This window comes from Streptomyces tatrensis (assembly GCF_049310065.1).
GTDB lineage: Bacteria > Actinomycetota > Actinomycetes > Streptomycetales > Streptomycetaceae > Streptomyces.
This window is the reverse complement of record NZ_JBMDLB010000011.1, coordinates 2,302,501-2,412,685: the sequence shown is the minus strand read 5'-3', so window position 1 is coordinate 2,412,685 and position 110,185 is coordinate 2,302,501. Positions and strand designations below refer to the sequence as shown.

The 110,185-nt window shown below is 72.1% G+C and carries 109 protein-coding genes, 2 pseudogenes and 1 riboswitch (2 of these 112 running past the window's edge); of the genes and pseudogenes, 65 read left to right on the top strand and 46 right to left on the bottom strand.

The window, feature by feature from the left end; translation table 11 throughout:
* Positions 1-1,227, top strand: partial view of a DUF3616 domain-containing protein gene (locus ACODT5_RS26670; protein ID WP_422521754.1) — the 3' portion only. The gene continues 165 nt to the left of window position 1, outside the view; 1,227 of the gene's 1,392 nt are visible here — the last part of the coding sequence; its start codon lies beyond the left edge, outside the window; the stop codon is at positions 1,225-1,227.
* Here ACODT5_RS26670 and ACODT5_RS26665 read toward each other — a convergent pair.
* Positions 1,214-2,179: a hypothetical protein gene (locus ACODT5_RS26665; RefSeq protein WP_422521753.1), complete on the bottom strand. Its 966-nt coding sequence runs from the start codon at positions 2,177-2,179 to the stop codon at positions 1,214-1,216. The genes ACODT5_RS26670 and ACODT5_RS26665 overlap by 14 nt on opposite strands.
* A 130-nt stretch (positions 2,180-2,309) precedes the next feature.
* On the opposite strand from ACODT5_RS26665, the gene ACODT5_RS26660 reads away from it, so the two are divergent.
* A complete protein-coding gene (locus ACODT5_RS26660; protein WP_422521752.1) occupies positions 2,310-2,633 on the top strand; it encodes a DMT family transporter in 324 nt (107 codons plus the stop codon).
* Positions 2,634-2,751: 118 nt separating this feature from the next.
* Positions 2,752-3,300: a TetR/AcrR family transcriptional regulator gene (locus ACODT5_RS26655; protein ID WP_422521751.1), complete on the top strand. Its 549-nt coding sequence runs from the start codon at positions 2,752-2,754 to the stop codon at positions 3,298-3,300.
* Between the two features lie 13 nt (positions 3,301-3,313).
* Here the strand turns inward: ACODT5_RS26655 and ACODT5_RS26650 are convergent, their stop codons facing one another.
* Positions 3,314-4,186 (bottom strand): winged helix-turn-helix transcriptional regulator, encoded by an 873-nt coding sequence (locus ACODT5_RS26650; protein WP_422521750.1) that lies wholly within the window; start codon positions 4,184-4,186, stop codon positions 3,314-3,316.
* Between the two features lie 41 nt (positions 4,187-4,227).
* On the opposite strand from ACODT5_RS26650, the gene ACODT5_RS26645 reads away from it, so the two are divergent.
* Positions 4,228-5,520 (top strand): MFS transporter, encoded by a 1,293-nt coding sequence (locus tag ACODT5_RS26645; RefSeq protein ID WP_479685667.1) that lies wholly within the window; start codon positions 4,228-4,230, stop codon positions 5,518-5,520.
* A gap of 9 nt (positions 5,521-5,529) precedes the next feature.
* On the top strand, positions 5,530-6,510 hold the full coding sequence (gene dapD, locus ACODT5_RS26640) for a 2,3,4,5-tetrahydropyridine-2,6-dicarboxylate N-succinyltransferase (RefSeq protein ID WP_112449505.1): 981 nt from the start codon (positions 5,530-5,532) through the stop codon (positions 6,508-6,510).
* Between the two features lie 126 nt (positions 6,511-6,636).
* On the opposite strand, the gene ACODT5_RS26635 is transcribed toward dapD, so the two are convergent.
* The 4 genes from ACODT5_RS26635 to ACODT5_RS26620 all read right to left on the bottom strand — a co-directional run bounded on the left by ACODT5_RS26635 (position 6,637) and on the right by ACODT5_RS26620 (position 9,715).
* Entirely contained in the window at positions 6,637-6,891 is a 255-nt protein-coding gene (locus ACODT5_RS26635; RefSeq protein WP_422521749.1) for a hypothetical protein, read from the bottom strand.
* Between the two features lie 148 nt (positions 6,892-7,039).
* Positions 7,040-7,519 carry a GNAT family N-acetyltransferase gene (locus ACODT5_RS26630; protein ID WP_422521748.1) on the bottom strand — a complete coding sequence of 160 codons (480 nt, stop codon included), beginning with the start codon at positions 7,517-7,519 and terminating at the stop codon, positions 7,040-7,042.
* Between the two features lie 59 nt (positions 7,520-7,578).
* Positions 7,579-9,420, bottom strand: a complete 1,842-nt coding sequence (locus tag ACODT5_RS26625) for an endonuclease/exonuclease/phosphatase family protein (RefSeq protein WP_422525045.1) — start codon at positions 9,418-9,420, stop codon at positions 7,579-7,581.
* 154 nt (positions 9,421-9,574) lie between these two features.
* Positions 9,575-9,715: a hypothetical protein gene (locus ACODT5_RS26620; protein WP_422521747.1), complete on the bottom strand. Its 141-nt coding sequence runs from the start codon at positions 9,713-9,715 to the stop codon at positions 9,575-9,577.
* On the opposite strand from ACODT5_RS26620, the gene ACODT5_RS26615 reads away from it, so the two are divergent.
* Together ACODT5_RS26615 and ACODT5_RS26610 are read left to right on the top strand one after the other, a co-directional pair.
* Positions 9,704-11,230: a hypothetical protein gene (locus tag ACODT5_RS26615; protein ID WP_422521746.1), complete on the top strand. Its 1,527-nt coding sequence runs from the start codon at positions 9,704-9,706 to the stop codon at positions 11,228-11,230. The two genes, ACODT5_RS26620 and ACODT5_RS26615, sit on opposite strands and share 12 nt — an antisense overlap.
* Positions 11,231-11,396: 166 nt before the next feature.
* The gene (locus ACODT5_RS26610; protein ID WP_422521745.1) at positions 11,397-12,875 is read left to right on the top strand and encodes an alkaline phosphatase PhoX; all 1,479 of its coding nucleotides are present in this window, start codon (positions 11,397-11,399) and stop codon (positions 12,873-12,875) included.
* 118 nt (positions 12,876-12,993) lie between these two features.
* Here ACODT5_RS26610 and ACODT5_RS26605 read toward each other — a convergent pair whose 3' ends face one another.
* From ACODT5_RS26605 to ACODT5_RS26595, 3 genes are all read right to left on the bottom strand, one after another.
* Positions 12,994-13,161 carry a hypothetical protein gene (locus ACODT5_RS26605; protein ID WP_243338429.1) on the bottom strand — a complete coding sequence of 56 codons (168 nt, stop codon included), beginning with the start codon at positions 13,159-13,161 and terminating at the stop codon, positions 12,994-12,996.
* A 102-nt stretch (positions 13,162-13,263) separates the two neighbouring features.
* Positions 13,264-14,523: a TerD family protein gene (locus ACODT5_RS26600; RefSeq protein WP_422525044.1), complete on the bottom strand. Its 1,260-nt coding sequence runs from the start codon at positions 14,521-14,523 to the stop codon at positions 13,264-13,266.
* Positions 14,524-14,615: 92 nt separating this feature from the next.
* The gene (locus ACODT5_RS26595) at positions 14,616-14,843 is read right to left on the bottom strand and encodes a hypothetical protein (RefSeq protein WP_383942642.1); all 228 of its coding nucleotides are present in this window, start codon (positions 14,841-14,843) and stop codon (positions 14,616-14,618) included.
* A gap of 130 nt (positions 14,844-14,973) precedes the next feature.
* On the opposite strand from ACODT5_RS26595, the gene ACODT5_RS26590 reads away from it, so the two are divergent.
* Positions 14,974-15,420 (top strand): DUF6325 family protein, encoded by a 447-nt coding sequence (locus ACODT5_RS26590; RefSeq protein WP_422521744.1) that lies wholly within the window; start codon positions 14,974-14,976, stop codon positions 15,418-15,420.
* 11 nt (positions 15,421-15,431) lie between these two features.
* The gene (locus ACODT5_RS26585; RefSeq protein WP_422521743.1) at positions 15,432-15,800 is read left to right on the top strand and encodes an SHOCT domain-containing protein; all 369 of its coding nucleotides are present in this window, start codon (positions 15,432-15,434) and stop codon (positions 15,798-15,800) included.
* A 20-nt stretch (positions 15,801-15,820) separates the two neighbouring features.
* Here the strand turns inward: ACODT5_RS26585 and ACODT5_RS26580 are convergent, their stop codons facing one another.
* Positions 15,821-17,347 (bottom strand): aldehyde dehydrogenase (NADP(+)), encoded by a 1,527-nt coding sequence (locus ACODT5_RS26580; RefSeq protein WP_422521742.1) that lies wholly within the window; start codon positions 17,345-17,347, stop codon positions 15,821-15,823.
* A gap of 156 nt (positions 17,348-17,503) precedes the next feature.
* Here ACODT5_RS26580 and ACODT5_RS26575 point away from each other — a divergent pair, with 156 nt between their 5' ends.
* The 7 genes from ACODT5_RS26575 to ACODT5_RS26545 all read left to right on the top strand — a co-directional run bounded on the left by ACODT5_RS26575 (position 17,504) and on the right by ACODT5_RS26545 (position 24,675).
* Entirely contained in the window at positions 17,504-18,289 is a 786-nt protein-coding gene (locus ACODT5_RS26575) for an IclR family transcriptional regulator (RefSeq protein WP_385369747.1), read from the top strand.
* Positions 18,290-18,463: 174 nt separating this feature from the next.
* Complete coding sequence (locus tag ACODT5_RS26570) at positions 18,464-19,468, top strand: hypothetical protein (protein WP_422521741.1); 1,005 nt, start codon at positions 18,464-18,466, stop codon at positions 19,466-19,468.
* 34 nt (positions 19,469-19,502) lie between these two features.
* Complete coding sequence (locus ACODT5_RS26565; protein WP_422525043.1) at positions 19,503-20,867, top strand: sensor histidine kinase; 1,365 nt, start codon at positions 19,503-19,505, stop codon at positions 20,865-20,867.
* The gene (locus ACODT5_RS26560; protein ID WP_422521740.1) at positions 20,864-21,658 is read left to right on the top strand and encodes a response regulator; all 795 of its coding nucleotides are present in this window, start codon (positions 20,864-20,866) and stop codon (positions 21,656-21,658) included. Before ACODT5_RS26565 ends, ACODT5_RS26560 begins: the two co-directional genes overlap by 4 nt.
* A 62-nt stretch (positions 21,659-21,720) precedes the next feature.
* Positions 21,721-23,175 carry a peptidoglycan D,D-transpeptidase FtsI family protein gene (locus ACODT5_RS26555; protein ID WP_422521739.1) on the top strand — a complete coding sequence of 485 codons (1,455 nt, stop codon included), beginning with the start codon at positions 21,721-21,723 and terminating at the stop codon, positions 23,173-23,175.
* A gap of 51 nt (positions 23,176-23,226) precedes the next feature.
* A complete protein-coding gene (locus tag ACODT5_RS26550) occupies positions 23,227-23,730 on the top strand; it encodes a GNAT family N-acetyltransferase (RefSeq protein WP_422521738.1) in 504 nt (167 codons plus the stop codon).
* Between the two features lie 234 nt (positions 23,731-23,964).
* Positions 23,965-24,675 carry a DsbA family oxidoreductase gene (locus ACODT5_RS26545; protein WP_422521737.1) on the top strand — a complete coding sequence of 237 codons (711 nt, stop codon included), beginning with the start codon at positions 23,965-23,967 and terminating at the stop codon, positions 24,673-24,675.
* Between the two features lie 200 nt (positions 24,676-24,875).
* Here the strand turns inward: ACODT5_RS26545 and ACODT5_RS26540 are convergent.
* Positions 24,876-25,367: pseudogene (locus tag ACODT5_RS26540) on the bottom strand (alanine--glyoxylate aminotransferase family protein); the annotation flags it as partial.
* 56 nt (positions 25,368-25,423) lie between these two features.
* Between ACODT5_RS26540 and ACODT5_RS26535 the strand changes: the two are divergent.
* Entirely contained in the window at positions 25,424-27,010 is a 1,587-nt protein-coding gene (locus tag ACODT5_RS26535; protein ID WP_422521736.1) for a recombinase family protein, read from the top strand.
* Positions 27,011-27,777: 767 nt separating this feature from the next.
* Here ACODT5_RS26535 and ACODT5_RS26530 read toward each other — a convergent pair.
* Positions 27,778-27,996, bottom strand: a complete 219-nt coding sequence (locus ACODT5_RS26530) for a hypothetical protein (protein ID WP_422521735.1) — start codon at positions 27,994-27,996, stop codon at positions 27,778-27,780.
* Between the two features lie 16 nt (positions 27,997-28,012).
* On the opposite strand from ACODT5_RS26530, the gene ACODT5_RS26525 reads away from it, so the two are divergent.
* A complete protein-coding gene (locus tag ACODT5_RS26525) occupies positions 28,013-28,441 on the top strand; it encodes an HNH endonuclease (protein WP_422521734.1) in 429 nt (142 codons plus the stop codon).
* A 10-nt stretch (positions 28,442-28,451) separates the two neighbouring features.
* On the opposite strand, the gene ACODT5_RS26520 is transcribed toward ACODT5_RS26525, so the two are convergent.
* Positions 28,452-28,598, bottom strand: a complete 147-nt coding sequence (locus tag ACODT5_RS26520) for a hypothetical protein (protein WP_422521733.1) — start codon at positions 28,596-28,598, stop codon at positions 28,452-28,454.
* A 260-nt stretch (positions 28,599-28,858) separates the two neighbouring features.
* Entirely contained in the window at positions 28,859-29,050 is a 192-nt protein-coding gene (locus ACODT5_RS26515) for a hypothetical protein (RefSeq protein WP_422521732.1), read from the bottom strand.
* 638 nt (positions 29,051-29,688) lie between these two features.
* Between ACODT5_RS26515 and ACODT5_RS26510 the strand changes: the two genes are divergently transcribed.
* The 7 genes from ACODT5_RS26510 (at position 29,689) to ACODT5_RS26480 (ending at position 33,947) form a co-directional block, all read left to right on the top strand.
* Positions 29,689-30,624 carry a major capsid protein gene (locus ACODT5_RS26510; RefSeq protein ID WP_422521731.1) on the top strand — a complete coding sequence of 312 codons (936 nt, stop codon included), beginning with the start codon at positions 29,689-29,691 and terminating at the stop codon, positions 30,622-30,624.
* A gap of 169 nt (positions 30,625-30,793) precedes the next feature.
* Positions 30,794-31,060, top strand: coding sequence for a hypothetical protein (locus ACODT5_RS26505; RefSeq protein WP_422521730.1), 267 nt, complete (start codon positions 30,794-30,796; stop codon positions 31,058-31,060).
* Positions 31,041-31,559: a DUF6879 family protein gene (locus ACODT5_RS26500; protein ID WP_422521729.1), complete on the top strand. Its 519-nt coding sequence runs from the start codon at positions 31,041-31,043 to the stop codon at positions 31,557-31,559. The genes ACODT5_RS26505 and ACODT5_RS26500 overlap by 20 nt, the downstream gene beginning before the upstream one ends.
* A 12-nt stretch (positions 31,560-31,571) precedes the next feature.
* Positions 31,572-32,411 carry a helix-turn-helix domain-containing protein gene (locus ACODT5_RS26495; RefSeq protein ID WP_422521728.1) on the top strand — a complete coding sequence of 280 codons (840 nt, stop codon included), beginning with the start codon at positions 31,572-31,574 and terminating at the stop codon, positions 32,409-32,411.
* Between the two features lie 276 nt (positions 32,412-32,687).
* On the top strand, positions 32,688-32,918 hold the full coding sequence (locus ACODT5_RS26490; RefSeq protein WP_422521727.1) for a DUF7848 domain-containing protein: 231 nt from the start codon (positions 32,688-32,690) through the stop codon (positions 32,916-32,918).
* Positions 32,915-33,043 carry a hypothetical protein gene (locus tag ACODT5_RS26485; RefSeq protein ID WP_422521726.1) on the top strand — a complete coding sequence of 43 codons (129 nt, stop codon included), beginning with the start codon at positions 32,915-32,917 and terminating at the stop codon, positions 33,041-33,043. The genes ACODT5_RS26490 and ACODT5_RS26485 overlap by 4 nt, the downstream gene beginning before the upstream one ends.
* Positions 33,044-33,455: 412 nt before the next feature.
* Positions 33,456-33,947, top strand: coding sequence for a glycine-rich domain-containing protein (locus tag ACODT5_RS26480; protein WP_422521725.1), 492 nt, complete (start codon positions 33,456-33,458; stop codon positions 33,945-33,947).
* Between the two features lie 381 nt (positions 33,948-34,328).
* Here ACODT5_RS26480 and ACODT5_RS26475 read toward each other — a convergent pair.
* Positions 34,329-34,943, bottom strand: a pseudogene (locus tag ACODT5_RS26475) (aminotransferase class V-fold PLP-dependent enzyme); the annotation flags it as partial.
* A gap of 140 nt (positions 34,944-35,083) precedes the next feature.
* On the opposite strand from ACODT5_RS26475, the gene ACODT5_RS26470 reads away from it, so the two are divergent.
* Positions 35,084-36,199, top strand: coding sequence for an amidohydrolase family protein (locus ACODT5_RS26470; RefSeq protein ID WP_422521724.1), 1,116 nt, complete (start codon positions 35,084-35,086; stop codon positions 36,197-36,199).
* 317 nt (positions 36,200-36,516) lie between these two features.
* Positions 36,517-37,440, top strand: coding sequence for an SCO1860 family LAETG-anchored protein (locus ACODT5_RS26465; RefSeq protein WP_422521723.1), 924 nt, complete (start codon positions 36,517-36,519; stop codon positions 37,438-37,440).
* Positions 37,441-37,511: 71 nt separating this feature from the next.
* Here the strand turns inward: ACODT5_RS26465 and ACODT5_RS26460 are convergent, their stop codons facing one another.
* Positions 37,512-38,756 (bottom strand): CapA family protein, encoded by a 1,245-nt coding sequence (locus ACODT5_RS26460; RefSeq protein ID WP_422521722.1) that lies wholly within the window; start codon positions 38,754-38,756, stop codon positions 37,512-37,514.
* Between the two features lie 252 nt (positions 38,757-39,008).
* Positions 39,009-40,445 (bottom strand): Rv2231c family histidinol phosphate aminotransferase CobC, encoded by a 1,437-nt coding sequence (cobC, locus tag ACODT5_RS26455; protein ID WP_422521721.1) that lies wholly within the window; start codon positions 40,443-40,445, stop codon positions 39,009-39,011.
* Positions 40,446-40,651: 206 nt separating this feature from the next.
* Here cobC and ACODT5_RS26450 point away from each other — a divergent pair, with 206 nt between their 5' ends.
* Positions 40,652-41,398, top strand: a complete 747-nt coding sequence (locus ACODT5_RS26450) for a ZIP family metal transporter (RefSeq protein WP_422521720.1) — start codon at positions 40,652-40,654, stop codon at positions 41,396-41,398.
* A 20-nt stretch (positions 41,399-41,418) separates the two neighbouring features.
* Here ACODT5_RS26450 and ACODT5_RS26445 read toward each other — a convergent pair whose 3' ends face one another.
* The 7 genes from ACODT5_RS26445 to ACODT5_RS26415 form a co-directional block, all read right to left on the bottom strand.
* A complete protein-coding gene (locus tag ACODT5_RS26445; RefSeq protein WP_422521719.1) occupies positions 41,419-42,924 on the bottom strand; it encodes a cobyrinic acid a,c-diamide synthase CobB in 1,506 nt (501 codons plus the stop codon).
* Entirely contained in the window at positions 42,918-43,517 is a 600-nt protein-coding gene (gene cobO / locus ACODT5_RS26440) for a cob(I)yrinic acid a,c-diamide adenosyltransferase (protein ID WP_243338462.1), read from the bottom strand. The genes ACODT5_RS26445 and cobO overlap by 7 nt, the downstream gene beginning before the upstream one ends.
* On the bottom strand, positions 43,517-45,643 hold the full coding sequence (locus tag ACODT5_RS26435; protein WP_422521718.1) for a putative cobaltochelatase: 2,127 nt from the start codon (positions 45,641-45,643) through the stop codon (positions 43,517-43,519). Before ACODT5_RS26435 ends, cobO begins: the two co-directional genes overlap by 1 nt.
* 313 nt (positions 45,644-45,956) lie before the next feature.
* Positions 45,957-47,534, bottom strand: coding sequence for a cobyric acid synthase (locus tag ACODT5_RS26430; protein WP_422521717.1), 1,578 nt, complete (start codon positions 47,532-47,534; stop codon positions 45,957-45,959).
* On the bottom strand, positions 47,531-48,511 hold the full coding sequence (locus tag ACODT5_RS26425) for a cobalamin biosynthesis protein (RefSeq protein ID WP_422521716.1): 981 nt from the start codon (positions 48,509-48,511) through the stop codon (positions 47,531-47,533). Before ACODT5_RS26425 ends, ACODT5_RS26430 begins: the two co-directional genes overlap by 4 nt.
* A gap of 58 nt (positions 48,512-48,569) precedes the next feature.
* Positions 48,570-48,659: riboswitch (cobalamin riboswitch) on the bottom strand.
* Positions 48,660-48,824: 165 nt separating this feature from the next.
* A complete protein-coding gene (locus tag ACODT5_RS26420) occupies positions 48,825-49,046 on the bottom strand; it encodes a hypothetical protein (RefSeq protein WP_243338472.1) in 222 nt (73 codons plus the stop codon).
* A gap of 29 nt (positions 49,047-49,075) precedes the next feature.
* Positions 49,076-50,356, bottom strand: a complete 1,281-nt coding sequence (locus ACODT5_RS26415) for an inorganic phosphate transporter (protein WP_422521715.1) — start codon at positions 50,354-50,356, stop codon at positions 49,076-49,078.
* 334 nt (positions 50,357-50,690) lie between these two features.
* Here ACODT5_RS26415 and ACODT5_RS26410 point away from each other — a divergent pair, with 334 nt between their 5' ends.
* Positions 50,691-51,833, top strand: coding sequence for an alpha/beta hydrolase family protein (locus ACODT5_RS26410; protein ID WP_422521714.1), 1,143 nt, complete (start codon positions 50,691-50,693; stop codon positions 51,831-51,833).
* 166 nt (positions 51,834-51,999) lie between these two features.
* On the top strand, positions 52,000-53,442 hold the full coding sequence (locus tag ACODT5_RS26405; protein WP_422521713.1) for a hypothetical protein: 1,443 nt from the start codon (positions 52,000-52,002) through the stop codon (positions 53,440-53,442).
* 51 nt (positions 53,443-53,493) lie between these two features.
* Here the strand turns inward: ACODT5_RS26405 and ACODT5_RS26400 are convergent, their stop codons facing one another.
* Together ACODT5_RS26400 and ypfJ are read right to left on the bottom strand one after the other, a co-directional pair.
* A complete protein-coding gene (locus ACODT5_RS26400; protein WP_422521712.1) occupies positions 53,494-53,889 on the bottom strand; it encodes a VOC family protein in 396 nt (131 codons plus the stop codon).
* A gap of 70 nt (positions 53,890-53,959) precedes the next feature.
* Positions 53,960-54,850 (bottom strand): KPN_02809 family neutral zinc metallopeptidase, encoded by an 891-nt coding sequence (ypfJ, locus tag ACODT5_RS26395; RefSeq protein WP_422521711.1) that lies wholly within the window; start codon positions 54,848-54,850, stop codon positions 53,960-53,962.
* A 287-nt stretch (positions 54,851-55,137) separates the two neighbouring features.
* On the opposite strand from ypfJ, the gene ACODT5_RS26390 reads away from it, so the two are divergent.
* From ACODT5_RS26390 to ACODT5_RS26355, 8 genes are all read left to right on the top strand, one after another.
* Complete coding sequence (locus tag ACODT5_RS26390; RefSeq protein WP_385369708.1) at positions 55,138-56,736, top strand: ABC-F family ATP-binding cassette domain-containing protein; 1,599 nt, start codon at positions 55,138-55,140, stop codon at positions 56,734-56,736.
* Between the two features lie 353 nt (positions 56,737-57,089).
* Positions 57,090-57,311: a helix-turn-helix domain-containing protein gene (locus tag ACODT5_RS26385; RefSeq protein ID WP_204357858.1), complete on the top strand. Its 222-nt coding sequence runs from the start codon at positions 57,090-57,092 to the stop codon at positions 57,309-57,311.
* A gap of 170 nt (positions 57,312-57,481) precedes the next feature.
* The gene (locus tag ACODT5_RS26380) at positions 57,482-58,261 is read left to right on the top strand and encodes an enoyl-CoA hydratase/isomerase family protein (RefSeq protein WP_422521710.1); all 780 of its coding nucleotides are present in this window, start codon (positions 57,482-57,484) and stop codon (positions 58,259-58,261) included.
* A 448-nt stretch (positions 58,262-58,709) separates the two neighbouring features.
* Positions 58,710-59,147, top strand: coding sequence for an Asp23/Gls24 family envelope stress response protein (locus tag ACODT5_RS26375; RefSeq protein WP_422521709.1), 438 nt, complete (start codon positions 58,710-58,712; stop codon positions 59,145-59,147).
* A 10-nt stretch (positions 59,148-59,157) separates the two neighbouring features.
* A complete protein-coding gene (locus ACODT5_RS26370) occupies positions 59,158-59,382 on the top strand; it encodes a hypothetical protein (protein ID WP_422521708.1) in 225 nt (74 codons plus the stop codon).
* Positions 59,379-59,741 carry an Asp23/Gls24 family envelope stress response protein gene (locus ACODT5_RS26365; protein ID WP_422521707.1) on the top strand — a complete coding sequence of 121 codons (363 nt, stop codon included), beginning with the start codon at positions 59,379-59,381 and terminating at the stop codon, positions 59,739-59,741. Before ACODT5_RS26370 ends, ACODT5_RS26365 begins: the two co-directional genes overlap by 4 nt.
* Positions 59,738-60,268 carry a DUF6286 domain-containing protein gene (locus ACODT5_RS26360; RefSeq protein ID WP_422521706.1) on the top strand — a complete coding sequence of 177 codons (531 nt, stop codon included), beginning with the start codon at positions 59,738-59,740 and terminating at the stop codon, positions 60,266-60,268. Before ACODT5_RS26365 ends, ACODT5_RS26360 begins: the two co-directional genes overlap by 4 nt.
* Positions 60,265-60,813: an Asp23/Gls24 family envelope stress response protein gene (locus ACODT5_RS26355; RefSeq protein ID WP_422521705.1), complete on the top strand. Its 549-nt coding sequence runs from the start codon at positions 60,265-60,267 to the stop codon at positions 60,811-60,813. The genes ACODT5_RS26360 and ACODT5_RS26355 overlap by 4 nt, the downstream gene beginning before the upstream one ends.
* 21 nt (positions 60,814-60,834) lie before the next feature.
* Here ACODT5_RS26355 and ACODT5_RS26350 read toward each other — a convergent pair whose 3' ends face one another.
* From ACODT5_RS26350 to ACODT5_RS26325, 6 genes are all read right to left on the bottom strand, one after another.
* Positions 60,835-61,590, bottom strand: a complete 756-nt coding sequence (locus ACODT5_RS26350; RefSeq protein WP_422521704.1) for an SDR family oxidoreductase — start codon at positions 61,588-61,590, stop codon at positions 60,835-60,837.
* Between the two features lie 10 nt (positions 61,591-61,600).
* Positions 61,601-62,398 carry an SURF1 family cytochrome oxidase biogenesis protein gene (locus ACODT5_RS26345; RefSeq protein WP_422521703.1) on the bottom strand — a complete coding sequence of 266 codons (798 nt, stop codon included), beginning with the start codon at positions 62,396-62,398 and terminating at the stop codon, positions 61,601-61,603.
* Positions 62,399-62,496: 98 nt separating this feature from the next.
* Positions 62,497-62,730 (bottom strand): hypothetical protein, encoded by a 234-nt coding sequence (locus tag ACODT5_RS26340; RefSeq protein WP_112453882.1) that lies wholly within the window; start codon positions 62,728-62,730, stop codon positions 62,497-62,499.
* Between the two features lie 135 nt (positions 62,731-62,865).
* Positions 62,866-63,840, bottom strand: a complete 975-nt coding sequence (locus ACODT5_RS26335; RefSeq protein WP_422521702.1) for a DEDDh family exonuclease — start codon at positions 63,838-63,840, stop codon at positions 62,866-62,868.
* Between the two features lie 49 nt (positions 63,841-63,889).
* Positions 63,890-66,562, bottom strand: a complete 2,673-nt coding sequence (locus tag ACODT5_RS26330; RefSeq protein ID WP_422521701.1) for an MXAN_6230/SCO0854 family RING domain-containing protein — start codon at positions 66,560-66,562, stop codon at positions 63,890-63,892.
* A 149-nt stretch (positions 66,563-66,711) separates the two neighbouring features.
* Positions 66,712-67,338, bottom strand: a complete 627-nt coding sequence (locus ACODT5_RS26325; protein WP_422521700.1) for a TetR/AcrR family transcriptional regulator — start codon at positions 67,336-67,338, stop codon at positions 66,712-66,714.
* Positions 67,339-67,532: 194 nt separating this feature from the next.
* On the opposite strand from ACODT5_RS26325, the gene ACODT5_RS26320 reads away from it, so the two are divergent.
* From ACODT5_RS26320 to ACODT5_RS26305, 4 genes are read left to right on the top strand one after another with little or no spacing between them, the layout of a single operon-like run.
* Complete coding sequence (locus ACODT5_RS26320; RefSeq protein ID WP_385369686.1) at positions 67,533-68,330, top strand: acetoacetate decarboxylase family protein; 798 nt, start codon at positions 67,533-67,535, stop codon at positions 68,328-68,330.
* The gene (locus ACODT5_RS26315) at positions 68,330-69,214 is read left to right on the top strand and encodes an SDR family NAD(P)-dependent oxidoreductase (protein ID WP_422521699.1); all 885 of its coding nucleotides are present in this window, start codon (positions 68,330-68,332) and stop codon (positions 69,212-69,214) included. The genes ACODT5_RS26320 and ACODT5_RS26315 overlap by 1 nt, the downstream gene beginning before the upstream one ends.
* A 12-nt stretch (positions 69,215-69,226) precedes the next feature.
* Complete coding sequence (locus tag ACODT5_RS26310; RefSeq protein ID WP_422521698.1) at positions 69,227-70,513, top strand: amidohydrolase family protein; 1,287 nt, start codon at positions 69,227-69,229, stop codon at positions 70,511-70,513.
* On the top strand, positions 70,510-71,751 hold the full coding sequence (locus tag ACODT5_RS26305) for an amidohydrolase family protein (protein ID WP_422521697.1): 1,242 nt from the start codon (positions 70,510-70,512) through the stop codon (positions 71,749-71,751). The genes ACODT5_RS26310 and ACODT5_RS26305 overlap by 4 nt, the downstream gene beginning before the upstream one ends.
* Positions 71,752-71,834: 83 nt before the next feature.
* On the opposite strand, the gene ACODT5_RS26300 is transcribed toward ACODT5_RS26305, so the two are convergent.
* Entirely contained in the window at positions 71,835-74,981 is a 3,147-nt protein-coding gene (locus ACODT5_RS26300) for an NACHT domain-containing protein (protein WP_422521696.1), read from the bottom strand.
* A gap of 127 nt (positions 74,982-75,108) precedes the next feature.
* Here ACODT5_RS26300 and ACODT5_RS26295 point away from each other — a divergent pair, with 127 nt between their 5' ends.
* The 3 genes from ACODT5_RS26295 to ACODT5_RS26285 are packed head-to-tail and all read left to right on the top strand — an operon-like array spanning position 75,109 to position 77,852.
* A complete protein-coding gene (locus tag ACODT5_RS26295) occupies positions 75,109-76,050 on the top strand; it encodes a sterol desaturase family protein (protein WP_422521695.1) in 942 nt (313 codons plus the stop codon).
* Positions 76,047-76,790, top strand: a complete 744-nt coding sequence (locus ACODT5_RS26290) for a lysoplasmalogenase (protein WP_422521694.1) — start codon at positions 76,047-76,049, stop codon at positions 76,788-76,790. Before ACODT5_RS26295 ends, ACODT5_RS26290 begins: the two co-directional genes overlap by 4 nt.
* Before the next feature lie 18 nt (positions 76,791-76,808).
* Entirely contained in the window at positions 76,809-77,852 is a 1,044-nt protein-coding gene (locus tag ACODT5_RS26285; RefSeq protein WP_422521693.1) for a zinc-dependent alcohol dehydrogenase family protein, read from the top strand.
* An 80-nt stretch (positions 77,853-77,932) separates the two neighbouring features.
* Here the strand turns inward: ACODT5_RS26285 and ACODT5_RS26280 are convergent, their stop codons facing one another.
* On the bottom strand, positions 77,933-79,477 hold the full coding sequence (locus ACODT5_RS26280) for a S8 family serine peptidase (protein WP_422521692.1): 1,545 nt from the start codon (positions 79,475-79,477) through the stop codon (positions 77,933-77,935).
* A 255-nt stretch (positions 79,478-79,732) separates the two neighbouring features.
* Here ACODT5_RS26280 and ACODT5_RS26275 point away from each other — a divergent pair, with 255 nt between their 5' ends.
* From ACODT5_RS26275 to moaA, 3 genes are all read left to right on the top strand, one after another.
* Positions 79,733-80,098, top strand: coding sequence for a DUF485 domain-containing protein (locus tag ACODT5_RS26275; RefSeq protein WP_422521691.1), 366 nt, complete (start codon positions 79,733-79,735; stop codon positions 80,096-80,098).
* Positions 80,095-81,750 carry a solute symporter family protein gene (locus ACODT5_RS26270; protein WP_422521690.1) on the top strand — a complete coding sequence of 552 codons (1,656 nt, stop codon included), beginning with the start codon at positions 80,095-80,097 and terminating at the stop codon, positions 81,748-81,750. The genes ACODT5_RS26275 and ACODT5_RS26270 overlap by 4 nt, the downstream gene beginning before the upstream one ends.
* A gap of 196 nt (positions 81,751-81,946) precedes the next feature.
* Entirely contained in the window at positions 81,947-82,936 is a 990-nt protein-coding gene (moaA, locus tag ACODT5_RS26265) for a GTP 3',8-cyclase MoaA (RefSeq protein ID WP_422521689.1), read from the top strand.
* Between the two features lie 54 nt (positions 82,937-82,990).
* Here moaA and ACODT5_RS26260 read toward each other — a convergent pair whose 3' ends face one another.
* Positions 82,991-83,251: a hypothetical protein gene (locus ACODT5_RS26260; protein ID WP_422521688.1), complete on the bottom strand. Its 261-nt coding sequence runs from the start codon at positions 83,249-83,251 to the stop codon at positions 82,991-82,993.
* Positions 83,252-83,387: 136 nt separating this feature from the next.
* Positions 83,388-83,720, bottom strand: a complete 333-nt coding sequence (locus ACODT5_RS26255; protein WP_422521687.1) for a DUF3099 domain-containing protein — start codon at positions 83,718-83,720, stop codon at positions 83,388-83,390.
* Positions 83,721-83,898: 178 nt separating this feature from the next.
* On the opposite strand from ACODT5_RS26255, the gene ACODT5_RS26250 reads away from it, so the two are divergent.
* A complete protein-coding gene (locus ACODT5_RS26250; protein WP_250742233.1) occupies positions 83,899-84,177 on the top strand; it encodes a GlsB/YeaQ/YmgE family stress response membrane protein in 279 nt (92 codons plus the stop codon).
* Between the two features lie 110 nt (positions 84,178-84,287).
* On the opposite strand, the gene tyrS is transcribed toward ACODT5_RS26250, so the two are convergent.
* From tyrS to ACODT5_RS26235, 3 genes are all read right to left on the bottom strand, one after another.
* On the bottom strand, positions 84,288-85,553 hold the full coding sequence (tyrS, locus tag ACODT5_RS26245; protein ID WP_422521686.1) for a tyrosine--tRNA ligase: 1,266 nt from the start codon (positions 85,551-85,553) through the stop codon (positions 84,288-84,290).
* Between the two features lie 121 nt (positions 85,554-85,674).
* Positions 85,675-87,075 (bottom strand): metallopeptidase TldD-related protein, encoded by a 1,401-nt coding sequence (locus ACODT5_RS26240; protein ID WP_422521685.1) that lies wholly within the window; start codon positions 87,073-87,075, stop codon positions 85,675-85,677.
* Positions 87,072-88,658, bottom strand: a complete 1,587-nt coding sequence (locus ACODT5_RS26235) for a TldD/PmbA family protein (protein WP_422521684.1) — start codon at positions 88,656-88,658, stop codon at positions 87,072-87,074. The genes ACODT5_RS26240 and ACODT5_RS26235 overlap by 4 nt, the downstream gene beginning before the upstream one ends.
* A gap of 145 nt (positions 88,659-88,803) precedes the next feature.
* Between ACODT5_RS26235 and fabG the strand changes: the two genes are divergently transcribed.
* The 3 genes from fabG to ACODT5_RS26220 all read left to right on the top strand — a co-directional run bounded on the left by fabG (position 88,804) and on the right by ACODT5_RS26220 (position 90,970).
* The gene (gene fabG / locus ACODT5_RS26230; RefSeq protein WP_422521683.1) at positions 88,804-89,523 is read left to right on the top strand and encodes a 3-oxoacyl-[acyl-carrier-protein] reductase; all 720 of its coding nucleotides are present in this window, start codon (positions 88,804-88,806) and stop codon (positions 89,521-89,523) included.
* A gap of 5 nt (positions 89,524-89,528) precedes the next feature.
* Positions 89,529-90,302 carry an enoyl-ACP reductase FabI gene (gene fabI / locus ACODT5_RS26225; protein WP_422521682.1) on the top strand — a complete coding sequence of 258 codons (774 nt, stop codon included), beginning with the start codon at positions 89,529-89,531 and terminating at the stop codon, positions 90,300-90,302.
* A 224-nt stretch (positions 90,303-90,526) separates the two neighbouring features.
* Positions 90,527-90,970, top strand: coding sequence for a hypothetical protein (locus ACODT5_RS26220; protein WP_422521681.1), 444 nt, complete (start codon positions 90,527-90,529; stop codon positions 90,968-90,970).
* On the opposite strand, the gene ACODT5_RS26215 is transcribed toward ACODT5_RS26220, so the two are convergent.
* The gene (locus ACODT5_RS26215; RefSeq protein ID WP_422521680.1) at positions 90,951-91,661 is read right to left on the bottom strand and encodes a FadR/GntR family transcriptional regulator; all 711 of its coding nucleotides are present in this window, start codon (positions 91,659-91,661) and stop codon (positions 90,951-90,953) included. The genes ACODT5_RS26220 and ACODT5_RS26215 overlap by 20 nt on opposite strands.
* Before the next feature lie 99 nt (positions 91,662-91,760).
* Here ACODT5_RS26215 and ACODT5_RS26210 point away from each other — a divergent pair, with 99 nt between their 5' ends.
* The 4 genes from ACODT5_RS26210 to ACODT5_RS26195 all read left to right on the top strand — a co-directional run bounded on the left by ACODT5_RS26210 (position 91,761) and on the right by ACODT5_RS26195 (position 94,190).
* Positions 91,761-93,059 carry a CynX/NimT family MFS transporter gene (locus ACODT5_RS26210; protein WP_422521679.1) on the top strand — a complete coding sequence of 433 codons (1,299 nt, stop codon included), beginning with the start codon at positions 91,761-91,763 and terminating at the stop codon, positions 93,057-93,059.
* 5 nt (positions 93,060-93,064) lie between these two features.
* The gene (locus ACODT5_RS26205) at positions 93,065-93,184 is read left to right on the top strand and encodes an SGM_5486 family transporter-associated protein (RefSeq protein WP_422521678.1); all 120 of its coding nucleotides are present in this window, start codon (positions 93,065-93,067) and stop codon (positions 93,182-93,184) included.
* Between the two features lie 139 nt (positions 93,185-93,323).
* The gene (locus tag ACODT5_RS26200) at positions 93,324-93,539 is read left to right on the top strand and encodes a hypothetical protein (RefSeq protein ID WP_422521677.1); all 216 of its coding nucleotides are present in this window, start codon (positions 93,324-93,326) and stop codon (positions 93,537-93,539) included.
* A 132-nt stretch (positions 93,540-93,671) separates the two neighbouring features.
* Positions 93,672-94,190: a SixA phosphatase family protein gene (locus tag ACODT5_RS26195; protein ID WP_422521676.1), complete on the top strand. Its 519-nt coding sequence runs from the start codon at positions 93,672-93,674 to the stop codon at positions 94,188-94,190.
* A gap of 109 nt (positions 94,191-94,299) precedes the next feature.
* Here ACODT5_RS26195 and serB read toward each other — a convergent pair whose 3' ends face one another.
* On the bottom strand, positions 94,300-95,499 hold the full coding sequence (serB, locus tag ACODT5_RS26190) for a phosphoserine phosphatase SerB (protein WP_422521675.1): 1,200 nt from the start codon (positions 95,497-95,499) through the stop codon (positions 94,300-94,302).
* A gap of 453 nt (positions 95,500-95,952) precedes the next feature.
* On the opposite strand from serB, the gene ACODT5_RS26185 reads away from it, so the two are divergent.
* Positions 95,953-98,472 (top strand): ABC transporter ATP-binding protein/permease, encoded by a 2,520-nt coding sequence (locus ACODT5_RS26185; RefSeq protein WP_422521674.1) that lies wholly within the window; start codon positions 95,953-95,955, stop codon positions 98,470-98,472.
* Between the two features lie 108 nt (positions 98,473-98,580).
* Here ACODT5_RS26185 and ACODT5_RS26180 read toward each other — a convergent pair whose 3' ends face one another.
* A complete protein-coding gene (locus ACODT5_RS26180) occupies positions 98,581-99,288 on the bottom strand; it encodes a transglycosylase SLT domain-containing protein (protein ID WP_422521673.1) in 708 nt (235 codons plus the stop codon).
* A gap of 857 nt (positions 99,289-100,145) precedes the next feature.
* Here ACODT5_RS26180 and ACODT5_RS26175 point away from each other — a divergent pair.
* The 3 genes from ACODT5_RS26175 to ACODT5_RS26165 all read left to right on the top strand — a co-directional run bounded on the left by ACODT5_RS26175 (position 100,146) and on the right by ACODT5_RS26165 (position 102,379).
* Positions 100,146-101,303, top strand: coding sequence for a GAF domain-containing sensor histidine kinase (locus tag ACODT5_RS26175; protein WP_422521672.1), 1,158 nt, complete (start codon positions 100,146-100,148; stop codon positions 101,301-101,303).
* A gap of 1 nt (position 101,304) precedes the next feature.
* Entirely contained in the window at positions 101,305-101,955 is a 651-nt protein-coding gene (locus tag ACODT5_RS26170) for a response regulator (protein ID WP_422525042.1), read from the top strand.
* Between the two features lie 178 nt (positions 101,956-102,133).
* On the top strand, positions 102,134-102,379 hold the full coding sequence (locus tag ACODT5_RS26165; RefSeq protein ID WP_243338617.1) for a chaplin: 246 nt from the start codon (positions 102,134-102,136) through the stop codon (positions 102,377-102,379).
* Between the two features lie 909 nt (positions 102,380-103,288).
* On the opposite strand, the gene ACODT5_RS26160 is transcribed toward ACODT5_RS26165, so the two are convergent.
* Positions 103,289-104,068 carry a hypothetical protein gene (locus tag ACODT5_RS26160; RefSeq protein ID WP_422521671.1) on the bottom strand — a complete coding sequence of 260 codons (780 nt, stop codon included), beginning with the start codon at positions 104,066-104,068 and terminating at the stop codon, positions 103,289-103,291.
* Positions 104,069-104,210: 142 nt separating this feature from the next.
* Here ACODT5_RS26160 and ACODT5_RS26155 point away from each other — a divergent pair, with 142 nt between their 5' ends.
* From ACODT5_RS26155 to ACODT5_RS26140, 4 genes are all read left to right on the top strand, one after another.
* Positions 104,211-105,005, top strand: coding sequence for an ABC transporter ATP-binding protein (locus ACODT5_RS26155; RefSeq protein WP_327252042.1), 795 nt, complete (start codon positions 104,211-104,213; stop codon positions 105,003-105,005).
* A 59-nt stretch (positions 105,006-105,064) separates the two neighbouring features.
* A complete protein-coding gene (locus ACODT5_RS26150; RefSeq protein WP_422521670.1) occupies positions 105,065-105,496 on the top strand; it encodes an NfeD family protein in 432 nt (143 codons plus the stop codon).
* 143 nt (positions 105,497-105,639) lie between these two features.
* Positions 105,640-106,635: an SPFH domain-containing protein gene (locus ACODT5_RS26145; RefSeq protein WP_385369631.1), complete on the top strand. Its 996-nt coding sequence runs from the start codon at positions 105,640-105,642 to the stop codon at positions 106,633-106,635.
* A 126-nt stretch (positions 106,636-106,761) separates the two neighbouring features.
* Positions 106,762-107,532, top strand: a complete 771-nt coding sequence (locus ACODT5_RS26140; RefSeq protein WP_422521669.1) for a sulfite exporter TauE/SafE family protein — start codon at positions 106,762-106,764, stop codon at positions 107,530-107,532.
* 79 nt (positions 107,533-107,611) lie between these two features.
* Here the strand turns inward: ACODT5_RS26140 and ACODT5_RS26135 are convergent, their stop codons facing one another.
* From ACODT5_RS26135 to ACODT5_RS26125, 3 genes are all read right to left on the bottom strand, one after another.
* The gene (locus ACODT5_RS26135; RefSeq protein WP_385369627.1) at positions 107,612-108,115 is read right to left on the bottom strand and encodes an HNH endonuclease; all 504 of its coding nucleotides are present in this window, start codon (positions 108,113-108,115) and stop codon (positions 107,612-107,614) included.
* Positions 108,116-108,276: 161 nt separating this feature from the next.
* Positions 108,277-108,810, bottom strand: a complete 534-nt coding sequence (locus ACODT5_RS26130) for a YbhB/YbcL family Raf kinase inhibitor-like protein (protein ID WP_422521668.1) — start codon at positions 108,808-108,810, stop codon at positions 108,277-108,279.
* 82 nt (positions 108,811-108,892) lie between these two features.
* Positions 108,893-109,675, bottom strand: coding sequence for a sporulation protein (locus ACODT5_RS26125; protein ID WP_266909861.1), 783 nt, complete (start codon positions 109,673-109,675; stop codon positions 108,893-108,895).
* A 147-nt stretch (positions 109,676-109,822) separates the two neighbouring features.
* On the opposite strand from ACODT5_RS26125, the gene ACODT5_RS26120 reads away from it, so the two are divergent.
* Positions 109,823-110,185, top strand: partial view of a DNA-3-methyladenine glycosylase gene (locus ACODT5_RS26120; RefSeq protein WP_422521667.1) — the 5' portion only. It continues 279 nt past the right edge of the window; the window shows 363 of its 642 coding nt (coding positions 1-363); its start codon is at positions 109,823-109,825; the stop codon falls past the right edge of the window.

Here is a 110,185-nt window from a genome sequence, read left to right as displayed (position 1 = left end):
GGAGACCCGACGGTGAACGTGACCGTGGCGCAGAGCGGCGCGGACGTCTCCGCGCTCACCGTCAGCGCCTCGGCGTCCAGCAGGGCCACGGTCGCCGGGACCGGCGACGTGAGCGTCACCGGGACGGGCGCGGTCCGCAAGCTGGCGGTCGCCGCCCGCGGCCGCGGCTACACCAACCTCACCGTGAAGGTGACCGGGCTGGGCGGCAAGACCGCCACCAAGACGCTCTACTTCGCCGCTTCCGCCGCGGTGCAGAACCCGGCCGACGCGCGCTACTTCACCGGCGCCTCCGACTCCTCGGCCGCCGTGGACGTGGGCGGCGGCTACACGGTGGTGGCCGACGACGAGAGCAACGTGCTGCGCCTGTACGACCGCGCGAACTCGGCGGCCCCGGTCCGGACCTGGGACTTCAGCTCGCAGCTCGGTGTCACCAAGGAGGTGGACATCGAGGGCGCGACCCTGATCGGCAACACGATCTACTGGACGGGCTCGCTGGGCAACAACAAGGACGGCGAGTACAAGGCGCCCCGCAACACGGTGTTCACCACCACGCTGAGCGGCTCCGGATCCACCGCGCAGCTCGCGTACGGGCGTTCGTACAAGAAGCTCCGCGACGACCTGGTGGCCTGGGACACGGCGAACGGGAACCGCTACGGTTTCGCCGCCGGTACGGCCGCCGGTGAGGCGCCGAAGCAGATCGACGGGTTCAACGTGGAGGGCCTGGAGTTCGCCCCGGGTTCCACCACCACCGCCTACCTGGGCTTCCGTGCCCCGCTGGCGCCGGCGGTCATCGGCGGCAAGGCGCTGGTCGTGCCGGTGACCAACTTCGACAAGGTGATCTCCAGCGGGACCAAGGCCACCTTCGGCGTGGGCATCGAGCTCGACCTCGGCGGGCTCGCGATCCGCGACATCCGCAAGAACGCCGCCGACCAGTACCTGATCCTGGCCGGCTCCTGGGCCGCGGACGACAACTCCGACCCCTACGCCCTGTACCAGTGGGACGGGATCGCGGGCCACGCCCCGGTCAAGCGCGCCGACCTGCCGACCACCGACCCCGGCGGCTGGGAGGCCATCGTGGCGGTTCCCGACCTGTCGGTCGCGGGCGCGCGGGTGCAGCTGATCACCGACAGCGGCTCCGCCGACCTGTACGGGGACGGCACCGAGGCCAAGGACCTCACCCACCCGGAGTGGAAGAAGTCCCGCGCGGCCTGGTTCACGCTGAACTGAACTCCCCTGATTGCGCCGACTGCCCGGTGAGCTCCGCCGCCAGGTCCTCGCGGCGGATCCGCCGGTCTGCGTAGAGCAGGCCGGCGGTGAGCTGCGGGAAGCAGAGCAGCAGCGTCTGCGCGACCATCCCGCCGAGTGCGGTGAGGATCGCGTGCACCACGCCGCCGTCCACCGCCGGGATCAGGCTGAGCGCCCCGGCGAAGGCGAAGGGCAGCTGGACGGCGTACGCCGCCAGGGCGGCGAGCGAGGCGGCGAGGGCGGTGAGGCCGAGCGTGCGCCACCAGGCCCCGCGCACCAGGCGGGCCGAGCGGCGCAGGGCGGCGAGCGGGCCCAGGGCCTCGTGGACGGCGACCGTGGGCGCGAGCGTGAACAGGACCCCGAGCGCGAGTGCGGCCGGCAGGGTGGCCGCCGCCAGGAGCGGGGGCAGCCCGGCGGCCAGGACGGCGGCGCCCGGTCCGGCCACGGCGCCGAGGACCAGGAGCTGGGTGCCGAGGACCGCCGCGAAGCGGGGGCGGGCGGCGCGCAGCAGCGCACGGGCCGTGGCGGGGCGGCCGAGTACCGCCGGGCGGAGCACGGCTCCCGTCAGGGCGGAGGCCAGGGCGCAGGTCAGCAGGGTGGCCAGGGCCGCCGCGGGTACGAGGGCGGCGACGGGCCGGGCGTCCAGCGCGAGGGCCGCCGCGGCGGCCGCGGCGACCAGCAGCAGGGCGCCGAGCTGGCCGAGGAGCATGGCGGTGGCGAGGCGGACCCCGTAGCGGGCGAGGGCGGCGAAGGCGCCGCCGAGTATCTCGCCGGGGGTGAGCGGCCGCAGGAACATCACCCCGGGCCGGGGAGGCAGCGGGGGCAGCCAGCCGCCGCCCCAGGGGGTCCACGGCCCTGCCGGCTGCCGGCTCTCGTGCTGCGCCCCTTGCCGTGCCTTGCGCCGTGCCCCGCGCCACGTCCCGTACTGGGCCATGCGGATCTCCCGTCCCCCGGTGCGCGCGCCTCGGTGCCGCGGCGCGGACACCGTAGCGGCCGGGACCGGGGAAGTCCCGGGGACACGCTGATATGTACGGGCGTCCATAACGATGTGTACAGTCGTACGCATGCCCTACATACTGCTCGCCGCCGCCATCGCCGCCGAGGTCGCCGGAACCACCGCCATGAAGTTCAGCGAGGGCTTCACGAAGCTGTGGCCCTCGCTGATCACGCTGGTGGGCTACGTCATCGCCTTCACGCTGCTCGCGCAGACGCTGAAGTCGATGTCGGTCGGGACGGCGTACGCGATCTGGGCGGGCGTGGGCACGGCGGCGATCGCCGCGATCGGCATGATCTTCATGGGGGAGGCGGCGACGGCCGCGAAGATCGGCGGGATCGCGCTGGTGATCGCCGGGGTCGTGCTGCTGAACCTCGGGGGGACGGCGCACTGACGCCGGTGGTGGCGCCGGCCCTGCGCACTCCCTGCGTATTCCCTGCCTGCTCCCTGTGTACTGTCGTACGCATGCCTTGTCAGCCGCCCGCCGCCGCCGTGACGGGAGCCGCCCGCTGATGGCCGGCTCGGTGCGCCGCTACGACCCGGACCGGCGGGGCCGGATCATCGACGCGGCGATCCGGGTGGTGGGCGCCCGGGGCATCGCGGGGCTCAGTCACCGCAGCGTGGCCGCGGAGGCCGACGTACCGCTCGGCTCCACGACGTACCACTTCAAGAGCCTGGACGACCTGCTGGTCGCGGCGCTGAGGCAGGCCAACGAGGGCTTCGCCCGGGCGGTGGCGGACTCCACGGCGCTGGCCGATCCGGGCGCGGACCTGGCGGGCGCCCTGGCCGTCCTGCTGGGCGGGTTCCTGGGCGCGGACCGGGCGCGGGCGGAGCTGGAGTACGAGCTCTACCTGGCCGCCCTGCGCCGCCCGGTGCTGCGCCCCGTGGCGGCCGAATGGTGCGAGGCCGTCTCCGCGGCCCTGTCCGGCCGGGTGGACCCGGCGACGGCGCGGGCGCTGGTGGCGGTGATGGACGGGATCAGCCTGCAGGTGCTGCTGACGGGGGCGGAGTACGACGAGGCGTACGCCCGCGAGATCCTGCGGCGGGTGCTGCGGGCCTGACGGCGGCAGGGGGCTATGCCCCGCGGATCGCCGCGAGGGCGGCGGCCACGCTCGCCTCGATGTCCCGGACCGGGTAGAACACCTCGCGGACGGTCCGGTCGCGGTCCACGACCAGCGTCAGGCGCTTCAGCCGGCTCGTGCCCCCCGCCCGGAAGGTCGGCAGCCGCAGCGCCGTCACGAGCCCCAGTTCCGCGTCGGAGAGGAGCGGGAAGCGGAGCCCTTCGGCCTCCGCGAACTCCCGCTGCTCGTCCGGCCGCTGGGTCGACACCCCGTGCACCGTCGCGCCCGCCTCCGCGAACTCCCCGAGCCGGTCCCGGTAGGTGCACGATTCGAGGGTGCACCCCCGCGCCCCGGGGATCCCGGCCCACCCCGGCGGGTAGGACTCGGGCCGGGCGAACGCGCCCGGGAAGCAGTACAGGACGGTGAACGGGGTGTCCGCCACCGGGTCGCGGAGCTCGCCGAAACGGTCCGGCAGCGCCAGCTCCGGCAGCCGGGTGCCGCGCAGCGCGTGGACCCGTACCGCCTCGCGCGAGGCTTCGTCCGTAGTCGCCGTCATCTCTCCCTCTCCCAGGATCCAGGTGTCCCCCCAGTCCTGGAGGGCGACCAGGACCGGCAGCAGCCCGCGGCCGCGCGGGGTCAGCCGGTACGCGTGGCGCACCGGGCGCTCCTGGTAGGGCTCGCGGGCCAGCACTCCCGCCTCGACCAGCAGCTTCAGCCGTTCCGTCAGGACCTTGCGGGACATGCCCAGTTCGCGCTGGAACTCGTCGAAGCGGTGCACGCCGCGGGCCGCGTCGCGCACGATCAGCAGCGTCCACCAGTCGCCCACGACGTCGAGGGCCTGGGCGATGGAGCAGTCCGCGTCGTCGAGGTGCGTGCGCTGGGCCATGGGCACTCCTTTGTCCGTTGACCCGAGGCTGCCATGCTGACATGGTTAGTTCCCAAAGGGAACTCACTGGTGGAAGCATCGGGAACGCGGGGGACAAGAGTGTGCTGCAGGGATTCAAGGACGTACCGAGGGTCGTGTGGCTGCTGGCTGCGGGGATCCTCGTCAACGCCGTCGTCAGCTTCACCTTCGTCTTCGTCTTCCTCTACCTGACCGGCCCGCGCGGCCTGGGCGCCGCCCAGGCGGGCCTGATCGTCGGCATCGGCGGCGTCGGACTGGTCGCCGGGAACTTCACCGGCGGCTGGTACGGCGACCGCTTCGGCCACCGCCGGGTGCTGCTCACCGCCTCCGCGCTCGGCGGGGTCGCCCTGGTCGCCCTGCCGGTGGTCTCCACCGGCCTGCTGCTCCTCGTCCTGCCGCTCGCGCAGTACGCCTCCGGGGTGGTCCGCGCCGCCAACTCCGCGCTGGTCGCCGTCACCGTGCCGGAAGGCTCCCGGCGCCAGGCCTTCGCGCTCACCCGCTTCATGTCCAACGCCGGCTTCGCGGTGGGCTCACCGATCGGGGCCCTCATCGCGACGTGGCTCTCGTACGACTGGCTCTTCGTCGCGGACGGGCTGGGCACCATGCTCTTCGCCCTCTGGATCGCCCGGGTCGTACCGGCCAGGGCCGTCGCAGCGCCTCCCGCGGCCCCGGACGGGGGTCTGGGCCGCGGGGGCCTGTGGCGGGAACTGCGCGCGCGGCCCGCCGTACTCGTCCTGCTCGGCGCGATCGTCGTCATCGACATCGTCTACCGGCAGCACTACACGACCTTCCCCGTCGTCCTCGCCGACCACGGACTGGACACCCGTGCCTACGGACTGCTCCTCGCGGTCAACGGCGGTGTGATCATGCTCCTGGAGATCCCCGCCACCCTCGCCCTGCGCCGGCGCTCCCCGCTGCACATCATCGGCACCGGACTCGTGCTGGTGGGCGGCGGCTACGCGATGCTGGCGCTCGGAGTGGGCATCCTGACCGCCGTCGCGATGATGCTGCTGCTCACCCTCGGCGAGATCCTCTACAAGACCACCGCCACGGCCTACGTCGCGGACGAGTCGCCCGAGCACGCCATCGGCCGGTTCCAGAGCCTCTACGCGGGCGTATCCGTCAGCGGTGTCGTCCTCGCCGCGCCCCTCGGCGGAGCCCTGTACGACGCCGCGCCGGGCCTGCTGTGGCCGCTGTGCGCGGTACTCGGCGCAGCCGCGGGCGGGACCGTCCTGGTCATGGGCTCGCGCGGGACGCGGCGACGCGAGCGCCCGGCACATGAGACCGGTTCGCGACCGCGGGCCGTCGCCGGTTAGGTTTCGGGCATGACTGCTACGCGTACCACCGGCGCCGTCGCCGCCGGACTTGCCACCATCACCGCCGACGGCACCGTCCTCGACACCTGGTTCCCCGCCCCCCAGCTGGTCGCCGAGCCCGGCCCGGCCGGCACCGAGCGCCTCACCGCCGAGCAGGCCGTGGAGCTGCTGGGGGCCACCGCGCCCAAGGCGATCCGCCAGGACGCGGTCCGCGGCGTCGAGGTCGTAGCCGTCCGCACCGTGATCGCCTCCCTGGAGGACAAGCCGCTGGACGCGCACGACGCGTACCTGCGCCTGCACCTGCTCAGCCACCGCCTGGTCAAGCCGCACGGCCAGAACCTGGACGGCGTCTTCGGCCTGCTGGCCAACGTCGCCTGGACCTCGCTGGGCCCGGTCGCGATCGACCAGGTCGAGACGGTCCGCCTGAACGCCCGCGCCGAGGGCCTGCACCTCCAGGTCACCTCGATCGACAAGTTCCCGCGGATGACGGACTACGTCGCCCCCAAGGGCGTGCGCATCGCCGACGCGGACCGGGTCCGCCTCGGTGCGCACCTCGCCGAGGGCACCACCGTCATGCACGAGGGCTTCGTCAACTTCAACGCCGGCACCCTGGGCACCTCCATGGTCGAGGGCCGGATCTCCGCGGGCGTCGTGGTCGGCGACGGCTCCGACATCGGCGGCGGCGCGTCCACCATGGGCACCCTGTCGGGCGGCGGCAAGCAGATCATCTCGATCGGCGAGCGCACCCTGATCGGCGCCGAGGCGGGCGTCGGCATCGCGCTGGGCGACGAGTGCGTCGTCGAGGCGGGCCTGTACGTGACCGCGGGCACCCGCGTCACCCTGCCGGACGGCCAGATCGTCAAGGCGCTGGAGCTCTCGGGCGCCAACAACATCCTCTTCCGCCGCAACTCGGTCTCCGGCGCCGTCGAGGCCCGCCCGTACAAGGCGGCCTGGGGCGGCCTGAACGAGGTCCTCCACAGCCACAACTGACCGATCCCGGTCCCGTCGTACCGGTGCCCTCCCACCCCGTCGGGGTGGGAGGGCACCGTGCGTGGTGAGCGCCCTCCCGCCCCGAGCGGGGGAGGAGGCTCGCCTACGTGGCTCCGCGCGGCGGCGTCAGCGCAGGGGGATCGTGCGGACCAGGCCGGCGAAGGCCTGCTGCTCCGCCTCGGTCAGTTCCACCGACTCCATCGGGTGGACGGAGATGCCGCGCTGGGCCGGGATGACCGCGAGACCTTCGAAGGTGCCTGGCTCCGGGTGGTGGAAACGGCTGTCCCACAGCATGTGGCCGAGGCCGATCAGCCAGACGGCGGCGGCCACGAGCAGGACGGCGATGCCGATTTCCTGAGCGAGGGAGATGGAGGGGAACACGCGGTCCTCCAAAGGAGTGCTGGAGTGCGGTACAAGATCGGGCGTGGGGACACTCAACACCAGAACCGCCCGAATGGGTAGGGATGTGCTGAGCGTCACGCCAGGGCCAAAGGTCCCTTCCTTGGCTCCGCCGGTCCCGACGGCCCGGTCAGGCCAGCGGCAGCTTGAAGCCCTCGTGGCTCCGGGCGTAGCCCAGCCGCTCGTAGAAGCGGTGCGCGGCGGTGCGCCGCTTGTTGCTGGTGAGCTGCATCAGGCCGCAGCCGCGCTCGCGGGCCCGGTCCGCGGCCAGCTCCATCAGGCGGGCCCCGAGCCCGCCGCCCCGCCGGTCCGTGCGGATCCGTACGGCCTCCACGAGGGCCCGCTCCCGCCCGCCCTGGCCGAGACCCGGGACGTACGTCAGCTGCAGGCAGCCGAGGAGGACCCCGTCCTCCTCCAGGACCAGCACCTCGTTGCGCGGGTCCGCCTCGATCGCGGCGAAGGCCAGCTCGTGGGCCTCGGATACCGGATCGGAGACCGGCTCGGATACCGGTTCGGAGGCGGGAGTACCGGCCCCGGCCGGGTCGTCGTCCTGAGCCAGCAGGGCGAGTACGGCGGGCAGGTCCTGACGCCTTGCGGTGCGGAAGATCATGCCGGGATCATGCCAAAGGGGCCGGGCGGCGGTGCGGCCCGGCCCCTTCGGCGCCGTCGCTACGGGCGGAAGCGCACGACCTGCGGGTCGTGGTCGCTGTTCTGGTCCGCGAACTCCGCGTTGATGTGGACGCTGTCGTAGCTGAACTGCTTGATGCCCGGGCTCGTCAGGATCTGGTCGAGGACCTGCGAGTTGCCCTGGTAGACGTACGAGTAACGCTCCGGCTTCGGCAGCGACTTGATCGCCGCGTACAGCGCCCCGCCGTCCTCCAGCGCCTTCGTCGTGTCCGAGAACTCGAAGTCGTTGATGTCGCCGACCACGAGGACCGCGGCCTTCTTCTCGACCGCCAGGATGTCCTTCACGAAGCCGTTCACGGCCTGCGCCTGCAGCAGCCGCTTGGCCTCGGAGGAGCGCACCGGCGGTTGGATCGAGGAGGTCAGGCCCTGGTCGCCGCCCTTCGAGCCGAAGTGGTTGGCGATCACGAAGACGGTCCTGCCGCGGAAGACGAACTCGCCGGCCAGCGGCTTGCGGCTGTCCACCCACGCCGGGTTCGCCGGGTCGATCCGGCCCGGGGAGTGGGTCAGGGCGGCCTTGCCGTTCTCCTGGACCACACCGGTCGCCGTCACGGCGTCGCCCGGGGCGCGCTCGGTGAAGGAGACCCGCGCCGGGTTGTAGAGGAACACCTGGCGGATGTTGCCGCCGGGCTCGCCGCCGTCCTTCTTGTCCTCCGGGTCGATGGTCGCCCACTGGTAGGCCGGGCCGCCCGCGGCCGCGATGGCCGCGGTGAACTTCGTCAGGGTGGCCGCGGCCGAGACCGTGCCGTCGTTCTTGGCGCCGTTGTCGTCCTGGATCTCCTCCAGGGCGAGGATGTCGGGGGAGGCGAGGTTCTCGACGACGGCCTTCGCCAGGTTGTCGAACTTCTCCTGCGGGTCGGACGGGTCGAGGTTCTCGACGTTGTACGTGGCCACCGCGAGTTCCTTCTCGGCCTGCGGCTTGGTCTTCTCCGGCGCGAGGGTGCCCGCCGTGACCGTGCCGAGGGTGCGGGCCGCCAGGGTGTAGCCACCGAACTGGTTGAAGTCCAGCGGGCCTTCGGTGCGGCCGGTCAGCTTGTCGCCGACGTTGGCCACCGGGAACGGCTGCTGCGCGCGGGGCGCGAGCTGCTGGATCTGGAGGCGGCCGGTGTTCTGGGACTCGTACGAGCCGTAGAGCGTGCCACCGCGCTTGGTGTTGTTCTCCCAGCCCTTCACCGTCACCCACAGCTCCGCGTACGGGTCGGTGGCGCCGACCACGCGCGAGGTGCCGATCGCGATGTTCATGCCCTCCAGGGACTCGTAGTAGTCCAGGGCGTAGCGCGAGGGCTCCAGGGTCAGGCCGTTGACGCTGCCGGCGGCGGCCGGGTCGCCCTCCGGGGCGTACGCGCAGGGGACCGAGTACTCGTTGACGGCGGTGGCCTCGGGGACGGCGTTGCCGGAGGAGACCACGGTCACGACGGGCTTGGAGATCTGGGTGACCGACTGGTTGCCGGAGGAGACGCCGCCGGGGACGTACTCGCCGACGAGACCGGAGACGGTGACGGCATCGCCGACGGCGACGGTCGGGACCGAGCTGGTGAAGACGAACACGCCCTCGCTGGTGGCGTCGTCGTCGTCGGTGTCCGGGTCCTGGATCCAGAAGCCGCGCGAACCGTACGTGCGAACGCCCGTGACGACGCCCGCGACACCGGCGACCTGCTTGCCGACCAGCGGGGATATCCGGGTGGTGCCCTGGATGTCGTGGATGCGTATCGGATCGGCGGACGCGGCGCCTTCGGCCGCGTCGGCGGTGCCCGCGAGCAGGCCGGTGGCCAGCGCGGTGGCGACGAGGGCCGCGACGGCGGCGGAACGGGGATGCGAGGAGCGCATGGGCGGGAACTCCGGTGTGTGGAGGAGGAAGCAGATATCTACGCGCGTCAATTTCCTTCGTGGCCGGCAAAGTTGTCAAGCCCTACAGGGAAGACAGAGGTTGACTGTGGGATGAACCAAAGGGGAGGTGCCGCCGGGGCCGCCCGAAATGCGTCTACTCTGGGGCGCCGTAGACCCGCATCCCGTACCCGAAGACCCGGTACCCGAAGACCCGGTACCGGAAGACCCCGTACGCGAACACCCCGTACGCGAACACCCCCGTGCCCGCGAGGAGAACCGCCCCATGTCCGCACACGCGCACCCCACGCTGCCGCCGGTACGGCTGCTCCCCGACGCGGAACTGGCCCGCGACGCCCTGGCCGCCCCGCTGTTCGCCCGCGCCGTGCGCCTCGCCCGCTGGGCCGGCCCGGACACCCGCGTGGACACCGGTGGCGAGCTCGTTCCCGGGCAACTGCCCGAGGCCGTGGCCCTGCTGGGCCTCGACCCCGCCGACGAGGACTCCGCCGCCCACGCGAGCCAGGCCTGGCGGGTGGCCGTCGACACCGGCCTCGTCGACGTCACCGAACCGGACGAGGACGGCTCCGGGGCCGCGGAAGCGGACGGGGAAGAGGGGGAGTTCGGCACCGCCGAGCCCGGCGAGGACCTGGCGCTGGTGACCGGCGGAACCCCCGGCGACGTGCTCGACCTGTGGCTGGCCGCCCTGGACACCGTGCTCGCGGACGCGGCGGTGCCCGCCCTGGACGACCTCGTCGACGCCCTCGACGCGGGCGGCGAGATCGACTTCGACCAGCTCGACTGGAACCCGCGCCGCGAGGCCGACTTCCTCGACGGGGTCCTCGCCAATCTCTACCTGCTCACCGTCGCCGAAGGCGGCACGGCCGACGGCCCGGTGCCGCTGCCGGTGCTCGCCGCCTCGATGGTGGTGCCGGACGACATGGGCGATCCCACCGACGCCGTACTGGAGCAGGTCTCGGACGCGATGATGCGCCTGGACGACCAGTTCCGGCAGCTGGAGCCGATCGGGCTGGTCGAGTTCCGCCCCGTGGACGAGGAGTTGATGGCGGAGGCCGAGGACGAGGAGCTCCTCGCGGGCGCCACCGCCCCCGATGAGGAGGACGTCTCCCGGTACGGGCTGGTCCGGCTGACCCCGCTCGGGCTCTACGGGATCCGGGCGCGCATGCTGGAGGCGGGTGTCGAGGCCCCGGCCGTCGGTGAACTGGCCGACAAGGGCGCGGACGTACTGCTCGACGTGGTCTCCCACTTCTCCGAGGCCGCCGCCCAGGCCGAGATCGAACAGTGGCTGGCCGGCCGCCCCGTACCCGAGGCCGCCGCGGAACTGCTCGCCGCGGCGCGCGGCGCCGACGCGGGCGGTCCGCTGCGCCGGCTGCGCTGCCAGCAGGCCCTCGCGCCGGCCGGGGCGGAGGCCGAGCCGGCCGTCCGCGCGGTGCTGGACGACGCGGAACTCGGCGGGCTGGCCCGGGTCTGGCTGGCCGAGCGCGGGGTGGCCGACGTACCGGCGCCGGACGAGGAGATGGTGTTCTGGCTGACGGTCGACACGATCGCGGCGCAGCTCGCCACGGGCGGCGGGAGCGGCGGGGGAGCCGAGGGCGGGGAGGGCGCCGAGGCGGAGCTGCCCCTCCTGATCGAATCGCTGACCGCCCATCACGCCGGGTTCTTCGAGCAGGCCTGGCGGGTGGAGCACCCGGCGACGGCCCACGTGCTGGAGGCGATGGGGCGGCTGCACCCCGACAAGAAGGCCGCCAAGGAGGCCCGGAAGGCCGCGTTCAAGGCGCGTTCCCGGGGCGTATGAGGCGGTGGTAACCGGCCGTTCCCGAAAGGGACTCGGCCAACGCGGACACCGGACAAGGGGTCGATTCGTTTTTCCGGGTAGTTCAGTCGGCGTTCACGTGCGGGCGGGAGCGTGTGCGCCGACGACCGCACGACAGGCGCACCACCTCCCCACCCCTGGAGACCCGATGCCGCTCAGCCGCAGAGATTTCACCACCCGCACCGCACTCGCGGGTGCGGGAGTCGCGCTCACCGGGACGGTCGGCGCACTTGCCACCGCCCCCGGGGCCCTCGCCGCGGACGACGGCACACTGGACGCCGGCCACGAGCAGGGCCAGGGCGACCACGGCCACGGCCACGGTCCCGGCTACGGCCCGCTCGTCCCCGACCCGGCCGGCATCCTGGCCCTCCCCGCCGGATTCGCGTACCGCGTGATCACGCACAGCGGTGTCACCGTGCTCGACTCGGGCGAGAGCACCCCGTCCAACCACGACGGCACGGCCGCCTTCGAAGGCCACCGGGGAGTCACCCTCCTCGTCAACAACCACGAGCTGAAGGGCCCGCGCACGAACTGGACGCACCCCGTCCCGCTCGCCGAGGGCCTCGTCTACGACCCGGCCGCGGCCGGTGGCTGCACGGTCGTCGAGGTCCGGCGCGGCGGCGAGGTCGCCGAGTGGGTGGGCATCTCCGGTACGTCGACCAACTGCGCGGGCGGCTCCACCCCCTGGGACACCTGGCTGACCTGCGAGGAGAACTCGGACCTCGCCGGCAAGAACGGGATGACCAAGGACCACGGCTACGTCTTCGAGGTCGACCCGCACGACCGCCGCGCCAACCTCGACCCGAAGCCGGTCAAGGCGTTCGGGCGCTACGACCACGAGGCCGTGGTCATCGACCCGCGCCAGGGCCACGCCTACCTCACCGAGGACGCCTCCAACCCCAACGGGCTGCTCTTCCGCTGGACCCCGCCGAGCGGCTTCCGCCACGGGCGCGGCAAGCTCCGTACCCTCGCCGGCGACGCCGGTGTGCTGGCGGCCGCCAAGTGCTTCGACAGCGCCGGGCTGTTCGTCGACGACCTCTCGCGCGCGACGAAGATCGGGACCACCTACGGGGTGGACTGGGTGCCGGTCCCGGACCGCGACGCGCGCACCGTGGCGGTGCGCAAGCAGTTCGGCGCGTCGGCCGTGACCCGCGCGCGCAAGCTGGAGGGCATGTGGTGGGCCGACGGCGGCGCGTACTTCGTCTCCTCCTACGCCCGTGAGGAGAGCCCGGGCGCGGCCCACGACGGCCAGGTGTGGTTCTACGACCCCAAGCGGCGCACGGTGCGGCTGCAGGTCCTGCTCGGGGTGGCTGCTCCTACCGGTGAAAGTGGCGACCCGTCGGTGGAGGGTGGCTACGACGGCCCGGACAACATCACGGTCTCCCCGTACGGCGGCCTGATCATCGCCGAGGACGGCTCGGGGCTGCAGCACCTCTTCGGCGCGACCGAGTCGGGGCGCACGTACCCGCTGGCCCGCAACGAGATGAACCTGGGGACGGCCGAGGAGCCGGAGTACTCGGAGTTCACCGGCATCTGCTTCTCGCCGGACGGGCGGACGCTGTTCGCCAACATCCAGGACCCGGGCATCATGCTGGCCATCACGGGGCCGTGGCGGCGCCGGCGCTGACCCGCCGGCCGCGGACATGAGCGGTGGACTCGAGCGGTGGACATGAGAAGAGCCGCCGGGCCTTCGGGCCCGGCGGCTCTTCTCGTCGTCTCACCTGTTCGTCTGTCCGTCTGTTCGTTTACTGAGCTTCGGCGCGGCTGGCCGCGGCCCACTCTTCGAGGAGGAACTCGTACGCCTCGGAGGGCCACTCGCCGTCCACCCGGCTCTCGACGAGCTGCCGGATCGCCTCGTTCGCCTCGGCGGCGGACGGGCGCGCGGGGCCCGCGGGCTGGAGTGTCTGGTGCATGGTTCCAAGGCTACGGGCGGGCACTGACAGCCACCTCCGTATTAAGGGTGGAACAGATCACCCGGAGAGGGCGTCCGTTGCTCCATGTGCCCGCCCACCTGCTCAGAGTGCCTGCGCGGCCGGTTTGACCATGCCCCGCACTGTGCGCGACTTCACAAACTCGCCCATGGCCGTCATCTCCCATTCGCCGGAGAACTGCTTGATCAGCTTGGCCATCATCACGCCGGTCTGCGGCTCGGCGCTGGTGAGGTCGAAGCGGACCAGCTCCTCGTTGGTCGCGGCGTCGATGAGGCGGCAGTAGGCCTTGGCCACCTCGGTGAACTTCTGGCCGGAGAAGGAGTTGACGGTGAAGACGAGGCCCGTCGCGTCCGCGGGCAGCCGGCCGAGGTCCACGACGATCACCTCGTCGTCGCCGGCGCCCTCGCCGGTCAGGTTGTCGCCGGAGTGCTTCACCGAGCCGCCCAGGATGGACAGCTTGCCGAAGTAGCAGCTGTCGATGTGGTTGCGCTGCGGGCCGTACGCGATGACCGAGGCGTCCAGGTCGATGCTCCGGCCGCGGAAGGCGGGCTCCCAGCCGAGGCCCATCTTGACCTGGGAGAGCAGCGGGCGGCCGCCCTTGACCAGGGACACGGTCTGGTTCTTCTGGAGGCTGACGCGGCCCTTGTCGAGGTTGATCTTCCCGGCGCCGGGTGCGGGGGCGGCGGCCGCGACCGGTGCGGGAGCGACCGGCGCGGGTGCCGGGGCCGCCCCGGGTGCGCCGCTGGTGAGCCAGGGCGAGGCCGCGTAGGTGGGCGGCGACGGGGGAGCCGGGGGCACGGGGGGCGCGGGCGGGGCGACGGGGGCCGGGGCGGCGGCCGCCGGAGCCGGCTCGTCCTCCACCGAGACGCCGAAGTCGGTCGCGATGCCGGCGAGGCCGTTCGCGTACCCCTGGCCGACCGCGCGCACCTTCCACACGCCGCCGCGCTGGTAGACCTCGACGACCACCAGGGCGGTCTCCGTGCCGAGCTGCGGCGGGGTGAAGGCGGAGATCACCGCTCCGCTGCCGGCGTCCCGGACGGTGGCGGTGGGCTCGATGCCCTGGAAGGTCTGGCCCGCGGCGTCCGGGCTGGCGGTGATGACGATCCGCTCGATGCCGGGCGGGACCGAACCGGTGTCCACGGTGATCGAGTCCGGCGCCGTGCCGCCGCCCGAGCGGTAGGTGACGCCGGGGCCGGACGGCTGGTTGAAGAAGATGAAATCGGCGTCGGAACGCACCTTGCCGTCGGCGGCGAGGAGCAGCGCGGACACGTCGAGCCGCACCGGGGCAGCCACGTCGACCGTCACGCGGACGGCATTGAGCGGCAGGTTGGAACCAGGGGTCATAGCGGTCATGCCGGGAGAACGACCGAGGTGGCTTTGCCGTTCCCTTACTTTCACCCCGTTTCCCGGTTCTTCACCCGCGTCCCACACGTGCCTCAGACCCGGCCCCGGTTGCGGGGGTGGTTCCTGGCGGTCCGCTCGTTGCCGAACTTGTAGGAGCCGGTCCAGCGCGCCATGACCAGCTGGGCGTCACCGGCTTCGACCTCGGCCAGGAACGCGGCGGCCCGCCCGCCCCGCAGCGTGGCCGCGGACCGGCCCTGGTGGGTGATGACGACGCTCTGGTCGCCCCGCTGTTCGTACGAGAATCCGTGAGGTTTCGGCATGGGCCGAGGGTGCCGTCCCCGGGCGGCGGTCTGCAACGCAATTCCTCGACCCGCCTCGCGATGCGGTGTCAGCCCCGCCGAGTAAGATCCCTTTTGCGGTGATTTCATGCGCTATGGAAGAGGTTTGCTCATGCCTGCTGGTGCAGCTCTTACGGCCGAATCGATCGGCCCGGTGGACGTCGCCGTGGTCACCTTCGACGGCAATCGGTTCAACGGCGATGTCGCCCCGGCCCTGCGCGAGCTCCAGGAGAGCGGGGTCGTGCGCATCCTCGACCTCACGTTCGTCCGCAAGGAGCGGGACGGCGCGGTCTCCGTGGTGGAGCTCGCCGACTCCGAGGTGGCCGATCAGTTCGAGCGGGTCCTCGGCGAGGAGTTCGACCTGCTGAGCGACGAGGACCTGGAGACCGTGGCGCAGGGCCTCGCCCCGGAGTCCTCCGCGCTCGTGGTGGTGTGGGAGAACGCCTGGGCCACGCGCCTGGCCTCGGCGGTACGGGAGTCCAACGGCCGGGTGCTCTTCATGGAACGCATTCCACGGGACGGCGTCGAACGAGCCGTCGCCGCACTGACCGAGAAGTAGGGAGGAGAGTCATGCGTCGACGCATGGGGCGCCCGGGTCTGCTGGGCGCGATGGCCCGCACCGCGGTGGTGGCGGGAACGGCCACCGCGGTCTCCGGCAGGATGCAGCGGGGCCAGGCCGAGCGCAGCGCGCAGCAGCAGGCGGCGGCGGACGCCGAGCAGCAGGCCCTCGTCAACCAGGCGGCCGCCCAGGCGGCCGCGCAGCAGCAGGCGCAGCAGCAGGCCTGGCAGCAGGCGCAGCAGGTCCAGCAGCCGGCCGCCGCGCCGGCTCCCGCGGTCGACCGGGTCGGCCAGCTCACCGCGCTGGCCGAACTGAAGGCCCAGGGCCTGCTCACCGACGAGGAGTTCGCGGCGGAGAAGGCCCGGGTCCTGAGCGCCTGACCCCGCCGCGGCCCCGATGGCTACTGACCTCCCGTGACCCGTCGCGGGAGGTTCAGGGGGTTGGCCTCGCGGAGTTCCGCCGGGAGCAGGGCGTCCGGCACCGACTGGTAGGCCACCGGGCGCAGCCAGCGCTCGATCGCGGTGCCGCCGACCGAGGTGGAGTGGGAGGTGGCCGCCGGGTAGGGGCCGCCGTGGTGCTGGGCCGGGGCCACCGCCACACCGGTCGGCCAGCCGTTGACCACGACCCGGCCCGCCAGCGTCGTGACCTGGGAGATCAGCTCCGCCGCCGGACCCGGGCCGCCGTCCGCCTCGGCGGCCGACAGCTGGAGGGTCGCGGTGAGGTTCCCGGGGAGCCGCCCGAGCAGGGCGGCGGCCTCGTCCTGGCCGGCGTACCGGGCCAGCACCGTGACCGGGCCGAAGCACTCCTCCAGGAGCACCTCGTAGGGCCCGCCCTCCAGCAGGGTCCGCGCCGGCACGCTCAGGTAGCCCGCGCCGACGGTGTGCTCGCCGCCGGAGCCGGGGGTGACGGGCGCGTCGACCCCGGGCAGCGCCGCGCGTTCGCGGACCCCGGCGACGAAGTTCTCCCGCATCCGGTGGTCGAGGAGCACCCCAGGCTCGGTCGCGCCGAGCGCCTTGGTCAGCGCACCCGCGAGCCGGTCCCCGTCCGCGCCCTCGGGTACGAGGACGAGGCCGGGCTTGACGCAGAACTGGCCGACGCCGAGCGTGACCGAGCCGGCCAGTCCGCCACCGATCTCCTCGGCGCGTTCGGCGGCGGCAGCCGGGGTGACCACGACCGGGTTCAGGGAGCCCAGTTCCCCGTGGAAGGGGATCGGTACGGGTCGCGCGGAGGCGGCGTCGAACAGGGCCCGCCCGCCCCGGATGGACCCGGTGAACCCGGCGGCGGTGATCAGCGGGTGCCGGATCAGCTCCAGGCCCGCGTCGAAACCGTGGACCACGGCGACGACCTCGGCCGGCAGCCCGGCGGCGACCGCGGCCCGGCGCAGCAGCGAGGCGCACAGCTCGGAGGTGGCCGGGTGGTCGGGGTGGGCCTTGACCACGACCGGGCAGCCCGCGGCCAGCGCGCTGGCGGTGTCGCCGCCGGGCACGGAGAAGGCGAGGGGGAAGTTGGAGGCGGCGTACACCGCGACCACGCCCAGCGGCACCTTGTAGCGGCGCAGCTCCGGGCGGGGCGGGGCGGTGGTGGGATCGGCGCGGTCGATGCGGACGTCGAGGTAGGAGCCCTCGTCCACGGCGTCGGCGAAGGCGCGGAACTGGCCCGTGGTGCGGGCGAGCTCGCCGGCGAGCCGGCCGGGGCCGAGCGCCGTCTCGGCGTCGGCGGCCTCGATGACGTGGGAGGCCGCCTCGTCGAGCAGGTCGGCGGCGGCCCGCAGGAAGGCGGCGCGCCGCGCGGCGTCGGCCAGCGAGCCGCGGGCGGCGTGGGCCGCGGCCACGGCTTCGTCCACCTCCCGGGGTGTGGCCTCCACCGCAACCTGCTCGCGGTGCTTCCCGGTGCGGGGGTCCACACTCCAGACTGGTGTTGCTGCCATGGCGAACTGCCTCCTGGATCTACGCTGACCCGCGCGGATGCGTTCAGTATTGTGAACGCTGTTCCGTTGGATGAATGATCACATCCATCGTGGACTCTATTTCCGTGTCTTCCGGGTTGACAAGTGACAGCAAGAGACAGAGGGGCACGAAGGCGGATGACCACCACAGCTGAGTCGGGGGGCTCGGGAGCGCCGGCGGCCGTCAAGTCGGCGGTACGCACGGTCCTGTTGCTGGAACACTTCGCCTCCCGGCCGGGGCTGCACAGCCTCGCCGACATCCAGAACGACCTCTCCCTGCCCAAATCCAGCCTCTACATGCTGCTGCGCACCCTGGTGAACCTGGGCTGGGTGGAGACGGACGCGACGGGCACGCGGTACGGCATCGGCGTACGGGCGCTGCTCGTCGGAAGCTCCTACATCGACGGGGACGAGGTCGTCGCGGCGGCGCGGCCCACGCTGGACCGGCTCTCCGACGACACGACGGAGACGATCCACCTGGCCCGCATGGACGGGACGAGCGTGGTCTACCTGGCGACCCGGCAGTCCCAGCACTACCTGCGGCCCTTCACCCGCGTCGGGCGGCGGCTGCCCGTGCACTCGACCGCGCTCGGCAAGGCGCTGCTGGCCACGCACACGGACGAAGAGGTGCGCGCACTGCTGCCGCGGCGGCTCGAAGCCGTCACCGAGCACACCATCACCGACCGGGAACGGCTCATCGAGGACCTGGCACTGGTCCGGGAGCAGGGGTACGCGGTGGACCGGGAGGAGAACACGCTCGGACTGCGCTGCTTCGGGGTGGCGGTGCCGTACCGCACGCCGGCGCGGGACGCGGTGAGCTGTTCGGTGCCGGTGGCGCGGCTGACGCCGGGGCACGAACGGGGCATCAAGGCGGCGCTGTTCGCGGCGCGCGACCGGCTGTCGGTGGTGACGCGGCGGATGTAGCCGCGGGGTGGTGCGGTGGACGGTGCGGTGCGGTCGGCGCGGGTGGTGCGGCGGCCGGTGCGGCGCGGTCGCCGCGGGTGGTGCGGTGGACGGCCCGGTTCCTCCCCCGGGTGGGGGAGGCGGTTCCCCTTCAAGGGGGAGGTGGCGGCGCGGGGGACGCGGGACCGTTGGGTCATGACCACACGAGCCGTTCATCCGCAGCGGTCGCCACGACCGGCGCACGCAGAAGCACAGCCGTCGTCACCTCGGCCGGGGGCCGGCCGCAAGGTACTGGCCGCGGTGGGCATCGTCGCCACCCTCCCCTATCTGACGCTGAAGACGGCCTGGCTGGCCGGGAGTCACCTCGGGATACCGGCGGGCAGCGCCCTGCTGGAGGCCCCGCTGTTCCTCACCGTGGCGAACGCCGTCACGGTGGTCATGGACGCCGCCGTGATCGTGCTCGTCCTGGTGCTCACCAGGCCCTGGGGCATGCGGGTGCCGGCCTGGCTGCTGACCGTCCCGGCCTTCGTCGCCACCGGCCTGCTCACACCCATCGTGCTCGGATTCCCCGGCCAGCTCCTCCTGAGAGCGCTGGGTCTGGGACCGGACGCGGCCGAGCAGGCGGCCCGGGAGCCCTTCCTCGACCCCTGGGTCTTCCACGTCGTCTATTCGGGCTTCATCGTCCAGGCGATAGCCCTGGCCGGCCTGTTCGTGCCCTATGCGCGGGAGCGCTGGGGCCGGCTCTGGCGGGGTCCCCTCGGCGCGCGGCTCCCGTCCCCCACGGGGGTGGTGGCGGGAGCCGCGGCGGCACTGGCCGTGGTCGTCTCGGTGGTGCACTTCTACTGGGCCTTCGGCGGCACGGCCGGGCACAACGCGGCGCAGATCGCGCAGTACTCCTCGGACACCGGCGTGGGCTCCGCCGTCCACGGGATATGCGCGCTGACCGCCGGGGCGGGGGCGGTGCTGCTCGCCAGGGGCGGCGCCCGGCGGGCGGGGTGGCCGCTGGCCGTCGCGTGGACCGGGTCCGCGGCGACCCTCTGCTGGGGGATGGGGATGCTGACCGCCCTCACGGGCGGGGAACCGGGCCCGGGCGAACAGACCACCACGGCGACCTACCTGATCTACGCTGGCCAAATGATCACCGCGCTCCTCGCAACTGCCGTCATGGGGCGGTTCCTGGCCGGCCGCCGCGCGGTCTGAGGGGGCCCGGGTGGAGCAGCGGCAGGGGACGCGGATGTGGCCGCGCCGGATACGAACGGACCGGCGGCGCGCGAGGCAGGGGCGGCTGCGCTGGGTGCACCTGGTCCTCGGCGGCGCCCTCCTGATGCCGTACTTCCTGCTGGCGCAGGTGGTGGTCGGAGCGGTCGGCGGCGGGGTCAACGCGCTCAACTCCCTGCCGCTCAGCTTCGCGGCCTACGCCGTCTCGCTGCCGCTCGTCGCCGCGACCGGGCTGTTCGGACTGGTCCGGCCGATGTCGGTGGCCGCGGCCAGGGCCCTGTGCGGGGTGCCGGGGGAGCGGTTCGCCGAGGGGCCGGCCCGGAGCTGGGCGGCCCGGGGCCGGGCCTCGGCCTGGTGGACCCTGCACCTGGGGCTCGGGGCCCTGGTCAGCGGGATGACCCTGGCGGTACCGCCCATGGCGGTGGTGCTGCTCGCCCTGCCGTTCGTCAGCGCGCTGCGGGAGCTGCCGACCGGGCTCGGCTGGGCGGGCGTGCCGGCTCAGCCGTACGTGGCCCCCCTGCTCGGGACCGGGCTGCTGGCCGGGCTCGTCCTGTGTGCCGCCGGGGCGGGGGCGCTGCTGGCCCGGCTGGCACCCGTACTGCTCGGGCCCACGGCGGCGGACCGGCTGGCGGCAGCCGAGGAGCGCGCCGCGGACCTGGCCGTGCGCAACCGGCTCGCCCGGGAACTGCACGACGCCGTCGGGCACGCCCTGAGCGCGGTCACCCTCCAGGCGAGCGCCGCCCGGCGGGTGCTCGACAGCGACCCCGGCTTCGTACGGGAGGCGCTGGCCGCGATCGAGGACACCACCCGGCGCACGGTGGGGGAGCTGGACGCCGTCCTCGGCCTGCTGCGCGAGGGCGACGGAGCCGGCGCCGGAGGCACCGGGCTGCCCGCCGCTCCGACGCTCGCCGCCGACCTCGACGGGCTGCTGGCCCGCAGCAGGGCCTCCGGGACGCCGATCACCGCCCGCCAGGACCCGGGACCGGCCGGGGACTGGGGGTGGCTTCCGGCGATCGCCTCCCGCGAGGCGTACCGGATCGTGCAGGAGGGACTGAGCAACGCACTGCGGCACGGGACGGGCCCGGTCGACCTGCGGATCCTCGTACGGGTGCGCGGCGGGCGCGGGGAACCGGGCGGGCGCGGGGACCGCGGTGGATACGAGGGCCGCGGCGGATATGAGGAGCGCGGCCGATACGAGGAACTGGAGATCACCATGACGAACGATCCGGCGGCCGCTCCGGGGGCCCGCACCACCGGGGGCCGGGGGCTGCACGGCGCAGCCGAGCGGGCCTCGCTGCTCGGCGGGCGGGTCGAGTCCGGGCCGCACGAGGGCCGCTGGCGCCTGCGGGCCGTCCTCCCGCTCGGCGAGGGCGCCCGATGACCCGGCCGATCCCGCAGCCGATTTCGCAGCCGACCCCGCCCCCGCCCCCGCCCCCGCCCCCGCCCCCGCCCCCGCCCCCGACCCCGACCCCGACCCCGTCGGCGGGTCCGGGGGCCGCCGCGCCGGCCCGTCCGCCGCTGCGCCTGGTCGTGGCCGACGACGAGCGGATGGTCCGTACCGCCCTGCGGGTCATCCTCGACGCCGAGCCCGACCTGGAGGTCGTGGGGGAGGCGGCCACCGGAGCCGAGGCCGTGTCCGTGGTCCGGGCGCTCGCCCCCGACGTGGTGCTGATGGACGTGCGGATGCCGGAGACAGACGGCATCCGTGCCACCGAGCGGATCCTCGCCACCATGGCCGAGCCGCCCCGGATCGTGGTGGTCACCACCTTCGAGAACGACGCCTACGTGTACGAGGCGCTGCGCGCGGGAGCCGCCGGGTTCCTCCTCAAGCGGGCCGACCCCGACGAGCTGACCGCCGCGGTCCGGCTCGTGGCCCGCGGGGACTCGCTGCTCTTCCCGGCGGCCGTCCGCTCCCTGGCCGCCGCCCACACCCCGGCCGGGGCCGGCCCGGCCGCCGCGCCCTGGGTCGCCCGGCTCACCGACCGGGAGGCCGACGTACTGCGCCTGATGGCCACCGGGCTCTCCAACCACGAGGTGAGCGAGCGGCTCGGAGTCGGCCCGCAGACGGTCAAGACGCACGTGGCCGCGGTCCTGGCCAAGACCGGCTCCCGGGACCGGACCCAGGCGGTCATCGCGGCGTACGAGGGAGGCTTCCTCATGAAGAAAGGCTGAGAAGTCCGCCACAATCGGGGCAGAGCGGAACGGCCGGGGCGGCCGGGACGTCCTTCTGGGGGATGAACAAGACGATCAGGCGTGCGTCGGTCTTCTGTCTGCTTCTGGTGCTTGCCCTTTTGGTGCGGGTCACCTGGGTGCAGGCGTACCAAGGCCAGGCCCTCGCAGACGACACCAACAACCGGCGCAACCTCATCGGGAAGTACGAGAACCCGCTGGGGAACATCATCGTGGGCGGGGAGGCGATCACCGGCTCCAAGGACACGGGCGGCAAGGACTTCCGGTACAAGCGGACCTACACGGACGGACCGCTGTACGCGCCGATCACCGGCTACAGCTCCCAGGCCTTCGGGTCGAGCATGCTGGAGGGCGTCTACAAGAACATCCTCAACGGCACCGACAACCGGCTCAAGACGATCATGGACACGCTCACCAACAAGCGGGCAGCCCCGGGCAACGTCCTGACCACGATCGACAAGGACGTCCAGAAGGCCGGCTACGACGCCCTCAAGGGCAAGCAGGGCTCGGCCGTGGCCATGGACCCGGTGACGGGAGAGATCCTGGCCGTCGTGAACAACCCGTCCTTCGACCCGGGCACCATCGCCGGCGCCGGCGAGGCGGAGCAGAAGGCCTGGGAGGCGCTCAGCGCCGACAAGGGCAAGGCCATGGAGAACACCGCCCTGCGCAAGCCGCAGGCGCCGGGCTCCACCTTCAAGCTGGTCACCCTCGCCGCGGCCATCGAGAACGGCCTCGTCACGAGCATCGACACGCCGACCTCGGTTCCCGGCGACTACACGATCCCCGGGACGCGGACCAAGCTGCGCAGCGAGGTGGACGACTCGCTCTGCAACAACGTCTCCCCCCGGGTCGCGCTCAAGCTGTCCTGCAACAACGTCTTCGCGGAGTTCGCCCACAAGCTCGGCCAGGACAAGATGCGCGCCATGGCGGAGAAGCTCGGCTTCAACGTGGTGCAGAAGACCCCCGTGTGGACGACCCCGTCCAGCAAGTACCCGACGAAGAAGATGTCCGTCGACCAGGTCGCCCAGACCGGTATCGGCCAGTTCGACGTCCAGGCCACCCCGCTCCAGATGGCCATGGTGACCGCCGCGATCGAGAACGGCGGGAAGCTGGTCGCCCCTCACATGGTCTCCGAGGTCACCGACTCCAACGGCAACGTGCTGGAGAGCTTCAAGGACCCGAAGTCCCAGCAGGTGATGAGCGCGAAGACCGCCTCGATGGTCCAGGACGCCATGCGGACGGTTGCCACCGAAGGCGGCGGCAGGAACGTCCAGATCCCGGGCGTCGAATCGGGCGCCAAGACCGGTACCGCCCAGCGCGGCGTGAACAACAGCCTGCCGCCGCTGGCCTGGTACACCACGTACGGAAAGATGAACGGCAAGCAGATCGCGGTCACCGTCGTCATCGAGAACTCGGACACGGACCGCTCCGAGATCGGCGGCGGCAAGCTCGCCGCGCCCATCGCGCAGCAGATGCTGAAGGCCTGGCTGAAGAAGTAGCCCGTGGAGCGCGCCGGGAACCGGCGGGATTCCCGGCGCGTTCTCCTTCCCATGATCAGGACCGCGCAGCCCGCAGACCTCGATGCCATCGCCGCCCTCCACACCCGGGCCCGGGCGACCTACTACCGGGGCCGGATACCCGAGGAGGCCTACGGCGGCGCCGCCGAACTGGCGCGCACCCGCGAGGGCTGGTCCCGGGCGGTGGCCCGTGCCGCGGCCGACGGCGGGGTGCTCTGCGCCGAGAGCGGCGGCGAGCTCACCGGGGTTGCGGCCTTCCGCACCGCCGACGGCGAGACCACCCTCACCCAGCTGCACGTGGACCCCGTCCACTGGCGCCGCGGCACCGGGGCGGCCCTGCACGGCGCCTGCCTCGACGCCTGGCGCCGCACGGGCGTCCGCCGGGTCCGCCTGGAGGTCTACGAGCACAACCTCCGCGCCCAGGCCTTCTACGCCACCCACGGCTGGCTCCCGGACCCCGCCGGCGCCCGGGTCGCGGGCTCCCACCGCATCCTGTGGCTCACGGTGGACGCGACCGGGGGACCGGCCGGGGAATGACCCGTCCGGGGAATGACCCGTCCGGGGAACGACCCGTCCGGGGAACGACCCGTCCGGGGAACGACCCGTCCGGGGAACGACCCGTCCGGGGAACGACCCGTCCGGGGAACGACCCGTCCGGGGAACGACCCGTCCGGGGAACGACCCGTCCGGGGAACGACTCGTCCGGGGAATGAGACGCAGAGGCAGATGGTTGAACACGGAACAGTTGATTCCGTGGAGGGATGAAGGAACATGCGCGTCGAGATCTGGAGCGACATCGCCTGCCCGTGGTGCTACATCGGCAAGGCCCGGTTCGCCAAGGGGCTGGCCGACTTCGCACACCGCGAGGAGGTCGAGGTGGTCTACCGCTCTTTCGAGCTCGACCCGAACGGCCCGAAGGGCCAGGTGGCACCCGTCGTGGAGATGCTGGCCAAGAAGTACGGCCGCACCCTCGAGGAGGCCCGCGGCATGGAGGAGCACGTCGCCGCGAGCGCCCGCGCCGAGGGGCTGACGTACCGCACCGAGGGCCGTGACCACGGCAACACCTTCGACATCCACCGCCTGCTGCACCTGGCCGCCGACCGCGGCCGCCAGGAGGAGCTGCTCGACCTCGCCTACCGCGCCAACTTCGGCGAGGAGCGCTCCGTCTTCGACCCGGAGGTGCTCGTCGCGCTCGCCGTCGAGGCCGGACTGGACGAGGGGGAGGCCCGCGCGGTGCTGGCCGACGAGACGGCGTACGCCGCCGAGGTGCGGGCCGACGAGCACGAGGCGTCCGAGCTGGGCGCGAACGCCGTACCGTTCTTCGTGCTCGACCGCCGCTTCGGGATCTCCGGGGGCCAGCCCGCCGAGGTGTTCACGCAGGCCCTGGAGCAGGCCTGGGCCGGCCGCGAGGTCCTCGCGCCCGCCGCACCCGAGGGCGAGGCGTGCGAGCCCGACGGCGCGTGCGCGGTGCCGCAGCCCTAAGGGCGGCTCGGCGGTCGCCGAGGTGCGGCTGCCGGCGGAGGCGCTGGGGGCCGGGACCGCGGAGGGCTTCGGCGATTTCGGCCACCCGCGCGCACAGGGCGCGGATGCTGGTCGACGCCTCGCAGGCGGCGGCCACCTACGGCCCGATGCGGGAACTGGCCCGCGACGCCCGGCGCTTGGAGGAGTCCCAGGCCTTCGGCTCAGGCGGAGCGCAGGCCCTTCGGCCAGGCGGCCGACCAGGCCGCGCCCGCCGCCGCGAGAGCCCCGGCCGGGTCCACCGACAGGGCCGCGGCCAGGGCCGTCAGACTCGCGCCGACGGTGTCCGGGGAGGCCGCCGTGCCGTAGTGGTTGACCCGGACCATCTCCCCGGCCAGTGCGCCGCCGCCCGCCGCGAGGGGGGCCGCCGGATCCGCCGCCAGGGCCTTCGCCACCACCAGGGAGGCCTCCGGGACCCGCAGGGTGGTGGCCACCGGGGCCGCCGCCGCGTCCCGGCCGACGTACGGGGCGAGCCCCAGCGCCACCGCGCCCGCGCGGGTCGCCGCCGCCGCGGCCGCGTGGCGGGCCGTCACCGACCCCAGGCCCTCGGCCGCGATCCGGTCCAGGCAGGCCTCCAGCGCCAGCATCTCCAGCTGCGCGGGCGCGTGCGGCAGCGCCTTGCGCCCGGCGTCGATCCAGCGCTCCTTCCAGTCCAGGTACCCCCCTAAAACACACATGCACGTGTGAGACAGGTCGGGTAAAGATGGACCGCATGATCACGACTGAGTACGACGGATGCGGAAAGTGCCTGGTGGGGGTACGCCGGCTCAGTCGCAAGACGGACGCAACGAACAGCCCTGAGCGTCAGATGAACCAGGTGCTGAGCGCGGTGGAGACCCTCGGCGGACACGTCATCGCGTGGGCTGATGACTGGGAGGTCTCGGGCGCCACCGACCCGCTGACGCGTCCGGGGCTCGGGCCGTGGCTGCGGAACGAAGCCGGACCGTACTCCGGCATCGTCGGGGCAGCCGTCGACCGGATCGGCCGCAACCAGCGCGACGTACTGAACACCGCGTACATGATCCACGAGTCGGGCCGACTGCTGGTCACGTTCGGCCACGCCGGACCCTGGGACCTTGCCGACCCGAACGACGAGATGCGTCTGTCCATGGAGGCCTTCGGGGCTCAGATGGAGCTGCGGGCCATCCAAAAGCGCAACCGGGACGAGACGCTCCGAGCGCGGAGCGCAGGGCAGCCGCACCAGAAGAACTCCTACGGCTACCAGTTCGTTCGGCTCGTTCCCACGGGCAAGGTGGACCATGTCGACGTTGATCCCGTGGCGGCACTGATCATCCGGGACGTGGCGGAACGCATCCTCGCCGACGAAACAGACACCGTCACGTGCTCCACCGAGGCGGCCCGTCTGACGCGCGCGGGTGTACTGTCCCCGGCCGATCATCGAGCGGTGATGTATGGACGCACCCCCAAGGGCTCCCCGTGGCGGGCTAAGACGCTAAAAGGCATCCTCACCAGCGAGGCGGCATTGGGGTTCCTCATGCACGGCGAACGGCCCGTACTTGGCGGGGACGGGCACCCGGTACGGCTCGCAGACCCCCTCTGGGACCGTGCAACCCGTGACGCGCTGATAGCCAAGACCGCGCCGAAGCGGAACCACAACGTCTCCCGCGCACCGAAGAGCGTCAACCTCCTTTCGGGCCTGTCGTTCTGCGGCAACTGCGGCCAGCGTCTGTACGTGACCGGCCGTACCGGCGGCCCCATGGCCTACGCGTGCACGGGACGCGTCCGAGGCATACCGGCATCGTCAGCCTGCAAGCCTGCCCCGACCAGCTCGATTTCCCTGGCGAATGCCCATATCGAAGGCTGGTTCCTTGCACACTGCGGATCTCAGCAGGTCACCCGCCGCGAGTACGATCCTGGCACTGGATACGCGGCCCGCATCCTGGAGTTCGAGGCGGACCGCAAGCGACTCCGGGACGACCGTGCGGCGGGGTTGTACGACTCTGCTGATGACGCGGAGTGGTTCAGGACCAGGTACGCGCAGATGGGCCGTGAGATAGACGAACTCCGTGAGCTCCCGGAGCGTCCGGCCGGTATGCGCTCTGTGCCGACGGGGAAGACGGTCGAGGACCTGTGGCACTCTGCGCCCGATGATGCTGCCCGCAGGGAGATCCTGACGGAGTTCGAAGTGAGGGCGACCGTGTTCCCCCGAGCCGCCAAGCATCGAATCCGAGTGGCCGGACTCATCCCGGAGCAGCAGGCAGTAAACCGCAAGGCGGCACAAGAACACGCCGAGCAAGCCGCGTTGGCCGAGCTGGAAGACACCCACACGGACCGCTGACAGTGCCACCTGAGCTTGAACGCCCCGGTAGTCCCTTCGGACCGCCGGGGCTTTCTTATGCCCGCAGACGGGCGCACAGAGCGTCTTCCGCTCGCCGGCGACTCCTTCGGGCTTGGGCTGCCCTACAGCGGTGAGAGCGGTGTTGGAGTGACGGTTACAACCGGTTTTTTAGTAACACATAAAAAAATATAGAAGAAGAGAGACGGCCGTCTCTTCCGGCACCGCATCACTGTCAGAGCGTCGGGAATCGGTCGGTCCCTACTCCTCCCGGAAGAAGGAACGGCGAGCCTGCACCCGCTACGGCGGACAGGAATTCGCCGGTCCCTACTCCTCCCGGAAGCGAGCGGGACTACCGCGCACCCCACCGCAGAGTGAACGGCGGACCGAGTGCCCGACTCTCTTCCACGAGCGTTGCCCGTGCACCACGCACCCCGAGTTACAGGGGTGGCCGCAGGAGTCGTGAGGCAGCGCGTGCGGGGACTGCACCGCCCATGAGTAACCCACTCTCCGGAGTGCGCCGAAAGGGGTTGTAAGCGCGTGCAGTCCCCACCCCGTCCAGACCGGTTCGCCGGCGAGGACAACGAGCACCAGGACCACGACGAGCACACAGCTTGTCAACCAAAACTGACGCTACCTGGTAGCGCCCTTTCGGCCCGCTGACCCAACGGCGAGAGGTGCGCGGTACCGGCCCCGGCTCGGGGATATCGGCCGCAGAGTTCCCCGGTTCGAGTCCGGGGGCGGGCACGCGGACCGGTGACGGGGAGCTGTCAGCGCGCGAAGCAACCGATGACGCCATAGCAGACGTGATTGCCGGTCATGTCGAAGCTGACGTTCTTGGATTCGTCGTCGATGAGCTTGTGTGCGTCTTCTGTTGCGGAGGTGAGCTCGAAGGGGTTTACGGACTCATCAGCGTGCGCCGGGGTGACCAGTGCGACGGCAGCGCCCGCGAGGGCGAGAGCGGTGATTGTGCGCGTGAGGGTGTTCATGCCCGGTGAACGATGAATGCTGCCCGTCGTTACGCAGCCACCGGGGCAGTCGCGGGGTACCGCCATAGGTACCAGGGCCAACAACCGAGGAGGCTGCATGCGCTGTATCGACTGTCCGGAGCCTGCGAGCCATCGAGGCCGCTGTGAGCCCCACTACCGGGCTTACGAGGAGCGTCCTGCGGTACGGGCTCGGCGGAAGCGCCGGGAGATCCTCGCACGGGGCAACTCGGCTGCCGCTCGGCTCCGCCGGATCATCCGAAAGTCGGGGCGCTGGAAGTGCGTGCGCTGTGGTCGGCATGTCCTCGCGTCGAACATCGACGTGGATCACATACAGCCGCTCGCGTTGGGCGGGACGGACACGGACGGGAACGTACAGCCGCTCTGCCGTCCGTGTCACAAGCTCAAGGCGCGCGAGGACTTCGGGGCCGCTGGTCCGCCGTTCTAGTAGCCGAAAGCTAGCGGCCGTAATCAGTGTGGAGTACGTCAACGTGCATGGCATCGTTGGGATTTACTTGGCTCTGAATTTTTGGAGCCTTCAAGTCGGGCTCATCGGGAAGCATCTTCCCTTCCTCCGGGCGCTGTTCTTCCGGCTGATCGGCCATAGCAATCCTTCCCAATCTCTCGGGACTTCCAGTGTGGCACTCACGCTGTCTGCTGGCATCCCGTTCTGACACCGCCCCGGACCGGTCCTGACCAGACCCGTGCGGGTGCGGAAGGGGTGCGGTGTAGGTGCGCACGCTGACCCTAGTAGGCGCCCGGTTGGTCCCGGGGCTGAACACGGCGGAAGAACACGGTTCGAGTCCGTACACCCCGCGCAACGACGAAGCCCCCGGACGAATCCGAGGGCCGTGTGTCGCAAGCGTTAGTCCTTGGGCTCTCCAAACACCGGGAAGTCGCGGCCCGCTGTGTTGCCCACCGTGGGGGCGAAGTCGTCAATCTCCATGATCGGGCTACCGTCCCGGCGGTCGTTCAACGTGATGCTTTCCGGGCGTACCGCGCCGTCTTCTGCTGCCGGTTCGGCCGGGGTCTGGGTGCTGTTCTCCGCGTCAGCCATCACTGTCTCCTCACTGGGTCGGCAGTATGCCGAGCCGTGCAGAGCATTCCATGACGCAGTGCGATACCGCCACTACCCCTTGACAGATTGGAGGTGATCCCTCATGCCCCGCAAACCCCGCCCACCCTGCTCTGCCCCGGGCTGCCCCGAGCTCACGTCTGGTGGTCGCTGTGCCAGGCATGAGCGCGAGGCGAACGCGGACCGTGCGTCACGTGGTGGCGCTGTCTATGACACGCGATGGCCGCGCATCCGCAGGGCCTACCTGTACAAGCATCCGTGGTGCGTGCTGTGCGGCCGTCTGGCGAACGTGGCGGATCACTTCCCACTGAGCCGCAGGGAGTTGCTCGCACGGGGCGAGACGAACCCTGACGCTGCGGGTCATCTGCGTCCGCTGTGCGTCGCGTGCCACAACCGCGAGACAGCGAGGCATCAGCCGGGCGGATTTGCTGCCGAGGCTCGTTCACGTCGCGAATCGCGCGAGCTCCCGCCGTTCTGACCAGGGGGAGGGGGTCAACCCCACTCCTTCCCGAGCGGCAGGGAGGTAAAAAACTCGCGTGGCTCATCCGAGCTCTTGTGTGGAGTGAGGCCGGATTCCCGGTTTCGCTCCTTTTTATTTGCTATCGATATTGGAGAATTTCATGACTCTCACCCTTGCTGAATCCGCCAAGCTCTCCCAGGACCACTTGCAGCGAGGCGTTATTGAGACATTCGTGCAGGAGTCGCCGATCCTGGACCGTCTGCCGCTGATCCAGATTGCGGGCAATGCCTACCGCTACAACGAGGAGTCCACCCTTCCGGGGGTCGCCTTCCGGGCGGTGAACGAGGCGTACCCGGAGAGCACCGGAACGCTCAATCAGAAGGTCGAGACGCTCGCGATCCTCGGTGGTGACGCCGACGTGGACAAGTTCATCGTGCAGACGCGAGGCAACCTGAACGACCAGCGCGCGATCCAGACCGCGATGAAGGTAAAGGCCGCATCCCTCCACTTCGCTGACCAGTTCTTCAACGGCGATGCGGAAGTGAACCCGAAGGGCTTCGACGGGCTGCGCAAGCGGCTGTTCGGCAGTCAGGTTTCCGATGCCAAGGGCGTAGGTCCGGTGGCCAACGGATTCGAGTTCTTCGACGCTCTGGACGCACTGACCGCGCGCGTCCGTGGCATCAACGGTTCCAATGGTGCTCTCTACATGAACGCCGAGATCCGGGCCAAGATTGTGTCGGGCTTCCGTCGGCTCGGTGGTGCCGAGTTGCTGACGGCAGAGATCGCCGGAAAGCGTGGCGTGACGTGGAACGGGATTCCGATGCTCGACGCGGGCCAGCGGCTGGATGGTACAGACGTGCTGCCCCTGACCACCGGCACGGGCGGGAAGCAGACCGGCGACATCTACGCCGTCCGATTCGGCTCTACGGAGGCGGACGCGGGTGTCACGGGTCTGACCAACGGTGGGGTACAGGCCACTGATCTCGGCGAGTCTCACGACAAGCCCGTCTACCGCACTCGCATCGACTTCTACTGTGGCCTCGCGCTGTTCGGCGGGAAGGCCGCAGCTCGACTGACCAACGTGATGAACGGCTGATCAACACACAGAGCCCCCGTGCTCGTCTCCCTCGCCGGGTGACGGGTGCGGGGGTTTCGTGCGTCTGACTTCAGCGCAGTCACGGTGTCTGTAGGCCCTCTTGCGCTGACCTGTCGGAGGGGTGAGGCTCGTGCACGTCGATGCAATCCATTCGGTAGAGGAGTGCTCAATGGCCCTAAAGTTCCTGGGGATTTGGCCGAACACCCCGGACGACGGATCGCCCACGATCTGGCTGGACGACACGACCGGCGACCTGATCATCCAGTCGTGGAAAGCCGACGAGCAGACGATTCGGGAGGCGCAGGAGGTCGGCTCGGTGCCGGGCCATTCCACGGACGTACCGGACCACGAGACCGTGATCCGGCTGCCTGCGAACATGCTCCAGTTCATCCCCCGCCCGGACAGTGAGGACAACGGTGGCAACAGCGGTACGTGAAGCACTCGCCAAGGCGCAGCGGTCGGCCATGCACCTTGAGATGCGGGACAGCTACATGCGGGATGACCCGGAGTTCATCCGCTGGCAGGAGGGACACCGGTACGACCCTGCCGAGCGCGATTCGTGGTGGCGGTCGTGGCTGGACGTGGTGGCCGAGACGATCGGCCGAGGCGTGGTCATGCGCCGTTTGCGCGTCGTCTCCGAGCCCCTGAGCGACTATGTGCGGTACGAGTACGACGGCACGTTCTCGAACGTTGCAGCGGGCGAGGATGTGCGTTGGCTGCCCCGATCCCGTGCGCGTGATCTATTGCTCCCCGCACTGGACGGATGGGTCATGGACGAGGAGACCGTGATCCTGCACCACTTCAGCGGTGAGGGTCAGTGGACTGGTCCGCGCATGGAGGTCCACCACGACCCGGCGTTGGCCACCCAGTACGCGACGGCGTACGAGGCGGCGTGGGAGCGGGCTATCCCGCATGCGGAGTACCGGCCGGTCTGACGAATACGCACCATGGCTCTTTCTGCATACTCCAGCGCCCAGCAAGCCCGGCAGGCTCTAGCGGATCGTCTCGCCGAGCTGTGCCGGGATGCCGGCCTGTCCGGGCGCGATATCGCCGAGCGCTGCGAGTGGCACCCGTCCAAGTCCTCCCGGATCATGAATGCCCGGACGCCCCCGTCCGCTGATGACATCCGGGCGTGGTGCCAAGCGTGCGGGGCCGAGGATCAGACCGAAGACCTGATTGCCTCGCTGCGGACGGCCGAGGGCATGTGGGTTGGCTGGCGGCGCATGGAGCGGGCCGGGCTCAAGCAGGCTCAGGAGGCCCGCCTGCCGCTGTACCAGCGGACCCGCCGTTTCCGTTCGTACTCCTCGTGGCTCGTGCCCGGCATGATCCAGACACAGCCCTACACGACCGCAGCACTGCAAGCGATCCAGCGACGGCGCGGCCTGGTGGCCGACGCAGTGGCTGCCCGAATGGAGCGACAGCGGGTCCTGTACGAGGGTGACCGCCGGTTCGCGTTCCTCGTGGAAGAGTCGGTGTTGCGGTGTGGGATCGGGGGCGCGGAGGTCATGACCGGGCAGCTTGGCCACCTGATCTCGATTGCCTCGCTTCCCAATGTGAGCTTGGGAGTTGTGCCCATGCGGCCGGATCGGGAGCGGTGGCCGGCTGAGGGGTTCTGGATCTACGACACCGCACAGGTCAACGTAGAACTGATCTCTGGCTACCTCACCCTGACACAGCCCAGCGAAGTAGCCATGTACGCCGATACGTTCACCGAACTGGCAGAGCTGGCTGTCTACGGTGCAAAAGCCCGTGTGCTGATCACTTCGGCCATGAGCGCCCTCGGCTAATTGGCGTGCAACCCTGTGCAATCTCCTGTGAGTCGAGTGTGCCGTCTCCCTAGCGTTGTCATCGTCCGGCAGACAACGCGGAGGGTGCGTCATGGCGACGGCAGCACAGCAAGAGACTGCACGAACTGACCCGCTCGAACCGGTGCCCGTACCCGGATGCGGGGGCTACCTTGCGCTGAACACGGCCCGAGAGATCGCCCGAGAAGCCGATGCCCCGTGCTCCGTGGCGGTGCAAACCGCAGAGCTTCGCAATCACCCGCACCGCCGGGACACGGCATGAGCGTGATCTCGGTGATGCGGTACATCACGTACGTCATGCGGCGTCATCCGTCCGCTGAGACGACCGCAACGGCGCGGTGCCTGAACCCTGACTGCAACTGGGCTGCCGAGCCGACCGGGAACGCGGACGTGTGCACGGACATGTGCATTCAGCACACGGGCCGCACGGGGCACATGACGTTCGTGCGGGAGTTCTCGGAAGTCGCTGTGGTGGAGCGTGCCCAGTGACCGACGACAACGAGCACCAGGAGCACGGGCAGCCCACCCGGGAAAGCGTCGCGCTGGTCACCCTCGGAACGATCTTATGGGTGGTCACTGTGGCGGTCATCGTGGCTCGGGGGTGGGGCGCGTGATCAGCGAAGCTCAGCGGGATTGGGAGATTAGGCAGTGCAGGCGGGAGATCGCTGCCGAAGAAGCGGCATGGAAGCCGCCCCCGCCCTTCCCTCCGGGCTCTGGTGGCATCGCAAGCCGTTCATGCATGACCGTGCGCATCGTCCGGTACACGGTCGCCATCACGGACCGTGGGCTCACCCGCAAGGTGACGGCGACGGCGTGCGATCGGCGCGCGATCATGTCCGGCACTCAGGGCCCAGTCATTCACCGGTCGGCAGTAGACATCGCCCGGTTCCGGGCCTTCGGCTACTACGAGGGTTTCGGAATCGAGTTCCCGCCGTGTGAGTGCCCACGGTGCGGGCCGACCCTCCCCTGATCTCCCACTCCTCACGGGTGGGCAACACAGCACCTTCCAGAAACGACGGAGGACACATGTCACAGATCACCGCTTCCGAGGCTGCCTTACCTGCTGCCAGCCTCCTTTCGGCCACGGCCTTCGCCACCGCCGTTCGTACCGTCGAGAAGGCCAACCCCGAGCTTTCGGACGGTATGGCCGACAGGATCGTGAGCGAGGCCGTGAAGTTCGTCGCGGCCGCAGCGCTGAACCAGACGCCAGGCCTGGAGTTGCGCCCGTCCCGGGTCGTCGATGAGGGATGGCACGCCCTCATCACGGACACGAAGGCGTACGCCGAGCTGTGCCGGCTGCTGGGGCGGTTCGTGCACCACGTCCCGGAAACCCCCGCGACGAAGAAGCACGACACGGCCACCGTCGCGCGGACCCTCAACGCCATCCGCGCAGCGGGACACGTACCCGACGCGTACTTGTGGAGCGTGGAAGCTCAGTCGGCGGTCGTCGTGTCGGCGGACTGTATGCACAGCGAGTGCACAGACGGAGGGTCCAACTGTGCGGCCCCGCCGAGCTAGCAACGACTCTGGACGGACAGCGTCGGGGACGCACCCTGACCCGCTACCGTTGACTACGTTCTGCCACAAGGGAGTTGCGGTGAGCGAAGAAGCGCGTAGGGGTGAGTGGGTAGACCCCCGGTACCAAGAGGTGGTCGCACTGCTGGGCACCTGCCGAACCGAGGAGAGTCCTAGCCGACGCCTACGCCGAGTCTGCCCGCACGGCGAGGGTGTGACGATCATCGTTGACCCGGTAACCGGTGAGGCCCGCAACGTCGCCTGTGCGGCTTGCTGTCGCTGAACAGCAAAAAGCCCCGTTCGCCTGCCACTTCGTTCGGCAGGTGGGCGGGGTCTTACGTCGTGTCTCGTGGTGCAGCTAGGGTGTGTTTAGAGCGGGTACCTGTCCAGCAGGGAGAGGTAGGAGCGGCGGGGCGCCGAGGGGTTCTCCGCGAAGCGGGCCCAGGCGCGGTCGGACACCGACACCGCGGAGACGCCCGCCGGTCCGCCCATCGCCTTCTGCGCGCCGATCACGCACAGGTCCACGCCCCACGCGTCCGGCAGCAGCGGCTCGGCGCCCACCGAGGCCACCGCGTCCAGCATGAACAGCGCCCCGTGGGCCCGTACGACCTCGCCGATCTCCGCCACCGGGTTGGTGTTCCCGGTGGCCGCCTCCGCGTGGACCAGGGAGACGAAGTCGATCTCCGGGTGCTCCGACAGGGCCCGGTCCACCTGGTCGGCGGACACGGCCGTGTCGAAGGGGACCTCCAGGTCCACGACGCTCGCCCCGCAGTCGCGCAGCCAGTTGCCGAAGGTGGTCCCGTAGGGGCCGGTCACCACGTTCAGCGCGGTCGAACCGGGCCGCGCGCCCGACCGGATGCACCCCTCCAGCGGCAGCAGGGCCTCGCCCTGGGTGATCACGACGTCGGCCCGGGTCCCGAGCAGCTCCGCGACCCCCCGCTCGATCGACGCGAAGCGCGCGGCGGTCAGGGGCGGAAGGTCCAGGAGGGGGTGGGTCACGGCGCCGCTCTCTTCGTTCTCTCGGTCTGGGGTCGTTCTCTCGGTCCGGGACCGCTCTTCTCTCCCGGCCCTGGGTCGTTCGTCCGGATAAGTCCGGACCGACCTGGAGAGCCTACCGAGCCCGCGCATAGAGTGCCGCCATGAGCGACGAGGTCAACGGTGACAGCGCGAGTTCGGGGCTGCTGCACGTCAAGGGGCGGGTACTGGTCGGACCTGACGAGGTCCGTGACGAGCTCTGGGTGGTGGGCGGCCGGATCTCCTACGAGCGCCCGCGCGGCGCCCGGGAGGTCACCGAGGTCACCGGGTGGGTGCTGCCCGGACTGGTCGACGCGCACTGCCACGTGGGGCTCGACGCCCACGGGCCGGTGGACGCGGACACCGCCGAGCGGCAGGCCCTGACCGACCGGGACGCCGGCACCCTCCTCATCCGCGATGCCGGATCCCCGTCCGACACCCGGTGGATCGACGGCCGCGAGGACCTGCCGAAGGTCATCCGGGCGGGCCGGCACATCGCCCGCACCCGCCGCTACATCCGCAACTTCGCCCACGAGATCGAGCCCGCCGACCTCGTCGAGTACGTCGGCCGCGAGGCGCGGCGCGGCGACGGCTGGGTCAAGCTGGTCGGGGACTGGATCGACCGCGAGGCCGGGGACCTGACCGCCTGCTGGCCGCGCGCCGAGGTCGAGGCCGCCATCGCCGAGGCCCACCGCCTCGGGGCGCGCGTCACCGCGCACTGCTTCGCCGAGGACTCGCTGCGGGACCTGGTCGAGGCGGGCATCGACTGCATCGAGCACGCCACGGGGCTGACCGAGGACACCATCCCGCTGTTCGCGGAGCGTGGTGTGGCCATCGTCCCGACCCTCGTGAACATCGCGACCTTCCCGAAGATGGCCGCGGGCGGCGAGGCGAAGTTCCCGCGGTGGTCGGCGCACATGCGCCGGCTGCACGAGCGGCGCTACGACACCGTCCGCGCCGCCTACGACGCGGGCATCGGGGTCTACGTCGGCACCGACGCGGGGGGTTCCCTGCCGCACGGCCTGGTCGCGGCCGAGGTCGGCGAGCTCGTCAAGGCCGGGATCCCGCCGCTCCAGGCCCTCTCGGCGACGGCCTGGGGAGCGCGCGAGTGGCTCGGCAGGCCCGGCCTGACGGAGGGGGCGCCGGCCGACCTGGTGGTCTACGAGGCCGATCCCCGGGCCGACGTACGGGCACTGGCGGCGCCGCAGCGGGTGGTGGTGAACGGCACGGTGGTGGCCTGAGGGCCTGGGTCCTGGGCCCTGAGGTCCGTAGGGGTACGGGAGTTGACGGGGCGTGACGTCGGCGGTCGGCCGGTCGTTGTGTACGCCCGGTGCGGGCCCGGGAGGAAGGGATTCCCGGGATGAGAGGGAACTCCCGTTCCGGGTGAGGCGCATGTATTCGAACCTATGCCTGGAAACCACCCTTTGGGGTGAACTCACGCCGGGTTCACTCCCGTTCACTCTCAGTGCGTAAAGATTCCGGGGTCGAGGCCGTCGGCGCGCGCAATGTCCCCCATTGGCGGCGCGACGGCTCCCATCTCCCTGGGGGTTCCACCACCTTGAACAGCAACACCTTCCGCATGCCCGTGGCCGCGCTCGTCGCCACGGGAGCGGTTGCCCTGCTCACCGCCCCGCCCGCCTTCGCCACCGGCTCCGCCGGCTCCACCGGATCCCACCCGGGGAAGGGCAAGGCGAGCGCCGTCGTCCTGCGCACCACGCTGGACGTGGGCCTGCTCAACAAGACCGTGCACGTCCCGCTGAAGGCGACCCTCAACGAGGTCAGCGCCCCGGCGGACGCCGAGAAGACGGCGCTGACCGTCACCCTCGACGGGGTCGACGGCGGGAGGCCGGTGCGCATCCTGCGCGCCGACGTCGCCACCTCCAAGGCCACCGTCGAATCCGGCCGCGCCGAGGCGGAGGCCAACCTCGCCAAGGCCCGGGTCCACGTGCCGGGCCTGCCCCTGCTGTCCTTGATCCAGGTCGAGAAGGTCAGCTCCAAGGCCGTCTGCGAGGCGGGCAAGAAGCCGGTCGCCACCTCCAGCGTCCTGGGCACCGTGACCGTCCTGGGCAAGAAGGTCACCCTCTCGGCGGGCGGCCCCACCAAGGTCGAGGTCCCCAAGGTCGGCCTGGTGAGCCTGGAGCTCTCCGCCGCCGAGACCACCTCCACCACGGCCGCCGCGGCCGCGCTGCGGCTCAAGGTGTCGGTGAACCCGCTCGATCTGAACGTCGCCCAGGTCGAGGGGGAGGTCGTGCTCGCCGAGGCCCGCTGCGAGTCCCCGGCCGCCCCGGCCCCCAGCGCCAGTGCTTCGACGCTGCCCGACATCAAGCCCCAGACGGGCACCGCGGGCGGCTCCGGGACGCAGCCCGACCTCGCCGAGACGGGAGGCGGCTCGCTCACCCCGTTCGTGACGGGCGGTGCGCTGCTCCTGCTCGGCTTCGGCGCCGCCGCGCTGGTCGTGACCCGGCGGGGCAGGGCCTCGTAGGCCCGGGGCGTGTCCTTCCGGGCCGGCCGGGTGCCGGGCGGCGGGCCCGGCCGGCCGGCCGGCACCGGTCCCTACTCCGTCGCGCGCGTCAGCCCCTGAGCCCCGGCGCCGCGTGACATGACGGCCTTCGTCACCTCGCGGTCGGCGGCGGCGTACGTGCCGTCGGCGGAGGAGGCGGCTGCCGCGCAGGAGGTGCAGACGACGCGGAACGGCGGCCGCATGTCCGAGAACTGGGTGAGGTACTCGGCCTTCACCACCTCCCAGCGGCCCGGACGGTCGGCCGCCGGGGCGAAGGTGAAGCGGGGGATCGAGGCCATGTTGCCGCGGGCCTTGGCGGCCTCGTAGAAGCTGGCCACCTGGTCGCCCATGCCGTACACGACCCAGGTGCCGTTGACCTTCTCGTACGGCTGCGGCACGTGGTTGTGGGTGCCGAGGATCAGGTCGATGTCGGGGAGGCCGTCCGTCCCGCGCGAGGCGGTCAGTGCCTGGGCCAGGTCCAGTTGCTGCCGGTCCGGGGCGGTCTGCCACTCGGAGCCCCAGTGGACGCTGAGGACGACGACGTTCGCGCCGGCCGCGCGCGCGGCGCGGGCGTCGGCGATGATCCGCGCCGGGTCGATCAGGTTCACGGCCCAGGGCTTGCCGTCGGGGAGCGGGATGCCGTTCGTCCCGTACGTGTAGTCCAGTTGCGCGACCTTGGCCCCGCCGGCTTCGAGCAGGGCCGGGGTCTTGGCCTCCTCGGCGCCGCGGGCCGAGCCGACGTGGCGGATGCCGACGCGGTCGAGGTGGTCGAGGACGCGGACGAGGCCGTCGTACCCGTCGTCCAGGGTGTGGTTCGAGGCGGTCGAGCAGCTGTCGTAGCCGGTGTCCTTGAGGGCGTCGGCCAGTTGGTGCGGGGCCTTGAAGAGGGGGAAGCCGGTGTAGGGGCCGCCGGGCCGGCCGTACGGTATCTCGTGGTGGCATATCGCCAGGTCCGCGGCGGAGACGATGGGCTTGACCCCGGCGAGTATCTTCCGGAAGTCGTAGCCGCCCTTCTCCGCGGAGTCGGCGGCGGCCCGCTGGATGATCGACGGGTACGGGATGATGTCGCCGGTGCCGACGAGGGTGAACGGCTTCCCGCCGGGCACGGCCGAGGGCGCGGCTCCGGCCGGGGCCGAGGCGTCGCGGCCCGGGCTCGCCGACGCCCCCGGCTTCGCCGCCAGCCGCTGTTCGCCCGACGCGCCGCCGTCCCGGCCGGCCAGCTGCGTCACGCCGTAGGCGGCGCCCCCGACCACGGCCAGTCCGGCCACGGCCGCGCCTATCTTGCCGGCTGTCTTCATCCCCGTACCCCCGGTGTCGCATGGTTGTTGCCTGCGGAAATGATCGCGCACCGGTGCGAGCCCCGCCCCGTGCGACCCACGGAAACGCGCCATTGGGGTGAGGTCCGCGCGGGCGGGCCCCACCAGGGTGGCTTGCCGTCAGAACGAGGCGCGAGGCACGAGGCACGCGGGTGGCAGGGGGTGCCACGCGCCTCGGGTCGGCCCGCGGCCGACGGGTGGCGGGCCCGGGTCAGCGAGCGGCCGGCGCGCGGGTCAGCGCGCGGTCAGGCGTGCCGCGAGGGCCATGTCGAGGGCCTGGAGGAGGCGCCCCGTCGTCGCGCGGTCGCGGACCGCCAGCCGCAGCCAGGAGCGGTCCAGCCCCGGGAAGGTGTCGCCGCGGCGCACGGCGAAGCCCAGCGCGCGCAGCCGGGTGCGGATCTCCGCGGCGCCCTCGACCCGGATCAGCACGAACGGCCCCGCCGCCGTCCCGGCCACCGAGATCTCCTCGAACTCCGCGAGCCCCGCGAGCAGGTGCTCCCGGTCCACCGCGATCTGCCGGGCCGCGGCCTCCGCCTCGGCCAGTGCCGCGGGGGAGACGCACGCCTCGGCCGCCACCAGCGCGGGCGTGGACACCGGCCACAGCGGCTGCGCCGCCGCCAGCTTCGCGATCACCCCGGGCTCGGCCAGTACGTAGCCGATGCGCAGCCCGGCCAGGCCCCAGGTCTTGGTCAGGCTCCGCAGCACCACCAGGCCCGGTACGTCCGTCCGCCCGGCCAGCGCCTCGCGTTCGCCGGGGACCGCGTCCATGAAGGCCTCGTCGACCACCAGGATCCGGCCGGGCCGGGCCAGCGCGGCCAGGGTCGCCGCGGGGTGCAGCACCGAGGTCGGGTTGGTCGGATTGCCGACCACCACGAGGTCGGCCTCCTCCGGTACCGCCGCCGGGTCCAGCCGGAAGCCGTCCGCGGCCCGCAGCACCACCCGCTCCACCCGGTGGCCCGCGTCGCGCAGGGCCGCCTCCGGCTCGGTGAACTGCGGATGCACCACCACCGGCCGTACGGCGCCCAGCGCCCGCGCGATCAGTACGAACGCCTCCGCGGCGCCCGCGGTCAGGAGCACCCGCTCGACCGGCAGCCCGTGGCGAAGGGCCACGGCCGCGCGGGCGGCGCGGCCGTCGGGGTAGGCGGACAGGACGTCGAGCGAAGCCGCGATGCGGTCCTTCAGCCACTGCGGCGGGGTGTGGGACCGTACGTTCACCGCGAGGTCGACCAGCCCCGCGCCCCCGTCCGAGACCTCCGCGTCCCCGTGGTGGCGCAGGTCGTGCGTGTGGGCCGTGGCGACGGCGCAGGTCGCCGCCACCGACCGCCTCTTGGGCACGAGGAGTTCCCCGCCCCCGGCGAGCGCGGCGGCCTCCGCCACCGACGCGGTGCCGGCGGCGTCGCGGGCGGCGTCCGAGGGATGCGGCACCGGGATCGCGGCCAGCCGCTCGGCGGGGTAGCTCAGCAGCGGCACGCCGAAACGTTCCGCCGCACCCGCGATCCCCGCCTCCAGCTCCTTCCCCTCCACGGTGGCCAGGGCCGTCACGGACTCCGACGCCAGCCCGGCGCCGCGCAGGGTCTCCTCCACCAGCGCGCACACCTCCGCCACGGACACGCCCGCGCGGCCACCGACCCCGACGACCAGTTGCGTCGCGTACTCGCCCAACAGGTTCACCCGTTCTCCGTCGTCGTGTTCATGGTGCTGTTCGCGCCCGTGTTCGTTCCCGTGTTCGTGCATGGTGCCCTATGCGCGTTCGGGGACTCCGTGCTCGCGGGCTCCGCGGGCGGGGACTTCGGGTGCGGCCGGCCCGTCAACCCTCCGTGCTCCGCCACCCGGGCGCGGAAGTGCGCGGGCGGCGCGGAGTCGGTATGCAGGGGCACATGGCCGTGATCGTGGCGTTGGGTGCGTTCCTGATGACCCTGGCAGGCGGATGGGCGGCGCAGCGCGTCACCGACCGCCGCCACCTCGTGCTGGGACTGGCCGGCGGGCTGATGCTCGGCGTCGTGGGCCTCGACCTGCTCCCGGAGGCCATGCACGCGGCCGGAGACGAACTGTTCGGAGTCCCGCTCGCCCTGCTGCTCTTCGTCGGCGGGTTCCTCGCCGCGCACTGCGTGGAACGGGTCCTGGCCGTCCGGCAGGCCTCCCACGGGGGCGCGAACGGCGACGGGCTCGGGGAGTCCGGGCAGAGGGTCCCCAAGGTCGGCCTGGCGGCGGCCGCCGCCATGGTCGGCCACAGCCTCGCCGACGGGGTGGCCCTCGGCGCCGCGTTCCAGGTCGGCGGGGGGATGGGCGTGGCCGTGGCGCTGGCCGTCATCACCCACGACTTCGCCGACGGGTTCAACACGTACACCCTCACCCGGCTGTACGGGAACGCCCGCCGCAAGGCCCTGCTGATGCTCTTCGCGGACGCGGCGGCCCCCGTCGTGGGCGCCGCGTCCACTTTGCTGTTCACCCTTCCGGAGGAACCGCTCGGGGCCTACCTCGGATTCTTCGGCGGCGTCCTGCTGTACCTGGCCGCCGCCGAGATCCTGCCCGAGGCCCACCACAAGCACCCCGCGCTGTCCACCCTGATGTGCACCGTGGGCGGGGTGGCGGGGATCTGGCTGGTCGTGGGCCTGGCCGAGTGACGGCCCCGGGCGTCTCCGGTTCACCGATGCGCTGCCGCTGCCGCTGCCGCTGCCTCGGCGAAGCGCAGGGCCACGGAGGGCTCCGCCGCCCAGTGCGTGTGCAGGTAGCTGGCGTGCACACCGTCCACCACGAAGCCCTCGACCCGGCGTTCCGGATGCGTGAAGCCCCACGCCGGCGTGGTCCCGGCGCCCGGCTCGATCACCGTCCGGTGGAACTCGTGCCCGCGCAGCCGGGTCCCGGCCGCTGCGAGCACGCTGTCGGAGACGGCGACCGCCTCGCGGTAGCCGAGCGTGAGCCGCTCCGACATCCGCGCGTCGGCGTCGAGCACCCCGCACATGGGCTTCCCGTCCAGCGAACGGGCCAGGTACAGCAGCCCCGCGCACTCCGCGGCCAACGGGCCGCCCGCCGCGGCGAACGCGGCGACGGCCTTGCGGAGCGGCTCGTTGGCGGACAGCTCCGGGGCGTACACCTCGGGGAACCCGCCGCCGATCACCAGGCCCGTGGTTCCCTCGGGCAGCGCCTCGTCGCGCAGCGGGTCGAAGGTGACCACCTCCGCGCCTGCCGCGCGCAGCAGCTCCGCGTGCTCGGCGTACGAGAACGTGAAGGCGGCCCCTCCGGCAACCGCGACGACAGGTCCCCCACCCCGCCCCTTCCCGAAACCGGGCTCTGCCCGGACCCGGTCCTCAAACGCCGGACGGGCTGAAAGATCCAGCCTCGCCGGCGTTTGAGGCGCGGGATCTGGGGCGGAGCCCCAGTTTCGGGAAGGGGCGGGGTGGGGGAGCAAAGCCTGTTCCGGAGCCCAGGCTTCGCAAGCCAGCGCCGGAGCCGTCCGGGCCAAGGCCATCAGCGCGTCCAGGTCGCAGCCCTGGCGGACCTGGTCGGCCAGCGCGGCGACGGAGGACACCGCATCCGCCCGCCGCTCGGCGACCGGCACCAGCCCCAGGTGCCGCGAGGGCGCGGCCACCTGCGGAGCCCGCCGCAGGACGCCGAGCACCGGCATCCCCGCTTCCTCCAGGGCCTCCCGCAGCATCACCTCGTGCCGGTCGGAGCCGACCTTGTTCAGGATCACGCCGCCGAGGCGCACCTGCGGGTCGAAGGAGGCGAAGCCGTGCACCAGCGCCGCCACCGACCGCGACTGCGAGGACGCGTCGACGACCAGCACCACCGGCGCCCGGAGCAGCTTCGCGACCTGCGCGGTCGACGCCAGTTCGCCCCGCCCCGCGGCCCCGTCGTAGAGCCCCATCACGCCTTCGATGACGGCCAGATCGCATCCGGCGGCCCCGTGCGCGAACAGCGGGGCCACCAGGTCGGGCCCGCACATGAAGGCGTCCAGGTTGCGCCCCGGCCGGCCCGTGGCCAGCGCGTGGTAGCCCGGGTCGATGTAGTCGGGCCCGGCCTTGTGCGGGGACACGGCGAGGCCGCGCTCCGAGAAGGCCGCCATCAGGCCCGTCGCGACGGTGGTCTTGCCGCTGCCGGAGGAGGGCGCGGCGATCACCAGTCTCGGTACGTTGAACGAGGTCACCACTCGATGCCCTTCTGGCCCTTCTGGCCGGCGTCCATCGGGTGCTTGACCTTGGTCATCTCCGTGACGAGGTCCGCGAACTCCACCAGCTTCTCGGGTGCGTTGCGCCCGGTGATCACCACGTGCTGGGTGCCGGGGCGGTTGCGCAGCACCTCGACGACCTCATCGACGTCGATCCAGCCCCAGTGCATCGGGTACGCGAACTCGTCCAGCACGTACAGCTTGTGCGTCTCGGCGGCCAGATCCCGCTTGACCTGCTCCCAGCCCTCCTTGGCGGCCTGCTCGTTGTCGAGCTGCGCGTCGCGCTGGACCCAGGACCAGCCCTCGCCCATCTTGTGCCAGACGACGGAGCCGCCCTCGCCGGAGGCGCCGAGCACCTTCAGCGCGTTCTCCTCGCCGACCTTCCACTTCGCCGACTTGACGAACTGGAACACCCCGATCGGCCAGCCCTGGTTCCAGGCGCGCAGCGCCAGACCGAAGGCGGCCGTCGACTTGCCCTTGCCCGGCCCGGTGTGGACGAAGACGAGCGGGCGGTTGCGGCGCTGACGCGTCGTGAGTCCGTCGTCCGGAACGACGGACGGCTGTCCCTGCGGCATTACGCGGCCCTCCTGAGGGTCGGGGATGGGGTACGTACGCTTTTAGTGATTCCGGCCTTCACGAGCCCGGCCAGCGAATCGGCCCGCAGCCCGTCGAGGGTGACGACCGGGCCGCCCAGATCGGCGGCCAGTACGCCGGCCAGCCCGAGCCGGACCGGCCCCGACTCGCAGTCCACGACCACGGAGGCGACCCCGCCGGCCGCCAGCAGCCGGGCGCTGCGCACGGAAAGCTCGCGCGGCGTGCCATGGTGCGGGCCGCCGACGGCGCCGGCCGAGGTGGCCCGCCCGTCGGTGACGACCACGAGCAGCGGACGCCGGCTCGGGTCCCGCAGCCGCTCGATCCGCAGGACTTCGTGGGCCTTGAGCAGCCCGGCGGCGAGCGGGGTGCGACCGCCGGTCGGCAGGTTCTCCAGCCGGGCCGCGGCGGCGTCGACGGAGGAGGTGGGCGGCAGCGCCAGCTCGGCCGAGGAACCCCGGAAGGTGATCAGGCCGACCTTGTCCCGGCGCTGGTAGGCGTCGAGCAGCAGGGACAGCACGGCGCCCTTGACCGCGCTCATGCGCTGCCGGGCGGCCATGGAGCCGGAGGCGTCGACGAGGAACAGGACCAGGTTGCCCTCGCGGCCCTCGCGGGTCGCCTGGCGCAGATCGTCCTTGCGGACGACCAGCCCGCGGCCGGTGCGCCCGCGCGCCTTCTGGTGCGGGGCGGCGGCGTGGACGGTCGCCGCCAGGTGCAGCTTGGTCAGCTGGCCGCGGGGGCGCTGGGCGCCGGTGGTGCGGCCGTGCGCGGTGCGGGCGCGCGAACGCCGCCCGGAGGCACCCTCGCCGAGACCCGGGACGCTGAGCATCTTGATGCGGAACGGCTCGGCGGCCCGTACGGGTGCCTGCTCGGCCGGACCGTCCGACGCCCCGCCCTCCTGGGCGGAGGGCTGCGTCTCGGGCCGCTGTTCGGGCCCGTCCGGGGTCTGCGCCTCCGGCTCGGCCTCGGGTGCGTCAGGTCCGGAGCCCTGCGGGGGTACGCCGCCCCCGCCGTCGGGGCCGCCGTCGTCCGGGCCGCCGTCCTGCGGTCCCTCGCCCGGGCCCTCGGGCTCCAGGTCGGGCTCGGGCTCCGGCTCCTCGTCCGGGAACCCGTCCAGGATCCGGTCCAGCATCTCCTCGTCGAGACCGGGCGCGTCGAAGGGGTTGCGGCGGCGGCGGTGGGGGAGCGCCAGCAGGGCGGCCTGCCGCACGTCCTCCTTCCGCACCTCGGTCCGCCCGGCCCAGGCGGCGAGCGCGGTCGCGGTACGGGCCATCACGATGTCGGCGCGCATGCCGTCGACCTCGAAACCGGCGCAGGTCGCGGCGATCTGCAGCAGCGAGGTGTCGCCGAGGCGCACCTGCGGGAGCAGGGCCCGCGCGGCCACCACCCGGGCGCGCACCTCTTCCTCGTCCCCGGACCAGCGGCCCGCGAACCCCGCGGGGTCGTCCTCGTAGGCGAGCCGGCGACGGACCACCTCGACCCGCTGGAGGGGCTCCCGGGAGGCGGCGACCTCGACGGTCAGCCCGAACCGGTCGAGCAGCTGCGGGCGGAGCTCGCCCTCCTCGGGGTTCATCGTGCCGACGAGGAGGAAGCGGGCGGCGTGCCGTACGGAGACGCCCTCGCGCTCGACGTACGAGGCGCCCATCGCGGCGGCGTCGAGGAGCAGGTCGATGAGGTGGTCGTGGAGCAGGTTGACCTCGTCGACGTACAGGATCCCGCGGTGCGCGTCGGCCAGCAGGCCGGGCTCGAAGGCCTTCACGCCTTCGGAGAGGGCGCGTTCGATGTCGAGGGCGCCGACGAGCCGGTCCTCGGAGGCGCCGACGGGCAGCTCCACCATGCGGGCGGGCCGCGCGGCGGCCGGTCCCGGCTCGTGGGGGCCGTCGGGGCAGGCGGGGTCCGGGGCGGTGGGCGCGCAGCTGAACCGGCAGCCGGGGACCACGTTCACCTGCGGCAGCAGGGTGGACAGGGCGCGGACGGCGGTGGACTTGGCGGTCCCCTTCTCACCGCGCACGAGAACACCGCCGACCGCGGGACTCACGGCGTTGAGCAGCAGCGCGAGGCGCAGGTCGGTCTGGCCGACCAGTGCGGTGAACGGGTAGGGCGTGCTCATGCGGTGGCCCCTTCTTGTATGCGGGTACGGATGCGTGTGCGCGGGCGCGCGTGGACGGCGGGGCCGGGCTGCGGGTGCGCCGCTGCGCGGGGCGGAGTTCCCCTACCCACCCTTCGCCCGTTCCCCGGGGCTCCGCCCCGGGCCCCGCTCCTCAAACGCCGGAGGGGCTGGATTTTCGCTGATGCGGCCCGCACATCCAGGCTGGCGCCGGCCAAAATCAGCCTCGCCGGCGTTTGAGGCGCGGGGTCTGGGGCGGAGCCCCAGGGAACGGTGGAAGGGTGGGTAGGGGACGGCCCCCGCAGGGGCGGGGACGTCACGGCGCGCCCGGGGGGAGGAAGGGGAGGCCCGGCGGGGCTCCGGTCTCGATCAGGCGGAGCAGGGCGTCCGTGTCCGCGTGTTCCTCGATCAGGTCGCCGAGCAGGTCGAGCTGTTCCTCCCGCAGGGAGGAGAACGACGTGTCCGGGGCCGGGACGAAGCGGCGGCCGGCCGCGGCGGCGACCTCGCGGAGGAACGCCCGGCGGAAGCCGTCCGACTCCAGCGAGCCGTGCCAGTGCGTGCCCCACACCTCGCCGACCCGGCACCCGTCCAGGAAGGGGGTGCCGCCGAGGACCTCGGCCACCCCGTGGTGGATCTCGTACCCCTCCACCGGCTCGCCCAGCGCCGAACCCACCGGCCGGGCCAGGGTCTTCTCCCGCTCGAAGCGGACCCGTACGGGAAGCAGCCCGAGCCCCGGCACGGAGCCGGCCTTCGACTCGACCTCGTCCTCGATGTGTTCGCCCAGGACCTGGAACCCGCCGCAGATGCCCAGGACCGGCCGGCCCTCGGCGGCCCGCCGGGCCAGCGCGTCCGCCAGCCCCCGCTCGCGCAGCCAGGCCAGGGCCTTGACCGTGCCGCGGGTGCCGGGGACGACGACCAGGTCCGCGTCGGCCAGTTCCTCGGCCCGGTCCACGAACCGCACCACCACGCCCGGCTCCGCCGCCAGCGCGTCGACGTCCGTGAAGTTGGACATCAGCGGCACCGCGCAGACCGCGACCCGCAGCACGTCCTCGCCGACGGGCGGGGCGACCACGGATTCCCGTACGGCGCCCCGCAGGGCTGTGCTTTTGAAGAGGGGCCGCAGGCCGTCCTCCTCGTCGATGCCCAGCCCGTGCTGGAAGGGGAGCACCCCGTACGTGGCCCGCCCGGTGAGGCCGCGCAGCATCTCCATGCCCGGTTCCAGCAGGGTGACGTCGCCGCGGAACTTGTTGACCAGGTAGCCCGCGATCAGCGACTGGTCCTCGGGGGAGAGTAGGGCCGTCGTACCGAAGAAGGACGCGAAGACCCCGCCCCGGTCGATGTCGCCGACGACGACCACCGGGAACCGCGCGGCCCGCGCGATGCCCATGTTCACGATGTCGGTCCGGCGCAGGTTGATCTCGGCCGGGCTGCCCGCCCCCTCGCAGATCACGGCGTCATACGTGCCCCGCAACTGCTCCAGGCAGTCCGTGACGATGCCGAGCAACTGCTCCTGCCTGCCCCCGTGCAGCGCTTTCCCGGGGGACGACCCCCCGGACCCCCCGAAGAAACCGCGCGCGCTCATCTCGCCCACCGGCTTGCCCAGCAGCACCACCTGGCTGCTGCGGTCGCTGCCGGGCTTGAGCAGCACCGGGTTCATCAGCGCGGTCGGCTCCACGCGGGCCGCCTGGGCCTGCATGGCCTGCGCGCGGCCGATCTCGGCGCCCTCCCTCGTCACGAAGGAGTTGAGGGACATGTTCTGTGCCTTGAACGGGGCCACCTTCACGCCCTGTCGGGCCAGCCACCGGCAGATGCCCGCCGTGACCACGCTCTTGCCCGCGTCCGAGGTCGTACCGGCGACGAGGAGACCCCCGCCGCGCTTCGCGCCGCCGCTCATGCGGGCCGCCCCTTCTTCTGCGTAGTACGGGCGGCGACCGTCCGGGAGACCAGCGTCCGGGCGGCCACGCAGGCCCCCAGCGCCACCCACGTCACCTGGCGCGACAGCCGCACCGCGCGTTCTATGTCGGCGACCTCCACGGGCCGCCCGGCCGCGCCGTTGAGCACGGCCCGGTGTTCGACCCGGCCCGCGTACGCCAGGGTCCCGCCCAGCCGTACGCCGAGCGCCCCGGCGAAGGAGGACTCCACCGGCCCCGCGTTGGGGCTCGGGTGCTTGGCGGCGTCCGCGCGCCAGGCCCGTACGGCGCCCCGCCGGTCGGGCCCGGCCAGTACGGCGGCCAGGGCCGTCAGCCGGGCGCCCGGCCAGCCGGCCACGTCGTCGAGCCGGGCCGAGGCCCAGCCGTAGCGCAGGTGGCGGGGGGACTTGTGGCCGACCATCGCGTCCAGGGTGTTCACGGCGCGGAAGGCCAGCAGCCCGGGGACGCCCGCGACGGCGCCCCACACGAGGGCGCCGACCACGGCGTCGGAGGTGTTCTCGGCGACCGATTCGACGACCGCGCGGGCCATCTGCTGCTCGTCCAGCGCCTGCGGGTCGCGGCCGCACAGGTGGGGCAGCCGCTCGCGGGCCACTTCGGCGTCCCCGGCGGCGAGCGCCCCGCCGATGGCCCGGGCCTCCCGGCCCAGCGAGGTGCCGCCGACGACGGCCCAGGTGGCGGCGGCGGTGAGGGCGATGCGGGCGGCCGCGGGCCGGGAGCGGACGGCGCGGGCGCCCAGTGCTCCGACGGCGGCCGCGCCTCCGGCGCACAGCAGGGTGTGCAGGGCGCCCCGCGCGCGGTCGTCGCGCCACAGGGCGCGTTCGACGGCGGCGGCGGCTCGTCCGAAGGCGGCCACGGGGTGCCCACGGCGCGGATCCCCGAGGATCCGGTCGCCGATCAGGCCCGCCGTGGCGCCGTACGCGAAGACGCGATCGGCACGCATGGTGGCAGGTATGTCCTCACTCAGGGTCCGCGCCCTGGTTCGACGTGTCCGGCGGCGAGAGTTCCTGGCTCCCGGCCGCACACGGCCAGAGGTCCGCGTGCGCCGGTGACAGTGGCGGGACCGCGCCGGATTCGCACCGGACTTCCTCTCCATGCCGCCGTAATGGCTCGGGCAGTCCACCACGCAGCGCGAAGGCCCGTCAACTCGCCGTTGACCTGCGGTGGGGTGGTGGGGGAGGAGGGGCCGGGGCATGCGAAAGCTCCCTCCGGTACGAACCCGGAGGGAGCCTTCGCAGGTGCTGCCGTCCCGCGCCTCAGGCGACGATCAGGTAGATCCCGTAGGCCACGGCCGCCGCGCAGAGCGCGAAGCAGGCGTACGCACCGCTGCGGGCCAGGGTGGCGGCGCCGCCCTGTTCGGTGGCGGCCTCGTGCTTGGAGAGTCCCATCAGGCCCAGGGTGAACAGGGTCACCAGGACGACGGTGGCGGAGAGGCTGACCCCGAAGACGGAGCCGAGTGCTTCCCAGTCGATCTTCATACCGCTGAATCCTCTGTCGTTCTCGGGGGTCAGACGGCCGCGGCCGGAGCCGCGGGGGTCGTCGTCGCGGCCGGGATGGTGGCCTTCAGTTCCTCGTCCGTCACCGCGGCGGTGCTGCCGGCGGCGACCGCCCCCGCGAGACCGGTCGGCGGGACGCTGACGGCCGCGATGGCCGTGGTGACGACACCCGGCTCCTCGGCGGCGTCCGCGGCGACCTCGTTGACGTTGGTGTGGTCGACGACCTGGCGGCGGGAGATCAGCCAGATGGCGACGCAGGAGCCGATCAGGAAGACCGTGACGCCGGCGATGCCGATGTCCCCGGTGCGCATGACCAGCTCGGCGCTGGCGGCGACCAGGGCCGCGGCCGGGAGGGTCAGGCCCCAGGCGATGAACATGCGGGTGGCGGTGGACCAGCGGACCACGCCGCCCTTGCGTCCCAGACCCGAACCCATGACGGCGCCGGAGCACGCGTGGGTGGTGGAGAGGGAGAAGCCGAGGGAGGAGGAGGCCAGGATGACGCTGGCGGCCGAGGTCTGGGCGGCGAAGCCCTGCTGCGGCTGCAGGTCGGTCAGGCCCTTGCCCATGGTGCGGATGATGCGCCAGCCGCCCAGGTAGGTGCCCATCGCGATGGCCAGACCGGCGGAGACGATGACCCAGACCGGCGGGTTGGAGCCGGGGGAGAGGGCGCCGCCGGCGACGAGCGCCAGCGTGATGATGCCCATCGTCTTCTGCGCGTCGTTGGTGCCGTGCGCCAGCGAGACGAGACCCGCGGAGGCGATCTGGCCGGCGCGGTAGCCCTTGGCCGAGGTCTTCTCACCCATGCCGTTGCCGACCTTGTACGTGACCTTCGTGGCCAGGTACGCGGCGAATCCGGCGACCAGCGGCGCGGCGATCGCGGGGATCAGCACCTTGGTGACGACGACGCTGCCGTTGACGGCGCCCATGCCGGCGGAGGCCACGGCCGCACCGATCAGGCCGCCCATCAGGGCGTGCGAGGAGCTGGAGGGCAGGCCGACCAGCCAGGTGACGAGGTTCCAGAGGATCGCGCCGACCAAGGCGGCGAAGATGACCTCCGGCTGGATGCCTTCCTCGTTGACCAGTCCCTTGGAGATCGTCTTGGCGACCTCCACGGACATGAAAGCGCCGACGAGGTTGAGCACGGCGGACATCGCCACCGCGGTCTTGGGCTTGAGGGCGCCGGTCGAGATGGTGGTGGCCATCGCGTTGGCCGTGTCGTGAAAACCGTTCGTGAAATCGAACACGAGAGCGGTGATGATCACGATCCCGAGGAGAAGCGTTATGTGCTCCATTTACCCAGGCTTCTGTTTGACGTCAGTGGTTCGTGGACCGTAGGCAACCTGGATGAACGGAAGGTGAACTGGCAGGGTTCATGCGGTGTATCGGTACGGCACCCGATCGGGACTTTCGTCCCGGGAAGGGTGTTGATATGTCGATTGACGCACGTCACGGCGGGGTGTCCGCACGTTTCGGGGAGGGACTTCCGGTAGGGGCAGCTGTTCATCCGGAACCCCCGAAGAGACCTAGATCACCTCCGTGCCACCCCTCCGTGCCACCCCTCCGGGGTGTCGGCCGGAACGATTCCCTCCGGTGGCCCGCCGACCCGTCCGCCTCGACACTGGAGCGGTGCGTACCGCTACAGCGACGGCAGCCGCCGTCACCACGACCCTGCTCGGCGCCGGCGCGGCCGCCGTCACCGCCGCCGCGCTCGCCGGCCGGTACGCCGCCGACGCGGCCCTGCGGACCGAGCCCGGCCGTCCGCTCCCCGGCAGCCCCCGGCTCACCGTCCACTCCACCGCGCCCGGCCGGGTCGAGCTGACCCGCTCCCTCGCCTCCCTGAGCCCCGGCACCTACGGGCTCACCGCGCCCGGGGTGCACGCCGTGGTCGGGCCCGTCCTGCCCGACGCCCCGCACGGCCCCGACACCGTGGTGCGCCGGCTCGTCGCCGTCACCCACGGCAGCCTCGACCCCGGAACCCGCGTCACCCTCACCCCCCAGGTCCACCTGGGCAACCCGGCCGCCGCACTCGGACTCGACCACGCCGACGTGGACGTCCCCGGGGAGCTCGGCGCGCTGCCCGCCTGGTTCGTGCCCGCGGCCCGCGACACCTGGGTGATCACCGTCCACGGGCTCGGCGCCACCCGCGAGCACCCGATGGTGGTCATGCCCTTCCTCCACCGCAACAAGCTCCCGGTCCTGGACCTCGGGTACCGGGGAGACCTCGGCGCCCCCGAGCCGCCGGACGGCCTCGGCCACCTCGGCGAGTCCGAATGGCGCGATCTCGACGCCGCCATCCGCTATGCCCTGCGCTACGGCGCCCGCCGCGTGGTCCTGCACGGCTGGTCGACCGGCGCCACCATGGCCCTGCACGCCCTCGAACGCTCGGCGCTGGCCGGCCGGATCTGCGGACTGGTCCTCGACTCGCCCGTACTGGACTGGCACGCCACCCTGCGGGCCCTCGCCGCCGCCCGCCGCACCCCGGCCCCGCTGCTCCCGTTCGCGGTCAAGGCCGCCGAGAGCCGCGCGGGCCTGCGGGCCGACCGGCGGGCCCCGGGGTCGGATCCGGCCGCACTGAAGGTGCCCGTACTGATCTTCCACGGCCCCGACGACACGCTCGCCCCCTGGGAGCCCTCCCGCCGGCTCGCCGCGGCCCGCCCCGACCTCGTCACCCTGCACTCCGTTTCCGGAGCCGCCCACGGAGCGATGTGGAACGCCGATCCGGCCGCGTACGAAGAGGCGCTGCGCCGCTTCCTGACCCCTTTCATGTGACGGGCCGGTCGGACGGGCCGGTTGGCGGATCGTCGGACGAGTTGTCCGAAGACTGCGGGGCGGACGGGGCGGGGAGGGCGGGTTGTCCCGTTCTGTCCCTACGGGGCCTTGTGGCAATGGCTGGTTCCGTTTGGGCTTTCGGCCAGTGACGGGCGAGACTGCTCACGTGACGTCCCGAAAGCCTGATGAGCAGTTGGCTCGCGACTCCAGACTCCGACTCGTCGCCCCGCGGTCCGTGGCCACGGCCCGCAAGGCGGTGACCGACCGGCGCACCCGGACCGCCCCGCGGCCTCCGGCGGGCACGCCCGCCACGGCCGACCTGGCGAACAGGGCCCGCGCCTCCCTCGCCGACGCGGTACGGCTCGCCCGCTGGGCCGAGCTCCACCTCGGCGCCGCGGACGGGTCCGGGCCCGCCCTGGCGGGCGCCCTGCCCGCCGCCGAAGCCGAACGCGCCGCCGCCCAGCTGAGCCTGACGCCGGGCCAGATCCGGGTCGGCTGGGACCGCGCCCGGCTCGCCGGGCTGATCGAGATGCACGGCGGACACGCCCGCCCGGGCTGGCGCCTGCGCGCCTGGAACCGGGACGACACCGCCGTCCTGCGCGGCTGGGTCGCCCTCTTCGACGCCTGGTCACTGGTCCACCCCGCCCCCGCCGACATCGCCCCCGCGGCCGTCGCCGAGGTGGTCGAGGCCATGCCCCAGCTGCTCTCCCTGCTCCAGCTCTCCGCCGGTCCCGTGACCGTCCCCGATCTGCTGGACCTGCTCGGACAGCGCGTCGCCGAACTGCGCGACGAGCGGTGCGAGGTCCCCTACGAGTCCACGGCCCAGGCCGCCGGAACCCCGCACACCGGCTCCGTCCCGGCCGGCCCCGCGCCGGCGACGGCACCCGTCCCGCTCGCCCGGCTGCTGCGCTGGGCGCTCGGCGGGCTCGCCGCCGTGGACGCCGTCACCCTCGGCCCCGCCCGGGCCACCCTCACCCCGCTCGGGAGCTGGGCCGTCTGGGTCAAGCTGGAGCAGATCTGCGTCGCCGCGCAGAGCCCCGCCGGGAACATCGAGCAGTCCGCCGCCGCCATGCTCCACGGCTGCGCGCGGCTCACCCCCGGCCCGGCCCGCGCCGAGTACCAGGCCTGGCTGGCCGCCCGGCCCGTCGGCCACGCGGTCTCCGAGCTACTGCTCGCCGCCCGCGGCGAGGACGCCCTGCTGCGCGGGCTCGCCTTCGAGGCCCTGCGCGTCGTCGGAGCCCCCGCCGAACCGGAGGTCCGCAAGGCCTCCCGGGAGGCCGCGCTGCGCCCCTACGCCCTGCTCTGGCTCGCCGAGCACGACGGGGTCGACCCCGACGAGGCGCAGGACGTGCTCACCGCCGAGGAGCAGACCTGGCTCTGGGTGGACACCGCGGCGGCCATCGCCGACCACGGCGAGGCCGAGCTGCTGGCCCGGCACCTCGACTCGGCGGTGCGGACCACGGTTCCGCGGCTGCTGGACGAGGTCCGCGCGGTCGGGCACCCCCGCACCGTGCAGGTGCTGGTCGCCCTGGCCGCCGCCCATCCCGATCCCGCCCTGGCCAAGGCGGTGCGCCGGGCCGCGTTCCAGGTGCACACCGGCGGCGCGTAGCACCCGTAGACAGGAGTGCGACCGGCCTGCCTCAGTGCGCGCCGCGGGGTATCAGACCTGCGGCGCGTACGTCCCGAAGCTCCACACGTTGCCCTCGGCGTCGCGGGCCATGTAGTCCCGCGAGCCGTAGTCCTGGTCGGTCGGCTCCATCAGGATCTCCACACCGTGCTCGACGGCCCGGCGGTGGTGCGCGTCCACGTCGTCGACGCGCACGTAGACCCCGGTCGGGCCGGCCTTCTCCATCGCCTTGTCGAAGGCGCTGCCGGTGCCCTTGCTGCCGAGCATCACCATGCCGTTCCCGTAGGACAGCTCGGCGTGCACCACCGCGCCGTCCTCGCCCTCGTACGCCGCGACCTGGGTGAAGCCGAAGGCTTCGGTGAGCAGGTGGATGGCGGCCTTGGCGTCGGTGTACAGCAAGGTCGGACAGATGGACGGAACGCCTGCCATGACGATCACTCCCTCTCGTGCCGCGGGTGGACGGTGATCCACGTCACAGCATGGCAGGCGCCGCCGACACTCAGCGGAAGGTGTTGCACTGGGCCATGTCGCCCGTGCGGTAGCCCTGGTAGAACCACTGCTGGCGCTGCTCGGCCGAGCCGTGGGTCCAGGACTCCGGGGACACCCGGCCCTGGAACTTCTCCTGGATCCGGTCGTCGCCGACCGCGGCCGCCGCGTCCAGGCCGTCCTTGATGTCCTGGTCGGTGAGGCTGGTGATCAGGGGCTTGCCCGTGGACTCGTCCGGGGTCTTCGTCGCGTTGTGGGCCCAGACCCCGGCGTAGCAGTCGGCCTGCAGCTCGACCCGTACCGCGTTGCTGTTCGCGCCCTGCCGGCCGTCCTGGGCCTTCTGCAGGGTGCCGGTCAGGTTCTGGATGTGGTGGCCGTACTCGTGGGCCACCACGTACGCCTGGGCGAAGGGGCCGCCGCTCGCGCCGAACTTCGTGCGGAGCTCGTTGAAGAAGCCCAGGTCCAGATAGACCTGCCGGTCACCGGGGCAGTAGAAGGGGCCGACCGCCGAGGTGGCCGCCCCGCAGGCGGTGCCCACCTTGCCGGTGAAGAACACCGTCTGCGCCGGGGTGTACTGCGCGCCGCGCCTGGCGAACTCCTGCTTCCAGAAGTCCTGGGTGCTGTTGATCACCGCCACCAGCCGGCAGTCCTCCTTGGCGTTCGCGTCCGCGCCCGTCTTGCAGCTCTGCTGCACCTGCGCGACGGAGGAGGAGGTCGAAGCGGGCTCCGGGCTTCCGTCCGACAGGCCCAGCTGCTCCGGGCCCACCCCGAACAGCAGACCCATGATCAGCGCGATGAAACCGATGATGCCGCCGCCGATCGTGGCCTTCCCGCCCGGGATGCGGCTGCCGCGTACGTCCTTGACCTCGGAAGTGTCCAGATTGGCGTTGTCGTCGAACTGCATCCCGCACCGCCCTCCATTCCTACCAAGGGGGGTACGAGTACGCCCCTGCGGCGAGTATCAACCCGTTCATCCTCATACGCCCCCCGGCCGGGAGGCGTGTTCCGTGGGCCGAACGGGGGACACGGGGGCAGGGGCGGCGCCGGTCCCGGGAGGGGCGGCCGGGCCCGAAAGTAGTTGCGGGCCACCGGTAGAATGACTCCCATGGCAAATCTCCTCGCGGATTAGCGGCGTAGAAGCATCGCGTCCTGCCCCCCTTCCGCCGTCCCGACCCGCCCTGGAGTATTTCCGTGATCACCGCCACCGGCATCGAGCTGCGCGCCGGCGCCCGCATCCTCATCGAGAACGCCTCCTTCCGCATCGCCAAGGGCGACCGCATCGGCCTCGTCGGCCGCAACGGAGCCGGCAAGACCACCCTCACCAAGTGCCTCGCGGGCGAGGGAACCCCGGCCGGCGGCAGCATCGCCCGCTCGGGCGAGGTCGGCTACCTCCCGCAGGACCCGCGCACCGGCGACCTCGACGTGCTGGCCAGCGACCGGATCCTGTCCGCGCGCGGACTCGACGTGCTGCTCAAGAAGATGCGGATGAACGAGGAGCGCATCTCCTCGGGCTCCGGCGCCACCCGCGAGAAGGCGATGCGCCAGTACGAGCGCCAGGAGACCGAGTTCCTCACCAAGGGCGGTTACGCCGCCGAGTCCGAGGCCGCGACGATCTCCGCCGCCCTCGGCCTGCCCGACCGGGTGCTCGGCCAGCCGCTGCACACCCTCTCCGGTGGTCAGCGCCGCCGCGTCGAGCTCGCCCGGATCCTCTTCTCGGACGCCGACACCCTCCTCCTCGACGAGCCGACCAACCACCTCGACGCCGACTCGATCGTGTGGCTGCGCGACTACCTGAAGACCTACCGCGGCGGCTTCATCGTCATCTCCCACGACGTGGACCTGGTCGAGACGGTCGTCAACAAGGTCTTCTACCTGGACGCCAACCGCGCCCAGATCGACGTCTACAACATGGGCTGGAAGCTCTACCAGCAGCAGCGCGAGGCCGACGAGAAGCGCCGCAAGCGCGAGCGCCAGAACGCCGAGAAGAAGGCCGCGGCCCTGAACTCGCAGGCCGACAAGATGCGCGCCAAGGCCACCAAGACCGTCGCCGCCCAGAACATGGCCAAGCGCGCCGACCGGCTGCTCGCGGGCCTGGACGCCGTCCGCGTCTCCGACAAGGTCGCCAAGCTGCGCTTCCCGGACCCGGCGCCCTGCGGCAAGACCCCGCTGACCGCCGAGGGCCTGTCGAAGTCCTACGGCTCGCTGGAGATCTTCACCGACGTCGACCTGGCCATCGACAAGGGCTCCCGCGTGGTCATCCTCGGCCTCAACGGCGCCGGCAAGACCACGCTCCTGCGCCTGCTGTCGGGCACCGAGAAGCCCGACACCGGCACGGTCGTCCCCGGCCACGGCCTCAAGCTCGGCTACTACGCCCAGGAGCACGAGACCCTGGACCCCGAGCGCTCGGTCCTGGAGAACATGCGCTCCTCGGCGCCGGACCTGGACCTGGTCGCCGTGCGCAAGACGCTCGGCTCCTTCCTCTTCTCCGGCGACGACGTGGACAAGCCCGCGGGCGTCCTGTCCGGTGGCGAGAAGACCCGCCTCGCCCTGGCGACGCTGGTCGTCTCCTCGGCCAACGTGCTGCTGCTCGACGAGCCCACCAACAACCTCGACCCGGCCAGCCGCGAGGAGATCCTGGGCGCCCTGCGCACCTACAAGGGCGCCGTCATCCTCGTCACCCACGACGAGGGCGCGGTCGAGGCGCTGGAGCCGGAGCGGATCATCCTGCTCCCCGACGGCGTCGAGGACCTGTGGGGCCCGGACTACCGGGACCTGGTGTCGCTCGCCTGAGGCCCTTCCGCTTCCGTGATCCTTTGCTTATGGATCATTCGGCTCAGACGTGATCCATCATCTGAGTGAGACGGTCTCATACCGATCCGTGCTCGACGACGGCCCCGGCCGCGCATCCTCGCCGATGCGCCCGGGGCCTTCCGTTTACCCGTTCCGGCCCCTGACCTGGTGATTCATACCGGCCGAGCGGAAATGTGACGGAGGTCATGCAGCGGAAGAGAAGATTCCGTTCTGCTCGGCCGTCCACGGCTGAAGAAATGCCGCCGTACCGACCTTGCTGAATGGGTGGCCAGGAAGCCGGGGAGGGGTGATCATGAGAAGTCCAGAGCGCACTTCCCATAGAGGAGGCACGGGTGGCCGAAACTCTGAAGAAGGGCAGCCGGGTAACCGGCGCCGCGCGTGACAAGCTCGCGGCAGACCTGAAGAAGCAGTACGACTCCGGTGCGAGTATCCGGGCGCTGGCCGAATCGACTGGCCGGTCCTACGGATTCGTCCATCGGATGCTCAGCGAGTCCGGAGTCACGCTGCGTGGTCGCGGTGGCGCGACACGCGGCAAGAAGGCGGCTACGGCCTGACCATTTGGTTCCCCTTGGTTCCAACGGTTCTTCCGTATTCAGCTTCACGGTTCCAGTTCCACCGTCCTTCGGTGACCCCCGGTCGGCTCCATGGCCGGCTGGGTGGTTACTGTGCAGTCACTTAGGCCGAGAACGCGGCCGAACGACGGCACAACACCGGAGGCACACAGATGGCTCTGCTCGACAAGGACGGCGTACGGCTCACCGTCGACGACACGGTCGCCACGGTGACATTGACCAATCCGGCCAAGCGAAACGCTCAATCCCCCGCGCTCTGGCGGGCGTTGACGGAGGCTGGAAGGTCGTTGCCGGGCACCGTCCGGGTCGTCGTGCTGCGCGGCGAAGGGCAGTCCTTCTCCGCAGGGCTCGACCGGCAGGCGTTCACCCCCGAAGGCTTCGAGGGCGAGCCGTCCTTCCTTGACCTGGCGCGCGGTTCGGAGGAACTGCTCGACTCCACCATCGCCGAGTACCAGGAGGCGTTCACCTGGTGGCGGCGCAACGACATTATCTCCGTCGCCGCCGTTCAGGGGCACGCGATCGGTGCCGGTTTCCAGCTTGCCCTCGCGTGCGATCTGCGCGTCGTCGCGGACGACGTGCAGTTCGCCATGCGCGAGACCGGGCTGGGCCTGGTGCCCGACCTCGGCGGCACCCAGCCGCTGACCTCGGCGGTCGGCTATGCCCGCGCGCTCGAAATCTGCGCGACGGGACGCTTCGTCCACGCCGAGGAGGCCGAACGGATCGGCCTCGCGAACCTGGTCGTCCCCGCGGGCGAGCTCGACGCGGCCGTCCAGGACCTCACCACCGCGCTGCTGGCTCCGCCGCGGGACGCGGTGATCGAGACGAAGGCGCTGCTGCGGGGTGCGGTGTCGCGCCCTTACGAGGACCAGCGCGCTGCTGAGCGTGCCGCCCAGGCCCGCCGCCTGCGCGACCTGGCAGGCCTCTCCGACTAGCCGCACCGCCGCGGCACGGGGGCCGGCCCCCGGACCCCGCTCCTCAAACGCCGGAGGGGCTGGATTGTGCCCGGCCTCGGCCGCACGTGCGCCCCGGAGGGGCTGGTTTGCCGCGCAGCGGCAACTCCAGCCCCTCCGGCGTTTGAGGAGCGGGGTCCGGGGCGGAGCCCCAGGGGGTCCGGGCGCAGCCCGGCACCCCTTCCCAGCCCGTCCGGCGCCTGAGGACCGGGGTCCGGGCAGCGCCCGGGGAACGGTGGAAGGGCGGGCAGGGGACCTCGCCCCGCGCAGCGGCAAGGGCACGGCGGGGACCTTGCCCCGCGCAGCGGCAAGGGCGCGGCGGGGACTTTGCCCCGCGCAGCGGTCACTCCCGTAGCCGCGTCGGGACGGGCGCCTCCCGGGGTGCCGACTTACCGTTGGTCGGGAGCCCGCACGCGCGAAGGGATACGAGATGACCGAATCCGCCGCCACAGGCGGCAGCGCCACCAAGCCCCCCGCCGACCGCGGAAGGACGACCATCGCCGACGGCGTGGTCGAGAAGATCGCCGGCCTGGCCGCCCGCGAGGTGGTCGGCGTCCACGCCATGGGCAGCGGCACCGGCCTCTCCCGCACCTTCGGCGCCGTCCGCGACCGCGTCCCCGGCGGGGCCAAGTCCACCGTCAGCCGGGGCGTGAAGGCTGAGGTCGGCGAGGTGCAGACCGCCCTCGACCTGGAGATCGTCGTGGATTACGGCGTGTCGATCCGGGACGTGGCCCGGGCCGTCCGTGAGAACGTCGTCTCGGCGGTGGAGCGGATGACCGGCCTCGAGGTCGTGGAGGTCAACATCGCGGTCGGCGACGTGAAGCTGCCGGACGAGGACGACGAGGAGCCGGAGTCCCGACTGCAGTAGAGGAGTCCGCATGAGCATGGCGGTCGTCGGCCTGGTGGCCGGCATGGCACTGGGGTTCGCCGGGTACTTCGGCGGCTTCGGGGCCTTCCTGCTGGTGGCCGCCCTCGGCGCCATCGGCTTCGTCGTGGGCCGGTTCCTCGACGGGGACCTGGAACCGGGGGACTTCTTCCGCCCCCGGGGCCGCCCCGGCGACCGGGACGGTGACCGCGACCGCGGCCGGGACCGGGACCGATGAGCACCCCCCGCCCCACCCCGCCCCGGGTGCCCGCCGCCGAGCGGGGAGCCACCCGGATCGCCGACCGGGTCGTGGCGAAGATCGCCGCCCAGGCCGCCCGCGAGGCGCTGACCCGGCCCGCGCCGGACGCGGCCCCGCCGCACGCCACCGTCACCGTGCACCACGACATCGCCCGCGTACGGGTGGTCCTGGAGCTCCCCTACCCCTCCGACCTCGCCGCCCAGTGCGCGGCCGTACGCCGCCACGTCGCCCTGCGCGTCGAGGAGTACGCGGAGATGTCCGTACCCGAAGTGGACGTGGACATCGAGCAGCTGTGCCCCGCGCGGCCCGCCGCCGGGCGCGACCGGCGGGTGCGGTGAGCGCCCGCTTCCGCTCGCCCCGGCGGCTCCCCGCCGCCGTGGGGGCGCTCGCCGTCCTCGGGGTGGCCGGGCTCTTCCTGTACGACCTGGCGGCGGTACGGGCCCACCGCCCGGGGATGCGCTGGCGCGACGAGCTCTCCCGGGCGCTGGAGCGGCACACCCCGGCCGACCCCGGCGTGCTGATCGGCGGCGCGGTCCTGGCCGCGGCCGGCGCCGCGCTGCTGCTGTACGCCCTCACCCCGGGCCTGCGCGGGATCCTCCCGATGAGCTCGGGGCACCCGGAGGTGCGGGGCGGACTCGAACGCAAGGCCGCCGCGCAGGTGCTGCGAGACCGGGTCATGGAGGTGGCCGGGGTGCGGTCGGTGCGGGTCAGCGTGGGCCGCTCCCGCATCGGGGTCCGGGCCGTGTCCCACTTCCGCGAACTGGACGACGTACGGGCCGACCTGGACGCGGTGCTGGCCGTCGGCGTCGACGAGCTGGGGCTGGCCCACGAGGTGCGGCCGAGGGTGCGGGTGAACCGCCGGTGACCCTGGGAACGGTGAACCGGGTCCTGCTCGCGCTGCTCGGCCTGGTCCTGCTGGCGGCGGGCGCGTCGGTACTGACCGCGTCCGGGCCGTTCGAGGGCCGCCACGAACCTTTGCTGGCGCCGCACGGGCGGGGCTGGCCGGGGCCCTGGTGGGTGGTGCTCGCCGTCCTCGGCGTCTGCGTACTCCTGGCGCTGTGGTGGCTGCTGTCCCAACTGCGGCGGGCCCGCCTCGCGGAGGTGCTCGTGGACACCGGGGACGGGGCGTTCGCGGTGCTGCGCGGGCGGGCGCTGGAGGAGGCCGTCGCGGCCGATGTCCAGGAGGCCGTGGAAGGCGTGGCCCGGTGCCGGGTCACGCTGCGGGGCCGGCGCGGGGCCCCGGCCCTGCGGGTCGCCCTGGAGCTGGAGCCGCACGCGGTGCCGGCCGACGTACTGGCGGCCCTCGCCGGCCCGGTGCTGGGCCGGGCCCGCACTTCGGCGGCGCTCGAGGCCCTCCCGGCGGAGGCCCGCCTCCACGTCACCCCCCGCCGGGCGCGAAGGGTGACATGAGGCGGAGCCGGGGCGGAGGGCTCAGAAGCCGTGCCGGGAGCCGCCGTCCACCGGGAGCATGACGCCGGTCAGGTAGGAAGCCGCGGGGGACAGCAGGAACGCCGCCGAGCGGCCGAACTCCTCGGGGCTGCCGTAACGCCGCAGCGGGATCCGCGACTCGCTGCCGGAGCGGGCGAGGTCCGCGTCCCCGGACAGGGCGTCGAGCTCGCGGACCCGGTCGGTGTCGATGCGGCCGGGCAGCAGGCCGATCACCCGGATGCCGCGCGGGCCGAGCTCCACGGACAGGGACTTCGCGAAGCCGGCCAGGCCGGGGCGCAGCCCGTTGGAGATGGTGAGTCCGGGGATCGGCTCGTACACGGAGCCGGACAGGACGAAGCCGATGACCCCGCCGTCGGAGAGCTCGGCGGCCGCCGCCCGCGCGAGGCGGACCGCGCCGAGGAAGACCGAGTCGAAGGCGGCCGTCCACTGCTCGTCGGTGTTGTCCGCCGCCGAGCCGGGCGCCGGGCCGCCGACGCTGATGAGGATGCCGTCGAGGCGGCCGAAGTACTCCCGGGCCGCGGCGACGAGCCGGGATGCGGCCCCGGGGTCGGCGTTGTCGGCGGCCACCCCGACCGCGTTCGGGCCCAGCGCCTTGGCCGCGGCCTCGGCGCGCGCCGCGTCCCGGCCGGTCAGCACCACCTTCGCGCCGTCGGCGGTCAGTTCGCGGGCGGAAGCGTAGCCGAGGCCCCTGGTGGCGCCGGTGACGACGTAGACACGGTCCTTCAGTCCAAGATCCATGCCCGACACGCTACGCGGTCGCCACCGGCTCCCGCTCGGATGCGGCGCTCCCGGCGGCGGCCGCGGCCTCGCGGTCGCGCTTCTCGCGCCGTACGAGCACGATCCAGCCCACCGGCACCGCAGAGGCGAACAGCCACCACTGCACGGCGTACGCCATGTGCGCCCCGATCGAGTCGTGGTCGGGCTCGGCGACCACCTCGGGCTTGTCGTCGGCCGGTACCGGCGTGGTGAGTTCCAGGTAGCCGCCGAGGACGGGCCTGCCCAGGTACTGCGCCTGCCGGGCGCTGTTGATCAGCATCACCTGGCGGTCCGGCAGGCCCTTGCGGTCCTTGATGCCGCTGCCGCCGCTGGTCTCGTCGGCCTTGAGTCGACCGGTGACCGTGACCTCGCCGGTGGGCGCGGCCGGCACCGGCGGGTAGGCGCGCGGGTCGTCGCCGCCCGCGACCCAGCCCCGGTTGACGAGCACCGCCCGGCCGTCGGCCAGTACCAGCGGGGTGAGGACGTGGAAGCCGACCTTGTCGTCGTTGTCGGTGCGCATGCGCACGACGACCTCGCGCGCGGAGTCGTAGGTGCCGGTGGCGGTCACGGCACGCCAGTAGTCGGCGCGCGGGACCACGTGGCCGGGGGAGGTGACCTCGGTCATGGGGACCGGCTTCGCCCGCAGGTTCGCGTCGATCAGCTCGTTCTGCGCGACCCGGTGCTCGTGGCGGTGGAACTGCCAGAAGCCCAGCTTGATCATCGCGGGGATCAGGACGAGGCCGATGAGGGTGAGACACACCCACTGCCGGGTCAGTACAAAGCGGTACACGCCCACGACGGTACCCCGAGCGGCGAGGACCCCGGCGGCCGGGTGGCCGTCCGGGGTCGTGGGCGAGGAAAAGGATGCGGGGAGCGGGGGGACGGGAGTCAGACGCGGTCGGTGATGCCCACCTTCCCCTCCGCGCGGGCGCAGTGCCCGCCGCAGAACCACTGTCCCTCGACCTCGACGCCCTGTCCGATGATCTGGACCCGGCAGTGCTCGCAGATGGGCGCCATGCGGTGAATGGCGCAGGAGAAGCAGTCGAAGACGTGCACAGCACCCTGTGCGTGGACTTCGAAGGACATGCCGTAATCGTTCCCGCAGACTTCGCAACGTGCCATGCGCGGCATGCTGCGCAGGGCGGACCGCCGGAACAAGATCCACCGGGGTGAGTCGCCGCGCGTGCACCCGGCCGGCCCAACGGGCGGCCCCCGGACGTCCCCTCGGATCCCCTTACCCAGTGCCGTTCCGTGTGGTCAGTCTCCCGCCGGAGCCACGTCCCGCAGCAGCTGGGTGAAGGCCGCCTCGTCGACGACGGGGGTTCCGAAGGACTTGGCCTTCACCGTCTTGGAGGTCGAGGAGTCCGGGTCGTTCGTCACGAGCAGGCTCGTGAGCCGGGACAGGCTCGTCGCGATGTGCAGGCCCGCCTCCACCGCGCGGTCCTCCAGCAGCTCCCGGTCCACCGAGGTGTCGCCGGAGAACGCGATCCGCATGCCCTGCTTGAGCGGGGTGCCGTCCGCCCACCGCCCCGGGTTCGGGTACGGGCACGGCGGCCGCTTGCGCGAGGCCCGCCAGCTCGAGCCCGCACCGTACGAGGCCTGGTATCCGACGCGCGGGGCGGCCGGGGTGTCCGACCACTCCGTCAGCGGCCGGCATTCCAGCAGGGGCAGCCGTACGTTGTCCCGCGCGGCCGCGTGCAGGGACGGACGGAACGCCTCCGCGAGGACCCGGGCGTCGTCGAGCGCGTGGTGGGCGCGCTGCTGGACCACGCCGAAGTGCGCGGCGAGCGACTCCAGCTTGTGGTTGGGCAGCGGGAGGTTCAGTTCCTTCGACAGGGCGATGGTGCACAGGCGCTGGCGCACCGGGGCCGTGGCCTCGGCCCGCGCGTACTCACGGGCGATCATCTGCCAGTCGAAGATCGCGTTGTGCGCGACCAGCACCCGGTCGGCGAGCCGGCCCGCGAACTCCTCGGCGATGTCCTTGAAGAGCGGCGCGTCCTGGAGCATGTCGCTGGTCAGACCGTGGATCCACACGGGCCCGGGGTCCCGGAGCGGGTTGACCAGCGTGTACCAGTGGTCCTCGACGTTGCCCTGAGCGTCGAGCCGGTAGACGGCGGCGGAGATTATCCGGTCGTCGCGCGCGAGCCCGGTGGTCTCCACGTCGACGACCGCGTACCCCTGTGGGTACGCGGTCGGCCACATCGTCTCTGCGGTCGTACGGTCGGCGAGCATGGTCACAGAGGATATCGGCCCGCGCCGACACTCGAAGCCCTACGGCCTTTCAGCCCAACTCCGCCACGAGATCCCCGGCCGTCACCCGGGCGAAGGACCCGGGCACTTCGGCGGGTCCGGGGAAGAGCCGGTAGGCCGTCCCCGAACCGCCCACCGGGGCCACGCTCGCGTGGGTCAGCGCCAGGAACGCGCGCTTCCCGGCGGCCAGTTCGGCGGCCTCCGCGTCCGCGTCCGCGCGGGGCCGGCGCTCTTCGGGCGGCGCCAGGGCGGCGATCCGCGCGGCGAAGCCGGCCGGTTCCTCGCCGGCCGCGGCCCGGTACAGCCACACCTCGTCGGCCGCCGGACTCCCGGTGGCCCGCCGGATCACCGCCACCACACGGGTGCGGGCCGCCGCCCGCCACACGGCGAGGTCCCACAGGGTGGTGCGGGACCCGGAGGCGAAGTGCGCCCACGCGTCCGAGGCCACGGCCGCGACCCGGTCTCCGTGCGGGGTGACGCTCTCGAAGTCGTCCGAAGGCGGCAGGCTCAGGTCCGCCCACAGCGCCCGCCGTGCGGCCAGGTCCACGACGATCGGCATCCGGGCCCGCGTCGCGGGGCCGCCCAGGGCGAAGCTCCGTACGGCCGTGCGCGGCCCGTCCGCAGACGCGCGCGGGCCGCCCGCCGGGCGGGCCGCGAACCCGGTGATGGCCCGGGCCAGCTCCTCGAACGGCACCTCGCTGTAGCCGGACACGAGCGGCACCGCGTACGCGTCCCCGCGCCCGGCGAGCCCCGCCAGGTCCAGGTCGACGTACTCCGTCCGTCCGTCCCGTCCCGGCACCGGGTCCCAGCCGCCGCCGTCGTGCACGGCCCCGGCCCCGGACGTCCCGTACGCCGGGCGGTCGCGGTCGCACAGGCCGGTGAACCGCCAGTCGGCGTCGAAGAAGGCCACCGCCAGGTTCAGGAGCGCCACTTGGTCCCGGGCCTCGCTCCAGTGCAGGAACAGGCGCAGCGTCCCGTCCTCGGGCAGCGCCAGGAAGCTGCCCCGGGGCACCGCGACCGCGGACCCGCCGGAGGGCACGGGCAGTTCCGCGAGCCCGGAGTCCAGGACGGCCAGGTCGTACGGTTCCCCCTCGGCGCGGGCGAACCGGCGCAGCACTTCCGACTCCAGCGGGGCCAGTGCCGCCGTGACGAGCGGGCCCGGAAGCGGCGGGCGCGCCTCCGGCGCGGAGCGGACGTGACCGGCCGGGCCCTTGGGGAAGAACACGCGCCGCGAACCGGTCCGGTCCGATGCGCGCCCGCGCAGGGCCCCGAGCGCGGCCAGCAGCGGGCCCGCGCCGACGGCGGGGAGGGCGCGGACCAGCTCCCGGGCGAGCTCGGGGGCCAGGCGATCGCCGGTGTGCAGGCGCAGCAGGTGGTCGAGGCGCAGGACGAGCTCGTCGGGGCGCTCCGCGGCCACCGCGGCGGCGGCCCCGGGGTCCGCTCCGGCCCGGGCCTGCTCCAGCCGCCGGGCCCACGTCGCGGGCCGGAGCCGGTCGCCCTCGACGCGTACGGCGTCCAGATGGGCGGCGGCGCTCTCCCGCAGGGCCGCGCCCATGGCTCCGGACAGGACGGTGCCCCGCAGCACGGCGAAGGCCAGGGCGGCCCGGGGATGACGGGCGTACCGCTCGAAGGGGTGCAGGGTCTCGGCGGCCCGCTTCCAGGCCGTCGGATACCGCAGCAGCTCCTCGACGAGGCCGGCGGCGGGCAGCGCGTCGAGTACGCCGAGCAGCGCGCGGCGCAGCGGCCGGGAGGGGGAGCGGAACCCTGACGGCGCCGGCGCGAGCAGCTCCGGCTCCCCGCCGGACAGCGCGGCGAGGAGCCGCAGCACGTCGGTGGCGCCGGTCAACTGCCCGGGGAGCAGCGGCAGTACAGCGGCCTGCGGGGCGGTGCCGGTCAGCAGGCTGGCCAGGACCAGCGCCCGGGTCTGCGGTACGGGGATCCGCGCGGGCAGCCAGTCGAGGTCGTCCGGGGCCAGCCGGAGCAGCAGGGTCAGGTCGGCGTGGTCCTCGGGGGACAGCGCGGCCGGCCGGGTGAGCAGCGGGGCCAGCGCCAGGGCGGCGTCGGCCGCGGGGTCGGTGCCGAGCCGGAGCAGCCGGAGCGGGCCGGGCGGGATCCCGCCCCCGTCGCTGCCGGCCGCGCGGTGCTCCGTAGCGGGGGAAGCGGGGGAAGCGGGGGGAGCGGGAGAGAGGAAGGGCGCGGCCGGGTCGACGGGACGCAGGCAGACGGGGCAGCCGGTGTCGGTGCGGTCGGTGCTGTCCCGCCGGGAGCCGTCCCAGCAGGAGCCGCAGACGAGGTGGGCGCACGGGGCGAGGGCACGCACCGGGCGGGTCCCGGCGCAGAGGGAGCACGGCCGGGCGGGGTCCCGGCGCAGCAGGGCGAGGACGCGGTCGGTGTACCAGCGCTCGGTGTCGTGCGGGATGGAGAAGGGGAAGCGGCGGAAGGCCGGCCGGGGCCCCCGCCCGTCGCACGCGAGCCCGTCGGCCAGCGCCAGCAGGCGCGAGCGCTCCTCGGCGAGGTCGGTCGGCGCGAGGACGGCCAGGGCGGCGTACAGCTCCCGGCTCAGGGTGTGGCCGCGTTCCAGGAGTTCGCCCTCCAGCGGGCGGACCCCCTCGGTGCCGGGCGAAGCGGCGGCCGGCGGCCGGTCGACGTAGACGGTCCGGAGCCGGCGCAGCATGAGCTCTTCGACGGATCGGGTGACGGACACGGCCTGGTTTCCCTCGTTTCCCTCCGCGAACGAAAAACGGGGGCGGAGAGAGGGCGCGCGGACTTTCCGTGAAAGGGAGAGGATGCACGCCGGGGAGCCGCCCCCGTGGAGCAGATCCCATCACGGGCGGCCGCGCGGCGGCAAGCCGGTTACCCGGCCGGTGGCGCCAGCAGGGCCTTCACCAGGGCCCGCAGGGTCAGCTGGAACAGCCGTTCCGGATCCACGGGCCGGGCCAGCGCGCGGGCCAGCGGCGGGTCGTGCGGGGCGTCGGCCGGGTCCCAGAGCTCGCTCTCGGCGGGGGACTGGGCGGGGGATCGTTCGCGATTGCGCTCGACCAGGACGAAGCCGATGATCTGGAACTGGATCGCACGCACCGCGTCCGCGGCCCGGGTCCCGCGCAGGCCGGCCGCGTGCACCTCGTGGACCAGGGCCTGCTGGGCGGGCAGGAACATCCGGTCGGTGAGGCCGCGCTCGTGGACCATCGCGATCAGGTGGGGGCGCTCGCGCAGCTCGCGGCGCAGGATCCGGGCGACCGAGAGGATGCGGTCGCCGGGGGTGCGGCCGGCCGGCCGGATGGCGCCGACCTCCTCCACGGTCCGCTCCACGAGGGCGTCGAGCAGCGATTCGCGGTTGCCGACGTGCCAGTAGATGGAGGTCACCGCGGTGCCCAGCTCGGCGGCGAGCTTGCGCATGGTGAGGGCGGCCGGGCCGTGCTGCTTGACCAGGGACGCGGCGGCGTCCAGTACCTCCGCGCGGGTCAGCGTGGTTCTGGCCATCGTGTCCGTCCCAACTTTCCTTGGATCTGTCGATCCGTCAGATCGGTTACGTGCAAGGGTCTTTACCCTTCATCGGTGGCGGTGTAACTGTGTTACAGAACCAGCTGCGTCAGAACCGACTGCGTCAGAACCGACCGCGTCAGAACCGACCGCCTCACAACCGACTGCGTCCTAGACGAAGGATGGTGCGATAGATGGCACGCGTACGGTACGGAGCGCGCACCGAGGCAGAGATCGCCGCCGCGCGCGAAAAAGGTTCCAAGCTCCCCGACATCTGGTCCACCGGTGTGGTGGCCGTCTGGGAGACCGACCCGGACGTCGTGGCGGCGGTCCTGCCGCCGCCGCTGAAGCCCGCGGAGCGGCCCCTGGTGCGGGCCAACATCAGCAAGGTGGACCTGCCCGGCTACCCGCTCGGCGCCGGCTCGGTGGCCGTCGCCGCCCAGCACGGCGGGGTCGAGGGCTGGTACCCGCTGGTCATGCCGATGAGCATGGAGCGCGCCCTGATCGGAGGCCGCGAGGTCTTCGGCGAGCCGAAGAAGCTCGGCGAGATCACCGTGGAGCGCGAGGGCCTGGTCGTCCGGGCCTCCCTCGCCCGGCACGGGATCGCCTTCGTCGAGGTGCGCGGGGCGGTGGACCGTGAGCTGCCGCTGCCCGAGCCCACGGTGAAGACCGACTTCTACTTCAAGTTCCTCCCGGCGGTGGATGGTTCGGGCTTCGACGCCGATCCGGTGCTGGTGCACTGCACCCGCAACGAGAAGGTCCGCAAGCTGGAGCACATCACCGGCGACGTGGTGCTCCGCGAGTCGATGTTCGACCCCATCGCCGACCTCCCCGTACGCCGCCTCGTCGAGATCACCATCGGCGAGAAGACCACCGACCAGCGGGGCAAGGTCGTCGAGCGGGTCAGCGCCCAGGCCCTGCTCCCGTACATCCACCAGCGCTACGACGACCCGATGCAGATCCTCGACGGACCGCCCGAGGGGAGCGTCTGATGCGACTCGAACCGGGACAGGTGGCCGTGGTCACCGGAGCCGCCAGCGGCATCGGCCTCGCCATGGCCCGCCGCTTCGCCGCCGAGGGGCTGAAGGTGGTCCTCGCCGACGTGGAGGAGGGCGCCCTGCGCAAGGCCGCCGACGAACTCGCCGCCGACGGCGCCGAGGTGCTCGCCAAGATCGTCGACGTGAGCGACCGCGACTCCGTGATCTCCCTCGCGGACGCCGCGTACGAGACCTTCGGCGCCGTGCACGTGCTCTGCAACAACGCGGGCGTCGGCTCCGGCGCCGAGGGCCGCATGTGGGAGCACGAGCCCAACGACTGGAAATGGGCCTTCTCCGTCAACGTCTGGGGCGTCTTCCACGGCATCCAGGCCTTCGTCCCCCGCATGATCGCGGGCGGCGGACCCGGCCACATCGTCAACACCTCCTCCGGCGACGGCGGCATCGCCCCGCTGCCCACCGCCTCCGTCTACGCGGTCACCAAGGCGGCCGTGGTCACCATGACCGAGTCGCTCTACGCCCACCTCAAGGCGGAGGGCGCGGCCATCGGCGCCTCCGTGCTCTTCCCCGGACCGCACATGCTGCGCACCGGCCTGTGGGAGTCGCACCGCAACCGGCCCGACCGGTACGCCAAGGAGCGCCCGCGCAAGTCCCCGTACCGCAGCCTCGACCAGTACGAGACCGCCATGAAGCAGGCCGGCCACGAGGTGAACTTCACCCCGGTCGAGGACGTCGCCGACCACGTCGTGGACGGCATCCGCGCCGACCGCTTCTGGATGCTGCCCGACAGCGAGCACAGCGACCGGCAGATCCGCGCCCGGTCGCAGTCGATGCTCGACCGCGCCAACCCCGCCTACCTGGAAAGCTTCATCCTCGACTGAGGAGCCTCAATCGTGAGTGCGTACGAAGACCCGTACCTGATCATCTCCTCCGACTGCCACGCGGGGCTGCCCACCGAGCAGTACCGCCCCTACCTGGACAGCGCCTTCCACCCGCAGTTCGACGAGTTCCTCGGCGAGCGCGACGCCCGCCGCGCCGAGGCCACCAAGCTGGGCGTGCGCAACGAGGCCTTCGCCGAGAAGTGGTTCCACGACCACGAGGAAGGCCTCAAGGGCGGCTGGGACGTCACCCAGCGGCTGAAGGAACTCGACGGTGACGGCGTGGCCGCCGAGGTCGTCTTCCCCGACGCCGATGCCGTGGACAGCCAGACCGCCGCCCCCTTCGGGGTGGGCCTCGGCCTCTCCGGCGACCAGGACCCCGAGCTCGGCATGGCCGGAGCCCAGGCGCACAACCGCTGGCTGGCCGAGTTCGTCTCCGAGAACCCCGAGCGGCACTGCGGGGTGGCCCTGCTGCCCATCACCGGCGAGCCGGACAAGGTCGTCGCCGAGATATACCGGGCCAAGGCGTCCGGGCTGGGCGCCCTGATGATCCCGGCCATGTGGGTGGACAAGGCCCCCTACCACGACCGCCGTTACGACCCGGTGTGGGCGGCGGCGGCCGAGACGCAGATGCCGATCGTCACCCACTCGGGATCCTCGCCGCGCCACGAGTACGGGGACCACCTGGGCATCTTCGTCTCCGAGGTCACCTGGTGGCCGGCCCGCCCGCTGTGGTTCCTGCTCTGGTCCGGGGTCTTCGAGCGGCACCCGGGGCTGAAGTTCGGCGTCGCCGAGTCGGGCTGCTGGTGGCTGCCGAACCAGCTCTGGTTCATGGACCGGCTCTACCTCGGCGCGCACGGCGGCAAGAAGCTCTCGCCCTTCGAGGAGCTGAAGCGGCCGCCGAGCGAGTACCTGGACCGGCAGGTGTTCATCTGTGCCACGAACACCAAGCGGCGCGAGCTGGCCCAGCGCTACGAGATCGGCGTGGACAACATCCTGTGGGGCTCGGACTTCCCGCACCCCGAGGGGACCTGGCCCAACACCCGGAACTGGCTGAAGAACACCTTCCACGACATCCCCGTCGAGGAGACCCGCCGGATGCTGGGCCTGGCCGCGGCGGACGTCTTCGGCTTCGACACCGAGAAGCTGGCGCCCATCGCCCGCCGCATCGGCCCCACCCCCGCCGAGCTCGGCCAGAGCGCGGACCAGGCGGCCGTCGAAGCCTCCTGGTCGCGCTCGCGCGACGTGGGCCGGCACTGGCTGACCGACAACGACTTCCCGGTCCTGGGGGTGAACCCGTGAGCTCCGAGACCCCGGCCACCGGGGAGGACCGCTACACGGTCATCTCCGCCGACTGCCACGCGGGCGCCGACCTGCTGGACTACAAGCCGTACCTGGAGAAGCGGTACCACGAGGAGTTCGACGCCTGGGCCGCCGGCTACGTGAACCCGTACGAGGACCTCCTCGCGGACACGGCCGACCGCAACTGGAACTCCCAGCGGCGCCTGACCGAGCTCGAAGCCGACGGGATCGTCGCGGAGGTGCTCTTCCCGAACACCATCCCGCCGTTCTTCCCCAAGGCCTCGCTGATGGCCCAGCCCCCGACGGCGGCCGAGTACGAGATGCGCTGGGCCGGGCTCCAGGCCCACAACCGGTGGCTGGCGGACTTCTGCGCGGACGCGCCGGGCCGCCGGGCGGGCGTGGTCCAGATCCTGCTCAACGACGTGGACGCGGCGGCCCGGGAGATCCGCCGCACCCGCAACGCGGGCCTGACCGGCGGCATCCTGCTGCCCGGCGTCCCGCCCGGCTCCACCGTGCCCGAGCTCTACTCGCAGGTCTACGACCCGATCTGGGCCGTCTGCGACGAGCTGGACGTCCCGGTCAACCACCACGGCGGCTCCGCCTCACCGCCCCTGGGCGACGAGCCGGCGGCGCGGGCCGTCTTCATGGTGGAGACCACCTGGTTCTCCCACCGGGCCCTGTGGCACCTCATCTTCGGCGGCGCCTTCCGCCGCAACCCCGGGCTGAAGCTGGTCCTGACGGAGCAGGGCTCCGGCTGGATCCCGGGCGTCATCGAGATGCTGGACTACTACCACGGCCGCCTGGTCGCGGCCTCGTCCACCGCCGAGGCCAAGTTCGGGGCGGGCCTCGCCGAGTCCATGGGCAAGGGGCCGGGCGAGGTCTGGCGGGACAACTGCTTCGTGGGAGCGAGCTTCATGCGCCCCCACGAGGTCCCGCTGCGGGACCGGATCGGCCTCGACAAGATCATGTGGGGCAGCGACTACCCCCACGACGAGGGCACCACGCCCTACTCCCGCGAAGGCCTGCGCATCGCCTACGCGGGCCTGCCCCGCGAGGAGGTCGCCGCCATGGTCGGCGGCAACGCCGCCCGGGTGTACGGCTTCGACCTCGCCCTCCTCGACGCGGTGGCCGCCAAGCACGGCCCCCTCGTCTCGGAGGTCGCGCAGCCCCTGACGGAGGTCCCGGCGGGCGCCACCAGCCCGGCCTTCGCCCGCGGGGGCTCGGTCCGGGTCTGGTGACGGGGAGCGGGCGAACGCCCCGTAGCCCCGCGGCCGCCTGACCCGGCGGCCTCCAGCGCTACGGGCGGTCCCGCCGGTGCGGCTCAGTCCCTGCGGACGAGCCGCTCCGGCGGGATCAGCTCCGCCCCCGTGACGTGCGTGCCGCGGCGCAGCTCGATCACCAGCTCCTCCAGGGGGGCGAGCGGCGACAGGTCCACGGTCCCGAGGCATTCGCTCAGCACCAGCCGGCGCAGCGCCGGGAGATCGCGCAGTGCCTCCAGGCCGCCCTCCAGGGCGCACCGGATCAGCACGAGCCGGCCGAGGCGCTCGTACGGCAGGAGCGCCCCGGCCGCTACGGGCGCGGCGTGCCGGATCTGCAGGGCGGTCAGCCCCCTCAGTGGCAGCGAGCGCACCAGCTGCCGGTACTGTCCGCTCCCGGCGACCGTCAGCTTCTCCACCCGCGGCCAGCGCTCGATCCCGTCGAGGGTCATCCGGCGGGCGCCCTGCCACAGGTGCAGCGCGGTCAGCGAGTCCGCGGCCGGGACGTCCCCGATCCGCCGCTGCTCCGGCTCGAAACCGATGACCAGCGAGCGCAGACCGGCCGCGCCCGCCAGCGGGGCGAGCGAGAGGTCGTCGCGCAGGTAGCCGAAGGCGAGGCTGTCCGCCCGCAGTTCGCGGACCACCTCGATGCCGGTGACCTTCGGGCAGTCCAGGACGCCCAGGTGCCGCAGCGCCGTCCGCCCGGCCAGCGGGGACAGGTCGGCCAGCCGCGCGTTGCGGTGCAGGATCAGCGACTCCAGGTCCCGCCGGCCGGAGATCTCCCGCGGCACCGGGCCGTCCCAGGTGACGTGCAGCCGGTGGACGTGCGGGAGCCGGTCCAGGGCCCGCAGCTGTCCGGCGGTGCGCACGTGCAGGTGGGCCGCGCGCATGGGGGCGTCCGCGAGCACCGTGTCCACGTAGGCGTCCACGGGGAACCGCCCCCAGGCGTCGGACAGTTCGCGGCCCACCTCGTAGCGGTCGTCGGTCCGGAAGCCCGCGATCACCTGGAGGGCCCGGTCGCCGCCGACCAGTGCCGCGGTACGGATCGTCGCGGCGGCCTCGTCCTCGGTGAGCCCGGCCGGCTCCGGCAGCAGCTCCAGGACCAGCTCGCCCGCCTTGGCCAGCTCCCCGGCCTGGCTCGGGGAGCGCGGCGGCAGCAGCCGGGCCGTACGGGCCTCCACCTCGCGCCAGACCTCCGGGTCCAGCTCCGGCGCGTGCTCCAGGCAGGCGGCCGCGAGCAGCACCAGGCGGCTGCGGTCGGCTTCGACCTGGTCGGCCCGGTGCAGCAACTGCCGCAGCAGCGAGGCGCGTTCGTCGGGGCGGGCATGCCCCACGGCCATCCGGACCACGTTGTCCCAGGTGTCCTCGTGGGCGTTGCGGACCAGGACGCCGAAGTCCCGTGCCTCCACGGCCGCCTTGGCGCCGAGGTAGTCCTGGAAGGTGCGGTGGACGAACAGCACCGAGCCCGGTACGGGCTCCCGGAGCAGCCCGCTGCGGATCAGCAGGTGCCGGAACACCGTCTGCGCGCTGCCCTGCGCCTTGACCTGCGGCATGGCGTCGAGCGATTCGGCGATCATCCTGACCGCCTCCTCGGCGGAGGCCTCCACCTGCCCGTTGCGGATCAGCCAGTACGCGAGCCGCTGGAGCAGCAGGGTCTGCTCGTCCCGGCTGAGGTAGACGCCCTCGACCCCGGAGATGTCCCGCTCGCTGTCGCGGCGGATCAGCAGCATGTCCAGCGCCGCGTCGTAGAGCTCCTTGCGGGCCCGTGGCAGGTGCATCCGGCGGTCCCGGTTCAGGGCGCAGAGCAGGGCGCACATCAGGGGGTTCGTCGCGAGCCGGCCCAGGTCCCGGCGGGTGGCGACGGCCTGCAGGAGCGCCTTCTCGTACCGGTCGAGCAGCTCCCGCTCCCGGCCGGCGCCCTCGCCCTCGGCTTCCGCGCGGGCGGAGTCGTGCCAGTGCGTGATGAAGGCGCCGACGTCGTCGCGTTCCATCGGCAGCAGGGCCAGCGAGGAGAAGCCCTGGGCGGTGAGCCAGTCCTCCGGTACGGCCGAGGGGCGGGTGGTGACCACGAAACGCGCCGCCGGGTACGCGGTGAGCAGCTCCCGGAGCCAGGACTCGGTCCGGCTGCGCAGGCGCGGCGGCACCTCGTCGACCCCGTCGACCAGCACCAGCGCCCGCCCGGCGGAGAGGAGCTGCTCGACCCAGCCCTCCGGGGCCGTCAGCGGGACCCCGGTCGCGGTCAGCCAGTCCCCGGGCTTCGGGAGCCCGGCGGGGGAGTTGAAGGAGCGCAGCGGCAGGACGAAGGGGACCAGGGTGTTCCAGTCGCGCAGCTGGGGGCCGAAGCTGCTGCGGGCGGCGTTCAGGGCCAGCCACTGGACGAGGGTGCTCTTGCCCGAGCCGGCCGGGCCGCGCAGCAGGACCCGCTCCGCGGCGTTCAGGGCCACCTCGGCCTTGACCGGGGTCTGCGGGCCGGGCTCCTCCAGGAGCTGCGCGCCGCTGACGGCGAGGCTGATGTAGGCGAGGTCCAGGGGCCAGTCCTGGCGGTCCTGGCTGAAGGTCAGCCCGAACAGCTGGACCCGCGCCTGGGCCCGGGCCACGTGGTGCGCGTACTCCTCCTCGAACCGCGCCGCCCGGTCGGACGCGCCCCCGCTCCCGCCGGCCGCACCCTCGCCGGCTCCGCTTCCAATTCCCGCGCCCGTGCTCCCGCTCCCACTTTCCGCGCCTGCGCTCCCGCCGGCTGCGCTTCCCGTACCCCGGTTTCCCGTCCCCCCGCCCCCGCCCGCCGGGCCCTGCGTCCCGCTCCCGCCCGCCGTGCGGCACAGGGCGAACAGCTCCCGGTAGGCGGCCGCCGCGGCACGGCTCAGGGAGGCGTCCGCCGGGGGATCGTCCGCGAGCTCCGGGCCGGGGTCCGCCGCGAAGAGGACCCGGGCCTCCCTCGGCGCCAGCGCGGCGAACACCTCGCCGACGGCGGCCACCGCCGCCAGCCGGTCGGCGTCGGTGAGTTCCGCGGGTCCCGCGGGTCCCGCGGGCCCGGCGAGCGCCCCGGTCAGCCGGTCCGCCAGCTCGCGCGCGAGGCGCCGTACCGCGGGATCGCCCGGTTTCGCCGGCCGGAGGCGGCGCGCCGGCCCCGGCCGGGACCTCGCCAGGGCCAGCGCCACCGCCTCGGCGGTCCTTAAGACCGCAGCCTCGAAACCCGCCCCTGAGCCCGTCATCCCCATGCCCTCCCCTTGCCCGGACACCCTCACCCGGAAGCATCTCGTGAACCGCCGGTAACACCGATGGATACCGATCGGTAACAACCTCTAGCCGAGCCCCCGAAGCCGCCTCTATGGTGCGGACATGCCGAACCTGCCCGATGTCGTGCTGTGGTCCATACCCGCCTTCGTCCTGCTCACCGTGATCGAGCTCGTGAGCTACCGCATCCATCCCGACGAGGACGCCGCCGGGTACGAGACCAAGGACGCCGTCACCAGCCTCGGCATGGGGATCGGCAGCCTCGGCTTCGACTTCCTCTGGAAGATCCCGATCGTCGCGATCTACACCGCGGTCTACGAGCTCACCCCGCTGCGCGTCCCCGTCCTGTGGTGGACCATCCCGCTGATGCTGCTCGCCCAGGACTTCCTCTACTACTGGCAGCACCGCGGCCACCACGTGATCCGGATCCTGTGGGCCTGCCACGTGGTCCACCACAGCAGCCGCAAGTTCAACCTCACCACCGCCCTGCGCCAGCCCTGGACCAGCGCCACCTCCTGGCCCTTCTACCTCCCGATGATCGCGCTGGGCGTGCACCCGGCCGCCATCGCCTTCTGCTACTCGGTCAACCTCGTCTACCAGTTCTGGATCCACACCGAGCGCATCGACAAGCTGCCCCGGCCGATCGAGTACGTCTTCAACTCCCCCTCCCACCACCGCGTCCACCACGCCTCCCAGGGCGGCTACCTGGACCGCAACTTCGGCGGCATCCTGATCGTCTGGGACCGCATGTTCGGCTCCTGGGTCGGCGAGACCGACAAGCCCGTCTTCGGCCTCACCAAGAACATCGGCACCTACAACCCGCTGCGCGTCGCCACCCACGAGTACGCCTCCATCGCCCGGGACGTGCGCGGGGCCACCACCTGGCGCGAGCGCGCCGGACGCGTGTTCCGCGGCCCCGGCTGGCAGCCCGCGCAGGCGGTGCAGACGGCGCATCCCGCGGAGCCCGCGCAGACGGCGCAGGCCGAGCAGGCCGCGCGGACCGCCCCGGGCCAGGCGCCCGCTCCCGCCCCGGAGCACGCCGCGTGAGCGCCACCGGATCCACCGAGCGCGCGGGGTCCCGTACGCCCGCCTGGGCGCGCCCCGTCGTCCCCCCGGGCTCCGGCTTCGCCACCAGGGCGCTGCTGGTGGCCGCCGCCGCCGCCACCGCCCTGGACCTCGGATCCCTGCTGGCGGGCTGGCACACCGGGCACGTCATCGCCAAGCCGCTGCTGATGCCGCTGCTCGTCGCCTACGTCATCACCCTGCGCGCCCCCCGGCTGCTGGTCGCGGCCCTGCTGTTCGGCTGGGGCGGCGACCTGGCCCTGCTCTTCGACGCCGACCTCGCCTTCCTGATCGGCATGGGCTCCTTCGCCGCCGGGCACGTCTGCTACCTCACGCTTTTCGGCAGGCACAGCCTCTTCGGCCGCCGCCGGACCGGCCCCCTGCTCGGGGCCGCGTACGCCGCCGCGCTGCTGTCCACCGTCACGCTGCTCTGGAGCGACCTGCCCGCAGAACTGCGGATCCCGGTCGCCGGGTACAGCCTGCTGCTCACCGCCATGGCCTACCGCTCCAGCGCCCTGGGGCGCAGGGCCGGGCTCGGCGGGGCGCTGTTCCTGCTCTCCGACACGCTCATCGCCACCGGGGTCGCCGAGTGGCCACAGCTGCCCCGCGCGGACTTCTGGGTCATGGCCACCTACGTGGCGGCCCAGTACCTGCTGGCCACGGGAGCACTCGCACCGGAGCGGGCGTACGGTAGGGAGGCCCTACAGGGCTCAACCGCTTCCTAACCGGAGGACTGCACCACCATGCGCGCCACCGTCATCCACGCCCCGCACGACATCCGCGTGGAGGAGGTGCCCGACGCTGCGATCCAGCGCCCCGAGGACGCCGTCGTCCGCGTCCTGCGTGCCTGCATCTGCGGCAGCGACCTCTGGGCCTACCGCGGCGAGGCCAAGCGCCAGCCGGGCCAGCGCATCGGCCACGAGTTCCTCGGCGTCGTCGAGGAGACCGGCTCCGCCGTCTCGGACCTGCGCGCCGGAGACCTCGTCGTCGCCCCCTTCATGTGGTCCGACGGCACCTGCGCCTACTGCTCCGAGGGCCTCTACACCTCCTGTGAGCACGGCGGCTTCTGGGGCTCGGTCGGCCACGACGGCGGCCAGGGCGAGGCCGTCCGGGTCCCGCACGCCGACGGCACGCTGGTGAAGCTTCCCGCCGACGCCGCCTCCGACGACCACCTGCTGACCGCGCTCCTCGCGCTGTCCGACGTCATGGGGACCGGCCACCACGCCGCGCTCGGCGCGGGGGTCCGCAAGGGCTCCACGGTCGCCGTCGTCGGCGACGGCGCGGTCGGCCTGTGCGGGGTCCTCGCGGCCAAGCGCCTGGGCGCCGACCGGATCATCGCACTGGGCCGGCACGCCGCCCGTACGGACATCGCCAAGCTCTTCGGCGCCACCGACGTGGTCGCCGAGCGCGGCGAGGCCGCCGAGGCGGCCGTGCGCGAACTCACCGGCGGCCAGGGCGCCCACTCGGTCATCGAGGCGGTCGGCACCGAGATGTCCATGCGCACCGCGGTGAACATCGCCCGCGACGGCGGGGCCATCGGCTACGTCGGCGTCCCGCACGGCAGCGGCACCGGCCTCGACCTCGGGGTCATGTTCGACCGCAACCTCACCCTGCGCGGCGGGGTCGCGCCGGTCCGCGCGTACATCCCCGAGCTGCTCGCGGACGTGCTCAGCGGTGCGATCGACCCGTCGCCGGTCTTCGACCGTGCCGTCACCCTGGACGAGGTCCCGGACGGCTACCGGGCGATGGACGACCGCAGCGCGCTGAAGGTCATGATCAAGCCCTGACGGCAGGGCCTCGGCGACAGGGAACAAGGAAGGGCCGGGCGGGATGTTCCCCGCCCGGCCCTTCCCCGCGTTTCAGCCGGTTACTTGACGGCCTTCAGCGCGTCGACCACGCCGTAGCCGTAGTAGCCCGTCTGGCCCCAGCCGCTCTCGCAGGTGGTGGCGTCGATCAGGGTGCCCGCCCTGTCGTATATCTGGGTCGGGCAGTCCGTCTTCGTGGCCTGGCCCTTGAGCATCGCCTGGATCATCGCGGGCGAGGCGTACGGGTGGGCGCTCTTGAGGAGCGCCGCGACGCCGGCGACGTGCGGGGCGGCCATCGAGGTGCCCTGCTTGTAGCCGTAGCCGCCGCCCGGGACCGTCGACAGCACGCGGCCGTTGGCGTCCGGGGTGGCCGGGATCTGCCACTTGTCGCCACCGGGGGCGGCGACGTCGACGACTCCGAGGCCGTAGCTGGAGTAGTACGAGCGCAGGCCCTTGTCACCGGTCGCCGACACCGTGACCACGCCCGGGAGCTGGGTGGGCAGGTCGAAGCAGACGCTCGGGTCGATGGTGCGCGGCACCGGGGTGGTGTCGTTCGGGCTGGTGTCGTCGAGGATCGAGTCGCCGGCCAGGTCGTGGTTGGAGTTTCCGGCCGAGGCCACGTGCAGCGTGCCCTTGCGCTCGGAGTACTTGGTGGCGCGGCCGATGGCCTCCACCAGCGCCTTCTGGTCCTCGTCGGCCTTGCAGTTGTAGAGCCAGGGGTCGACGTAGTAGCTGTTGTTGGTCACCTCGATCCCCTTCTCGGCGGCGAACATGAAGCCGCAGACGACCGCCTCGGTGTAGAAGAGGCTGGTGCCGGGCTCGCTCACCTTGATGCCGGCGACCTTGACGCCCGGCGCGACACCGCTGATGCCGAGGCCGTTGCGCGGGGCCGCGATGGTGCCGGCCACGTGCGTGCCGTGGTCGCTGCCGTCCACGTAGGGACGCCAGGCGCCCTCGCTGGTGTCCGCGACGCCGCCGACACAGTTGGCCGACTGCTCCTTGGAGAAGTTCGGCGCGATGTCGGGGTGAGTGTCGTCGACACCCGTGTCGATGACGCCCACAGTGACGTCCTGGCTGCCATCGTTGATCTTGTGAGCCTGATCGGCCTTGATCGTCCGCAGGTCCCACTGGTTGGACTCCAGCGGCTCCTGACCCTCCTGGGCCGCCGCTGCCGCCTTGGCGGCGTCCGCCGCGCTCAGCTGCTGCGTCGCGCCCTCGTCGGTGGTCTGCACCGCCGAGAGGGGGGCCGTACGGGTGGCGCCGACCGAGTCGAACAGACCGCGGTTGGCGCGCAGCTGCTTGGCGAAGTCGGGGTTCTGGGAGTGCGCGACGACGACCCCTATCTGCTCATAGGCCGTCACCACCGTTCCACCGGCCCGCTCGATGGCCTTCTTCGCCGCCGTCACCGTGGCATAGGTCTTCAGGTTCGCCACGTACGACAGCTTCGGGCCGGTCGTCTCGGCCGTAGAGGTCGCAGCCGCGTCCGCCGTGATGCTCAGCGGTGCGGCTGAAGCCGCGACCGAGGGCAGGAAGGCGAGCGAGGCGGTGAGCGCCAGGCCGACCGGTACGGCGAGAGCACGCCGGCGGCCGGATCCCAGATGAGCCATGGGTTCTCCAGATCATCTTTGAAAAAGCCGTCCGGGCGCGGTCGCGACGGACGGGTTCATGACAGGCGAACTTAGCGTTTCTGTTCCCCTCTGCGCCATTAGTTCGAGGAATCAGTTCCCAAAGAAACAAACAGGTGTTGAACCACCCCGACGCGCCGGACGTGCCGTTGACAGGGGGATCGGCACCACCGTCCCCCCACGGAGGTTGTTTTGTCCGTCATCCCCACCGCACCCGCGTCACAAGGAGAGTCCCCCGTGACCACCGAAGCAGCGCCGCCCCCGGGCAGCACGGGAACGCCGCCGGCGACCCCCGCGGCCGAAGAGTTCGTACGCGTCCAGCAGAGCGAGGAGTTCGCCGAACTGCGCCGCGCCCACCGCTCCTTCGCCTTCCCGCTCACCGTGGCGTTCATCGCCTGGTACCTGCTCTACGTCCTGCTCTCCAGCTACGCGGGCGGCTTCATGGGGACGAAGCTCTTCGGCAACATCAACGTGGCCCTCGTCCTGGGCCTCGGCCAGTTCGCGACGACCTTCCTCATCGCCTGGCTGTACTCGCGCCACGCGGCGACCCAGCTCGACCCCAAGGCCTCGGCCATCAAGGCAAGGATGGAGGCGGGCGAATGAGCGCGCCGCTGTACGTGGCGGTCGCGGGAGCGGCCACGGCGGGTACGACCACCGCCGCCGGCGCCTCCGAGCACCGCCCGCTGATCATCACCCTGTTCGGGCTGTTCGTCGTCGCCACCCTGGCCATCACGGTCTGGGCCGGACGCCAGACCAAGGACGCCGCCGACTTCTACGCGGGCGGCCGCCAGTTCACCGGATTCCAGAACGGCCTGGCCATCTCCGGCGACTACATGTCCGCCGCGTCCTTCCTCGGCATCGCCGGAGCCATCGCGCTCTTCGGCTACGACGGCTTCCTCTACTCGATCGGCTTCCTCGTCGCCTGGCTGGTGGCCCTGCTCCTGGTCGCCGAGCCGCTGCGCAACTCCGGCCGCTACACGATGGGCGACGTGCTCGCGTACCGGATGCGCCAGCGCCCCGTACGCACCGCCGCCGGCACCTCCACCATCGTGGTCTCGATCTTCTACCTGCTCGCCCAGATGGCCGGCGCCGGCGTGCTCGTCTCGCTGCTCCTCGGCATCACCAGCGACTTCGGCAAGGTCGTGATCGTCTCCCTGGTCGGCGTCCTGATGATCCTCTACGTCACCATCGGCGGGATGAAGGGCACCACCTGGGTCCAGATGATCAAGGCCGTGCTGCTGATCGCGGGCACGCTGCTGATCACCTTCCTGGTGCTGTGGAAGTTCAACTTCAACATCTCGGACCTGCTCGGCAAGGCCGCCGACAACAGCGGGCAGGGCGTGAAGTTCCTGGAGCCCGGCCTGAAGTACGGCAAGGACTCGCTCTCGAAGCTGGACTTCCTCTCGCTCGGCCTCGCCCTGGTCCTGGGCACCGCCGGCCTGCCGCACATCCTGATCCGCTTCTACACGGTCCCCACGGCCAAGGCCGCCCGCAAGTCCGTGAACTGGGCCATCGGCATCATCGGCGCCTTCTACCTGATGACGATCGTCCTCGGCTTCGGCGCCGCGGCCCTGCTCAACCGGGCCGACATCATCGCCTCCAACAAGGCCGGCACCACCGCGGCCCCGCTGCTCGCCCAGGAGATCGGCGGCGGTGCGGGCTCCACCGGAGGCGCCGTCCTGCTCGCCGTGATCTCGGCGGTGGCCTTCGCCACGATCCTCGCGGTCGTCGCGGGCCTGACCCTGGCCTCCTCCTCGTCCTTCGCGCACGACCTCTACGTCAACGTGATCCGCAAGGGCAAGGCCACCGAGAAGGAAGAGGTACGGGCGGCCCGCTGGTCCACCGTGGTCATCGGAGCCGTGGCCATCGGTCTCGGCGCCCTGGCCCGCGACCTCAACGTGGCCGGCCTCGTCGCGCTGGCCTTCGCGGTCGCCGCCTCCGCCAACCTGCCGACGATCCTCTACAGCCTCTTCTGGAAGCGCTTCACCACCCAGGGCGCCCTGTGGTCCATCTACGGCGGCCTGGTCTCCTCGGTCGTCCTGGTGCTCTTCTCGCCGGTCGTCTCCGGCAAGCCCACCTCGATGTTCAAGGGCGCCGACTTCTACTGGTTCCCCCTGGAGAACCCCGGCATCATCTCCATCCCGCTCGGCTTCCTGCTCGGGTGGCTGGGAACCGTCCTCTCCAAGGAGAAGGCCGACCCCCAGAAGTTCGCCGAGCTCGAGGTCCGGTCGCTCACCGGCACCGGCGCGCACTGACGGCCTGCGCCGCACCGGATTGCTCCGAACACCCAGCGTGGCCGTGTCGTATTTCCCTACGACACGGCCACGCCTCGTCTCGTTCATTCCGGCACCCCTACATGTCACGGGGTTCGCGTAGGCTCGTCAGTAGCGCTCGTACTCTCATCCGCTACGGCGCAAACCTCTACAAACCGGACAGGGGAGGGGGCTCACAGTGCTTCTCGACACTTACGGCCGCGTGGCCACTGACCTGCGTGTCTCGCTCACCGACCGGTGCAATCTGCGCTGTACGTACTGCATGCCCGAGGAGGGCCTGCAGTGGCTCGGCAAGTCCGATCTGCTCAGTGACGAAGAGATCGTCCGGCTGATCCGCATCGCCGTCACCCAGCTCGGGATCAAGGAAGTCCGCTTCACCGGCGGCGAGCCGCTGCTGCGCCCCGGCCTCGTCGGGATCGTCGAGCAGTGCGCGGCCCTGGAGCCCCGCCCCAAGATGTCGCTGACCACCAACGGCATCGGCCTCAAGCGCACCGCGCAGGCCCTCAAGGCCGCCGGCCTGGACCGGGTGAACGTTTCTCTGGACACGCTGCGGCCCGAGGTCTTCAAGACCCTGACCCGGCGCGACCGCCACAAGGACGTCATCGAGGGCATGGCCGCCGCCCGCGACGCCGGCCTCACCCCCGTCAAGGTCAATGCGGTCCTGATGCCCGGACTCAACGACGACGAGGCCCCCGACCTGCTGGCCTGGGCCGTGGAGAACGAGTACGAGCTCCGCTTCATCGAGCAGATGCCGCTCGACGCCCAGCACGGCTGGAAGCGCGACGGCATGATCACCGCCGGTGACATCCTGGAATCCCTGCGCACCCGCTTCACGCTCACCGAGGAAGGCTCCGAGGAGCGCGGCTCCGCCCCGGCCGAGCGCTGGGTCGTCGACGCCGGCCCCGCCACCGTCGGCGTCATCGCCTCGGTCACCCGCCCGTTCTGCGGCGCCTGCGACCGTACGCGCCTCACGGCCGACGGCCAGATCCGTACGTGCCTCTTCGCCACCGAGGAGTCCGACCTGCGCGCCGCCCTGCGCTCGGGCGCCCCGGACGAGGAGATCGCCCGCCTGTGGAAGGTGGCGATGTGGGGCAAGAAGGCCGGGTCCGGCCTCGACGACCCGACCTTCCTGCAGCCCGACCGCCCGATGTCGGCGATCGGCGGCTGACCGCCGTCACCGCCGTCACCGGCGGTTCAGAGCGACCCCGAGGGCTCGCAGTGGCTACGGCCGCTGCGAGCCCTCGGGCGCTTCCCACTCGTCGAGCTTCACGACGTCCTTGAGGAAACCGCGGACCCCCAGGAACTGGGACAGGTGCTCGCGGTGCTCCTCGCACGCCAGCCAGGTCTTGCGGCGCTCGGGGGTGTGCAGCTTCGGGTTGTTCCACGCCAGGACCCACACGGCCGCCTCGCGGCAGGCCTTGGCGGAACAGGTGGGCGCGTCGGCGGCGGAAGCGTCGTTCAGAAGTGCGTCTAGGGGATTCACGGCTCAACCCTAAGACGGAATGGCGACGCCGAGCAGCCACGGGGGGAGCTGCCCGGCGTCGGTCCGTCGCTCCGACGGGGGATGCGGAGCGCGTAGGCAGTATGTCACGCAGGACCCGGTGCGGTGCACTGGAACTTCATGATTGATCTGAGCTTTTCTTGAGGTTCCCGTCGCCCAGAACGGGGTGCACGGGCGCCGGTACGAAGTGGGACGGCAGGGACGGCGTCGATTCCCGCCCGGCGTTGGCGATGACCACCGCGATGTACGGCAGCAGCGCCCCCGCGACGAGCGTCACGATGGCCACGGGCCGCTGCACGTCCCACAGGACGATCGTCGCGACGACCGACAGGGTTCTGATCAGCATCGAGATCACGTACCGGCGCTGGCGTCCCCGTACGTCCTCGGCGAGGCTCATCCGCGCTCCCGTGATCCGGAAGACCTCGGCCCCGTTCCGCTTCGTCCGCTCCACAACCCACCACCCGATCGCTCGCCGGACACTCCCCGGCCCGGACGCCTCCACGGTACGCCGCCCGCCCGGAGCCGGGCAGAGGGGGTGTACCCCGAATGGAGCCGTCCGAAATGCGCAATAGGCCGGACGGGTCGAGACTGGGCCCACATGCGCACAACGCGCCAGGAGGAGGCTCGACATGGGTTGGTTGTGGGCGATCATCGTCGGCTTTGTACTGGGACTGATTGCCCGGGCGATCCTGCCGGGCAAGCAGCACCAGCCCCTTTGGCTGACCACCATCTTCGGCATCGTCGGCGCCGTCCTCGGCAACGCCGTGGCGACCTGGATCGGTGTCAACGAAACGCGCGGCATCGACTGGATCCGGCACCTGCTGCAACTTGCCGGAGCCGTCGTGGTGGTCGGTCTCGGTGACCTGATCTACAGCTCGCTGCGCGGCGGCAAGAAGCAGATGACCTGAGGGCTCCCGCCCGCGCGGAGGCGGAGCACGACGGAGGGGCCGGCCCGGACGATGCGTCCGGGCCGGCCCCTCCGTCGTGCCTGCGAGGTCCAGGGGTGGCGAGGCGGCGACTAGCCGGTGACCTCGACCGCCGCCAGGTTCTTCTTGCCGCGGCGCAGCACCAGCCAGCGCCCGTGCAGCAGGTCCTCCTTGGCGGGGACCGCGTCCTCGGAGACGACCTTCGCGTTGTTCACGTAGGCGCCGCCCTCCTTGACGGTCCGGCGCGCGGCCGACTTGCTCGCGACCAGCCCGGTCTCCGCCAGCAGGTCGACGACCAGACCCGGCTCCGCCACCTTCGCGTGCGGCAGCTCGGACAGGGCCGCGGCCAGGGTGGCCTCGTCCAGGTCCGCCAGCTCGCCCTGGCCGAACAGCGCCTTGGACGCCGCGATCACGGCCGCGCACTGGTCCGCGCCGTGCACCAGCGTGGTCAGCTCCTGCGCCAGCGCCCGCTGGGCGGCACGCGCCTGCGGCCGCTCGGCGGTCTGCGCCTCCAGCGCCTCCAGCTCCTCACGGGTCTGGAAGGACAGGATGCGCATGTAGGTGGAGACGTCCCGGTCGTCCACGTTCAGCCAGAACTGGTAGAACGCGTACGGGGTGGTCATCTCCGGGTCGAGCCAGACGGCGCCGCTCTCGGACTTGCCGAACTTGGTGCCGTCCGCCTTGACCATCAGCGGGGTCGCGATGGCGTGGACGTGCGCGTCCGGCTCCACCCGGTGGATCAGGTCGAGACCGGCCGTCAGGTTGCCCCACTGGTCGGACCCGCCCTGCTGGAGCACGCAGCCGTGCCGGCGGTACAGCTCCAGGAAGTCCATGCCCTGGAGCAGCTGGTAGCTGAACTCCGTGTAGCTGATGCCCTGGTCGGACTCCAGCCGCTTGGCGACCGAGTCCTTCGTCAGCATCTTGTTCACGCGGAAGTGCTTGCCGATGTCCCGGAGGAACTCGATGGCGGACATGCCCGCCGTCCAGTCCAGGTTGTTGACCATGACCGCAGCGTTCTCGCCCTCGAAGGACAGGAACGGCTCGATCTGGGTGCGCAGGCGCGTCACCCAGTTCGCGACGGTCTCCGGGTCGTTCAGGGTGCGCTCGGCGGTCGGGCGCGGGTCGCCGATCTGACCCGTGGCCCCGCCGACCAGCGCCAGCGGACGGTGGCCCGCCTGCTGGAGCCGGCGCACGGTGAGGACCTGCACCAGGTGCCCCACGTGCAGCGAGGCCGCCGTCGGGTCGAAGCCGCAATAGAACGTGACGGGACCGTCCGCGAACGCCTTGCGCAGCGCTTCTTCGTCGGTGGACTGGGCGAAGAGCCCGCGCCACTTCAGTTCGTCGACGATGTCCGTCACGGTTCTGGGTCTCCTTGAACGAGGTGGAACAGAAAGCTGAGGGCTTCCCCGCCAGTCTAGGCGGGGAAGCCCCGCACCTCTCACGCTTTGTTGATCCGTCCCGTTGGTCGGACGCCCTTGATCAGACTCCCTTGCTGACCGAGCTCATGTTGAAGTCCGGGATCCGCAGCGCCGGCATCGCGGTCCTGGTGAACCAGTCGTTCCATTCGCGCGGCAGGGTCTTCTCGGTCCGGCCGGCCTCCGAGGCCCGCGACAGCAGGTCCACGGGGGACTCGTTGAACCGGAAGTTGTTGACCTCGCCGACGACCTGGCCGTCCTCCACCAGGTAGACGCCGTCCCGGGTCAGTCCGGTGAGCAGCAGTGTCGCCGGGTCCACCTCGCGGATGTACCAGAGGCAGGTCAGCAGCAGCCCGCGCTCGGTGGCGGCCACCATCTCCTCCAGGGACTTCTCCCCGCCGGCGTCCAGGATCAGGTTCCCGAAGGAGGGGGAGACCGGCAGGCCGGTCAGCTCCGCGGTGTGCCGGGTCGTGGTCAGCCGGGCCAGCTCACCGTCCTTGATCCACTCGGTCGCCGGGACCGGCAGGCCGTTGTCGAAGACGGAGGCGTCGTCGCCGGAGCTGTGCGCGATCACGAACGGCGCGGACTCCAGGCCCGGAGCGTTCGGATCGCTGCGCAGGTTCAGCGGCAGCGGGGAGAGCCGCTCGCCGAGCCGGGTGCCGCCGCCGGGCTTGGAGAAGACCGTCCGGCCCTCCACCGCGTCCCGGGCCGCCGCCGACCACATCTGGTAGATCACCAGGTCGGCCACCGCCGTGGGCGGCAGCAGCGTCTCGTACCGCCCGGCCGGAAGGTCGATCTTCCGCTCCGCCCAGCCGAGCCGGACGGCCAGCTCCGCGTCCAGCGCGGTCGGGTCCACGTCCTTGAAGTCCCGGGTCGCGCGGCCGGCCCAGGCCGAGCGCTGGCGGTCCGGGGACTTGGCGTTGAGCTCCAGGGTGCCGTTGGGCTGGTCGTGGCGCAGGCGCAGCCCCGTGGAGGTGCCCACGTACGTGGACACCAGCTCGTGGTTGGCGAAGCCGTACAGCTCGCGGCCGCCCGCGCGGGCCCGGGCGAAGGCCTCGCCGAGGGCCGGGGCGAAGTCCGCGAACACCGCCGAGGAGGTCTCGGCGGGGGCGTCGGCGAAGTCGGGCGAGGAGGGGGTGCCGGTGACCAGCGGCCGTGCGTCCTCCGCCGGACCGGCGCCGCGGGCGGCCGCCTCGGCGGCCCGGACCAGCGGCTCCAGCTCCGCGGCGGTGACGGCGGAGCGCGAGACGACCCCCGAGGCCGTTCCTTCCTTGCCGTCGACGGTGGCGATGACCGTGAGGGTCCGGCCGCGGGTGACCCCGTTGGTGGTCAGGGCGTTGCCCGCCCAGCGCAGGTTCGCGCTCGACTCCTCGTCGGCGATGACGACGCAGCCGTCCGCGGTGGACAGCTCCAGCGCCCGCTCGACGATCTCGTGGGGCTTGGTGGTGCGACTCGACGAGGTCATCGTCCGGCCTCCTGCGTGGTGTTCAAGATGTTCACGTCGCGGAACAGCGCGGACGGGCAGCCGTGCGAGACCGCCGCGACCTGGCCCGGCTGGGCCTTGCCGCAGTTGAAGGCGCCGCCCAGGACGTAGGTCTGCGGACCGCCGACCTTCTCCATCGAGCCCCAGAACTCCGTGGTCGTGGCCTGGTAGGCGACGTCGCGGAGCTGTCCGGCGAGCTTCCCGTTCTCGATGCGGAAGAAGCGCTGCCCGGTGAACTGGAAGTTGTAGCGCTGCATGTCGATGGACCAGGAGCGGTCGCCGACCACGTAGATCCCGCGTTCCACCCCGCCGATCAGGTCCTCGGTGGAGAGCCCGCCCGGATCCGGCTGGAGCGAGACGTTCGCCATGCGCTGGACGGGCACGTGCCCGGGGGAGTCGGCGTAGGCGCAGCCGTTGGAGCGGCCGAGGCCGGTCAGCTTCGCGATGCGGCGGTCCGTCTGGTAGCCGGCCAGGGTGCCGTCCTTGACCAGGTCCCAGCTCTGGGCCTCGACGCCCTCGTCGTCGTACCCGATGGTGGCCAGCCCGTGCTCGGCCGTCCGGTCGCCCGTCACGTTCATGATCGGGGAGCCGTAGGCGAGCTTGCCCAGCTGGTCGAAGGTGGCGAAGGAGGTCCCGGCGTACGCGGCCTCGTAGCCCAGCGCCCGGTCCAGCTCGGTGGCGTGGCCGATCGACTCGTGGATGGTGAGCCACAGGTTGGACGGGTCCACGACCAGGTCGTAGCGCCCGGCCTCGACGCTCGGCGCCCGCATCTTCTCGGCGAGCAGCCCGGGGATCGCCTCCAGCTCGGCGTTCCAGTCCCACCCGGTGCCCGTCAGGTACTCCCAGCCGCGCCCGGCCGGCGGGGCGATGGTCCGCATCGAGTCGAACTCGCCGGTGTCCGCGTTCACGGCGACGGCGGTCAGCTGCGGGTGGATGCGGACCCGCTGCTGGGTGGTGGAGGTGCCGGCGGTGTCGGCGTAGAACTTGTTCTCGTGGACCGCGAGCAGCGAGGCGTCCACGTGGGCCACCCCGTCGGCCGCCAGGAGACGCGCGCTGAAGTCGGCGAGCAGCGCGGCCTTCTCCGTGTCGGGCACCTCGAAGGGGTTCACGTCGTAGGCGGAGATCCAGGTCTTGTCGGCGTGCACCGGCTCGGAGGCGAGCTCGACCCTCCCCCAGCTACCGCTGGGGGTGCCCCCGGTCCGACCGGCCGCCTTGATGATCTGGGCGGAGAGCTTCGCCATGGCCACGGCCTGCGAGGCCACCTTGGCGGCGGCGTCCATGGTCAGGTCCACACCGGAGGCGAAGCCCCAGCTCCCCCCGTGCACCACGCGGACCGCGAAGCCGAGGTCGGTGGTGTCGGACCCGCCGGAGGGCTTGGCATCACGCAGCCGCCAGGAGGCGCTGCGGATCCGTTCCAGGCGGAAATCGGCATGATCGGCGCCCAGCGCGCGGGCCCGCGCGAGCGCCGCGTCGGCCAGCGCCCGCAAGGGCAGCGCGGTGAAGGCCGCGTCGATGGAATGGGGCACGGAGGTCCTCCCGGGGGTCTGGACAGCAGGCACGATCATGTCGCGTCGCGGCTTGCCGTGCCTACATCTTTCTGTAGGGACTCGACAGAGCCCGTGCCGAGGCCCTGTCGGAGCCGATTCCCCGGAAGGGGTAGTTGACCTATAGGTTTTTGGTATTCAGACCGCTAGTCGAAAGGGTGATCCGTTGAGCCGCTCGGTTCTCGTCACCGGAGGTAACCGGGGCATCGGCCTCGCCATCGCCCGAGCCTTCGCGGAAGCGGGGGACAAGGTCGCGATCACGTACCGGTCGGGCGAGCCCCCCGCTGAGCTCACGGCCCTCGGTGTGCTGGCGGTCCGCTGCGACATCACCGACTCCGACCAGGTCGACCAGGCGTACAAGCAGGTCGAGGACGCCCACGGTGCGGTCGAGGTCCTCGTGGCCAATGCCGGCATCACCAAGGACACGCTGCTGATGCGCATGTCCGAGGACGATTTCGCCTCGGTCGTGGACACCAACCTCACCGGCACCTTCCGCGTGGTCAAGCGCGCGAACCGCGGCATGCTCCGCGCCAAGAAGGGCCGCGTCGTCCTGATCTCCTCGGTCGTCGGCCTCCTCGGCTCGGCCGGCCAGGCCAACTACGCCGCCTCCAAGGCGGCGCTGGTCGGCTTCGCGCGTTCCCTCGCCCGTGAGCTGGGCTCCCGCAACATCACCTTCAACGTCGTCGCGCCCGGCTTCGTGGACACCGACATGACGAAGGTGCTCACGGACGAGCAGCGGGCCGGCATCGTCGGCCAGGTGCCCCTGGGCCGCTACGCGCGGCCCGAGGAGATCGCGGCCGCGGTCAGCTTCCTGGCGTCCGACAACGCCGCGTACATCACTGGTGCCGTCATTCCCGTTGACGGCGGATTGGGCATGGGTCACTGATCACCATGAGCGGAATTCTCGACGGCAAGCGCCTCCTCGTCTCCGGGGTGCTGATGGAGTCCTCCATCGCCTTCCACGTCGCCAAGCTGGCCCAGGAGCAGGGCGCCGAGGTCATCCTCACCGCGTTCCCGCGTCCGACGCTGACCGAGCGCATCGCCAAGAAGCTGCCCAAGCCGGTCAAGGTGATCGAGCTCGACGTCACCAACGACGAGCACCTGGCCCGCCTGGAGGGTCTCGTCCGCGCGGAGCTCGGCGGCCTCGACGGCGTCGTCCACTCCATCGGCTTCGCGCCGCAGGACGCGCTCGGCGGCAACTTCCTGAACACTCCGTTCGAGTCGGTCGCCACCGCCATGCACGTCTCGGCGTTCTCGCTGAAGTCGCTGACCATGGCCTGCAAGCCGCTCTTCCCGGAGAACGAGGGCGCCTCGGTCGTCGGCCTCACCTTCGACGCGCAGTTCGCCTGGCCGCAGTACGACTGGATGGGCCCGGCCAAGGCCGCGCTGGAGGCCACAAGCCGCTACCTCGCCCGCGACCTGGGCAAGGAGAAGATCCGCTGCAACCTGATCTCGGCGGGTCCGCTCGGCTCGATGGCCGCGAAGTCCATCCCGGGCTTCTCCGACCTGGCGGACGTCTGGAACCACCGCTCCCCGATGGAGTGGGACATGTCGGACCCGGAGCCGGCGGCCAAGGGCGTCGTCGCCCTGCTGTCGGACTGGTTCCCCAGCACCACCGGCGAGATCATCCACGTCGACGGCGGCCTGCACGCGATGGGTGCCTGACCTCCCCGGTCCGGCCCCTGTTCCATCCGTACGGCGGCGGCCGCGTCTCCCCTCCCGGGAGGCGCGGCCGCCGCCGTTTCGGTGTGCGCCGCGGGGACCGTACGGGGCGACTCGATCAGATGTCCGCCCCCGGGCCGGATCTTCCCGAGTCGAAAATCAGGACATTTGCCTGCAAACTGGGCCCGTCGGGATCTTCCCGGCTCCTGCGGGGAGGAGGTACGGGAGTGCGCGCGAGGCGGAGCCGAGCGGTATCCCTGCTGGTCACCTCGGTGGTCCTGACCGGATTCCTGCTCCCGGGAGCCGTCGCGCGGGACGAGGTGCCCGCCCCGGCGTCCGGAACGGCGTCCGGTACGGACGTCCACGCCCCGGCCGTGGTCGACCTGGCCCAGGTCCCCGCAGAACCGCCCGTACAGCCCGCACGCCCCGCCGCCCGGGAACTCTTCGGAGCGGACTGCGACACCGAGATCGACGGCTCGCAGGTGGTGGCGTTCTGCCACAACGCCTACCCGCAGACCGATCTCGTCCGCCTGCACGTGGAGTGCGACCGCTGGTGGGACGTCGACGGGGACGGAGCCGCCGTGGCCCTCGGCCCGGCCGGCCGGGTGGAGCTCTCAGGTCGCTGCTGGAAGGAAGTCCGCTCCGCCTGGGTCAGCCACCAGCGGCAGTGACCCCGGCGGGCCGCCCCCGCCCCTCCTCGGCCAGGCAGACGAACGGATAGCCGGCCGCCTCCGAGGCCGCCGCGTCCCCGTCCCCGCGCCGGATCGCCTCGATCAGGCGCCCGTGGTCCAGGTGCGCGGCGGGATCCAGCTCCGTGCCCACGTCGGTGCGCAGCCAGTCGGCCACCAGATCACCGAGGTCCGCGTACAGCTCGATGAGCACCTCGTTGTGCGAGGCCGCCACCACCGCCATGTGCAGGGCCACGTCCGCCGCGATGAACGGCTCCGCGTCCCCGCCCGACCAGGCCTCCTCGCGCCGCGCCAGCAGCGCGTCCAGCTGTACGAGGTCCCGCGCCGTCCGCCGCTCCGCCGCCAGCCGGGCCGCCGAGGACTCCAGCGTCGAGCGCAGCTCCGCGATGTGCCGGGGGTCGGCGCCGGCGAAGCGGCGGTGCATGACCCCGGCCAGCTCGCTGGTGGCGATGACGTAGGTCCCCGAGCCCTGGCGGATGTCCAGGAGGCCGTTGTGCGCGAGGGCCCGGACGGCCTCGCGCACGGTGTTGCGGGCGACGCCCAGCAGCTCCACGAGCTCCGGCTCGGTGGGGATGCGGGAGCCCACGGGCCATTCGCCGGTGGTGATCTGGTTCCGGAGCTGGGCGATCACCTGGTCGACGAGCGCGGATCGCCGGGGCGAGGTCAGCGGCATGCGGTCGGGGTTCCTCTCGGGGCGGGCGCGATGTGGGTGACGGGAACGATACGGCTGCGGGGTGGACAACCAATCATCCCATGATTCTATGATGGTTGAATGTCCGACGAAGAAGTCCAGATCCTGAACCGGCCCCCGGCCGCGGGCACGGCCACCCCGCACCCCCTTCCCGCCGCCGCCTCCCCGCAGCCGGCGTGGCTCGGACCCGTGCTCCTCGTCGGCATCGTGCTGGCCGCCCTCAACCTGCGGCCCGCCATCACCAGCCTCGGCGCCCTGTTCGAGGAGACCCGCGAGGGCCTCGGCATGAGCGGCGCCGTCGCCGGACTCATCACCTCCGTACCCGCCCTGTGCTTCGCCGTCTTCGGCGTCACCGCGCCCCGGCTCTCCCGCCGCTTCGGCCCGGCCGCCGTCGTCTGCGCCGGCATGGCCGCCGTCGCCGCGGGCCTGCTGATCCGGCCCTTCGCCACCAACGCCGCCGGGTTCCTCGCGGCCAGCGCCCTGACCCTGGCGGGCATAGCCCTGACCAACGTGCTCCTGCCGGTGATCGTCAAGCGCTGGTTCCCCGACCGGGTCGGCACCATGACCGGGCTCTACTCCATGGCCCTGGCCGCCGGCACCTCGCTCGCCGCGGCGGCGACCGTCCCGCTGACCCAGGCCCTCGGCGGCAGCTGGCGCACCGGCCTGCTGATCTGGGCCCTCCTCGCCCTGGCGGCCGTCGTGCCCTGGCTGCCCATCGCCGCGGCCGCCCGCAAGGAGAAGGCTGCGGCCACGGCCGGCGGGGCACCGGCCGTCCGGGCCGACGCCGGGCCGAGCGTCGTGCGCAGCCGCACGGCATGGGCCCTCGCCTGCTACTTCGGACTCCAGGCCACGGGCGCGTACATCACCATGGGCTGGCTCCCGCAGATCTTCCGCGACGCCGGGGTCTCCGCCTCCACCGCGGGCATCCTGCTCGCGGTCACCATGGTCATGGGCGTCCCGCTCGCCTTCATCATCCCGGGCCTGGCGGGCCGGATGAAGAACCAGGGCCCCATCGCGGTCGTCCTCGGCCTCTTCGGGCTCGCCGGCTACCTCGGGCTCTACTTCGCCCCCGCCGCCGGGGCATGGGCCTGGGTCATCATGCTCGGCATCTCCAACTGCGCCTTCCCGCTCGTCATCACGATGATCGGACTGCGCGCCAAGTCCCCGGCCGGCGTGGTCAAGCTCTCCGCCTTCGCCCAGAGCACCGGGTACCTCATCTCCATCCCCGGACCGCTCGTCATCGGCGTCCTCTACCAGCACAGCGGCGGCTGGGACCTGCCCCTCGCCCTGATGGCAGGTCTGCTCGTCCCGCAGATCGCGCTCGGCGTGCTGGCGGGCCGGGACCGCACGATCGAGGACGAATGCGGCATGCGAGACTGATCGGCATGTCGCCCGTACTTGAACCGAACCCCCAGAACGGCCACCGCAAGCTCGGCCTCGTGCTGGGCGCGATGCTGCTCGTGACCGTGATCATCTCCGTCGTCGCGACCCTCGCCTCGCCGTAGGGGGTGGGGTTAACCCCCCAACCCCTAGGGGGTCAGGCTCAGGGACATCTGGGGTGCGTCCCGGATGGGAACCGCCTGCTCGAATCCTTAGATTCGAAGAGCAAGAGCGAGCCCGTCCGACCACCCCACGGAGGCGGCCATGTCGGCCCCCACGCACCTGGCCCCCGGCCGCCCGTCCGCTTCCCGCGCCGCCGGGGCCGACGCCCGGCTGCCCTGGTGGGCGCTCGCCCTGCCCGCCCTGGCCTTCGGCCTCCTGCTCATACTCCTCGCCGGATCCGGCCAGGCCCACGCCGCCTCCGGCGAAGGCTCCGCCCTCGTCCAGGTCACCGAACGGCTGCTGAGCGCCGTCGGCTGACGTGGCGCCAGCCACCGGACCCCACCCGCGCCGCCGGTGCGCCGGGGCGCGCCCCACGCACCCCACACCTGGGGGTGACGGCCCCCTCAACACCCTGCGCCCCGTGGCTCGATTCATGCGAAGCTGGGAGTCATGAGCGCCGACACACCCCGCAGGATCGTCCTCCTCCGGCACGCCAAGGCCGAATGGTCGGACGGCACGGACCACGACCGCCCCCTGGCGGAGCGCGGCCGTCACGACGCCCCGGCCGCGGGCCAGAAACTGGCCCAGACCGGCATCACCTTCGACCTGGCCCTCTGCTCCAGCGCGGCCCGGACCAGGGAGACCTGGAAGCTGGCCGTCCAGGAGCTGCCGCACCGGCCGAAGACCACGTACGAGGAACGGCTCTACGAGGCCTCCCTGGGCGAGCTCATCGCCCTGGTCAACGAGACCTCCGACGACGTGAAGAACCTCCTGGTCATCGGCCACAACCCCGGCATGCACGCGCTGGCGGACGCCCTCGCCGGGAGCGCGCAGGGCGACGTGCTGGCCCGGATGAACCGCAGCGGCTTCCCGACCTCCGGGATCGCCGTGGTCTCCTTCACCGGCCCGTGGAAGTCCGTGGAGCACGGCGTGGGCACCCTGCTGGACTTCTGGACCCCGCACGCCTGACACGCACCCCCCGACGACCAAGACGACGGAGCGGGCCCCGGCACTGTGGAAGTGCCGGGGCCCGCTCCGTCGTCTTGGTCGTCGGGGCGCCGTGGTTCGGCCGCGTCCGTCACGCCAGGTCGGCGGCCTCGACCTCTTCGCGGGTGATGCCGAGCAGGTACAGCACGGCGTCCAGGAAGGGCACGTTCACCGCGGTGTGCGCGGCCTCGCGGACCACCGGCTTGGCGCAGAAGGCCACGCCCAGCCCGGCCGCGTTCAGCATGTCCAGGTCGTTGGCACCGTCACCGATGGCCACCGTCTGGGCCAGCGGTACGCCGGCCTCCGCGGCGAAGCGGCGCAGCAGCCGGGCCTTGCCGGCCCGGTCCACGATCTCGCCGGTGACCTTGCCCGTCAGCTTGCCGTCGACGATCTCCAGGGTGTTGGCCGAGGCGAAGTCCAGCCCGAGCCGCTCCCGCAGATCGTCCGTCACCTGAGTGAACCCGCCGGAGACCACGCCCACCTGGTACCCGAGCCGCTTGAGGGTACGGATCAGCGTCCGGGCGCCCGGGGTGAGGCGCACCTCGGAGCGGACCTTGTCCACCACGGAGGCGTCCAGCCCGGCCAGCAGCGCGACCCGGGCGTGCAGCGACTGCTCGAAGTCCAGCTCCCCGCGCATGGCCCGCTCGGTCACCTCGGCGACCTCGGCCTCGCAGCCGGCGTGCGCGGCGAACAGCTCGATGACCTCGTCCTGGATCAGGGTCGAGTCCACGTCCATGACGACGAGGCGCTGTGCCCGCCGGTGCAGCCCGGCCGAGACCACGGCCACGTCGACGCCGATCTGCGCGGCGGCGGTGGCCAGCGCGGTGCGCAGCGGCTCGGTCGCGGTGCCGGAGACGGCGAACTCCACGGCCGTCACCGGATACTTCGCGAGGCGGAAGATGCGGTCGATGTTGCCGCCGGTCGCGGTGATCCGCGCGGCGATGGCAGCCGTGGACTCGGCGGTGAGCGGATGCCCGAGCACGGTGACGTGCGAACGGCCACTGCCGCGCGGCCGGTTGTCACCGGTGCCGGAGAGGATCTCGGCCTGCAGCTTGAGGGACTCGGCCCAGCTGTGGACGGTGGCCCGCAGCTCGCCCTCGGTGCCGGCGGTCGGGTGGGTGACGAGGGCGCACAGGACGATGCGGCCCCGGGTGACGACCTGCTCGATGTCGACGACGTCGACGGAGTAGGCGGCGAGGGTGTCGAACAGCCCGGCGGTGATCCCGGGACGGTCCTTGCCGAAGATCTTGACGAGGAGGGTGGGGACGTCGGAGGTCTGCGAAGCGCTCATGGTGCCTTCACCGTATCTCCCCGGCCCGCGCCCACGGAGCCCCGTCCCACCTGGCGGAACCGTTTCGCTCCGTACGGACGTGCGGGGGCCACCCGGTGGACGTGTGAAGGTCGCGCGGTGGCCATGGGCGGGCCCGGGAGCGGGCGTGTGGAGATCCGGCGACGGGGTGCGCCCGACGGCCGGAGGCCACGCGCGGGATTCGGGAGGGGGAGGGCCGGGAGCGCGCCCGCCCGACGGGCCGAAGCGATGCTTGGCCCGGCCGGGGGATGCCGGAGCGTCCCGAAACGCACCTTCCGGGGCGCTTTCGACCCCCTCGGCGGGCCTCGCGGGACGCCGCCACGTGGCCCGGATTCCCCTTGTGGCCGTGCGCCTGAAATAGTTCCCCCGGATGTTCGCCATCCCTAGACTCCCTGACGTCATGGGGGATTCTCGGGGGACTTAAGTGGGGCTGGAGTGCCGGAACTCGTACTGGAATTGAATGGAAGGACCTGGACGCTCGATCCGTCCAGGTCGTACTCGCTGGGGCGCGACCCCCAGGGAGACGTGGTGATCGATGACGCCCGGGTGTCGTGGCGGCACGCCACCATCACCTGGAACGGGCGGGGTTGGGGAATCGAGGACCACGGCAGCACCAACGGCACGTACGTGCACGGGGCCAGGGTCCAGCAGGCCGAGCTCGTACCCGGTACGCCGGTGCACCTGGGCAACGCCACCGACGGGCCGCGACTGAATCCCGTCGCGGGCGCGGCCGCGGCCGCCCCGGCGCCGCAGCAGGCAGCGCCGCAGCAGGCGTACGCGCAGCAGGGACAGCCGCAGCAGCAGGCGCAGCAGCAGCCCTGGGAGCAGCAGGTCCAGCAGGCCCCGCCGTTCCCGCAGCAGCAGGCCCAGCAGCAGCACCAGGCGCAGCCCTTCCCGCAGCAGCAGCAGCCGGGCGGCGGCGGCACCCCGGGCTACGGCGACCACCGCAGCCCGACGACGTTCCACCAGCTCGCGCTGGGCCACGTCATGCGCATCGGCCGTGCGCTGGAGAACGAGCTGGTGGTCTCCGACCTCCAGGTCTCGCGCCACCACGCGGAGTTCCACTCGATGCCGGGCGGCCGCTTCGAGATCCGCGACCTCGGCAGCCACAACGGCACCTACGTCAACGGCCAGCCGCTGGCGAAGTCGGGCACCGCGCTGCTCGGCCCGAACGACATCGTCGGCGTCGGCCACTCGACCTTCCGGATCGTCGGCGACCGCCTCGAGGAGTTCGTCGACACCGGTGACGTCTCCTTCTCGGCCCGCCACCTCACGGTCACGGTCGACGGCGGCAAGCAGATCCTCAAGGACGTCACCTTCGGCGTCCCGGAGAAGTCGCTGATCGGCGTCATCGGCCCCTCGGGCTCCGGCAAGTCGACGCTCCTCAAGGCGCTGACCGGCTACCGCCCGGCCAACCAGGGCGACGTCCTCTACGACAACCGCAACCTGTACAAGCAGTTCGCGGAGCTCCGCCAGCGCATCGGCCTGGTCCCGCAGGACGACATCCTGCACAAGGAGCTGAAGGTCAGCACCGCCCTGAAGTACGCGGCCAAGCTCCGCTTCCCGGGCGACACCGCCGAGTCCGAGCGCGCCGCCCGCATCAACGAGGTCCTGCGCGAGCTCAAGCTCGACATCCACAAGGACAAGAAGATCACCTCGCTCTCGGGCGGCCAGCGCAAGCGCGTGTCCGTGGCCCTGGAGCTGCTGACCAAGCCCTCGCTGATCTTCCTGGACGAGCCCACCTCGGGTCTGGACCCGGGCATGGACCGCGATGTCATGCAGCTGCTGCGCGGCCTCGCCGACGACGGCCGCACGGTCCTCGTCGTCACGCACTCGGTCGCCGAGCTGGCCATCTGCGACAAGCTGCTGGTCATGGCCCCGGGCGGCTCGGTCGCGTACTTCGGCCCGCCGGACGAGGCGCTGAACTTCTTCGGCTACACCACCTGGGCCGACGTGTTCTCCGCCTTCGAGAGCTACCGCGACTACGACTGGGCCGGCCGCTGGAAGGGCTCGCAGCACTTCCAGCTCTACGCCGCCGACATCGACGCGGTCGCCCCGCAGTCGGTGCAGCCCGCCATGCAGCAGACCCGGCCGCCGAAGCCGCAGGGCTGGGGCTCCCAGCTCTGGACGCTGATGCGCCGCTACATGTCGGTCATCGCGTCCGACAAGGGCTTCATCGGTCTGATGCTGATCCTCCCGGCGGTCCTCGGCGTGGTCTCCGTCGTCATCCCCGCGAAGTTCGGACTCGCGCCGCCCGTGGCGCCGTCCCGCTTCAACGGCGACGCCGGCACGATCATGCTGATCCTCGCGGTCGGCATGTGCTTCTCGGGCGCCGCGAACTCGGTCCGCGAGCTGATCAAGGAACGCGTGATCTACGAGCGCGAGCGCGCGACCGGCCTGTCCCGGTCCGCGTACCTCGCGTCGAAGGTGATCGTCCTCGGGTTCATCACGGCCATCCAGGGCGTGATCATCTGCGCGATCGGCTTCTACCCGCGCGACCTGCCCGCCGAGGGTCTGCTGATGCCGCCGGCCGTGGAGATCTGCCTGTCGGTCATCGCGCTCGGCTTCACCTCCATGATGTTCGGCCTGGTGATCTCCTCGCTGGTGAAGACCGCCGAGAAGACCATGCCGCTGCTCGTGATGTTCGCGATCGTCCAGGTCGTCTTCACCGGCATCCTCTTCCAGGTCTACGACTCTCCGGGCCTGGAGCAGTTCGCCTGGCTGATGCCGTCCCGCTGGGCCATCGCCGCCGCCGGCACCACGCTGAACCTCGGCGTGCTCATGCCGCCGTGGGACGCGGAGAACCCGACCAACACCGACCCGCTCTGGGACGCCACGGCCGGTCAGTGGGGCCTGAACATCACGATCCTGCTGCTCATCGGCGTCGCCTGCGGCTTCGCCGTGCAGCGCCTGCTGCGCCGCCACGAGCCCGAGGTCATGCGCGCCGGCAAGTAGGCGCAGGGTTCCGCGTACGCACGCGGGCACGCACGAACGCCTCAGGGCGGCTCCGGAACACCGGGGCCGCCCTGAGGCGCATGGGGGGCTGGGGAGGACGCCAGAGGCCTAGTAGGCGCTGTTGACGTTGTCCATGGAGCCGTAGCGGTCGGCCGCGTAGTTGCAGGCGGCGACGATGTTGGCGACCGGGTCGTACTGGTCGAACTTGGTGCCCTTGACGTGGTACGCCTTGAAGGTCGGGGCGATGACCTGGAGCAGACCCTTGCTGGGGATGCCGTTCTGGGCGTTGATGTCCCAGTTGTTGATCGCCAGCGGGTTACCGCTGGACTCGCGCATGATGTTCTTGTGGATCCCGGCGTAGGTGCCCGGAATGCCCTCCTTCTTCATGATGAAGAGGGCTTCCTTGATCCAGCCGTCCAGGTTGTTCGCGAAGACCGGCGTACGGGTCGCGGAACGGCTGGCGGCCGCCTTCTTCTCGCGGTCCTTCTTCGCGTCCGCCTCGGCCTTGGCCTTGGCGGCAGAGTCCTTGGCGGCCTTCGCGGCCTTGGCGTCCTTCGCGACCTTGGCCTGCTGGCCCGCGACGACCTGCTGAACGGTGAGGTGCTGCTGCACGGCCTGCGCCTGCGCACCGTCGACGACCTTGGACCAGGCGACGGGAGCAGCGGCGACGGCCGTCTGCGTCTCGGCGGCGTTGGCCGGTACGAGGGAGAAGGCGAGGGCGGCGGCGCCCAGGGTGGCTACACCGGCGATGGAAAGCTTGTGCGCCTTCGTCATCGTCAGACGACGACTGTGGCCGGGAGTGCTGGTCTCGGTCATGCGTAGCAACCTCTTCGAATAGCGGGGGCCGCAGGAAAGCGCCTGCCGGATCCGAGATCCGCGGCGCTGTGCGGCGAGAGCAATTCTTAGCGGCGGCAAAATCCTGTGGCAAAGGTGTGACGTACGATCCCGCTTAGTGGATCAGGGGCCGGAGCCGAGCCCCGAATTCGGGGACCGGCGTACGCGAGCCAGCGCTAACAGCGCCCTTATTCGTCCACTAGGGAGCTTCGTAAGTGATGTGCGTCCTATGTGCGGGGTCACATCGGGCACGTATCAATCTCACCAACCGTTGCTCCCGCAATCCGCTCAGTGACCGTTCTCATCCCTGAGTAGCAGAAGAACGTCCGGGAACTCATGCCAGAGGTACAGATTCGCTACAGCGGGCCGGTACCCGCGCGGTACGAGGCCTCGCCCGACGGCGCCGGCAGGCCCTCCGGCCGCCGGGCGACCGGGCCGCAGGGCCCGGCGGAATGTCCCTTATATACAGTCCCTTCTCCCGTACCCCCGAGCGCCCACCGCGCCCTCCCCGCTCCACCCCGGCCGGCCCCCGCCCCGCACACCGGCCGCCCGGGAGCCGCCCCCGGCCGCCGCCCACGGCACGGGACCTACGCCGGGACCTAGGCCGTCTTTTTCGGATCGTGCCGGGCCCGCGCCGCCCGGCACCGCACCTCGCCGCGCTGCCGGGGCACCCGAGTACGTCCAGTACGCGGGAGCCCCGGCAGCGCGCCGAGGCACGGCACCGGACGACGCGGACCTGACCGACAAGATCCGAAAGAGACGACCTAGGCCGCCACCCGCGCGAGGCCTACGTCCCCGGCCCGATCCGCCCGCCCCGGAGCCGCGAGTACCGTGAGGCCATGCACTCCGGACCCCGAGGCCCCCGCGGCGGCGGCCTGGCCGCCGTGAGCACCGCGCTGCTCGCCATGAGCCGCCGGCTGGAGGTCCGCGACGTGCTGCGCACGATCGTCGCCTCGGCCCGCGAGCTGCTCGACGCCGAGTACGCGGCCCTGGGCGTCCCGGACGACCACGGCGGCTTCGCCCAGTTCGTCGTGGACGGCATCAGCGAGGAGCGGTGGCGCGCGATCGGCCCGCTGCCCCGCCAGCACGGCATCCTCGCCGCGATGCTCCACCAGGACGGCCCCGAGCGGCTGGCCGACGTCCGCGAGGACCCCCGCTTCGGGGGCTGGCCCGCCGCCCACCCCGACATGTCCGACTTCCTCGGGCTGCCGGTCCGGGACGGCGAGGAGACCCTCGGCGCCCTCTTCCTCGCGAACAAACGGAGCGTCCCGGGCGGCAAGCGGGGCTTCACCGACGAGGACGAGGAGCTCCTCTCCCTCCTCGCCCAGCACGCGGCGATCGCCCTCACCAACGCCCGCCTCTACGAGCGCAGCCGCGAGCTGACCATCGCCGAGGAGCGCTCCCGCCTGGCCCACGAGCTGCACGACGCGGTCAGCCAGAAGCTCTTCTCCCTCCGCCTGACCGCGCAGGCCGCCGCCGCCCTGGTGGACCGCGACCCGGCCCGCGCCAAGGAGGAGCTCCAGCAGGTCGCCGCCCTCGCGGCCGAGGCCGCCGACGAACTGCGCGCCGCCGTCACCGAGCTCCGCCCCGCCGCCCTGGACGAGGACGGCCTGATCGCCACCCTCCGGGGCCAGGTCCGCGTCCTGGACCGGGCCCACACCGCACACGTCACCTTCACATGCGACGGCGTACGGGCCCTGCCCGCGGCCCAGGAGGAAGCGGTCCTGCGCGTGGCCCAGGAGGCCCTGCACAACGCCCTGCGCCACTCGGCGGGCGACCGGATCGACGTCACCCTGACCCGCCGGGAGACCGGAGGAGCCCTGCTCCGCGTGACCGACGACGGAACCGGCTTCTCCCCTCCCACCGTCCGCCGGGCGGGCCGCCACCTCGGCCTGGTCTCGATGAGGGACCGGGCCGCGGGCGTCGGCGGCCACCTCACCGTGCGCTCCGAGCCCGGCACCGGCACCACGATCGAACTGGAGGTACCCGGTGGCTGACATGCCGGGCCGTAGCGGCCGCGTCAGGGTGTTGCTCGTGGACGACCACCAGGTGGTCCGGCGGGGCCTGCGCACCTTCCTGGAGGTCCAGGACGACATCGAGGTGGTCGGCGAGGCGGCCGACGGCGAGGAGGGCATCGACCGCGCCGAGGAGCTGGGCCCCGACGTCATCCTGATGGACATCAAGATGCCGGGCACCGACGGCATCGAGGCACTGCGCAGGCTGCGCACGCTGGAGAACCCCGCACGCGTGCTGATCGTCACCAGCTTCACCGAGCAGCGCACGGTGGTGCCCGCCCTGCGCGCGGGCGCGGCCGGTTACGTGTACAAGGACATCGACCCCGACGCCCTCGCCGCAGCCATCCGCTCGGTGCACGCGGGCCACGTCCTCCTCCAGCCGGAGGTCGCCGGAGCCCTGCTCGCCGAGGAGGCCCCCGGCCCGTCGTCCGGCCGCGGCGGCAACCTGACGGACCGCGAGCGCGAAGTGCTGCTCCACATAGCGGACGGGCGCTCGAACCGGGAGATCGCCCGCGCGCTCGTCCTGTCGGAGAAGACGGTGAAGACGCACGTCTCGAACATCCTGATGAAGCTGGACCTCGCGGACCGTACGCAGGCGGCGCTGTGGGCGGTCAGACACGGCATGGCGCAGTGACTGGTCAGATGCAGTGACTGGTCAGGTGCAGTGACTGGTCAGTGCGGTGACTCACACGGGCGTTGATTCATCCGGTCGGGTGCATGTAGCCCACATGGCGCATCCCGTTCGTCGGATGAGCGTTCTTCATGACGTGCCGCGGCGGCTGGCCGCGGCAGACGTACTGGAGGACGAGAACGTGAAGAACTTCAAGAAGGCCACCGCCGTCACCATGATCGCGGGCGGCCTCCTCGCCGCCGGCGCGGGTGTCTCGTCGGCGCACGGCGGTGCGTCGGCGGAGGGCGAGGCCCTGAACTCGCCCGGCGTGGCCGCGGGGAACCAGCTCCAGCTCCCCGTCCACATCCCCGCGAACGTGGTGGGCAACTCGGTCAACGTGATCGGCCTGCTCAACGGCGCCTGGGGCAACACGGGCGTCAACAACTGACCCCTTTTTCACGCGCTGCTCGCACTACACGCCTTTTTGACGCGGCGCTCACACTGCTCCGCAGGCTTCGCCCCGCTGCGCCGGCCTCCGACCGGCGGAGCAGTCGGGCCCGCAGAGCGGCCCCGCGCAGCGGCCACACACCTCGGCCCCGCTTCCCCCCTCTCCCTGGGAAGCGGGGCCGACACCTTTCCGCCACGACCGGCCCACTCAGGCGGCCCGCCAGAACACCGCTGCCCGCAGCCACCCACGCGGCACCAATCCCCTCGGCCGCCGACGCCGACGGCCGCCACCCGGGCCGCACCACTCCGGCCCGGGGAGCGCGGCGCCACCCAGGCCGCACCACTCTTGCCCCTGGGGCTGTCGGCGCGGACTGCCGCCACCTGCGCGGGACCACTCCGGCCTCGGGAGGGCGGAGCTGCCCACCGCCACCAAGGCTGGGTCTTGGCGGCCCCTCGGCAGTCGGGGCAGGCTGCCGCCGCCCACGCCGGACCAGTCCGGCTTCGGGTGTGCGGCGTCGCCTACCGCCACCCAGGCGGCACCACTTCTGCCCCTCGGGCTGTCGGCGCGGGCTGCCGCCACCTGCGCCGGACCACCCCGGCCCCGGGAGTGCAGCGCTGCCCACTGCCGCCCAGGCCGCACTGATCCAGCCCCTCGGTAGCCGGTGCCTGCTGTCGCCGTCGGCGCCGGGCCAATCCCCGCCCCTCGGCAGTCCGCGCTGGCTGCCGCCGCCCGCGCCGGGCAATTCCGCTCGCCCAGGGGAGACCGCACCCGCTGCCCTGCCGGCGCAGCCGGGCAAATCCAGCCTCGCCGGCGTTTGAGGCGCGGGGTCTGGGGCGGCACCCCAGAAGGCCCGGCGCAGCCGGGGGCGCTCGCGGGGCGGCGCCGCACCCAGATCCCCCCACCCCGCGGCTAGCGGTACCGCTCCTCAACGGCCGAGTTGTACGCCGCGACCAGCGCCCGCCGAGCGACCCGCTCCACGGGCCGCAAGGCCTCCGCCCGCGCGGCCATCTCCGACGCGGCCACCGCCGCCCCGTGCCCCCGCTCGGTCGCCAGCGACACCATCAGGTCCACCCGCTGCGCCAGCGAGAGGACCCGTACCGCCCGCGAGGGATATCCCGGCGCCAGCGCGTCCCGCCCGGCCTCCGTCCGCGCCCGGTACGCGGACAGCGCCGCCTCCGCGACCGGCCCGGATCCCGCCACGTCCAGCCGGGTCAGCACCACCGTGGCCTCTATCAGCGCCTCCGCCAGTTCCCGCTCCGCCTCGCTCAGCGACGGCACGTCCGCCGGCGGGGCCTCCCGTACCGGCAGGCAGTGCCAGGTCACCGACACGTGCACATCACCCGCGGGCCCGGCCTCGTGGACCTCCGGGACCAGCCCGACCGCCGCGCCCACCGCGACGACCGCCTCCTCCGCGTCCAGCGCCCTCGCGTTGAACTCCGGCGGCCCGCTCAGCCCCAGCGGATGCCCGGGCGCCGGGAGCGCGATCCGCAGCCCGGTCACCCCCAGCACCCGCAGCCGGCCCAGCGCCAGGGTGAGACCCACCGGGCCGGATTCCCCGGGCAGTCCCTCCACCCGGTGCACGGAGTCCTCGCCCACGATCGACAACACGGCCTCGTCGGGCGAGACGAGACCGGCCAGCAGAGCGTTCCCCCAGGCGGCCAGCCGCCCGGAACGCGGTTCGAAAAGCATCCCCCTACTTTACGGACGGCCCCCCGGACCCGGGCCCGCGCCCGGAGCCCTCCCCGAGTGGCGTAGGTTTTCCCCTGGGGCTGCGCCCACGGACGGGGCGGCGCACAGACGAACCAAGACTGCAAGGGGAGACAACACGCTCATGAGCGATGTTCTGGAGCTGGTGGACGTATCCGTGGTCCGCGAGGGCCGGGCTCTGGTGGACCAGGTCTCCTGGTCGGTCAAGGAGGGGGAGCGCTGGGTGATCCTCGGCCCCAACGGCGCCGGCAAGACCACGCTGCTGAACCTCGCCTCCAGCTACCTCTTCCCCACCAAGGGTTCCGCCACCATCCTCGGCAGCACCCTCGGCAAGGTGGACGTCTTCGAGCTGCGCCCCCGCATCGGCATGGCCGGCATCGCGATGGCCGACAAGCTGCCCAGGCGCCAGACCGTGCTGGAGACCGTCCTCACCGCCGCGTACGGCATGACGGCCACCTGGCAGGAGGAGTACGAGGAGATCGACGAGCAGCGCGCCCGCGCCTTCCTCGACCGCCTCGGCATGACGCCCTACCTCGACCGGAAGTTCGGCACCCTCTCCGAGGGCGAGCGCAAGCGCACCCTGATCGCCCGCGCGCTGATGACCGACCCCGAGCTGCTGCTGCTCGACGAGCCCGCCGCCGGCCTCGACCTCGGCGGCCGCGAGGACCTCGTACGACGCCTCGGCCGGCTCGCCCGCGATCCGCTCGCCCCGTCGATGATCATGGTCACGCACCACGTCGAGGAGATCGCCCCCGGCTTCACCCACGTCCTGATGATCCGTCAGGGCAAGGTGGTCGCGGCCGGACCCATCGACCTCGAACTGACCTCCCGCAACCTCTCCCTCTGCTTCGGCCTGCCGCTCGTCGTCGAGCGCAACGACAGCGACCGCTGGACCGCCCAGGGCCTGCCCCTGCGGTAGTTCGCGCCGGGGCCCCCGCACCCTGTCCGGACCGCGCCCACCCGACCTACCATGACCATGTGGACATCGACGCGTGGGTGTGGTGGCTCATCGGCGCGGTCGGACTGGGCATTCCCCTGGTCCTGACCGCGATGCCCGAGTTCGGCATGTTCGCCGCCGGAGCGGTGGCGGCCGCCGTGACGGCGGCCCTCGGCGGTGAAGTGGTCGCCCAAGTCCTGGTCTTCGTGGCCGTGTCGGTCGCGCTCATCGCGGTCGTCCGCCCGATCGCGAACCGGCACCGCAACCAGAAACCCCAACACCGCAGCGGGATCGACGCGTTGAGGGGCCGCAGCGCCGTGGTCCTGGAACGCGTGGACGCGGGCGGCGGCGGCCGGATCAAGCTCGCGGGGGAGATCTGGTCGGCGCGCTCCCTCGACGCGGACATCACCTTCGAACCGGGCCAGTCCGTCGACGTCGTCGAGATCGACGGGGCGACCGCCGTCGTCATGTGACGAACCAGCACGTGAGCAACTCGCCTGTGTGCAAGCACATGTGGGCAAACACATGTGGGCAAGCAGCCGACCCGCGGCCCCGGGGTCTGCGAGACTCCGCTGAACGGGGCAGCACAGACAGCCGGAAGGGCACGGGGAACCGCATGCAACCGATCATCATCGTTCTGATCATTCTGGTGGTTCTGGTCTTCATCGCACTGGTCAAGACGATCCAGGTGATCCCGCAGGCCAGCGCCGCCATCGTCGAGCGATTCGGCCGCTACACCCGCACCCTCAACGCGGGCCTCAACATCGTCGTCCCGTTCATCGACTCGATCCGCAACCGGATCGACCTCCGCGAGCAGGTCGTCCCCTTCCCGCCGCAGCCCGTCATCACCCAGGACAACCTCGTCGTCAACATCGACACGGTCATCTACTACCAGGTGACCGACGCCCGCGCCGCGACGTACGAGGTGGCCAGCTACATCCAGGCCATCGAGCAGCTCACCGTCACCACGCTCCGCAACATCATCGGCGGCATGGACCTGGAGCGGACCCTGACCTCCCGCGAGGAGATCAACGCGGCCCTGCGCGGAGTCCTCGACGAGGCCACCGGCAAGTGGGGCATCCGCGTCAACCGCGTCGAGCTGAAGGCCATCGAGCCGCCGACCTCCATCCAGGACTCGATGGAGAAGCAGATGCGCGCCGACCGCGACAAGCGCGCCGCGATCCTCCAGGCCGAAGGTGTCCGCCAGTCCGAGATCCTGCGCGCCGAGGGCGAGAAGCAGTCCTCCATCCTGCGCGCGGAAGGTGACGCCAAGGCCGCGGCCCTGCGCGCCGAGGGCGAGGCGCAGGCCATCCGTACGGTCTTCGAGTCCATCCACGCCGGCGACGCCGACCAGAAGCTGCTCGCCTACCAGTACCTCCAGATGCTCCCGAAGCTCGCCGAAGGCGACGCCAACAAGCTCTGGATCGTCCCGAGCGAGATCGGCGACGCCCTCAAGGGCCTCTCCGGAGCGATGGGCAACTTCGGCCCGATGGGCGCCGCCTCCGGCTTCAACCCGCAGAACGTCGGCAAGGACGGCGGCGCCGGCGGCGGGATCCCCGCCGCCCGAGACAAGGACGCCGCGGAACGCCGCGAGCAGCCCCCCATCGACTGATCGGCTCGAACGGCCTGATCGGCCCGAACGGAACGAAGGGGCCGTCCCCTCCGGCATGATCAGTGAGGCCCCCCGACCTTCACGGCGGGGAGGCGACTCACTCATGCAAAGGGGACGACCCCTCCCATGTCCATCTGGGAATCACTCGCGGTCTTCGCGGCCGGCATCGGCGCCGGCACCATCAACACCATCGTCGGTTCCGGCACCCTGATCACCTTCCCGGTGCTGCTGGCCACCGGCCTGCCGCCGGTCACGGCCAACGTCTCCAACACCCTCGGCCTCGTGCCCGGTTCCATCAGCGGAGCCATCGGCTACCGCAAGGAGCTCCAGGGCCAGCGCGCCCGCATCATCCGGCTCGGCGCCGTCTCCCTCGTCGGCGGACTCGCCGGCGCGATCCTGCTCCTCACCCTGCCGTCGGACTCCTTCGACACGATCGTGCCGGTCCTGATCGGCCTGGCCCTCGTCCTCGTCGTCTTCCAGCCCCGGCTCGCCGCCGCCCTGCGCAAGCGCCAGGAGGCAGCGGGCGGAGACACCGGCCACCCCGACGGCGGCCCGCTGCTGCTGTCGGGCATGCTGCTCTCGAGCGCGTACGGGGGCTACTTCGGCGCCGCCCAAGGCGTGCTCTACCTCGGCCTCATGGGCCTGCTGCTCCGCGAGGACCTCCAGCGGATCAACGCGGTGAAGAACGTCGTCGCGGCGATGGTGAACGGCATCGCGGCCGTCTTCTTCCTCTTCGTCGCCGAGTTCGACTGGACGGCCGTCCTGCTCATCGCCGTCGGCTCCACCATCGGCGGCCAGCTCGGCGCCAAGGTCGGCCGCCGCCTGCCGCCCACCGTGCTGCGCGCCGTCATCGTGACCGTCGGGATCATCGCGATCGTCCAGCTGCTACTCCGCTGAGCGACGTAGAAAACGTACGTCGCCCAGCGGAGCCGCTTACCCGGCAGGACGAGCCTGCGCTACGAGATCACCCGCGGCCCTACGCGGACCGCTCCAGCCACTCCGGCAGGGCCTCCCGCCCGCCCACCCCCAGCGCGAGCAGCATGGCGTCCCCCGGCGAGGGAACGAAGGGCTTCCGGAGGAGCGGCATCCCCGCCTCCTCCGGAGTCCGGGCCGCCTTGCGGTGGTTGTCCTCGGAGCAGGAGGCCACCGTGTTCAGCCAGGTGTCCCCACCGCCCTGCGCCCGCGGAAGCACGTGGTCCACGGTCGTCGCGCGCTTCCCGCAGTAGGCGCACCGGTGTTGGTCCCGGATCAACACCCCCCTCCGTGACCAGGGAGCATGTCTCCGGAAGGGCACCCGGACGTACCTGCAGAGTCTGATCACCCGCGGCAACGGAAGATCCATCGTGGCCGCGCGCACACGGAACTCGGGATGCGCCTGTTCGACCACGGCCTTGTCCTGGAGCACCAGGACCACGGCCCGGTTCATCGTCACCGTCGACAGCGGCTCGAAGCTCGCGTTCAGCACCAGCGTGTCCCGCATCTCGCCCACCTCCCGTGTGCAGGCCCGCGACCACCCTGGCGGCAGGGCCCGCAACCACTCTGGTCGCGCGCGCCACGCGGGACAACGCAATAAAAATGCCCGGTCCTGGTCGTCTTTAGACCAGGACCGGGCTAACGCTCGGAAAACGAAGAGCGGAACACTCAGCCCGCGGGAGCCTCGTACTCCCCGATGAGCTGCGCACGCCCCAGCGTGTGGAACCGCAGATTGAACCCGACGACGGCCGGAGACACGTCAGCTCCGGGACCGAGCTTCTCCTCGTCCACCGCGTACACGGTGAACACGTAACGGTGCCGCTCCCCGGCCGGGGGAGCAGCCCCGCCGAAGTCCTGGGTGCCGTAGTCGTTGCGCACGTGCACGGCCCCGGCGGGCAGCCCCTCGAACTTCCCGGAGCCCGCCCCCGCCGGCAGCTCGGTGACCGAGACCGGCAGATCGAAGAGCACCCAGTGCCAGAACCCGCTCCCCGTCGGCGCGTCCGGGTCGAAGCAGGTCACGGCGAAGGACTTCGTCGACTCCGGGAACCCCTCCCACCGCAGGTGCGGGGATACGTTCCCACCGGCCAGCACCTGGGCGGACCCCAGATCGGCCCCGGGCTCCAGGTCCGCACTGCTCACGGTGAAAGCGTGCACCGCCGGATGGAAAGCGTGGGGGAGCGGCGCCCTGCTCTGCTCGGCCACTGCGGAACCTCCTACTGGATCGAGTCGACGCTGACCGTTACCTGTACACCGGTCGCCGTACCGGCACCGAGCCTAGATCCGCTCAGAGCCAGTTGCGCTGCGAACCCACCGACGAGATCCACTGGTTCAGGTAGGCCGCCCAGTCCGTGCCCTGGTAGGACTGCAGCCCCACCTGGAAGCAGCGGAAGGTGTCGCTGCCCTCGCTGAACAGACCCGGCTTCTTGTCCATCTCCAGGACGACGTCCATCTCGCGCCCGTCGGAGACGAAGGTCAGCTCGACCTGGTTCAGCCCCCGGTACTGCGACGGCGGCAGGAACTCGATCTCCTGGTAGAACGGCAGCGTCTGCCGCGTCCCGCGGATGTGCCCGCGCTCCATGTCCGCACTGCGGAAGGAGAAGCCCAGCTGCGTGAAGGCGTCGAGGATCGCCTGCTGCGCCGGCACCGGGTGCACGTTGATCGCGTCGAGGTCGCCGGCGTCCACCGCGCGCGCGATCTCCAGCTCCGTGCTGACCCCGATGTTCATCCCGGGCAGCTGACGCCCCCCGAAGTGGGTGATCGGCGTCTCCCAGGGGATCTCCAGGCCGAACGGCACCACGTGCAGGGCGCCCGCCTGCACCTGGAAGGCACCGCCGAGACGCTGCTTGGTGAAGACCACGTCCTGCTTGTACTCCTGGTCGTTGCCCTCCACCTCCACCCGCGCCTGGAGCCCGACGGACAGCCCCTCGATCTGCTGCTCCACGGATCCGCCCTGGATCCGGACCTCGCCCTGGACGATCCCGCCCGGCACGACGTTCGGCTCGGTGATGACCGTGTCGACCGAAGCACCACCGGCACCCAGGCTCGCGAACAGCTTCCTGAACCCCATGCTCTGACTCCCCTATACGACGTGCTCGAAAAAGTTCTGCTCGACAAGACCCGCGCGACCGCGCGCGGCACTACCTCTGCATACCTCTACAAACGCGGAACCTTAGGCCCCGGTTGCAGGAGTACGCAGTCCACTACGCTCGACTGGATGAGCGCGCGCCCCGACCGTACGCCCCTGTCCCGGTCCTTCTTCGACCGCCCGGTCCTCACCGTGGCCCCGGACCTCCTCGGCCGCACCCTGGTCCGCCGCACCCCGGACGGCCCGCTGGAACTGCGCATCACGGAGGTGGAGGCGTACGAGGGGGAAGCCGACCCCGGCTCCCACGCCTACCGCGGCCGGACGGCGCGCAACGCGTCGATGTTCGGTCCCCCCGGACACGCGTACGTCTACTTCATCTACGGCATGTGGTTCAGCCTCAACGTGGTCTGCGGCCCCCCGGGCCACGCGAGCGGAGTCCTGCTCCGGGCCGGGGAGATCACCGTGGGTGCGGATCTTGCCCGCAAACGCCGA

Bases quoted from the DNA above. Each gene is read 5' to 3' on its own strand.
- ACODT5_RS26315 (WP_422521699.1), top strand. From the start codon at position 68,330: ATGCGACTCGAACCGGGACAGGTGGCCGTGGTCACCGGAGCCGCCAGC.
- ACODT5_RS26170 (WP_422525042.1), top strand. From the start codon at position 101,305: ATGCCGGGCCGTAGCGGCCGCGTCAGGGTGTTGCTCGTGGACGACCAC.
- ACODT5_RS26645 (WP_479685667.1), top strand. From the start codon at position 4,228: ATGGTTAGTTCCCAAAGGGAACTCACTGGTGGAAGCATCGGGAACGCG.
- ACODT5_RS26125 (WP_266909861.1), bottom strand. From the start codon at position 109,675: ATGGGGTTCAGGAAGCTGTTCGCGAGCCTGGGTGCCGGTGGTGCTTCG.
- ACODT5_RS26545 (WP_422521737.1), top strand. From the start codon at position 23,965: ATGCGCGTCGAGATCTGGAGCGACATCGCCTGCCCGTGGTGCTACATC.
- ACODT5_RS26650 (WP_422521750.1), bottom strand. From the start codon at position 4,186: ATGGCCCAGCGCACGCACCTCGACGACGCGGACTGCTCCATCGCCCAG.
- ACODT5_RS26175 (WP_422521672.1), top strand. From the start codon at position 100,146: ATGCACTCCGGACCCCGAGGCCCCCGCGGCGGCGGCCTGGCCGCCGTG.
- ACODT5_RS26155 (WP_327252042.1), top strand. From the start codon at position 104,211: ATGAGCGATGTTCTGGAGCTGGTGGACGTATCCGTGGTCCGCGAGGGC.
- ACODT5_RS26370 (WP_422521708.1), top strand. From the start codon at position 59,158: ATGAGCATGGCGGTCGTCGGCCTGGTGGCCGGCATGGCACTGGGGTTC.
- ACODT5_RS26525 (WP_422521734.1), top strand. From the start codon at position 28,013: ATGCTGCCCGTCGTTACGCAGCCACCGGGGCAGTCGCGGGGTACCGCC.
- ACODT5_RS26575 (WP_385369747.1), top strand. From the start codon at position 17,504: ATGACCACCACAGCTGAGTCGGGGGGCTCGGGAGCGCCGGCGGCCGTC.
- ACODT5_RS26210 (WP_422521679.1), top strand. From the start codon at position 91,761: ATGTCCGACGAAGAAGTCCAGATCCTGAACCGGCCCCCGGCCGCGGGC.
- cobO (WP_243338462.1), bottom strand. From the start codon at position 43,517: ATGCCGCAGGGACAGCCGTCCGTCGTTCCGGACGACGGACTCACGACG.
- ACODT5_RS26665 (WP_422521753.1), bottom strand. From the start codon at position 2,179: ATGGCCCAGTACGGGACGTGGCGCGGGGCACGGCGCAAGGCACGGCAA.
- ACODT5_RS26625 (WP_422525045.1), bottom strand. From the start codon at position 9,420: ATGCGCTCCTCGCATCCCCGTTCCGCCGCCGTCGCGGCCCTCGTCGCC.
- ACODT5_RS26480 (WP_422521725.1), top strand. From the start codon at position 33,456: ATGTCACAGATCACCGCTTCCGAGGCTGCCTTACCTGCTGCCAGCCTC.
- ACODT5_RS26340 (WP_112453882.1), bottom strand. From the start codon at position 62,730: ATGGCACGTTGCGAAGTCTGCGGGAACGATTACGGCATGTCCTTCGAA.
- ACODT5_RS26435 (WP_422521718.1), bottom strand. From the start codon at position 45,643: ATGAGCACGCCCTACCCGTTCACCGCACTGGTCGGCCAGACCGACCTG.
- ACODT5_RS26320 (WP_385369686.1), top strand. From the start codon at position 67,533: ATGGCACGCGTACGGTACGGAGCGCGCACCGAGGCAGAGATCGCCGCC.
- ACODT5_RS26200 (WP_422521677.1), top strand. From the start codon at position 93,324: ATGTCGGCCCCCACGCACCTGGCCCCCGGCCGCCCGTCCGCTTCCCGC.
- ACODT5_RS26655 (WP_422521751.1), top strand. From the start codon at position 2,752: ATGGCCGGCTCGGTGCGCCGCTACGACCCGGACCGGCGGGGCCGGATC.
- ACODT5_RS26520 (WP_422521733.1), bottom strand. From the start codon at position 28,598: ATGGCCGATCAGCCGGAAGAACAGCGCCCGGAGGAAGGGAAGATGCTT.
- ACODT5_RS26595 (WP_383942642.1), bottom strand. From the start codon at position 14,843: ATGCCGAAACCTCACGGATTCTCGTACGAACAGCGGGGCGACCAGAGC.
- ACODT5_RS26350 (WP_422521704.1), bottom strand. From the start codon at position 61,590: ATGGATCTTGGACTGAAGGACCGTGTCTACGTCGTCACCGGCGCCACC.
- ACODT5_RS26425 (WP_422521716.1), bottom strand. From the start codon at position 48,511: ATGCGTGCCGATCGCGTCTTCGCGTACGGCGCCACGGCGGGCCTGATC.
- ACODT5_RS26590 (WP_422521744.1), top strand. From the start codon at position 14,974: ATGCCTGCTGGTGCAGCTCTTACGGCCGAATCGATCGGCCCGGTGGAC.
- ACODT5_RS26325 (WP_422521700.1), bottom strand. From the start codon at position 67,338: ATGGCCAGAACCACGCTGACCCGCGCGGAGGTACTGGACGCCGCCGCG.
- ACODT5_RS26375 (WP_422521709.1), top strand. From the start codon at position 58,710: ATGACCGAATCCGCCGCCACAGGCGGCAGCGCCACCAAGCCCCCCGCC.
- ACODT5_RS26585 (WP_422521743.1), top strand. From the start codon at position 15,432: ATGCGTCGACGCATGGGGCGCCCGGGTCTGCTGGGCGCGATGGCCCGC.
- ACODT5_RS26205 (WP_422521678.1), top strand. From the start codon at position 93,065: ATGTCGCCCGTACTTGAACCGAACCCCCAGAACGGCCACCGCAAGCTC.
- ypfJ (WP_422521711.1), bottom strand. From the start codon at position 54,850: ATGCAGTTCGACGACAACGCCAATCTGGACACTTCCGAGGTCAAGGAC.
- ACODT5_RS26535 (WP_422521736.1), top strand. From the start codon at position 25,424: ATGATCACGACTGAGTACGACGGATGCGGAAAGTGCCTGGTGGGGGTA.
- dapD (WP_112449505.1), top strand. From the start codon at position 5,530: ATGACTGCTACGCGTACCACCGGCGCCGTCGCCGCCGGACTTGCCACC.
- ACODT5_RS26490 (WP_422521727.1), top strand. From the start codon at position 32,688: ATGAGCGTGATCTCGGTGATGCGGTACATCACGTACGTCATGCGGCGT.
- ACODT5_RS26495 (WP_422521728.1), top strand. From the start codon at position 31,572: ATGGCTCTTTCTGCATACTCCAGCGCCCAGCAAGCCCGGCAGGCTCTA.
- ACODT5_RS26560 (WP_422521740.1), top strand. From the start codon at position 20,864: ATGACCCGGCCGATCCCGCAGCCGATTTCGCAGCCGACCCCGCCCCCG.
- ACODT5_RS26565 (WP_422525043.1), top strand. From the start codon at position 19,503: ATGTGGCCGCGCCGGATACGAACGGACCGGCGGCGCGCGAGGCAGGGG.
- ACODT5_RS26600 (WP_422525044.1), bottom strand. From the start codon at position 14,523: ATGACCCCTGGTTCCAACCTGCCGCTCAATGCCGTCCGCGTGACGGTC.
- ACODT5_RS26145 (WP_385369631.1), top strand. From the start codon at position 105,640: ATGCAACCGATCATCATCGTTCTGATCATTCTGGTGGTTCTGGTCTTC.
- ACODT5_RS26615 (WP_422521746.1), top strand. From the start codon at position 9,704: ATGTCCGCACACGCGCACCCCACGCTGCCGCCGGTACGGCTGCTCCCC.
- ACODT5_RS26555 (WP_422521739.1), top strand. From the start codon at position 21,721: ATGAACAAGACGATCAGGCGTGCGTCGGTCTTCTGTCTGCTTCTGGTG.
- ACODT5_RS26380 (WP_422521710.1), top strand. From the start codon at position 57,482: ATGGCTCTGCTCGACAAGGACGGCGTACGGCTCACCGTCGACGACACG.
- ACODT5_RS26580 (WP_422521742.1), bottom strand. From the start codon at position 17,347: ATGGCAGCAACACCAGTCTGGAGTGTGGACCCCCGCACCGGGAAGCAC.
- ACODT5_RS26530 (WP_422521735.1), bottom strand. From the start codon at position 27,996: ATGAACACCCTCACGCGCACAATCACCGCTCTCGCCCTCGCGGGCGCT.
- ACODT5_RS26295 (WP_422521695.1), top strand. From the start codon at position 75,109: ATGCCGAACCTGCCCGATGTCGTGCTGTGGTCCATACCCGCCTTCGTC.
- fabI (WP_422521682.1), top strand. From the start codon at position 89,529: ATGAGCGGAATTCTCGACGGCAAGCGCCTCCTCGTCTCCGGGGTGCTG.
- ACODT5_RS26285 (WP_422521693.1), top strand. From the start codon at position 76,809: ATGCGCGCCACCGTCATCCACGCCCCGCACGACATCCGCGTGGAGGAG.
- ACODT5_RS26135 (WP_385369627.1), bottom strand. From the start codon at position 108,115: ATGCGGGACACGCTGGTGCTGAACGCGAGCTTCGAGCCGCTGTCGACG.
- ACODT5_RS26660 (WP_422521752.1), top strand. From the start codon at position 2,310: ATGCCCTACATACTGCTCGCCGCCGCCATCGCCGCCGAGGTCGCCGGA.
- ACODT5_RS26180 (WP_422521673.1), bottom strand. From the start codon at position 99,288: ATGACCGAGACCAGCACTCCCGGCCACAGTCGTCGTCTGACGATGACG.
- ACODT5_RS26300 (WP_422521696.1), bottom strand. From the start codon at position 74,981: ATGACGGGCTCAGGGGCGGGTTTCGAGGCTGCGGTCTTAAGGACCGCC.
- ACODT5_RS26610 (WP_422521745.1), top strand. From the start codon at position 11,397: ATGCCGCTCAGCCGCAGAGATTTCACCACCCGCACCGCACTCGCGGGT.
- ACODT5_RS26450 (WP_422521720.1), top strand. From the start codon at position 40,652: ATGGCCGTGATCGTGGCGTTGGGTGCGTTCCTGATGACCCTGGCAGGC.
- ACODT5_RS26195 (WP_422521676.1), top strand. From the start codon at position 93,672: ATGAGCGCCGACACACCCCGCAGGATCGTCCTCCTCCGGCACGCCAAG.
- ACODT5_RS26515 (WP_422521732.1), bottom strand. From the start codon at position 29,050: ATGGCTGACGCGGAGAACAGCACCCAGACCCCGGCCGAACCGGCAGCA.
- ACODT5_RS26570 (WP_422521741.1), top strand. From the start codon at position 18,464: ATGACCACACGAGCCGTTCATCCGCAGCGGTCGCCACGACCGGCGCAC.
- ACODT5_RS26140 (WP_422521669.1), top strand. From the start codon at position 106,762: ATGTCCATCTGGGAATCACTCGCGGTCTTCGCGGCCGGCATCGGCGCC.
- ACODT5_RS26160 (WP_422521671.1), bottom strand. From the start codon at position 104,068: ATGCTTTTCGAACCGCGTTCCGGGCGGCTGGCCGCCTGGGGGAACGCT.
- ACODT5_RS26235 (WP_422521684.1), bottom strand. From the start codon at position 88,658: ATGATCGTGCCTGCTGTCCAGACCCCCGGGAGGACCTCCGTGCCCCAT.
- ACODT5_RS26400 (WP_422521712.1), bottom strand. From the start codon at position 53,889: ATGGCAGGCGTTCCGTCCATCTGTCCGACCTTGCTGTACACCGACGCC.
- ACODT5_RS26250 (WP_250742233.1), top strand. From the start codon at position 83,899: ATGGGTTGGTTGTGGGCGATCATCGTCGGCTTTGTACTGGGACTGATT.
- serB (WP_422521675.1), bottom strand. From the start codon at position 95,499: ATGAGCGCTTCGCAGACCTCCGACGTCCCCACCCTCCTCGTCAAGATC.
- ACODT5_RS26365 (WP_422521707.1), top strand. From the start codon at position 59,379: ATGAGCACCCCCCGCCCCACCCCGCCCCGGGTGCCCGCCGCCGAGCGG.
- ACODT5_RS26215 (WP_422521680.1), bottom strand. From the start codon at position 91,661: ATGCCGCTGACCTCGCCCCGGCGATCCGCGCTCGTCGACCAGGTGATC.
- ACODT5_RS26605 (WP_243338429.1), bottom strand. From the start codon at position 13,161: ATGCACCAGACACTCCAGCCCGCGGGCCCCGCGCGCCCGTCCGCCGCC.
- ACODT5_RS26270 (WP_422521690.1), top strand. From the start codon at position 80,095: ATGAGCGCGCCGCTGTACGTGGCGGTCGCGGGAGCGGCCACGGCGGGT.
- ACODT5_RS26510 (WP_422521731.1), top strand. From the start codon at position 29,689: ATGACTCTCACCCTTGCTGAATCCGCCAAGCTCTCCCAGGACCACTTG.
- ACODT5_RS26280 (WP_422521692.1), bottom strand. From the start codon at position 79,477: ATGGCTCATCTGGGATCCGGCCGCCGGCGTGCTCTCGCCGTACCGGTC.
- ACODT5_RS26505 (WP_422521730.1), top strand. From the start codon at position 30,794: ATGGCCCTAAAGTTCCTGGGGATTTGGCCGAACACCCCGGACGACGGA.
- ACODT5_RS26470 (WP_422521724.1), top strand. From the start codon at position 35,084: ATGAGCGACGAGGTCAACGGTGACAGCGCGAGTTCGGGGCTGCTGCAC.
- ACODT5_RS26460 (WP_422521722.1), bottom strand. From the start codon at position 38,756: ATGAAGACAGCCGGCAAGATAGGCGCGGCCGTGGCCGGACTGGCCGTG.
- ACODT5_RS26550 (WP_422521738.1), top strand. From the start codon at position 23,227: ATGATCAGGACCGCGCAGCCCGCAGACCTCGATGCCATCGCCGCCCTC.
- ACODT5_RS26415 (WP_422521715.1), bottom strand. From the start codon at position 50,356: ATGGAGCACATAACGCTTCTCCTCGGGATCGTGATCATCACCGCTCTC.
- ACODT5_RS26240 (WP_422521685.1), bottom strand. From the start codon at position 87,075: ATGACCTCGTCGAGTCGCACCACCAAGCCCCACGAGATCGTCGAGCGG.
- ACODT5_RS26630 (WP_422521748.1), bottom strand. From the start codon at position 7,519: ATGATCTTCCGCACCGCAAGGCGTCAGGACCTGCCCGCCGTACTCGCC.
- ACODT5_RS26430 (WP_422521717.1), bottom strand. From the start codon at position 47,534: ATGAGCGGCGGCGCGAAGCGCGGCGGGGGTCTCCTCGTCGCCGGTACG.
- ACODT5_RS26335 (WP_422521702.1), bottom strand. From the start codon at position 63,840: ATGCTCGCCGACCGTACGACCGCAGAGACGATGTGGCCGACCGCGTAC.
- ACODT5_RS26420 (WP_243338472.1), bottom strand. From the start codon at position 49,046: ATGAAGATCGACTGGGAAGCACTCGGCTCCGTCTTCGGGGTCAGCCTC.